Annotated in this window: 109 protein-coding genes, 3 tRNA genes and 1 pseudogene (2 of these 113 cut by a window edge); 61 read left to right on the forward strand and 52 right to left on the reverse strand. The window is 55.0% G+C overall.

What is annotated here, in order from left to right; all coding sequences use genetic code 11:
- The 4 genes in view from N9C89_RS06605 to N9C89_RS06620 are tightly spaced (at most 52 nt apart) and all read left to right on the forward strand, a layout consistent with a single transcriptional unit that may run on beyond the window.
- A protein-coding gene (locus tag N9C89_RS06605; RefSeq protein WP_263953041.1) for an SPOR domain-containing protein crosses the window boundary here: on the forward strand, nucleotides 1–46 show its 3' portion. 1,247 nt of this gene lie to the left of the window's left edge; 46 of the gene's 1,293 nt are visible here — the last part of the coding sequence; its start codon lies beyond the left edge, outside the window; the stop codon is at nucleotides 44–46.
- Between the two features lie 34 nt (nucleotides 47–80).
- Nucleotides 81–884, forward strand: coding sequence for a segregation and condensation protein A (locus tag N9C89_RS06610; RefSeq protein WP_263953042.1), 804 nt, complete (start codon nucleotides 81–83; stop codon nucleotides 882–884).
- Nucleotides 885–936: 52 nt separating this feature from the next.
- Entirely contained in the window at nucleotides 937–1,587 is a 651-nt protein-coding gene (scpB, locus tag N9C89_RS06615; RefSeq protein ID WP_263953297.1) for an SMC-Scp complex subunit ScpB, read from the forward strand.
- Between the two features lie 39 nt (nucleotides 1,588–1,626).
- Nucleotides 1,627–1,836, forward strand: a complete 210-nt coding sequence (locus N9C89_RS06620; RefSeq protein WP_263953043.1) for a hypothetical protein — start codon at nucleotides 1,627–1,629, stop codon at nucleotides 1,834–1,836.
- On the opposite strand, the gene N9C89_RS06625 is transcribed toward N9C89_RS06620, so the two are convergent.
- Nucleotides 1,833–2,999, reverse strand: a complete 1,167-nt coding sequence (locus tag N9C89_RS06625; protein ID WP_263953044.1) for an MFS transporter — start codon at nucleotides 2,997–2,999, stop codon at nucleotides 1,833–1,835. The genes N9C89_RS06620 and N9C89_RS06625 overlap by 4 nt on opposite strands.
- 72 nt (nucleotides 3,000–3,071) lie before the next feature.
- Between N9C89_RS06625 and N9C89_RS06630 the strand changes: the two genes are divergently transcribed.
- Nucleotides 3,072–3,605 carry an Lrp/AsnC family transcriptional regulator gene (locus N9C89_RS06630; protein ID WP_263953045.1) on the forward strand — a complete coding sequence of 178 codons (534 nt, stop codon included), beginning with the start codon at nucleotides 3,072–3,074 and terminating at the stop codon, nucleotides 3,603–3,605.
- 7 nt (nucleotides 3,606–3,612) lie between these two features.
- On the opposite strand, the gene N9C89_RS06635 is transcribed toward N9C89_RS06630, so the two are convergent.
- From N9C89_RS06635 to N9C89_RS06670, 8 genes and pseudogenes are all read right to left on the reverse strand, one after another.
- A complete protein-coding gene (locus N9C89_RS06635) occupies nucleotides 3,613–4,689 on the reverse strand; it encodes a 2'-deoxycytidine 5'-triphosphate deaminase (RefSeq protein WP_263953046.1) in 1,077 nt (358 codons plus the stop codon).
- Between the two features lie 100 nt (nucleotides 4,690–4,789).
- Nucleotides 4,790–4,866 (reverse strand) — tRNA-Pro (locus tag N9C89_RS06640).
- 1,172 nt (nucleotides 4,867–6,038) lie between these two features.
- Nucleotides 6,039–6,300: pseudogene (locus N9C89_RS16165) on the reverse strand (MerR family transcriptional regulator); the annotation flags it as partial.
- 13 nt (nucleotides 6,301–6,313) lie between these two features.
- On the reverse strand, nucleotides 6,314–6,619 hold the full coding sequence (ihfA, locus tag N9C89_RS06650; RefSeq protein WP_263953048.1) for an integration host factor subunit alpha: 306 nt from the start codon (nucleotides 6,617–6,619) through the stop codon (nucleotides 6,314–6,316).
- 216 nt (nucleotides 6,620–6,835) lie between these two features.
- Nucleotides 6,836–7,807, reverse strand: a complete 972-nt coding sequence (locus N9C89_RS06655) for a beta-ketoacyl-ACP synthase III (protein WP_263953049.1) — start codon at nucleotides 7,805–7,807, stop codon at nucleotides 6,836–6,838.
- Nucleotides 7,804–8,913, reverse strand: a complete 1,110-nt coding sequence (plsX, locus tag N9C89_RS06660; RefSeq protein ID WP_263953050.1) for a phosphate acyltransferase PlsX — start codon at nucleotides 8,911–8,913, stop codon at nucleotides 7,804–7,806. Before plsX ends, N9C89_RS06655 begins: the two co-directional genes overlap by 4 nt.
- Nucleotides 8,914–8,941: 28 nt before the next feature.
- Nucleotides 8,942–9,148 carry a 50S ribosomal protein L32 gene (gene rpmF, locus N9C89_RS06665; protein WP_263953051.1) on the reverse strand — a complete coding sequence of 69 codons (207 nt, stop codon included), beginning with the start codon at nucleotides 9,146–9,148 and terminating at the stop codon, nucleotides 8,942–8,944.
- 213 nt (nucleotides 9,149–9,361) lie between these two features.
- Nucleotides 9,362–9,985: a YceD family protein gene (locus N9C89_RS06670; RefSeq protein ID WP_263953052.1), complete on the reverse strand. Its 624-nt coding sequence runs from the start codon at nucleotides 9,983–9,985 to the stop codon at nucleotides 9,362–9,364.
- A gap of 84 nt (nucleotides 9,986–10,069) precedes the next feature.
- Here N9C89_RS06670 and N9C89_RS06675 point away from each other — a divergent pair, with 84 nt between their 5' ends.
- Nucleotides 10,070–10,567: an outer membrane protein assembly factor BamE gene (locus tag N9C89_RS06675; protein ID WP_263953053.1), complete on the forward strand. Its 498-nt coding sequence runs from the start codon at nucleotides 10,070–10,072 to the stop codon at nucleotides 10,565–10,567.
- A 43-nt stretch (nucleotides 10,568–10,610) separates the two neighbouring features.
- Here N9C89_RS06675 and msrB read toward each other — a convergent pair whose 3' ends face one another.
- On the reverse strand, nucleotides 10,611–11,027 hold the full coding sequence (gene msrB, locus N9C89_RS06680) for a peptide-methionine (R)-S-oxide reductase MsrB (RefSeq protein ID WP_263953054.1): 417 nt from the start codon (nucleotides 11,025–11,027) through the stop codon (nucleotides 10,611–10,613).
- 135 nt (nucleotides 11,028–11,162) lie between these two features.
- Here msrB and N9C89_RS06685 point away from each other — a divergent pair, with 135 nt between their 5' ends.
- Together N9C89_RS06685 and N9C89_RS06690 are read left to right on the forward strand one after the other, a co-directional pair.
- Nucleotides 11,163–11,903 carry a GNAT family N-acetyltransferase gene (locus tag N9C89_RS06685; protein ID WP_263953055.1) on the forward strand — a complete coding sequence of 247 codons (741 nt, stop codon included), beginning with the start codon at nucleotides 11,163–11,165 and terminating at the stop codon, nucleotides 11,901–11,903.
- Nucleotides 11,904–11,965: 62 nt separating this feature from the next.
- Nucleotides 11,966–13,795, forward strand: coding sequence for an ABC-F family ATP-binding cassette domain-containing protein (locus tag N9C89_RS06690; protein ID WP_263953056.1), 1,830 nt, complete (start codon nucleotides 11,966–11,968; stop codon nucleotides 13,793–13,795).
- 13 nt (nucleotides 13,796–13,808) lie between these two features.
- Here the strand turns inward: N9C89_RS06690 and N9C89_RS06695 are convergent, their stop codons facing one another.
- The 4 genes from N9C89_RS06695 to N9C89_RS06710 all read right to left on the reverse strand — a co-directional run bounded on the left by N9C89_RS06695 (nucleotide 13,809) and on the right by N9C89_RS06710 (nucleotide 17,885).
- Nucleotides 13,809–14,564, reverse strand: coding sequence for an SDR family NAD(P)-dependent oxidoreductase (locus N9C89_RS06695; RefSeq protein WP_263953057.1), 756 nt, complete (start codon nucleotides 14,562–14,564; stop codon nucleotides 13,809–13,811).
- Nucleotides 14,565–14,636: 72 nt separating this feature from the next.
- The gene (locus tag N9C89_RS06700; RefSeq protein WP_263953058.1) at nucleotides 14,637–15,551 is read right to left on the reverse strand and encodes a TPM domain-containing protein; all 915 of its coding nucleotides are present in this window, start codon (nucleotides 15,549–15,551) and stop codon (nucleotides 14,637–14,639) included.
- A 105-nt stretch (nucleotides 15,552–15,656) separates the two neighbouring features.
- A complete protein-coding gene (locus N9C89_RS06705) occupies nucleotides 15,657–17,051 on the reverse strand; it encodes a pyridoxal phosphate-dependent decarboxylase family protein (protein ID WP_263953059.1) in 1,395 nt (464 codons plus the stop codon).
- 21 nt (nucleotides 17,052–17,072) lie between these two features.
- Nucleotides 17,073–17,885 (reverse strand): isocitrate lyase/PEP mutase family protein, encoded by an 813-nt coding sequence (locus N9C89_RS06710; protein WP_263953060.1) that lies wholly within the window; start codon nucleotides 17,883–17,885, stop codon nucleotides 17,073–17,075.
- A gap of 239 nt (nucleotides 17,886–18,124) precedes the next feature.
- Here N9C89_RS06710 and cysS point away from each other — a divergent pair, with 239 nt between their 5' ends.
- The 3 genes from cysS to N9C89_RS06725 all read left to right on the forward strand — a co-directional run bounded on the left by cysS (nucleotide 18,125) and on the right by N9C89_RS06725 (nucleotide 22,148).
- Nucleotides 18,125–19,504 carry a cysteine--tRNA ligase gene (cysS, locus tag N9C89_RS06715; RefSeq protein WP_263953061.1) on the forward strand — a complete coding sequence of 460 codons (1,380 nt, stop codon included), beginning with the start codon at nucleotides 18,125–18,127 and terminating at the stop codon, nucleotides 19,502–19,504.
- A 229-nt stretch (nucleotides 19,505–19,733) separates the two neighbouring features.
- A complete protein-coding gene (gene cimA, locus N9C89_RS06720) occupies nucleotides 19,734–21,380 on the forward strand; it encodes a citramalate synthase (protein WP_263953062.1) in 1,647 nt (548 codons plus the stop codon).
- Nucleotides 21,381–21,383: 3 nt separating this feature from the next.
- Complete coding sequence (locus tag N9C89_RS06725; RefSeq protein WP_263953063.1) at nucleotides 21,384–22,148, forward strand: phytoene/squalene synthase family protein; 765 nt, start codon at nucleotides 21,384–21,386, stop codon at nucleotides 22,146–22,148.
- Here N9C89_RS06725 and N9C89_RS06730 read toward each other — a convergent pair.
- Genes N9C89_RS06730 through cobA form a run of 3 tightly spaced genes read right to left on the reverse strand, consistent with a single transcriptional unit; the run spans nucleotide 22,145 to nucleotide 25,563 of the window.
- On the reverse strand, nucleotides 22,145–23,362 hold the full coding sequence (locus tag N9C89_RS06730) for an MFS transporter (protein WP_263953064.1): 1,218 nt from the start codon (nucleotides 23,360–23,362) through the stop codon (nucleotides 22,145–22,147). The two genes, N9C89_RS06725 and N9C89_RS06730, sit on opposite strands and share 4 nt — an antisense overlap.
- Nucleotides 23,363–23,413: 51 nt before the next feature.
- Complete coding sequence (locus tag N9C89_RS06735; protein ID WP_263953065.1) at nucleotides 23,414–24,700, reverse strand: cobyrinate a,c-diamide synthase; 1,287 nt, start codon at nucleotides 24,698–24,700, stop codon at nucleotides 23,414–23,416.
- Nucleotides 24,697–25,563: a uroporphyrinogen-III C-methyltransferase gene (gene cobA, locus N9C89_RS06740; protein ID WP_263953066.1), complete on the reverse strand. Its 867-nt coding sequence runs from the start codon at nucleotides 25,561–25,563 to the stop codon at nucleotides 24,697–24,699. The genes N9C89_RS06735 and cobA overlap by 4 nt, the downstream gene beginning before the upstream one ends.
- 96 nt (nucleotides 25,564–25,659) lie before the next feature.
- Here cobA and N9C89_RS06745 point away from each other — a divergent pair, with 96 nt between their 5' ends.
- From N9C89_RS06745 to ubiM, 6 genes are all read left to right on the forward strand, one after another.
- Complete coding sequence (locus tag N9C89_RS06745; RefSeq protein WP_263953067.1) at nucleotides 25,660–26,706, forward strand: cobalt-precorrin-5B (C(1))-methyltransferase; 1,047 nt, start codon at nucleotides 25,660–25,662, stop codon at nucleotides 26,704–26,706.
- Nucleotides 26,703–27,434: a cobalt-precorrin-6A reductase gene (locus N9C89_RS06750; RefSeq protein ID WP_263953068.1), complete on the forward strand. Its 732-nt coding sequence runs from the start codon at nucleotides 26,703–26,705 to the stop codon at nucleotides 27,432–27,434. Before N9C89_RS06745 ends, N9C89_RS06750 begins: the two co-directional genes overlap by 4 nt.
- Nucleotides 27,435–27,445: 11 nt before the next feature.
- The gene (locus tag N9C89_RS06755; RefSeq protein ID WP_263953069.1) at nucleotides 27,446–28,066 is read left to right on the forward strand and encodes a DNA-3-methyladenine glycosylase family protein; all 621 of its coding nucleotides are present in this window, start codon (nucleotides 27,446–27,448) and stop codon (nucleotides 28,064–28,066) included.
- On the forward strand, nucleotides 28,063–28,728 hold the full coding sequence (locus N9C89_RS06760) for an alpha/beta hydrolase (protein ID WP_263953070.1): 666 nt from the start codon (nucleotides 28,063–28,065) through the stop codon (nucleotides 28,726–28,728). The genes N9C89_RS06755 and N9C89_RS06760 overlap by 4 nt, the downstream gene beginning before the upstream one ends.
- A 184-nt stretch (nucleotides 28,729–28,912) precedes the next feature.
- Nucleotides 28,913–29,497 carry an HNH endonuclease gene (locus N9C89_RS06765; protein ID WP_263953071.1) on the forward strand — a complete coding sequence of 195 codons (585 nt, stop codon included), beginning with the start codon at nucleotides 28,913–28,915 and terminating at the stop codon, nucleotides 29,495–29,497.
- Between the two features lie 70 nt (nucleotides 29,498–29,567).
- Nucleotides 29,568–30,800, forward strand: coding sequence for a 5-demethoxyubiquinol-8 5-hydroxylase UbiM (gene ubiM / locus N9C89_RS06770; RefSeq protein ID WP_263953072.1), 1,233 nt, complete (start codon nucleotides 29,568–29,570; stop codon nucleotides 30,798–30,800).
- A 105-nt stretch (nucleotides 30,801–30,905) separates the two neighbouring features.
- Here ubiM and N9C89_RS06775 read toward each other — a convergent pair whose 3' ends face one another.
- Entirely contained in the window at nucleotides 30,906–31,853 is a 948-nt protein-coding gene (locus N9C89_RS06775) for a radical SAM protein (protein WP_263953073.1), read from the reverse strand.
- A gap of 209 nt (nucleotides 31,854–32,062) precedes the next feature.
- On the opposite strand from N9C89_RS06775, the gene zwf reads away from it, so the two are divergent.
- The 4 genes from zwf to N9C89_RS06795 all read left to right on the forward strand — a co-directional run bounded on the left by zwf (nucleotide 32,063) and on the right by N9C89_RS06795 (nucleotide 37,131).
- Nucleotides 32,063–33,517, forward strand: coding sequence for a glucose-6-phosphate dehydrogenase (zwf, locus tag N9C89_RS06780; RefSeq protein ID WP_263953074.1), 1,455 nt, complete (start codon nucleotides 32,063–32,065; stop codon nucleotides 33,515–33,517).
- Nucleotides 33,514–34,188, forward strand: coding sequence for a 6-phosphogluconolactonase (gene pgl / locus N9C89_RS06785; protein WP_263953075.1), 675 nt, complete (start codon nucleotides 33,514–33,516; stop codon nucleotides 34,186–34,188). Before zwf ends, pgl begins: the two co-directional genes overlap by 4 nt.
- A 1-nt stretch (nucleotide 34,189) precedes the next feature.
- A complete protein-coding gene (gene pgi, locus N9C89_RS06790) occupies nucleotides 34,190–35,809 on the forward strand; it encodes a glucose-6-phosphate isomerase (RefSeq protein ID WP_263953076.1) in 1,620 nt (539 codons plus the stop codon).
- Nucleotides 35,810–36,162: 353 nt separating this feature from the next.
- The gene (locus N9C89_RS06795; protein ID WP_263953077.1) at nucleotides 36,163–37,131 is read left to right on the forward strand and encodes an OmpA family protein; all 969 of its coding nucleotides are present in this window, start codon (nucleotides 36,163–36,165) and stop codon (nucleotides 37,129–37,131) included.
- A gap of 110 nt (nucleotides 37,132–37,241) precedes the next feature.
- Here N9C89_RS06795 and N9C89_RS06800 read toward each other — a convergent pair.
- The 5 genes from N9C89_RS06800 to N9C89_RS06820 all read right to left on the reverse strand — a co-directional run bounded on the left by N9C89_RS06800 (nucleotide 37,242) and on the right by N9C89_RS06820 (nucleotide 41,850).
- Nucleotides 37,242–37,315, reverse strand: a tRNA-Gly gene (locus N9C89_RS06800).
- A 57-nt stretch (nucleotides 37,316–37,372) separates the two neighbouring features.
- The gene (locus N9C89_RS06805) at nucleotides 37,373–39,442 is read right to left on the reverse strand and encodes an ASKHA domain-containing protein (protein ID WP_263953078.1); all 2,070 of its coding nucleotides are present in this window, start codon (nucleotides 39,440–39,442) and stop codon (nucleotides 37,373–37,375) included.
- Nucleotides 39,443–39,545: 103 nt separating this feature from the next.
- A complete protein-coding gene (locus N9C89_RS06810; protein ID WP_263953079.1) occupies nucleotides 39,546–40,535 on the reverse strand; it encodes a methyltetrahydrofolate cobalamin methyltransferase in 990 nt (329 codons plus the stop codon).
- A complete protein-coding gene (locus N9C89_RS06815; protein WP_263953080.1) occupies nucleotides 40,532–41,527 on the reverse strand; it encodes a methylenetetrahydrofolate reductase in 996 nt (331 codons plus the stop codon). The genes N9C89_RS06810 and N9C89_RS06815 overlap by 4 nt, the downstream gene beginning before the upstream one ends.
- Nucleotides 41,528–41,553: 26 nt before the next feature.
- Nucleotides 41,554–41,850, reverse strand: coding sequence for a virulence factor (locus N9C89_RS06820; RefSeq protein ID WP_263953081.1), 297 nt, complete (start codon nucleotides 41,848–41,850; stop codon nucleotides 41,554–41,556).
- A gap of 306 nt (nucleotides 41,851–42,156) precedes the next feature.
- On the opposite strand from N9C89_RS06820, the gene N9C89_RS06825 reads away from it, so the two are divergent.
- The 4 genes from N9C89_RS06825 (at nucleotide 42,157) to N9C89_RS06840 (ending at nucleotide 47,015) form a co-directional block, all read left to right on the forward strand.
- Nucleotides 42,157–43,269, forward strand: a complete 1,113-nt coding sequence (locus N9C89_RS06825; protein WP_263953082.1) for a Ppx/GppA phosphatase family protein — start codon at nucleotides 42,157–42,159, stop codon at nucleotides 43,267–43,269.
- Nucleotides 43,269–44,048 (forward strand): RlmE family RNA methyltransferase, encoded by a 780-nt coding sequence (locus N9C89_RS06830; RefSeq protein ID WP_263953083.1) that lies wholly within the window; start codon nucleotides 43,269–43,271, stop codon nucleotides 44,046–44,048. Before N9C89_RS06825 ends, N9C89_RS06830 begins: the two co-directional genes overlap by 1 nt.
- Nucleotides 44,049–44,292: 244 nt before the next feature.
- Nucleotides 44,293–46,392 carry a M13 family metallopeptidase gene (locus N9C89_RS06835; protein ID WP_263953084.1) on the forward strand — a complete coding sequence of 700 codons (2,100 nt, stop codon included), beginning with the start codon at nucleotides 44,293–44,295 and terminating at the stop codon, nucleotides 46,390–46,392.
- 239 nt (nucleotides 46,393–46,631) lie between these two features.
- Nucleotides 46,632–47,015 (forward strand): potassium channel family protein, encoded by a 384-nt coding sequence (locus tag N9C89_RS06840; protein WP_263953085.1) that lies wholly within the window; start codon nucleotides 46,632–46,634, stop codon nucleotides 47,013–47,015.
- 20 nt (nucleotides 47,016–47,035) lie between these two features.
- Here the strand turns inward: N9C89_RS06840 and N9C89_RS06845 are convergent, their stop codons facing one another.
- From N9C89_RS06845 to N9C89_RS06865, 5 genes are all read right to left on the reverse strand, one after another.
- Nucleotides 47,036–47,851 (reverse strand): aminoglycoside phosphotransferase family protein, encoded by an 816-nt coding sequence (locus N9C89_RS06845; protein ID WP_263953086.1) that lies wholly within the window; start codon nucleotides 47,849–47,851, stop codon nucleotides 47,036–47,038.
- A 181-nt stretch (nucleotides 47,852–48,032) separates the two neighbouring features.
- Nucleotides 48,033–49,103 carry a DUF1513 domain-containing protein gene (locus tag N9C89_RS06850; protein ID WP_263953087.1) on the reverse strand — a complete coding sequence of 357 codons (1,071 nt, stop codon included), beginning with the start codon at nucleotides 49,101–49,103 and terminating at the stop codon, nucleotides 48,033–48,035.
- A gap of 1 nt (nucleotide 49,104) precedes the next feature.
- Complete coding sequence (locus tag N9C89_RS06855; RefSeq protein ID WP_263953088.1) at nucleotides 49,105–50,088, reverse strand: imelysin family protein; 984 nt, start codon at nucleotides 50,086–50,088, stop codon at nucleotides 49,105–49,107.
- Nucleotides 50,088–51,596, reverse strand: coding sequence for a di-heme oxidoredictase family protein (locus N9C89_RS06860; protein ID WP_263953298.1), 1,509 nt, complete (start codon nucleotides 51,594–51,596; stop codon nucleotides 50,088–50,090). The genes N9C89_RS06855 and N9C89_RS06860 overlap by 1 nt, the downstream gene beginning before the upstream one ends.
- Nucleotides 51,597–51,705: 109 nt before the next feature.
- Nucleotides 51,706–52,965: an imelysin family protein gene (locus N9C89_RS06865; protein ID WP_263953089.1), complete on the reverse strand. Its 1,260-nt coding sequence runs from the start codon at nucleotides 52,963–52,965 to the stop codon at nucleotides 51,706–51,708.
- Nucleotides 52,966–53,338: 373 nt separating this feature from the next.
- Here N9C89_RS06865 and N9C89_RS06870 point away from each other — a divergent pair, with 373 nt between their 5' ends.
- A complete protein-coding gene (locus N9C89_RS06870) occupies nucleotides 53,339–54,145 on the forward strand; it encodes an alpha/beta hydrolase (protein WP_263953090.1) in 807 nt (268 codons plus the stop codon).
- A gap of 95 nt (nucleotides 54,146–54,240) precedes the next feature.
- On the opposite strand, the gene N9C89_RS06875 is transcribed toward N9C89_RS06870, so the two are convergent.
- Both N9C89_RS06875 and N9C89_RS06880 read right to left on the reverse strand, forming a co-directional pair.
- Nucleotides 54,241–55,053, reverse strand: coding sequence for a hypothetical protein (locus N9C89_RS06875; RefSeq protein WP_263953091.1), 813 nt, complete (start codon nucleotides 55,051–55,053; stop codon nucleotides 54,241–54,243).
- A 116-nt stretch (nucleotides 55,054–55,169) separates the two neighbouring features.
- Nucleotides 55,170–55,259, reverse strand: a tRNA-Ser gene (locus N9C89_RS06880).
- A 197-nt stretch (nucleotides 55,260–55,456) separates the two neighbouring features.
- Here N9C89_RS06880 and N9C89_RS06885 point away from each other — a divergent pair.
- The 7 genes from N9C89_RS06885 (at nucleotide 55,457) to N9C89_RS06915 (ending at nucleotide 61,872) form a co-directional block, all read left to right on the forward strand.
- Nucleotides 55,457–56,293, forward strand: a complete 837-nt coding sequence (locus tag N9C89_RS06885; protein WP_263953092.1) for a DUF2059 domain-containing protein — start codon at nucleotides 55,457–55,459, stop codon at nucleotides 56,291–56,293.
- A 255-nt stretch (nucleotides 56,294–56,548) separates the two neighbouring features.
- Entirely contained in the window at nucleotides 56,549–57,250 is a 702-nt protein-coding gene (locus tag N9C89_RS06890; protein WP_263953093.1) for a 50S ribosomal protein L21, read from the forward strand.
- Nucleotides 57,251–57,261: 11 nt separating this feature from the next.
- Nucleotides 57,262–57,531: a 50S ribosomal protein L27 gene (gene rpmA / locus N9C89_RS06895; protein ID WP_263953094.1), complete on the forward strand. Its 270-nt coding sequence runs from the start codon at nucleotides 57,262–57,264 to the stop codon at nucleotides 57,529–57,531.
- A gap of 167 nt (nucleotides 57,532–57,698) precedes the next feature.
- Nucleotides 57,699–58,229 carry a GNAT family N-acetyltransferase gene (locus N9C89_RS06900; protein ID WP_263953095.1) on the forward strand — a complete coding sequence of 177 codons (531 nt, stop codon included), beginning with the start codon at nucleotides 57,699–57,701 and terminating at the stop codon, nucleotides 58,227–58,229.
- 119 nt (nucleotides 58,230–58,348) lie between these two features.
- Nucleotides 58,349–59,386, forward strand: a complete 1,038-nt coding sequence (gene obgE, locus N9C89_RS06905; RefSeq protein WP_263953096.1) for a GTPase ObgE — start codon at nucleotides 58,349–58,351, stop codon at nucleotides 59,384–59,386.
- A complete protein-coding gene (gene proB, locus N9C89_RS06910; protein WP_263953097.1) occupies nucleotides 59,374–60,507 on the forward strand; it encodes a glutamate 5-kinase in 1,134 nt (377 codons plus the stop codon). The genes obgE and proB overlap by 13 nt, the downstream gene beginning before the upstream one ends.
- A 111-nt stretch (nucleotides 60,508–60,618) precedes the next feature.
- Entirely contained in the window at nucleotides 60,619–61,872 is a 1,254-nt protein-coding gene (locus tag N9C89_RS06915; protein ID WP_263953098.1) for a glutamate-5-semialdehyde dehydrogenase, read from the forward strand.
- A 2-nt stretch (nucleotides 61,873–61,874) separates the two neighbouring features.
- Here the strand turns inward: N9C89_RS06915 and N9C89_RS06920 are convergent, their stop codons facing one another.
- The gene (locus tag N9C89_RS06920) at nucleotides 61,875–62,474 is read right to left on the reverse strand and encodes a histidine phosphotransferase family protein (RefSeq protein ID WP_263953099.1); all 600 of its coding nucleotides are present in this window, start codon (nucleotides 62,472–62,474) and stop codon (nucleotides 61,875–61,877) included.
- A 27-nt stretch (nucleotides 62,475–62,501) separates the two neighbouring features.
- Between N9C89_RS06920 and N9C89_RS06925 the strand changes: the two genes are divergently transcribed.
- The 3 genes from N9C89_RS06925 to N9C89_RS06935 all read left to right on the forward strand — a co-directional run bounded on the left by N9C89_RS06925 (nucleotide 62,502) and on the right by N9C89_RS06935 (nucleotide 64,382).
- On the forward strand, nucleotides 62,502–62,678 hold the full coding sequence (locus N9C89_RS06925) for a DUF3553 domain-containing protein (RefSeq protein WP_263953100.1): 177 nt from the start codon (nucleotides 62,502–62,504) through the stop codon (nucleotides 62,676–62,678).
- An 85-nt stretch (nucleotides 62,679–62,763) separates the two neighbouring features.
- Complete coding sequence (locus N9C89_RS06930; RefSeq protein ID WP_263953101.1) at nucleotides 62,764–63,543, forward strand: GNAT family N-acetyltransferase; 780 nt, start codon at nucleotides 62,764–62,766, stop codon at nucleotides 63,541–63,543.
- Entirely contained in the window at nucleotides 63,540–64,382 is an 843-nt protein-coding gene (locus N9C89_RS06935) for a lysophospholipid acyltransferase family protein (RefSeq protein WP_263953102.1), read from the forward strand. The genes N9C89_RS06930 and N9C89_RS06935 overlap by 4 nt, the downstream gene beginning before the upstream one ends.
- 13 nt (nucleotides 64,383–64,395) lie before the next feature.
- On the opposite strand, the gene N9C89_RS06940 is transcribed toward N9C89_RS06935, so the two are convergent.
- Together N9C89_RS06940 and N9C89_RS06945 are read right to left on the reverse strand one after the other, a co-directional pair.
- A complete protein-coding gene (locus tag N9C89_RS06940; RefSeq protein WP_263953103.1) occupies nucleotides 64,396–65,055 on the reverse strand; it encodes a thiamine phosphate synthase in 660 nt (219 codons plus the stop codon).
- Between the two features lie 74 nt (nucleotides 65,056–65,129).
- Nucleotides 65,130–65,459: a TfoX/Sxy family protein gene (locus N9C89_RS06945; protein ID WP_263953104.1), complete on the reverse strand. Its 330-nt coding sequence runs from the start codon at nucleotides 65,457–65,459 to the stop codon at nucleotides 65,130–65,132.
- A gap of 93 nt (nucleotides 65,460–65,552) precedes the next feature.
- On the opposite strand from N9C89_RS06945, the gene N9C89_RS06950 reads away from it, so the two are divergent.
- From N9C89_RS06950 to N9C89_RS06960, 3 genes are all read left to right on the forward strand, one after another.
- Nucleotides 65,553–66,311 carry an RNA methyltransferase gene (locus N9C89_RS06950; protein WP_263953105.1) on the forward strand — a complete coding sequence of 253 codons (759 nt, stop codon included), beginning with the start codon at nucleotides 65,553–65,555 and terminating at the stop codon, nucleotides 66,309–66,311.
- A gap of 116 nt (nucleotides 66,312–66,427) precedes the next feature.
- Nucleotides 66,428–67,567 (forward strand): heme A synthase, encoded by a 1,140-nt coding sequence (gene ctaA / locus N9C89_RS06955; RefSeq protein ID WP_263953106.1) that lies wholly within the window; start codon nucleotides 66,428–66,430, stop codon nucleotides 67,565–67,567.
- A 37-nt stretch (nucleotides 67,568–67,604) separates the two neighbouring features.
- Entirely contained in the window at nucleotides 67,605–69,062 is a 1,458-nt protein-coding gene (locus N9C89_RS06960; protein ID WP_263953299.1) for a carboxypeptidase M32, read from the forward strand.
- Between the two features lie 34 nt (nucleotides 69,063–69,096).
- Here the strand turns inward: N9C89_RS06960 and N9C89_RS06965 are convergent, their stop codons facing one another.
- The 4 genes from N9C89_RS06965 to N9C89_RS06980 form a co-directional block, all read right to left on the reverse strand.
- A complete protein-coding gene (locus N9C89_RS06965; RefSeq protein WP_394358484.1) occupies nucleotides 69,097–70,374 on the reverse strand; it encodes an HlyC/CorC family transporter in 1,278 nt (425 codons plus the stop codon).
- Between the two features lie 139 nt (nucleotides 70,375–70,513).
- Nucleotides 70,514–71,455, reverse strand: a complete 942-nt coding sequence (locus N9C89_RS06970; protein WP_263953107.1) for a site-specific tyrosine recombinase XerD — start codon at nucleotides 71,453–71,455, stop codon at nucleotides 70,514–70,516.
- A 2-nt stretch (nucleotides 71,456–71,457) separates the two neighbouring features.
- Nucleotides 71,458–72,993, reverse strand: coding sequence for a hypothetical protein (locus N9C89_RS06975; RefSeq protein ID WP_263953108.1), 1,536 nt, complete (start codon nucleotides 72,991–72,993; stop codon nucleotides 71,458–71,460).
- A 1-nt stretch (nucleotide 72,994) separates the two neighbouring features.
- Nucleotides 72,995–73,129, reverse strand: a complete 135-nt coding sequence (locus N9C89_RS06980) for a hypothetical protein (protein WP_263953109.1) — start codon at nucleotides 73,127–73,129, stop codon at nucleotides 72,995–72,997.
- 171 nt (nucleotides 73,130–73,300) lie between these two features.
- Between N9C89_RS06980 and N9C89_RS06985 the strand changes: the two genes are divergently transcribed.
- Both N9C89_RS06985 and aroB read left to right on the forward strand, forming a co-directional pair.
- Nucleotides 73,301–73,849 carry a shikimate kinase gene (locus N9C89_RS06985; protein WP_263953110.1) on the forward strand — a complete coding sequence of 183 codons (549 nt, stop codon included), beginning with the start codon at nucleotides 73,301–73,303 and terminating at the stop codon, nucleotides 73,847–73,849.
- Entirely contained in the window at nucleotides 73,846–74,979 is a 1,134-nt protein-coding gene (gene aroB / locus N9C89_RS06990) for a 3-dehydroquinate synthase (RefSeq protein ID WP_263953111.1), read from the forward strand. Before N9C89_RS06985 ends, aroB begins: the two co-directional genes overlap by 4 nt.
- A gap of 80 nt (nucleotides 74,980–75,059) precedes the next feature.
- On the opposite strand, the gene N9C89_RS06995 is transcribed toward aroB, so the two are convergent.
- Nucleotides 75,060–75,560: a single-stranded DNA-binding protein gene (locus N9C89_RS06995; RefSeq protein ID WP_263953112.1), complete on the reverse strand. Its 501-nt coding sequence runs from the start codon at nucleotides 75,558–75,560 to the stop codon at nucleotides 75,060–75,062.
- Nucleotides 75,561–75,761: 201 nt separating this feature from the next.
- On the opposite strand from N9C89_RS06995, the gene N9C89_RS07000 reads away from it, so the two are divergent.
- The gene (locus N9C89_RS07000; protein WP_263953113.1) at nucleotides 75,762–76,337 is read left to right on the forward strand and encodes a lytic transglycosylase domain-containing protein; all 576 of its coding nucleotides are present in this window, start codon (nucleotides 75,762–75,764) and stop codon (nucleotides 76,335–76,337) included.
- 3 nt (nucleotides 76,338–76,340) lie between these two features.
- Here N9C89_RS07000 and N9C89_RS07005 read toward each other — a convergent pair whose 3' ends face one another.
- From N9C89_RS07005 to miaA, 6 genes are all read right to left on the reverse strand, one after another.
- Nucleotides 76,341–78,428: an ABC transporter ATP-binding protein gene (locus N9C89_RS07005; RefSeq protein ID WP_263953114.1), complete on the reverse strand. Its 2,088-nt coding sequence runs from the start codon at nucleotides 78,426–78,428 to the stop codon at nucleotides 76,341–76,343.
- 3 nt (nucleotides 78,429–78,431) lie between these two features.
- On the reverse strand, nucleotides 78,432–79,622 hold the full coding sequence (locus tag N9C89_RS07010; RefSeq protein ID WP_263953115.1) for an ABC transporter permease: 1,191 nt from the start codon (nucleotides 79,620–79,622) through the stop codon (nucleotides 78,432–78,434).
- Between the two features lie 9 nt (nucleotides 79,623–79,631).
- A complete protein-coding gene (locus N9C89_RS07015) occupies nucleotides 79,632–80,714 on the reverse strand; it encodes an ABC transporter permease (RefSeq protein ID WP_263953116.1) in 1,083 nt (360 codons plus the stop codon).
- 124 nt (nucleotides 80,715–80,838) lie between these two features.
- On the reverse strand, nucleotides 80,839–82,497 hold the full coding sequence (locus tag N9C89_RS07020) for an ABC transporter substrate-binding protein (protein ID WP_263953117.1): 1,659 nt from the start codon (nucleotides 82,495–82,497) through the stop codon (nucleotides 80,839–80,841).
- 237 nt (nucleotides 82,498–82,734) lie between these two features.
- Nucleotides 82,735–83,586 (reverse strand): AraC family transcriptional regulator, encoded by an 852-nt coding sequence (locus N9C89_RS07025; protein WP_263953118.1) that lies wholly within the window; start codon nucleotides 83,584–83,586, stop codon nucleotides 82,735–82,737.
- A gap of 233 nt (nucleotides 83,587–83,819) precedes the next feature.
- On the reverse strand, nucleotides 83,820–84,701 hold the full coding sequence (miaA, locus tag N9C89_RS07030) for a tRNA (adenosine(37)-N6)-dimethylallyltransferase MiaA (protein ID WP_263953119.1): 882 nt from the start codon (nucleotides 84,699–84,701) through the stop codon (nucleotides 83,820–83,822).
- Nucleotides 84,702–84,838: 137 nt separating this feature from the next.
- On the opposite strand from miaA, the gene pyrH reads away from it, so the two are divergent.
- The 13 genes from pyrH to lpxB all read left to right on the forward strand — a co-directional run bounded on the left by pyrH (nucleotide 84,839) and on the right by lpxB (nucleotide 97,085).
- On the forward strand, nucleotides 84,839–85,588 hold the full coding sequence (gene pyrH / locus N9C89_RS07035; protein WP_263953120.1) for a UMP kinase: 750 nt from the start codon (nucleotides 84,839–84,841) through the stop codon (nucleotides 85,586–85,588).
- Nucleotides 85,589–85,633: 45 nt separating this feature from the next.
- Nucleotides 85,634–86,200 carry a ribosome recycling factor gene (gene frr, locus N9C89_RS07040; RefSeq protein WP_263953121.1) on the forward strand — a complete coding sequence of 189 codons (567 nt, stop codon included), beginning with the start codon at nucleotides 85,634–85,636 and terminating at the stop codon, nucleotides 86,198–86,200.
- Nucleotides 86,201–86,224: 24 nt separating this feature from the next.
- Nucleotides 86,225–86,944: an isoprenyl transferase gene (locus N9C89_RS07045; RefSeq protein WP_263953122.1), complete on the forward strand. Its 720-nt coding sequence runs from the start codon at nucleotides 86,225–86,227 to the stop codon at nucleotides 86,942–86,944.
- Nucleotides 86,941–87,654 (forward strand): phosphatidate cytidylyltransferase, encoded by a 714-nt coding sequence (locus tag N9C89_RS07050; RefSeq protein ID WP_263953123.1) that lies wholly within the window; start codon nucleotides 86,941–86,943, stop codon nucleotides 87,652–87,654. Before N9C89_RS07045 ends, N9C89_RS07050 begins: the two co-directional genes overlap by 4 nt.
- 1 nt (nucleotide 87,655) lies before the next feature.
- The gene (gene dxr, locus N9C89_RS07055; RefSeq protein ID WP_263953124.1) at nucleotides 87,656–88,846 is read left to right on the forward strand and encodes a 1-deoxy-D-xylulose-5-phosphate reductoisomerase; all 1,191 of its coding nucleotides are present in this window, start codon (nucleotides 87,656–87,658) and stop codon (nucleotides 88,844–88,846) included.
- 39 nt (nucleotides 88,847–88,885) lie between these two features.
- Nucleotides 88,886–90,223 carry an RIP metalloprotease RseP gene (gene rseP / locus N9C89_RS07060; protein WP_263953125.1) on the forward strand — a complete coding sequence of 446 codons (1,338 nt, stop codon included), beginning with the start codon at nucleotides 88,886–88,888 and terminating at the stop codon, nucleotides 90,221–90,223.
- 80 nt (nucleotides 90,224–90,303) lie between these two features.
- Nucleotides 90,304–90,426, forward strand: coding sequence for a hypothetical protein (locus N9C89_RS07065; RefSeq protein ID WP_263953126.1), 123 nt, complete (start codon nucleotides 90,304–90,306; stop codon nucleotides 90,424–90,426).
- 139 nt (nucleotides 90,427–90,565) lie between these two features.
- Nucleotides 90,566–92,950 (forward strand): outer membrane protein assembly factor BamA, encoded by a 2,385-nt coding sequence (gene bamA / locus N9C89_RS07070; protein WP_263953127.1) that lies wholly within the window; start codon nucleotides 90,566–90,568, stop codon nucleotides 92,948–92,950.
- A 1-nt stretch (nucleotide 92,951) separates the two neighbouring features.
- The gene (locus N9C89_RS07075; protein ID WP_263953128.1) at nucleotides 92,952–93,674 is read left to right on the forward strand and encodes an OmpH family outer membrane protein; all 723 of its coding nucleotides are present in this window, start codon (nucleotides 92,952–92,954) and stop codon (nucleotides 93,672–93,674) included.
- 127 nt (nucleotides 93,675–93,801) lie between these two features.
- Nucleotides 93,802–94,266, forward strand: a complete 465-nt coding sequence (fabZ, locus tag N9C89_RS07080) for a 3-hydroxyacyl-ACP dehydratase FabZ (protein ID WP_263953129.1) — start codon at nucleotides 93,802–93,804, stop codon at nucleotides 94,264–94,266.
- 3 nt (nucleotides 94,267–94,269) lie between these two features.
- A complete protein-coding gene (gene lpxA, locus N9C89_RS07085; protein ID WP_263953130.1) occupies nucleotides 94,270–95,067 on the forward strand; it encodes an acyl-ACP--UDP-N-acetylglucosamine O-acyltransferase in 798 nt (265 codons plus the stop codon).
- On the forward strand, nucleotides 95,068–95,922 hold the full coding sequence (locus N9C89_RS07090) for an LpxI family protein (protein WP_263953131.1): 855 nt from the start codon (nucleotides 95,068–95,070) through the stop codon (nucleotides 95,920–95,922).
- A complete protein-coding gene (lpxB, locus tag N9C89_RS07095; protein ID WP_263953132.1) occupies nucleotides 95,919–97,085 on the forward strand; it encodes a lipid-A-disaccharide synthase in 1,167 nt (388 codons plus the stop codon). Before N9C89_RS07090 ends, lpxB begins: the two co-directional genes overlap by 4 nt.
- Here lpxB and mnmA read toward each other — a convergent pair.
- The gene (gene mnmA, locus N9C89_RS07100) at nucleotides 97,082–98,227 is read right to left on the reverse strand and encodes a tRNA 2-thiouridine(34) synthase MnmA (RefSeq protein ID WP_263953133.1); all 1,146 of its coding nucleotides are present in this window, start codon (nucleotides 98,225–98,227) and stop codon (nucleotides 97,082–97,084) included. The two genes, lpxB and mnmA, sit on opposite strands and share 4 nt — an antisense overlap.
- 126 nt (nucleotides 98,228–98,353) lie before the next feature.
- On the opposite strand from mnmA, the gene N9C89_RS07105 reads away from it, so the two are divergent.
- The 5 genes from N9C89_RS07105 to N9C89_RS07125 all read left to right on the forward strand — a co-directional run bounded on the left by N9C89_RS07105 (nucleotide 98,354) and on the right by N9C89_RS07125 (nucleotide 103,955).
- Nucleotides 98,354–98,632, forward strand: a complete 279-nt coding sequence (locus N9C89_RS07105; protein WP_263953134.1) for a DUF1153 domain-containing protein — start codon at nucleotides 98,354–98,356, stop codon at nucleotides 98,630–98,632.
- Between the two features lie 94 nt (nucleotides 98,633–98,726).
- Nucleotides 98,727–99,440 (forward strand): response regulator transcription factor CtrA, encoded by a 714-nt coding sequence (gene ctrA / locus N9C89_RS07110; RefSeq protein WP_263953135.1) that lies wholly within the window; start codon nucleotides 98,727–98,729, stop codon nucleotides 99,438–99,440.
- An 81-nt stretch (nucleotides 99,441–99,521) separates the two neighbouring features.
- Complete coding sequence (gene ligA, locus N9C89_RS07115; protein ID WP_263953136.1) at nucleotides 99,522–101,636, forward strand: NAD-dependent DNA ligase LigA; 2,115 nt, start codon at nucleotides 99,522–99,524, stop codon at nucleotides 101,634–101,636.
- Nucleotides 101,633–103,723, forward strand: coding sequence for an ATP-dependent DNA helicase RecG (gene recG / locus N9C89_RS07120; RefSeq protein WP_263953137.1), 2,091 nt, complete (start codon nucleotides 101,633–101,635; stop codon nucleotides 103,721–103,723). Before ligA ends, recG begins: the two co-directional genes overlap by 4 nt.
- A 109-nt stretch (nucleotides 103,724–103,832) precedes the next feature.
- Nucleotides 103,833–103,955 carry a hypothetical protein gene (locus tag N9C89_RS07125; protein ID WP_263953138.1) on the forward strand — a complete coding sequence of 41 codons (123 nt, stop codon included), beginning with the start codon at nucleotides 103,833–103,835 and terminating at the stop codon, nucleotides 103,953–103,955.
- 159 nt (nucleotides 103,956–104,114) lie between these two features.
- On the opposite strand, the gene N9C89_RS07130 is transcribed toward N9C89_RS07125, so the two are convergent.
- Both N9C89_RS07130 and N9C89_RS07135 read right to left on the reverse strand, forming a co-directional pair.
- Nucleotides 104,115–105,521, reverse strand: coding sequence for a methyl-accepting chemotaxis protein (locus N9C89_RS07130; protein ID WP_263953139.1), 1,407 nt, complete (start codon nucleotides 105,519–105,521; stop codon nucleotides 104,115–104,117).
- A gap of 54 nt (nucleotides 105,522–105,575) precedes the next feature.
- Nucleotides 105,576–106,037, reverse strand: coding sequence for an iron-sulfur cluster assembly scaffold protein (locus N9C89_RS07135; protein ID WP_263953140.1), 462 nt, complete (start codon nucleotides 106,035–106,037; stop codon nucleotides 105,576–105,578).
- A 98-nt stretch (nucleotides 106,038–106,135) separates the two neighbouring features.
- On the opposite strand from N9C89_RS07135, the gene hisI reads away from it, so the two are divergent.
- Nucleotides 106,136–106,492 (forward strand): phosphoribosyl-AMP cyclohydrolase, encoded by a 357-nt coding sequence (gene hisI, locus N9C89_RS07140; RefSeq protein WP_263953141.1) that lies wholly within the window; start codon nucleotides 106,136–106,138, stop codon nucleotides 106,490–106,492.
- 8 nt (nucleotides 106,493–106,500) lie between these two features.
- On the opposite strand, the gene gluQRS is transcribed toward hisI, so the two are convergent.
- The 5 genes from gluQRS to N9C89_RS07165 form a co-directional block, all read right to left on the reverse strand.
- Nucleotides 106,501–107,346, reverse strand: coding sequence for a tRNA glutamyl-Q(34) synthetase GluQRS (gene gluQRS / locus N9C89_RS07145; protein WP_263953142.1), 846 nt, complete (start codon nucleotides 107,344–107,346; stop codon nucleotides 106,501–106,503).
- Nucleotides 107,343–107,531, reverse strand: a complete 189-nt coding sequence (locus N9C89_RS07150; protein WP_263953143.1) for a hypothetical protein — start codon at nucleotides 107,529–107,531, stop codon at nucleotides 107,343–107,345. The genes gluQRS and N9C89_RS07150 overlap by 4 nt, the downstream gene beginning before the upstream one ends.
- Nucleotides 107,528–108,901: a methylenetetrahydrofolate--tRNA-(uracil(54)-C(5))-methyltransferase (FADH(2)-oxidizing) TrmFO gene (trmFO, locus tag N9C89_RS07155; protein ID WP_263953144.1), complete on the reverse strand. Its 1,374-nt coding sequence runs from the start codon at nucleotides 108,899–108,901 to the stop codon at nucleotides 107,528–107,530. Before trmFO ends, N9C89_RS07150 begins: the two co-directional genes overlap by 4 nt.
- Before the next feature lie 135 nt (nucleotides 108,902–109,036).
- Nucleotides 109,037–111,829, reverse strand: coding sequence for a DNA gyrase subunit A (gene gyrA, locus N9C89_RS07160; protein ID WP_263953145.1), 2,793 nt, complete (start codon nucleotides 111,827–111,829; stop codon nucleotides 109,037–109,039).
- A 138-nt stretch (nucleotides 111,830–111,967) separates the two neighbouring features.
- Nucleotides 111,968–112,490 carry the 3' end of an ornithine cyclodeaminase gene (locus N9C89_RS07165; protein ID WP_263953301.1) on the reverse strand. 539 nt of this gene lie beyond the right edge of the window, so 523 of the gene's 1,062 nt are visible here — the last part of the coding sequence; the start codon falls outside the window, past its right edge; its stop codon occupies nucleotides 111,968–111,970.

Here is a 112,490-nt window from a genome sequence, read left to right on the forward strand (position 1 = left end):
GCTTAAGGCTGAAAATTCCGAATGTGTGCCACTGGTAACGCGATGATCGCAAGATAAGCAAAGAGGAGCCGCCCCCGCAGATGGACAATCTATTCGCCTCCGAAGAACAGGCCAGCACTCAATCCGTTGCCGAACGGATGGCGGCCGAGGCGCTGATTGTTGATGTTCGCGGATACGAAGGGCCGCTTGACCTTCTCCTGACCCTGAGCCGTACGCAGAAGGTTGATCTGCGGGTGATTTCCGTCACGGAGCTTGCGGAGCAATACCTGCGGTTCATCGATCATGCCAAGTCCCTGCGGATTGAGCTTGCGGCGGATTACCTTGTGATGGCGGCGTGGTTGGCCTTTTTGAAATCACGTCTGCTTTTGCCGCCAGAGCCAGGCGAAGAGGGGCCGACCGGCGAAGAATTGGCCGCGCACCTCGCGTTTCAACTTGAGCGCCTGCAGGCCATGCGAGATTGCGCTGCAAAGCTCATGGGACGAGATCAACTGGGCCGAGATTTCTTTGCCCGCGGGGTTCCGGAAACTGTGGAGCGCGTTCGTAAGGTTACATATTCCGCCACGCTGCTGGATTTGATGCAGGGGTACGCCCGTATCCGTACCAAAGATGAGTTCCGCCCCTTTGTAATGGACCGTGACGCCATCCTGACAATGGAGCAGGCGCTTGATCGGATGCGTGGGCTGATCGGCTATGCAGGGGATTGGACGGGGCTGGAAACCTACCTTCCTGAAGGCTGGGGCGAAGACCCGAAACGCCGCCGCAGTGCAACAGCCGCGACGTTTGCTGCCTCGCTTGAAATGGCTAAGGCGGGGCAAATCGAAATCCGACAGGGTGAAACATTCTCTCCAATTCAAATTCGCAAGAAAGCTGACAAAGATGGCTGATCCGCACGACATGGCCACCGAAACCTCCGCAGCAGAGAGCGTTGCCGCAGAAATGCCCGCGCCAGATGAAAACCAAAGTCTTTTCGAAGCGCCACCCATGGGGGAGCAAGAACGCATGGTGGAAGCCATCCTGTTTGCCTCGACAGAGCCCGTTTCAATCAAAGAGCTTGAAGACCGGATGCCGCACGGATGCGATGCCTCCGAAGCCCTCACATATTTGCGCAAGCGCTATGAGGGGCGCGGCGTTCGGGTCGTGCGCGTTGGCGATTGTTATGCGATGCGCACCGCGCCAGACCTTGGCTATTTGATGCAGAAGGAGACGGTTGAAACGCGCAAACTCTCGCGTGCTGCGATCGAAACATTGGCGATCATTGCCTATCATCAGCCTGCGACCCGCGCAGAAATCGAAGAAATTCGCGGCGTCTCAGTGTCGCGCGGCACGGTTGATCAACTGCTTGAGATGGAGTGGATACGCTTTGGTCGGCGGCGGATGTCACCCGGTCGGCCCGTAACATTCGTTGTGACGCAGCAGTTCCTTGATCATTTCGGTCTTGAGAACGCGCGCGATCTGCCGGGTCTCAAAGAACTGCGTGCCGCCGGATTGCTTGAAAACCGTCCGCCACCCGGAACCATCCCCGGACTTCCCGAGAATGACGAGGAAGAGGATGACTCCGTCAACCAAAGCGAAATGTTTGAAGATTAACCCTCGGGTTGTTACTCTGATTTACCGTTAGGAGAAGCCATGAACGCCAGTCAATTGCTGAATATGATTATCCGCATCATTGTGCGCCGCATGATCAATGGCGGGATCAACAAGGGTATCGATCTTGCTGCGCGTGGACGGCAAAACCCTGACCAGCCGCTGACGCCAGAGGAAAAGGCCAAGCAGAATGCACGCGCCAAGGATATGCGCCAGAAGTCGCGCCTGTTTCGGCGTATGGGTCGGTTTTAGGCTGCGGGGTCGCCGCCCCGCAGAATGCGAACCTGTTGCCAACGCGCGTTAAGTACGACCGAGATCCCCACCAGAGTTGCCAAAAGCGAAATCGCACCGCCAGCAGACAACCCGTAGCTTTCGAAAAACGGGCGATAGAGTAGGGTGCCGAGAAACACGCTCAAGTACATCGTCGCAGAGTTCAGCCCCATGATTGCGCCCCGTTGGTTCGGGTCGAGCCGCGTAAGCCAGCCGATGGTGAGGTTTAGGCAAAGATGTTGCAATGCGCCCCAAATCGGCATGATCGCCAGAAGGAAGGTGTAACTATGGGCGAACTCGTAAAACAGCACGTAAACACCGGCCAGAACACCGAACAAAACTGCCAAGCTGCGCAAAACAGGTAGGCGGTCGAGCATACCGTCAAACATCATCGCGCCAGCGAAACCTGCGCCATAAAACAGCGTAAGGATACCAACATCACGCACGTTTAGGCCAATATTTTCAACAACATGGCTGCCGACGAAGTTGTAGACACCATAAAAGCCCATGCCCAAGGCGCCCACAGACAGAAGCGCAGCGCCGATCCCCTCGACGCGCAGAGCCGTAAGTGGCGAGGTGACTTGGGTGGCGCGCGGAACTTGGGGCCAATCGGTGCGGAGGATAAACGCTAGCATGGTGAAAACTCCAAAGCTCAACCCGCCATAGACAAAACGCCACCCCGCAAGATCTGCGACATAAGCCGAGAGCGTGACGCCACCGACCATAGACAACGTCCAGCCCGTGAGAACCTTTCCGATCACGCGCGCTTCTTGCCCGACAGGCGCGATCTGTGCGGCGAGAATATAGAGCGCGGGAATGGCCACGCCAGCGCCAAGTCCGGCGATGCTTTGGGCGATGGAGAGTACCATCACATCCTTGGCCATCGCAGAACCAAGAAAGGCAACTGCAAGTAGTGCCAAGGCGAGTTTCAGCGCCCGATCTGCGCCAAAGCGATCCGCCAACGGCGCAAGGAACAGCGCGGAAAGTGCCACGCCAAGCCCGTAAAACGCCGCGCATGACATAACCTCTGACGGGGTCACGCCGCCGAGGTCTTGCGCCACGCGTGCTGCAATCGGTGAAAGCACCAGAGAATTTGACCCAACAACACCAACTGTTGCGGTCAACAATAGGACCGGTTTCTGCATCGGATTAGCCTTTGAAAAATATTCAGTAAAACCTTACATTGATCGAATAAAATAAATCTATGGGGATTCGTAATGGCTGCTGAAAATACAGATGGTATTCGGAAGAATGCCAAGACTGGGGCGCAGGTTGATGCGATGGACAGAAAAATATTAGGCGCATTGGCGCGTGATGCATCCCAAAGCTTTGCTTCGCTTGGTGCGTTGGTCGGTTTGTCGGCGCCCGCTGTGCATGAGCGCGTTAAGCGGTTGCGCGCGGCCGGTATCATCAAACGGACCATGGCGGTTGTTGATGGTAAGGCTCTGGGAAAACCGCTTTTGGCCTTTGTTCACGTGGATACGATCGGTTGGGGCAAGACGCCTGCAATGATGGAGTTTGCGGAATTGCCCGAAGTCGAGGAGGTTCATTCCTCAACCGGCGATACCTGCATCATCATGAAAGTGCGCGTTGCGAGCTCCGAGGCGCTAGAGGGGTTGCTCAAGCGGCTCTATGAAACACAAGGTGTTCGGGCGACGCGTACGTTTGTGGCGCTCTCGACCCATACTGAAAAGGGCGTGCGGCCTGAAATCACATCTTGGCTTGAGGACGAGGACTGGCCCACGGAGTGAAGCGTATCTATTTGAAATGTTTCGACAGTTTTAGACCTTGGCCTTGGTAGTTCGAGGCAATTCCAAGGCCATAAAGCTGGTCTGGAACCTCTGACATCTTCTCATAGACGAGGCGGCCAACAACTTGTCCATGCTCCAGCACGAATGGAGCCTCGTGGCACCGCACTTCAAGCACACCACGGCTTCCGGCGCCACCAGCCGGATCATGGCCAAAGCCAGGGTCAAAGAAACCTGCGTAATGCACGCGGAACTCGCCAACCATCGCAAGATAGGGGGCCATTTCAGCGGCGCAATCTGGCGGGATATGTACGGCTTCGCGGCTCACCAGAATATAGAACGCTCCCGGATCAAGGATGATGCGCTGTTCTGTGGTATAGATCGGTTCCCAATATTCAGCAGGATCGTAATGACCGATCAGATCAAGGTCGATCACGCCGGTGTGCGGTTTGGCGCGGTAGCCGACGAGACCATTTTCACCGGCAGAAAGATCTACGGAAAAGCCAAGACCATCAGAGATTACGGCCTTTCCAGAAACGAGCGGTGTTTTGGCATGAAGCGCGGCGAGGGCGTCATCCTCGATAACGGCCTGTCCTGCACGAAACCGAATTTGGTTCAGTCGCATTCCGGGGCGAACAAGGACCGAAAAACTACGTGGGCAAATCTCGGCAAACAGCGGCCCATTGTATCCAGCGGGGATGCGGTCAAACTCGGTGCCGCCATCGGTTATGGTGCGGGTAAGCAGATCAAGCCGTCCGGTTGAGGATTTCGCGTTGGCAACGGCCTGAATGCCTTCGGGCAGGGCAAGGGATTCCATCAGTGGAACCACATAAACGCAGCCCTTTTCCAAAACGGCGCCCTCTGTGAGGTCAACGCGGTGCATCTCGAATTCTTTGAGGCGGTCAGTGACGTTCGCGCCATGGCCCGCGAGGAAAGATGCCCGCACACGATAGGCTACCGTGCCAAGGCGTAGGTCAAGCGAAGCAGGCTGAATCTGTTCTGGAATAACGGCGGGCTCGGCGGTTATTTCACCGCGTTCGATCATGGTTGCGAGGGCTTGGCTTGGTAATACGCCGGTTGCAGTCATGGTCTTTCCTCTGGCCGTTGGCGGCGCGCTTTCTGTGTGAAACGCGCGGTCTTGATACGAAAACGTCCGCAGCCCCGAAAGCTACGGACGTTTTTCATTTTGGTCGGGCTAGCAGGACTTGAACCTGCGACCTTCCGTCCCCCAGACGGACGCGCTACCAGGCTGCGCCATAGCCCGACTTCTGTGTCTTCATACTGCTTTTCGTGGCAGGAGCAAGCAAGAAAACGCATCTCGGTGTCAATTACCCGCCGAAGGGTTTGATACGCCGCCGCTTGCATTTTGAAGCGCTCGCAGACGTGTCAGGATTTCCTGAAACTGGGCGGTTTCTTCTGGCGAACGCTCTGCCTTGTTTGCCGCAAGCGCGGCGCGAATACCGGTCCGGTCAAAGCCGCTGGCGTCGTCCTCTGGGTCGTCAGCGATCTCTGGCATGACGAAGGTTGCGGCTGGTTCCTCTGGTGTTTCCTCAGTTGCGCTCTCACCTTGCGGCTCGGCATGGCTGAAGGACGGGAAGGAAGCGGCGTGCTCTTGTTCCGTCTCCGAACTCTCCTCGACAGTTTCCTCTTCGCTTCGTACGGACATTGCAGAGAAATCGAGCGATGCTTGAACTATTTCTTCTGAATCAGCAGCTTGCGGAGTTGCGTCACCGCTCACGCGATCAACGGCACTCTTGATTTTCTCTTCAAGCGTTAGTGGCTCATCTTCGGCTGTTTCTGGCGCTTCTTCGGCTGGCTCCACTACATTCTCCGACGGATCGTTCACCTCGGAGCGGGTAAAGAATGCGGGCTCTTCAGGTACATCCTCGGGCGCAGGTAGATCGAGATCGGACAGCGAGAAGCCTTGGTGTGGGTCCGTCGGCGCGGGCACCTCAGTGGGGGCATCGGAAGCTTCTTCTGCTGTGTCGCTTTCGGCAAAGGCAGAGATTTCCTCGGCAACGATATCTTCGAGCGTGTCGTCAACGATGGATTGGATCGTGTCCTGTACACTTGGCGCTGTGTCGGCAACCTCCGGTTCTTCTGCAGCTTGCGCGGTGTCTTTCAGGAAGGGCAAAGCGTCTGGTTCTATCGCGGGATCGTCGGCCTGATCAGTATTGGCCGATGGCGCGGGGTGATGAGGCGACAGATCGGAAGGCGGAGGGAATGAAACGACTTCGCCAGCGTCGACTTCGGTCTCTTCTTCTTCTGGTTCGCTCGCCTGTGCTGCCTCTTGCTCGGCTTCGGTTGTGTCTAGCGCCTCAGAAGCGTCAGGGGCATTTTCTTCACGCTTTTCAACGGGCTGCGCATCTTCGTGCGCAGAGGCTTCACTCTTTTCAGAGGGTTTTTCTGCATCGCCGTCGTCATCAATCGGTTGTGACAATCCCGCGACGTGTTTGATGCCTTCCTCGCGGAGAAGCTTCTGCACGCCTTTGATGGTCATCCCGTCGTCATGGAGCAATCGTTTGATCCCGCCAAGCAATTCCATATCGGCGGGGCGATAATAGCGCCGTCCGCCAGCGCGCTTGACCGGTTTGACTTGTGTAAACCGACTTTCCCAAAACCGAAGGACATGCGCAGGCGTATCGAGCCAGTCTGCGACTTCAGAGATGGTGCGAAATGCGTCGCGGGATTTGGCCATGCCTTAGATGCGCCTATTTTTGTTTGTTGCCGTTGGCAACGCGGTCTTTCATGAGGTGCGAGGGGCGGAATGTCAGAACACGGCGGGGTTGGATTGGAACCTCTTCACCTGTTTTGGGGTTGCGGCCAATGCGGGCCGCTTTGTCGCGGATACCGAATGTGCCGAAAGATGAAATCTTGACGGATTCACCGCCAGCAAGGGAATCAGAGATGTGATCCAGAACGCTTTCAACAAGTTGCGCGCTTTCGTTTCGGCTGAGGCCAACTTCCCGAAACACTGCTTCGCTCAGATCCATGCGTGTTAAAGTCTTTTCGCTCATAATGACCCCCTTGATGAAATTATACCGTTAGCCGGCGAGAAAATTTTGCGCTCAGGCGCGCGGATTCTTCCTGAATTCGGTTGAAGGGTAGCATAGGGGGTGCGGAAATTCCGAGTCAATATCAATGGCTTGGAAAGCATCGTAAATGTACGAAATAGCAGGGAAATCGGCGAGAAATGGCCAGAAATCACTTTGGCGGACAAAAACCTTGCCCGATTACCAGCGCAGCAGAACCGATCCCCAAGCCAAACCGCCGCCGATTGCTTCGGTCACCACAACATCGCCTTCTTTGATCTGGCCGCGCGATTTTCCGACAGAAAGCGCCAGTGGGATCGAGGCCGCAGAGGTGTTGCCATGGTCCTGAACGGTCACGACAACGCGGTCCATCGACACGCCCATTTTCTTGGCGGTGCCTGAAATGATGCGGATATTGGCCTGATGCGGCACGATCCAGTCGACATCGTCGCCAGAGAGGCCGACTTTGTCGAGCGAGGTATGAGCGGTTTTCGCGAGCTTTTCGATGGCATGGCGGAAAACTTCTTTGCCTTGCATCCGAAGATAACCGGAATCGCCGGTCGATACGCCGCCATCGACGTGAAGAAGGTCTTTGAAGCGGCCATCGGAGTTGAGATCACAGGCCAGAATGCCGCGATCTGTGTTGTCTCCGGCGCCTTCCTCGGCTTCTAGAATAAGCGCGCCAGCACCATCGCCAAACAGGACGCAGGTTGCGCGGTCATTGAAATCAAGAATGCGGCTGAATGTCTCGGCCCCGATCACCAAAACCCGCTTGGCCTGTCCTGACAGAACGAGCGCATTGGCGTTGGCCAGCGCATAGACAAAGCCCGCGCATACAGCCTGAACGTCAAAGGCAAACCCCTGCGTCATGCCAAGACCGGCTTGCACCATTGTGGCCGCGGACGGGAAGGTGAAGTCAGCGGTGGATGTCGCGAGAACAATCGCGTCAATATCATCGGCTTCAAGGCCAGCGTCTTTGAGTGCGGCGTTCGCGGCTTTGATCGCGAGGTCGGAGGTGTTTTCACCCTCGGCGGCGAAGTGGCGGCGTTCAATGCCGGAGCGCGTACGAATCCATTCGTCTGTTGTATCGACCATGGTTTCGAGTTCGCTGTTGGGGACGACTCGTTCGGGCAAATAGTGCCCAACGCCCTTAACGACGGCGCGTATTGTCATTCTTCGTTCCCACTCGCTAATAGACCCAGTTCAGGGGCATCTTGCGGCGCAGTTGCGGCGGATGCAACCCGTGCCGCGAGTTTCTCGGAAAAACCTGATTGACCGAGCGTAAAGGCAAGTTTGATCGCAGCGGAAACGCCTGTTGCGTCTGCGGCGCCATGTGACTTGATCACAGTGCCGTTTAGGCCAAGAAAAACACCGCCGTTGACGCGGCGCGGGTCAATCCGTTTGCTGAGGCGACGCATAGACGAAAGCGACAGCAGAGCAGCAAGGCGCGAGAGCGGCGAATATTTGAACGCGGCGCGCAAAAGCTCGCTGATGAGACGCGCGGTGCCTTCGCCCGTTTTAAGCGCGATGTTGCCGGTAAAGCCGTCAGTTACAATCACATCAACGCGGGAGGAGGGGATATCGCCCCCTTCAACAAATCCGACATACTCGATGTCGGCAGCTTCGGCATTGTTGGCGATTAGCTCGTTGGCGGCCTTAAGCTCGGCGCGGCCTTTGTGCTCTTCGGTGCCTACGTTCAGCAAACCAATACGCGGGCGTTTGATGGCAAGCCCGTTGCGGGCATAGGAGGCGCCCATCATCGCGTATTGCAAAAGATCGGTTTCATCGGCGCGGATATCGGCGCCAACATCAAGCATGACGTTAAAGCCACCCTTGTTCCGGCTGGGCCAAAGGCACGCGATTGCAGGGCGGTTTACGCCGGGCAACTTGCGCAGGCGGATCATCGACACAGCCATGAGCGCGCCAGTGTTCCCACAGGACACAGCAACAGAGGCCTCGCCATTGCGGACGGCCTCGATCGTGGACCACATAGATGTGTTTTTGCCGTTGCGCAGCACGTTGCTGGGCTTGTCGTCCATCGTGACAACGTCGTCACAATGGCGAATCTCGCAGACATCCTGAAGCTTGCGCTTTCGGATAAGCTTCTCCAGCACCGGTTTGTCGCCATGGACGATAAAGCCGATTTCGGAGTTTTTGGCCGCAGAACGCGCAATACCGGCGACAACGGCCGCCGGTCCCTGATCGCCACCCATGGCGTCAATCGAAATGATGGTGCGCGCGGCCCCCGAGGTCTGCTGATCTGATGAGGTGATCGTCATGCTCAAGGGCGCCGACTAAACGAAAGGCTTAAGCTGCGTCTTCGTCGAAGTCGACTTCACCAGCAACCGCAACAATCTCGCGGTCGTCATAGTGGCCACATGCGCCACAAACGTGGTGTGGGCGCTTTAGCTCACCGCAGTTGCTGCATTCGTTCGGATTCTCTGCAGTCAGGGAATCATGTGATTGACGCATGCCGCGGCGGGATTTTGTAATCTTACTCTTAGGGACAGCCATGTCTCAAACCTTGGTTATTTCGGGGGGTTAAGCCAGCGTGACCGCACCCCAGTGTATCTTGGGTTCACTAGCTACATACGCGAGCAATAAGCCCATGTCCAACCATCTAGCAAACGAGGCCGGGAACATACTGCGATTTTGCCTATGTGCAAGTGTTTTCTTTACTCATTTTTCGCCCGCCACACGAACAGGGCGGAATAGCGCCGGATTGCGCTAGCTCTTGGGGGTGTTTTCCTTGTTTTTCAAAAGATTTGCAAGCCCCGCAAACGGTTTTGCTTCTTCGTCTGTCATTGCAGCTTCACCGGGCTCTGTAAACTGTGTTTCTTCCAGTGCCGCACCCTCTGCGCGCGGATAGGGCGGAAGTGCCAGTGCAAGTGACTCGATCAGGATCGCATCAAGGTCGATTGACTTGCCCAAAGGCTCGCGAGAGTCATCGCCATCAAGCTCGACTTCAATTTCCTCTTCACCGTCGGTTTCAAACTCGAATTCAGAGGTATCTTTGACGAAAACCCGCTCAACGGATTCCTCGACACGCGTCGTCACTGGTGCAAGGCTGATCACACAGGGCTGGGTCACGGTCGCGCCGAGGTGGCCTGTAAGTTGCCAATCGTCGCGGCCCTGCGCTTCGATCTTTCCTTCAAAGCGCAGTTTCTTAAGCCCTAACAACTCCAGTTCCGCGGCAATCGCAGTCAGAACGTCGCTTGGCGGTATGATTTCGAATGGGGTTGCCTTGCGCTGCGCGAGGTCGGCAACGCGCAGCACATTCCCGCTTTGGGCAGTGGTCGCCTTTTTGCCGGTGCCGCTGCTTCCGGTAGGTGACTTGGGTGTTTGAGCCATCTTTCGCGCTTCCATTCTTGAATACACTTCAATCCTTCTATAAGTCGGATAAAAGCCTGAGACAGGTTAAGCAAGAGGTCACGAATGCAAATCCTTCCGCGTGTATCCGAGGGTATCCGGCGCAAAAGCATCGGTTTCGCTGGCGTCGTGTGCCTCGCGGTGGCTGTATCCGCGTGCTCGCCGATCTATCGAAACCACGGCTATGTGCCACCTGCCGAAGACCTCCAGAACGTTGTTGTCGGCGTTGATACGATTGATTCCGTTGAAGAAACACTCGGGTCCCCCTCAGGACGAGGCGTTCTTCAGGATAGCGATATTTTCTATACCGAATCCCGTTGGAAGACCTTCGGAATGCGGCCGCCAAAAGAAATCCATCGCGATGTGGTCGTTGTGCGCTTTGATAGTCGCGGTACAGTTTCCAACGTCGTGCAGTTCGGATTGGAACAGGGGCAGGTTATCTCGTTTAACCGTCGTGTAACCGATTCCAACATTGCTGATGTGACCTTCTTCGGGCAGCTCCTCGGAGCGTTCGGCAACTTTGATGCTGGTCAAGCACTTACCGGTTCCCCATCCCCACAATAGAGAAATTTCAATCGCTTAGATGGCATAGCTGCCTCGGCTGGCACTAATCTTTTGGGTCAAATCGCAGGGCGACTCCGTTTAAGCAATACCGCAGGCCCGTGGGTTCTGGGCCGTCAGGGAATACATGCCCAAGGTGCGCCTTGCACACGTCGCAATGCACTTCGGTGCGGCGCATAAAGAACTTGCGATCCTCTTGGGTGCCAATCGGCGCGTCCGGCATTGGGGCATAGAAACTCGGCCATCCCGTGCCGGATTCGTATTTCTGCGCCTGATCAAAAAGCGGTGTATCACAGCAAATGCAGCGGAAAACCCCGTCAACCTTAGGAAAATTGTCACAACTATGCGCGCGCTCTGTGCCGTGTTTTCGCGTGACTTTATACGCCTCCGGTGAAAGTTGCGCGCGCCAATCGGCATCGCTTTTGATGATTTCCTGTGGGCGGGAGTCGGGCGCTTTGGCCATATGTCAAATTCCTGTCACGTCTTGAGAGTAGGCTTCACACATATCATATGAGAAGCTGACCCCGTTAAAAAAGCGGGCGCAGGAGCGGTTTACGCAATTGTGATATCGAACGGGTGAGGTTGAGGAGAGCGTCAAATGACCATGCTAAAACAGGGCCGCTATCAAGCGCGTTTGGCCAAGACATCGCATGACATTGCTGCCGCCCAAGAGCTGCGTCACCGCGCGTTCTTTCAGGACGAAGCGCAACGCGGCTTGGATCAGGACGAATTCGACGAGAAATGTAGCCATGTGCTCGTGTCGGATTTGAAGACAGGCCGTCTTGTCTGCTGTTTTCGCATGATGGAACTGGCCGATGGGCGTGGCATCACCAACAGCTATGCGGCGCAATATTACGAGCTATCCGCGCTCGCCGATTTTGATGGCCCGATTGTCGAGATGGGGCGCTTTTGCGTTGATCCTTCGGAGAATTCGCCCGATATCCTGCGCGTTGCATGGGGCGCGATGACCGAGTTTGTCGATAGTCGAGGCGTGCAACTTTTGTTTGGTTGTTCCTCGTTTAAAGGCACAGAGGCGGAGGCCTATTATGACGCCTTTGCCATGCTCAAGGAGCGCCATCTGGCGCCGAAACGATGGCTTCCCAAAGTGAAAGCGCCCGATGTGTTCCGTTTTGCCCAACGCCTGCGTCGCAAGCCTGATCCGAAGCGGGCGATGCGTTCCATGCCGCCATTGCTCAAAACATATCTCGCTATGGGCGGATGGGTGAGTGATCATGCGGTGATTGATCCGGTGATGAACACGCTGCATGTGTTCACAGGGCTTGAGATCGGTGCAATTCCACCGGCGCGACGACGTTTCCTTCAGGCGGCCACACGCTAGAATTTCGCTATTCGCGCATTCCCGCGCTTGACCTTCGCCGCGCAGCCCACTAGCCGATGGCCATGGCACGTGTACCTCTTTTACAGCTTTCCGATATCGCGCTCGGTTTTGGCGGCGATCCGCTTTTCTCTTCGCTTGATCTTGTTGTGCAACCAGGCGACCGCGTGGCGCTTGTCGGGCGCAATGGCTCTGGTAAATCCACTTTGATGAAGGTCATGGCAGGGTTGGTGGAGCCTGATGATGGCAGTCGCGTTGTCCCGCAGGGTACTTCTGTTGGCTATATGGAGCAGGATCCAGACCTTAGCGGTTTTGCCACGCTTGGCGATTTCGCCGCAAGCGAGCTTGATCCGGCCGATGCCTACCGCGTTGAAATGGTTGCCGAAGGGCTGAAATTCAAACCCGCAACAGAAGTTGCAGTTGCGTCGGGCGGGGAGCGGCGGCGAGCGGCCTTGGCCAAATTGCTGGCTGAAGCGCCGGATTTGATGCTGCTGGACGAGCCGACCAACCACCTTGATATCGAAGCCATCGGATGGCTTGAGGAGCAACTCAAAACAACGCGTGCGGGTTTTGTCCTTATTTCGCACGACCGCGCCTTCTTGAACGCGCTCACTCGCGCGACCCTCTGGGTTGATCGCGGGCAGGTACGTCGCCTTGAGAAGGGGTTCGCCCATTTCGAGGCATGGCGTGACAAAATCTGGGAAGACGAGGACATGCAGCGCCACAAGCTTGACCGCAAGATCAAGAGCGAGGCGCGATGGGCCGTTGAAGGCATTTCTGCGCGGCGCAAACGTAATCAGGGCCGCGTTCGCGCGCTTCAGGACTTACGGGCCGAACGTGCCAGCCAGATCAAACGCCAAGGCGCGGCCGCAATGGCGTTCGATGCCAGCCCTAAATCCGGTAAAAAGGTGATTGAAGCCGAGCACATCAGCAAAGCCTTTGACGGGAAGGTCATCCTACGCGACTTCTCGATCAAGATCGCGCGCGGAGATCGCGTGGCTTTTGTAGGGCCGAATGGCGTAGGTAAAACCACGTTGCTCAAGATCCTTACGGGGCAGGAACCACCAGATAGCGGCGAAGTAAAACTCGGCACCAAAATCGAAATGGTTGTGTTTGATCAAAATCGCGCGCAGCTTGATCCGGAGATGAGCCTGTGGGAAAGCCTCACCGGCGATCCCGATATGCGTGTGTCAGGTAAGGCCGATCAGGTCATGGTGCGCGGTAATCCGCGCCATGTGGTCGGGTATCTCAAGGATTTCCTATTTGACGAAAGCCGTGCGCGGGCGGCGGTGTCTTCTTTATCTGGTGGGGAAAAGGCGCGGCTTTTGCTGGCCAAGATCATGGCGCGGGAAAGCAATCTTCTGGTGCTTGACGAGCCGACCAACGACCTTGATGTGGAAACGCTCGACCTGCTCCAAGACTTGCTTGGCGAATACGACGGCACCGTGCTTCTGGTGAGCCACGACCGTGATTTCCTTGACCGTGTGGCGCAAACGACAATTGCGATGGAAGGCGACGGAAACGCTACTGCCTACGCAGGTGGCTGGAGTGATTACCGCGCGCAACGGGCCGAAACTGTGGACGTTGCGAAGCCGAGCGGTGCAAAGCCCAAAGCAAAATCGACGAAAGCGGATTCAGAGTCTGAGAAAACCGAAACGTCCAAGCAAACTGGACTTTCCTTTACAGAGCAGCACCGTCTTGAGGCGTTGCCCGATGAAATGGCGCGGCTAGAGGCCGAAATAGCCAAGCTTGAAGCATTCCTGTCGGACCCTGAAATGTTTACCAAAGAACCGGTGAAGTTCCAAAAAGGAACCGATGCACTCGTCGAACGCCAAGAGGCGCTCGCCAAGGCCGAGGAAGAATGGTTGATGCTTGAGGAAAAGGCTGAAGGCTAAGCGCGCGCAGGCGTTATTGCATCCGCAAACCACCATCAAGCCGGATCACTTCGGCATTGAGGTAGGGGTGCGAGATGATGAACTCTGCCAGCCGCGCGTATTCTTCGCCAGAGCCAAGGCGCTTGGGGTGCAGCACGTCTTTTGACAGTTCTGTGATCATGTCCTCACCGAGGCTTTCGAGCATCGGTGTCAGGAAAATTCCCGGAGCAATGGCCATGACGCGAATACCGGTTCGTGCCAAATCGCGCGCCATCGGGAGCGACATGCCCGCGATCCCTGCTTTAGACGCCGCATAGGCTGCTTGCCCACGTTGCCCGTCGAAGGCAGCGACAGACGCTGTATTCACGATCACGCCGCGCTCGCCATCTGCGTTCGGCTCGTTCTCTGCCATCACTTCTGCTGCGAGGCGGGCAACGTTGAAGCTGCCGACAAGGTTAATGTCGATTGTGCGCTGGAAGTCGGCAAGCGGGAAGGGGCCTTTTTTGCCCAATGTCGAAGCTCCGGTAACAATACCAGCGCAGTTAACCACCGCCGTGATGCCCCCCATGGCGGATTTCGCCGCTGCGACGGCCTTTGCAGTGGAAGCTTCGTCAGACACATCAACTTCGGCGAAATGCGCGCCTGTTTCTTTGGCCATTGCTTCGCCTTTGTCGGCGTCGCGGTCAAAGATCGTAACCTGCGCGCCTTTTGACAAAAGGTAACGTGCGGTTGCTCCGCCAAGCCCGGAAGCGCCGCCAGTCACGATTGCTTTTGCCGAAGTAATGTCCATTTGTTGTCTCCACCCATGAATTGAACAACTGTTCAATAACGTGGATATGCAGTCCAATCAAGCGTTACGCACCTACCAACGCCCTGATGCGCCGCCGCCCGAACTGCTGCCACCGCTAAACCCGCCGGAACTTGAGCTTGAACTGCTGGATTTGGTCGAAATGACATAGGGTGTTGAGGTGTGATAGCCGCAGTGCGGGCAATCAACCAATGTTTCGCCGCGCCCTGTGGTGCTTCGGGTTGCGGCTTGCACTGTTTTGCGTTGGCGCTTCATGCCTGCAACGCCACATTGCGGGCAGGGTTTGCGTGCAAAGCGCATGGCGGAGATTTTGGGGGCGAGCAGCCCGCCGCCCATGAAAGCTGCGAAGATGCCGAAAAAAAGAAATAGCGGCCAATTGCTTTCACCAGAAGGCGCTTGCCGTTCGGGCGGTTCCTGCCCTTGATTGAATGGATACGCAATCTGATCGATTGTGGCTTGGGTTCCGTCGAGAATCCCTTTGGCGAAATTGCCCTCCTTGAAATCGGGTGTCATGTAATAGTGGATCACGTCGCTGGCGAGATAGTCATAGCTTTCGGGATATCCTGCGCCCAACTCAATCCGCATCTGTCTGTCGTCTTTCGCGACAAGGATCAGGATGCCATCGTTGCGCTCTGGATCACCAATACCCCACTGATTGAACAGCCCGGTCGCGAAAGGTTCGATTTCAGGCCAGTTTCCATAGTCCATCATCGTGTCGAGTGTCAGCACAGTAATCTCAACTCCGCTTTCCTCGCGGTAGTCCTTGAGCAGTGTTTCAACTCCCGCTTCGTCCTCTGGCGGGAGTAGATCGGCGTAGTCATTCACATAGGGGCTTTGCCAATCCGGAAATTGCTGAGCAGTAGCAGGAACCGCAATTAAGATCAGGATTGCGATACCGGCAAGAGTAAGCACAGCATGTTTGATCCATGACTTTGATGCCGAGAAACCAAAGATGGGGAGAGACAGCACTTAAACCCTCCTGCTAATAATGGGACCGCGATTTCGGCCTCTAGAATATCGAAAATGAATGCGTGAGTTTAGCGCTGTTGCCATCTTCAAATCAACTGTGATGGGCTAGGATACTGCGCCCTCCGTCAACTCCTTGAGAACCTTGGGTATCATCATCACATCGTCGCGGGTGCAATCAAACTGACCAACCTGAACACGAATGACGAAGCGGTCTTCATGGGTTGTTTGGGTCAGATAGATTCGCCCGTCGCGGTTGATTTTGTCGAGCAATTCGGCGGTCTCGGCGTCGGATTTATAGGCGAAGGTAAAGAGCGAAAGGCGCTGCTCTGTGGGCAGTGTGAACCCTTCAAGCGCACCAATCTCTTCGCGCGCCTCTTGTGCCCATGCCACGTGATTTCGAATTCGTGTGCGTAGCCCGTCGAGCCCATAGGCCCGTAGGGTGAACCAGATTTTGAGTGCGCGGAACCGACGTCCAAGCGGCACGGTCCATTCGTTGTAGTTTACGATTTCATCCTGCCCTTGGGTTTTCAGGTATTCAGGGCGTAGGCCAAGTGTGCGGATTTGATTGGTTGGGTCTGGCATGAATTGCACAGCGCAATCAAATTGCACACCAAGCCATTTGTGCGGGTTAAATACAACGGAATCCGCGGCTTCTACACCTTCCCAAAGTGGGCGAAACTCTTCGCAAATCATCGCGCTACCGGCCCATGCGGCGTCCACGTGGGTCATGAGGTTGTGCGCTTTTGCAATCTTGATGCAGGCGGCCAATGGATCGCATGCGCCAATCGACGTGCCACCCGTGCAAAGCACCACGCCAGCGGGTGTATATCCGGCGGTAATATCTGCGAGAATAGCGGCGCTAAGCGCCTCTGGGCCCATGCCGTAATCATCGCGTGTCGGGACTTTGACGAGGTTCTCTTGTCCGATGCCCGCAATGCGGACGGCCTTATCAACCGAGCTATGAGTTTGCGCAGAAGCATAGATGCGCAGGCGCGGAGAGGCAGAGAGGCCCGCTGTGTTGCCGTTAAATTCAAGCGCCCGCTCGCGCATGGTCAGTATTGCGGAAAGCGTGGCGGTTGTGGCGCTGTCGTGGATGGTGCCGGTGAACGTGTCTGGCAAGCCAAGCGCTTTGGTTAGCCAGTGGATCATCACGGCTTCGATCTCGTTTGCTGCCGGAGCCGTCTGCCAAAGCATCGCTTGCCCCGCGATCGCGTTGGCCAACTGTTCCGCGAGCATCGATGCAGGCGAGGCATTGGCAGGGAAATAGGCGAAGAAACGCGGATGTTGCCAATGGGTCGTCGCGCCGGGAACAATGCGCTCGAAGTCAGCGAAAATTTCGGTGAGCGGATCAGCCGCTTCCGGTGGCGTGTCCGGGAGTTGCGCCGAAACATCACCGGGGGCCACATCAGGCCGCACAGGGCGATCTCGCAGGGAATTGTGATAGTCGCGCGCCCAATCGGCGGCGATTTTGGACCAATGGGCGAGGTCGTCGTGGTTCATATATGGCCTATGGTTTGGGGCTTATGGTTTAAGCAGCGCGTCGATTTTTGCTCCTGATATGCCATTGGCGAGCGGGGTGAAATCCCCTTCGGTCAGCATAGCGGTTGCTGCGTCAAAAAGCGTCCGGTGCGTGGCGCGGGCGAGGGCGGAGCCAAGCGAGATGCGGGCCACGCCAATTTCGGCATATTCAGCCAACCCGTGTTGCGCATAAGGGCCAGCACAGAGCGCGTTGAGCGGTGCCGAGGTTTGTGCGGCGAGGGCCTTGAGATCGTCCCAGCTCTTGGGCATTGGTACATAGAGGCCATCCGCGCCCGCCGCCTCGAAGGCCTGAATACGGGCAAGCGACTCTGCGTGGTCGTAGAGGTCGAGCATCACGCCATCTGCCCGCGCCACGAGAAAAAAATCTTGGGGGAGGGCGCGCGCCGCTGCCGCCGCCGCGCGGATGCGTTCAACCGCGATATCGCGCTCGTATGTGGTGTTTTCGGCAAGGCGTGTGTCTTCGATACATATGCCCGCAAGCCCGACTTCGGCGGCAAGGCGAACGGTTTCGGCAACCGTTTCGGGATCATCGCCAAAGCCGTTCTCAAAATCGCCGGAAACGGGTACGTTAACAGCCGCAACCAGTTCTTGCGCATGGGCCAAGGCCTGATCGCGTGTGACGGTGCCATCGGGCAAACCGAGCGTAAAGGCGTGTGCGGCAGAAGATGTTGCGATTGCCCGCGCGCCAAGGTTGGCCAATACCTTCGCGCTGCCAATGTCCCACGCATTGGCCAGCACAAAGGGCGCACCTTTACGGTGCAACGCGCGAAAAACGGCTCCCTGATCCTGTGGCATGGCGGCTCCTCCTATATCTGCGTGACCGTAATGTCAGCACTCCTGACCCGTCAAGGCGCTTGGCAGGGCAGGCTTTCGTTGATAGACAGCGTTCATGAGAAAACAAAACATTACAATCTGTATTTGTATTCCCTGCTAACATCATTTGCGGGCGCACTTCTCATTTTCATTTGAAATCAAAGTTGTTATGTCCGCAGCACGCTGGATTTATGCGCATGCCGCGCCGCTACGAGGACCAAATGTACGACATACATCTGCACAACACGAAAACCCGTAAGAAAGAGCTGTTTACGCCGCTCGATGACAAGAATGTGCGGATGTATGTGTGCGGGCCGACGGTTTATGACCGCGCCCATCTTGGCAACGCACGCCCAGTGATTGTGTTTGATGTACTGCAACGGCTGCTGCGGCATCGGTATGGCGCGGAGCATGTGAAGTATGTGCGCAACTTTACGGATGTTGACGACAAGATCAACGCCCGCGCCCGCGAAACAGGGCGCTCGATTGCCGAGATTTGCGACGAAACAATCGGCTGGTTCCTTGAGGATATGGGGGCCGTCGGCGCAGAAGAGCCGGACGAGATGCCGCGCGCGACAGCCTATATCGAAGAAATGAAAAAGATGATCGAAGGGTTGGTCTTAAGTGGCCATGCCTATCCCGCTGAAAAGCATGTGCTGTTTTCGGTCGAAAGCTACAAGGACTATGGCGCGCTTTCGGGCCGATCGGTTGACGATATGATCGCCGGAGCGCGGGTCGAGGTTGCGCCTTATAAGCGGAACCCCATGGATTTTGTGCTTTGGAAACCGTCGGATGCCGAAACGCCGGGCTGGGATTCGGATTGGGGCTACGGGCGTCCGGGGTGGCACATCGAGTGTTCAGCAATGGCTTATGAGCTTTTGGGTGAAAGTTTTGATATCCATGGCGGCGGTAATGACCTGATGTTCCCGCACCACGAAAACGAGGTTGCCCAAAGTTGCTGCGCGCACCCCGAAGGCGACTTTGCCAAGGTCTGGATGCACAATGAAATGCTACAGGTCGAAGGTAAGAAAATGTCGAAATCGCTCGGCAATTTCTTCACCGTGCGTGATCTGCTGGACCAAGGCGTTCCTGGCGAGGTCATCCGCTTTGTGATGCTCTCGACCCATTATCGAAAACCAATGGATTGGACAGAAAAGAAGCGCAAAGAGGCGGAAGCTACGCTTCGCAAGTGGCGAAAACAATTGGACGGCGTGGAGACAAATGCCCGTCCACCTAGCGTTGAAGTTATGGCCGCTTTGTCAGATGACCTTAATACTCCGCGCGCGATCACTGAACTTCATCGACTTTCACGCGATGACAAGAAGGAAGAGCTTTTTGCAAGTTTGCTAGTGCTAGGGTTCGGTGATGATTGGAAGAGTGGCTTGTACCGCGATATCGAGTATTTCGCGCTGTTAGAGCCATTAGAAGTTAAATTTACACAGCTTAGAGCGAAGGCTATGGAGACCAAGGATTTCACCGAAGTTGATGCATTGAAATCAGCGTTGTTGGCGGCTGGTGTCGAGGTGAAGATGTCGCGCGAGGGTGTTGAGCTTTCGGCTGGTCCGGATTTCGATCCCACAAAGTTGGAGGGGTTGGAATGATTGGAAATGGAATAGAGGTCAGCACGCGACCCTGGGTGGGTGCGAAGCGCCCTCCCGTGGGGAGGGTCGGGCGCCGGCCGGGCTTTCAGCCCGTCCGATTTCGTTTTAGGGCCGAGAACCAGAGTTTTCTCATGACGCGTGACCTCACAATCGCTTTGCCCTCGCTCGAGGGCGGGGGCTTTACCCCCACCCGCGGTCAGGTGCCGCCCTCAGCATTTGAGGTGAGCCAATGACCAAAACCCGCCTCTACCTCTATGACACAACCCTCCGCGACGGGCAGCAGACCCAAGGCGTGCAGTTTTCGACCCAAGAGAAACACCGTATCGCAGAAGCGCTTGATAAACTCGGTATCGACTACCTCGAGGGCGGTTGGCCCGGTGCGAACCCGACCGATAGCGAGTTTTTCGAGACCGCTCCGAAATTCAACGCCACGCTTGCCGCCTTTGGCATGACCAAGCGGGCGGGGCGCTCTGCGGCGAATGATGATGTTCTGGCGGCTGTTATGAACGCCAACACCCCTGCGGTGTGCCTTGTTGGGAAAACCCACGATTTCCACGTCACGCGCGCACTTGGCATAACGCTGGACGAAAACCTCGAAAATATCTCCGAAAGCATCAAACACATCATCGCGCTTGGCCGCGAGGCGCTGTTTGACGCGGAGCATTTCTTTGACGGCTATAAAGACAATCCGGATTATGCCCTTGCCGCAATCCGCGCGGCCTATGACGCGGGTGCACGCTGGATTGTTCTTTGTGACACCAACGGTGGCACGCTCCCCGCCGAAATTTACCGGATCGTGCGCGAGGTTATCGCAAGCGGGATTGAAGGGTCTCGGCTCGGTATTCATACTCACAATGACACCGAAAGCGCCGTTGCGGGAAGCCTTGCTGCGATTGATGCTGGTGTTTGCCAGATTCAGGGAACATTGAACGGCCTTGGTGAGCGGTGCGGTAATGCAAACCTGACAACGCTCATTCCGACGCTGCTTCTGAAGCCTGAATATGCGGATCGGTTTGAGGTCGGTATCGACGTAAAATCGCTTGAGGGGCTGACACGCCTGAGCCGGATGCTTGACGATATTCTCAACCGTGTTCCTGCGAAACAGGCCGCATATGTTGGGGCAAGTGCATTCGCGCATAAGGCCGGATTGCATGCCAGCGCGATCCTCAAAGACCCGAGCACGTATGAGCACATCGAGCCTTCAACCGTGGGCAACAACCGGATTATTCCGATGTCCAACCAAGCGGGGCAAAGCAATCTGCGGCGGCGTCTTGACGAGGCCGGGATCAAGGTCGAGAAGGGCAATCCGGCCCTGTCGCGCATTCTTGAAGTCATCAAGGCGCGCGAGGCGGATGGCTATTCTTTTGACACGGCGCAGGCGAGTTTCGAGCTATTGGCGCGACGGGAGCTTGGCCTTTTACCCAATTTCTTTGAAGTGAAACGCTATAAGGTCACGGTCGAGCGCCGCAAGAACAAGCGCAACGAGATGGTGAGCCTGTCTGAAGCGATCGTCGTTATCAAAATAAACGGCCAAAAGCGGATGTCGGTGAGCGACTCCATGGATGAGTATGGCGTTGATCGTGGTCCGGTAAACGCGCTGTCGACCGCGCTTGCCAAAGACCTTGGCCCCTATCAGGCGGTGATTGACGATATGCGTCTTGTGGATTTTCGGGTGCGTATAACCAACGGAGGCACAGAGGCTGTGACCCGCGTTGTAATTGACAGCGAAGACGGCAAGGGGCGGCGTTGGTCCACCGTGGGCGTGAGTTCCAACATAATCGACGCGAGTTTCGAGGCGCTGCTGGATGCGATCAACTGGAAACTCGTGCGCGATGATGTGCGCCCTGCGGGTGCTGCTGATCTCAGCGGAGCCTAGAAGATGGAACTCGACTTTGCCGCCTCTGCCGCGCTTGTTGAGAAGGGCGATCCGGACAGGTTCGCCGCTTTGATGACGGTTCCGATGCCAGAGCGCGCCGCACTTTTTGTATTGGCGGCCTATAATCTCGAGTTGGCAAAGATCCCTTGGGTAAGCCAAGAGCCGATGATCGCGGAAATGCGCCTTCAGTGGTGGCGCGACTTGATCGAGGGGATCGGCAAAGGCGAGGGCGCGCGCGCCCATGAGGTCGCCGGTCCGCTTCATGCGGTGGTGACGCAATATGATCTACCTCTCGATCTGCTTGATCAGATGGCCGACGCGCGGCGGTGGGATGTGAACAAAGATGCATTCGAAGATCGCGCTGATTTTGACAGCTATATAGACCAGACCGCGGGCAACCTGATGTGGCTTGGAGCGCTGACGTTTGGGGCGACCGCCGCTGACGAAGCGGCCGTGCGTGCGCGGGCGTATGGCGCGGGTGTGGCGCGGTTTCTGGCCGCGGTGTCCGAGCTTGAGGCGCGGGGGCGCATTCCGCTTTTGGATGGACGCGCAGAGGGAATTCGCGCTTTGGCAAGTGATGCACGAGCCAAGCTGCGTGCCGCGAAAGTTTCCAATAAAATTGCGCCCGCCACGCGGGATGCGTGGGCGGCGGACAAGGTAGTGTCGCTTGCTGAAAAAGAACCGCAACGCGTGGCGGATGGAACGCTTGTTTTGTCGGAATTCAGCCGCCGTTTCGGGCTGCTTCGGGTGGCTCTAACTGGGCGCTAGACACGTTCGCGGGCTGCAGGGCGCATCACCAACCAAATCAAAGCACCACCTGCCAATGTCAGCAGTGGGATCATTGCGATGTTAACAGCGGTCCACCCTTGCACAGGGTCGCCGCCAGAGCAGTTCATCAACCCGCCCGAGGATAGGCTGGCCAGTGTCACACAGCCGAATACCAGCATGTCGTTTAACCCTTGAACACGCCCGCGTTCTTCTTCGGTGTGGGCGCGGGCCAGCATGGTGGTCGCGCCGATAAAGCCGAAGTTCCAGCCCACACCAAGTAGGATCAGCGCAATGAAGAAGTTGCTGAGTTCTACACCAGAGAGCGCCACCACACCCGCCGCCGCAAGGGTTGCCAGCCCGAGGGCAACAATCTTTTCAACGCCAAACCGCGCGATCAAATGACCCGTAAAGAAGCTTGGCGCAAACATAGCAAAGACATGGCCGGAAACCACGTCGGCCGCATCATCATTTCCAAAGCCGCAACCGACAACCGCAAGCGGTGTTGAGGTCATGACGAGATTCATCAACGAATAGGACACCATCGCACAGATGATAGCGACGGCGATCTCGGGCGTCTTGAGCATTTCCCAGCGGGTCCGGCCAGCCGATTTCGCGTCTTTGGGCGCTTCAGGCGTTGGAATGTCGAGGAAGAAGAACAGCAGCGAGCCGATGAGGTTCAGCGCCATAACGGCAAAATACATGCCCATGAATGGCACAACAAAGCTATCGACGAACCCTTTGCCCAATTGCGGACCGATCACCGCAGAGGCAAGGCCGCCCGCCATCACCCAGCTAATGGCTTTTGCGCGGAAACCATCAGGAGCGGTATCAACGGCAGCAAAGCGGAAAAACCCCTGTGATGACATGTAGATGCCGGTCACGAGGCTGCCCAGAAGAAGCAACGCGAAACTGTCGACAAACAGCCCGTAAGCGCTGATTGCGGCTCCTAAAAACCCGCCTAATGCACCGATGAAAAAGCCGGTCTTGCGGCCATATTTTTGCATAATCGAGGAGATTGGCGAGGCTGCGAGCATCGAGCCGAGCACGATCATCGTGACAGGCATTGTGGCGAAACAGACGTTTGTTGCCATGTTCTGCCCTGCCAGTCCGGCATAGGTGAAGATCATCGGCAATTGTGCGCCAAGCACCGCTTGCGCAGCGACCAAAACGGCTACATTGCGGCGCGCGCGAGCGTATAGGTGCGTCTCTGTCATTCAGTCTTGGTATCGGGGAACGGCTAAAACGGGAAGTGTTAAATTGTATGCTTACGGTGCGGCAATAAGATGCGCAAAGGAACCGGAGACATTGCCATTGATAAGCCCCATCGCTGGTAACGCATTGCCCGCGGCGTCTTTCGCGTCGAACAGCGGCGTGCCTTCGGCCTTGAGCGTGGTGGCGTAGTGGAATTCGTGTGCTTTGAATGCGCCTGTGAACGGCCCGGAATTCGCCTCAACATCGCGATAGCCAAGATGCAATTTGCGTGTTTCGAAGCTGGTGACGAGCGGTAGCAAGCCGAGCATTTCATGAGCCACACCGTCGGCATCAATCAGTGTTTCGCCAAGCGCCATATACCCCCCGCATTCACCATAGATCAGCGTTCCTCGCTGTGCGGCGGCTTGCATGGAAAGTTTGAAGGCTGTGGCATTGAAGAGTGTTGCAGCATGGAGTTCGGGATAGCCGCCCGGCAGGTAGATCAAATCGGACTCTGGGACTGGATCATCGGCGAGCGGCGAGAAGAAGCGGATGTCTTTTCCAGCGGCGCGCCATTCTGACAGGAGGTGCGGATAGCAGAATGCGAATGCTGCGTCCTGCGCAACGGCGATGGATTGAACAGGTGGCGTCAGGCGGCTTTGTTGCAATGGACCAGAGGCGGGCAGCGGAGCAGCGAGATTCTTTAGAGCCTCAAGGTCAACGTGGCTGCGCATATGCGCGGCGGCGGTCGAAAGGAACTCTTCAAGGTCGATATGTTCGCCCGCCTGAACCAATCCAAGGTGGCGGGAAGGGCGCGCAAGGTCTGTGTGTCTTGGTAAAGCGCCAAGAACCGGAATGTTAAGCGGAGCAAGAGCGTTCCGAAGCATGTCTTCGTGGCGGGGGCTTCCGACCTTGTTGAGCAGGACGCCTTTAATCTTTACCTCTGCGTCATATGAGGCAAAGCCGGCCACAAGCGGCGCGACGGATTGCGCCATTTTCGAAGCGTCCACGATCAGGATTACAGGCAGCCCCAGAACCCGCGCGAGATCGGCGGATGCGCCTTTCCCTGCGGGCGGTGCGCCGTCAAATAGCCCCATAGCCCCTTCAACAACAAGCAATTCGTTGTCGTGCTGGGTGGCTTGCGCCTTGAGCATCTCGGGCGACATGGCCCAAGCATCAAGATTCCCACATGGGGCGCGGCTTGCAGCGGCATGAAAGGCGGGGTCAATGTAGTCCGGTCCGGACTTGGCCGCACGAATAGAAACTCCCGCGTCAACGAGCGCGCGCAAAATACCCAATGTCAGCGTGGTTTTCCCCGCGCCAGAGGTTGGCGCCGCAAGCAGAAGCCCGCGCGCTGTCATCTCTGTTCTGCGGGGCGACCACGCCCGAGGGGGTCAAGATTGCGCGGCGCTTCGCCCTTGGCCATGCCTTGCCAATCCAGCACCTGACGCATCAGAACCGACCGCCCAACGCAGATGATTGCAGGGGGCTCGAGAGAACTTGCTGCGATATCGGCCTCGGCATTTGCCAGCGTGGTTTCCAAAACAGCCTGCGCGGGTGTTGTAGCCTCGGCGACGACGGCAACAGGTTCTTCAGGTGGGCGGCCTGCATCAAGCAGGGCTTGGGTGATGCGGCCAATATGTTTCATGCCCATGTAGATCACCAAAACCTGTGAGCCGCGCGAAATTGCGTCCCAATCAAGGGTGTTGGGCGTATTGCCGGATTGATCGTGGCCCGTCACGAAAGTCACGGATTGGTTCACATCGCGGTGCGTTACAGGAACGCCAGCATAGGCCAATCCGCCGATCCCTGCCGAAATGCCAGGGATGATGCGGATGGGAATGCCATGCTGTACCAAAGTCTGCGCCTCTTCACCGCCGCGACCAAACACAAATGGATCGCCGCCCTTCAGCCGCAATACGCGTTTGCCAGCTTCGGCAAGATCGACAAGTCGTAAGGAAATGTCTTTCTGCTTGGCAGAGGGCTTACCGCCGCGTTTGCCCGCATAGATCAGCTCCGCATCATCGCGCGCCCAATCCAGAATCGCGCTTTGGACGAGTGCGTCATAGACAATGACGTCAGCCTGACGAATTGCATTCAATCCATGCAGCGTAAGCAAGCCCGGATCGCCCGGTCCCGCGCCGCAAAGCCATACCCATCCGGGTTCTAAGGTGGGCCATTGGCCATCAGGAAGGGCCAGCGATGATGTGTGTGAGTCGGTCATGGGCCTGTTATGCCCCTTTGAGCGCGGCTCGAAAAGTGTTGAAATACCGTCATTTCCCACATTGGCGGCAGGAATTCCGCGGCCTATAGTCGCCACATGGATGCCCAATCCCCTCCGTTGCGCCGTGGCTGGACCACGGGCGCCTGTGCGACGGCTGCTGTAAAGGCGGCGTTGCTGAAGTTGTGGGCAGGGCATTTTCCGGATGAGGTCTCGATTACGCTGCCACGTGGCGAAACGCCGGATTTCGCACTTGAGGAAACAGAGGCGGGAGATAATTGGGCCGCGGCGGGGATTATCAAGGACGCTGGAGATGACCCTGATGTGACCCATGGCGCGCTTATCACTGCAAAGGTGACATTGGGCGGGGATGGCATCGAATTTCGCGCAGGCAAGGGTGTTGGAACGGTCACAAAACCCGGTCTGCCGCTTGCTGTTGGCGAACCTGCGATCAACCCAGTTCCACGGGAAATGATGCGTGGTGTGGTTGAGGATTTGGCACAGGAATACGGCACAACGCCTTGTGTTGTAATCGAAATCTCAATTCGAGATGGAGAAGATCTGGCAAAGAAAACATGGAACCCGCGACTCGGTATTGTTGGCGGGCTTTCTGTATTGGGGACAACTGGCGTTGTTCGGCCATTTAGCTGCGCAGCGTGGATCGCGTCTATTCATCGTGGTGTCGATGTGGCGCGCGCAACTGGGTTAACGCATGTGGCCGGATGTACGGGCGCTACGAGCGAAAAGGTGGTGCAGGCCGAGTATGATTTATCCGAGCAAGCAATGCTCGACATGGGCGATTTTGCGGGCGGTTTGCTGAAGTACCTCCGTAAGCATCCGGTTGAGCGGCTTACGATTGGCGGCGGTATTGGCAAGATGACCAAACTTGCCCAGGGCGCGATGGATTTGCATTCAGGGCGGAGCCAGATTGATTTTGATGCGTTGGCGAAGGCGCTTGGCGAACCACACATTACTGATTGCAACAGTGCGCTTGAAGTGTTTGAAAAATATGGAGAAAAATTCACCGAGTTTGTTGCGATCGGAGCCTTGAAAACCGCGCGTGAGGTGCTGCGTGATAGTCCGGTTGCGCTCGACCTTATCTTGATAGATCGCGCGGGGAATATTATTGGGCGGGCAGCGGAATGAAGGTTCTTTTGCTTGCAGGATCAGGCGAAAGCCGCAGGTTGGCGCATAAACTGGCCGATTGTCCCCGTTTCGAGGTGCTGGCCAGTCTTGCAGGGGCAACGCGTTTTCCCAAACCGCTACCTGTTGATACACGGATTGGCGGTTTCGGGGGCTACGAAGGCGAGAAGGAATTTCTTGTTGAGGGGGAATTCGATGCGGTGATCGATGGCACGCATCCTTTTGCGGCCCGAATTTCCAAACGTACCTTTCAGCTTTGTGATGAATTATCAATTCCCTACGCGCAAATATTAAGGCCGGAGTGGACGCCTGCTGAAGGTGATGACTGGACGATGATCGCCGCTCCCCAAGATGCGCGTGAACATATTCCCGCTGGTGCAAACGTATTTCTGGCAACAGGGCGCAGTACGCTCTCTGGGTTTGCGAACCTTGCGGATTGTCGATTGATTTGCCGACAGATTGACCCACCTGAGGGGCCGTTTCCGTTCCCGAACGGCGAGTACCTTGTGGGGCGACCGCCGTTTTCAGTTGAGGACGAGATCGCCATATTCCGCAAGTTCCGGATTGATATTCTGGTGGTGAAGAATGCAGGTGGAGCCCCGAGCCGAACCAAATTGGATGCGGCTCGTTCGCTCGGGATCAAGGTCTTGATGATCGAGCGGCCAGCGCCAGCCGGTGGGCTTGTACTTGAGGATGTGGATGCGGCGCTGAACTGGTTGAATGAACTATAGGATCGGTGGCTATGTATATAAATTCAAAGGAAGATGTTGCATATCACACCGAGAGATTGATTGCGATTGAACCACGGTTTGAGCCGGCTTTTCGCGTGACTGGCGTGCCGCCACTGCGGCGCCGTCGAGATGGATTTGAAGCGTTGTTTGATGCGATTGTCAGTCAGCAAGTTAGCGTGGCGTCGGCAAATGCGATTTGGGGGCGGCTTAAGACGGCAAAACTTACTGGGCCAAGAAAGGTGCGGTGGGCAAGTGATGAAAATTTACGCGCTTGCGGTCTGTCCCGTCAGAAAATTCGTTATGCACGAGCACTTGCAGAGGCCGGAATTGATTTTAAAGCGCTTCGTAACGCATCAAGTGATGAGGTCGTGAAAACGCTGACCGAAGTACCGGGTATTGGCGCATGGACAGCCGAGATTTATGCAATGTTTTCATTGGGTCACGCGGATGTTTTTGCCCCTCGTGATTTAGCATTACAGGAGAGCGCTCGCATGCTTTTTGACCTACCAGAGCGCCCCAAAGAGCGCGCGTTTCGTGAAATGGCGCAAGAATGGGCACCTCATAGAGCCGTTGCTGCGCGGCTGCTTTGGGACTATTACCGCGTTGCAAAACAGAGAGAAGGCATCAAATGACCCGTAAACTCGAGTTTACCACCCGCGCTCCCCAATCCGGCACAACGAAATCCATGGTTGTATTCCTGCATGGATATGGCGCGAATGGCGCCGATCTCATGGGGCTGGCTGATCCGCTTGGGCCACAGCTTCCCGATACCGTGTTCGTCGCTCCGGATGCGCCGGACAAGATCCCTGGCGCACCATTCGGGTTCCAGTGGTTTCCCATCCCATGGATTGATGGAAGCACCGAGGAAGCCGCTGGCGAAGGGCTGTTGAAGGCAAGCGCCGATTTGAATGCTTTCCTAGATGAGCAACTTAAAGAACATAGCGTAAAGCCCGAAAATTGCATAATTTTAGGGTTTTCCCAAGGCACGATGCTGGCGCTTCATGTTGCGGTGCGCCGTGATGAGGCCGTGGCGGGTGTTGTTGCATTTTCTGGCCGTTTGCTGGTGCCTGAACGGCTTGAGGAAGAAGCTGTTTCCAAACCGCCCGTGATTTTGATCCATGGCGATCAGGACGATGTTGTGCCGCCGCAATCTTTGCCGGAAGCGGGTGATGCGCTGTCCGTCGCAGGGTTCGAGGTTTATGCCCATGTGATGGAAGGGACAGGCCACGGAATTGCGCCAGACGGGTTAACCGCCGCAAATCATTTCATGCGCCAGAAATTAGGGTATACTTAACCCAAGCGTCTCCGCTTGGCGTGCGTCACATGGGCGTTACAGTTCTTTCCTAGCCTTTGCGTCGAGCGCCCCCAAAATCATGGGGCTTGTCAGATGCGAAACGCCATATATAGTTATCCACAGGCTGGGGCGGTTTCCCCGCTCTGGCACTGGAGACAGATGGCAGGGTAAGGAAAATTGACCCATGGACGGCGATTTTAGGACAGAATTCACCCGTGAACCACGACGGCTCAAACAGCATCCGGCGTTGGTCTTGAATGCGGATTACAGGCCGCTTTCCTATTATCCGCTATCGCTTTGGCCCTGGCAGGAGGCCGTTAAAGCGGCTTATCTTGAACGTGTTGATATTGTTGCTGAATATGACGATTTCGTTCATAGCCCATCCACCAAAATTCGCATTCCGTCAGTTGTTGTTCTCAAAGAATACGTGAGGCCGCAGAACAAAGTTGCCTTCACGCGGTTCAATCTGTTTTTGCGAGATGAGTTTAAGTGCCAATACTGCGGTGCGCGGGGAGACTTGACGTTTGATCATGTGATTCCCCGAGCGGCGGGCGGTATCACCAGTTGGGAGAACGTTGTGGCGGCCTGTTCGCCGTGTAACCTCAAGAAGGGCAGCAAATCCCTGCGGCAAGCAAATATGGCGTTGCAAAAGCCCGCGCGTCAGCCCGAAGTCGAGCAATTGCGCAATACAGGCCGCAAGTTCCCGCCAAACTTCCTGCATGAAAGCTGGATGGATTTTCTCTATTGGGATACCGAACTTGACGCCTAGGGCTTGACTTAGATCAGGTAGCGGATCGCGAATCCGAGGTACTTCTGTTGCAGTTCAACAGGAGGCCCAGATGCAAGATTCCCCCGAAACACCACAATCCGCCACAGACCCACTGCCTGTGTTCAGCGATATAGTCGTGATTGGCGCAGGGCCGGCGGGGCTTGGGTTTGCGCGCGCACTTTGTGGAACGGGGCTGACTGTCACGATTTTGGAGCGGCACCCAGAAGCCGTCTTGGCCAATCCGCCGGAAGACGGGCGTGATATTGCGCTTACACAAACCAGCGAGAAGCTGATGTGGGAATACGGCATTTGGGACAGGCTGGATGAGGCCGAGATTGGCTATATCCGCGACGCGAAGGTCCTGAACGGTAAATCCTCTTTTGCGCTACATTTTGACTCCCTTGAAAACGGCGCGGATTACCTTGGGCGCATTCTGCCCAACCACCTTATCCGCAAAGCAAGCTATGAGGCGACTGTGGGGCAGGCGGGGTTTAACCTCGTCACCGAGGCCGATGTTGCCAAAGTTTCGGCGAATAACGCAGGGGGCAAGGTCGAACTCACCGACGGTCGTGTGTTCCACGCCAAGCTTGTTGTTGCGGCCGATAGCCGTTTCTCGGAAACACGCCGAAAGATGGGGATCGGAGCCGAAATGAACGATTTTGGCCGAACCGTAATTGTGTGCGAAGTTACGCATGAGGGGCCGCATCAAGATGTTGCCTATGAGTGTTTTCACTATGATCGCACACTTGCAATATTGCCGATGCCAGAAAACCGAAGTTCGGTTGTTGTGACACTGCCGTCGCATGAAACTGACGCCGTGATGCAGCAGAGCGAAGAGGCGTTCTGTCGGGATATTGCCGCGCGGTTTGACAATCAGCTTGGCGCGATGACGCTACATTCGCCGCGTCACGCGTACCCGTTGATGGGCGTTTACGCCAAGAACTTCGTTAAGCCCGGATTTGCCCTTGTGGGTGATGCGGCTGTCGGGATGCATCCCGTTACTGCGCATGGTTATAACCTTGGTCTTGTGGGGGCAAATACGCTTGCAGTCGAGATCCGCAAAGCGCTTGAGCAGGGGCGTGATTGGGCGGATATGACTGTTTTGTCCGCCTATGAGCGGACCCATCGACGCGCAACCGCACCGCTTTACTATGGGACCAACGCGATCGTGAAACTCTTTACCGATACGCGCTTGCCAGCCAAAGTGCTTCGCGGTGCCGTGTTGCGCCTTGGAGAGCGGCTGCCTCCGGTGAAACGGGTGATCATGAACCAGCTTACACAAGTGCCGAAAAGCGCGGGTTAACCGCGCACGGGCAGATAAGGCGCGCTTGTGTAAAGGGTCCGGCGCGGCGACAGGTTAACGAGGAGTAGACCTGTTGCCCCGGGCCCAAATTATTTGGGATGGCGATTAGCCCGAGCAGCTTGCGCCGCCCAGCACGCAGAATTTTGCGCAATGAGGGTGATTCAAGGCCACGTCGCCCTCTGCTTCGGCCAGCGTCGAGCCAAGCTCAAACTCGGCATCATAAGGCAGGAGTGTGCAGGCAAGAACAGCGGGTGTTTCAGCGCCCTTGCGTTTCACCACCATGCGCGAACTTGCGCACATCACAGAAGTCGGGCTTACATCAAGGATCGACCAGCATTCCGTTGTGATTTCAGGGACTTCGACGGTTTCGTCCATTTCTGGAAACAACACTGTCTGGGCTGGGTTTTGCGCGTCGATGTTAAATCCGTGCTCGGCGAAAAAGGCTGCATAGCCTGCGCGACAATCCTCTTCGCTTTCATCCCAGAGCATCCGTCCTGCAGTTGCAAGCTTTGCGCCCTGATCGCGAAGCCAGATCATACCGTCAAGGCTGCGGGCAAAAGCGTTTTTCCCGCGGATCGCATCATGTTGTTCAGGAGAATAATGATCGAGAGACACCCTAAAGGTGAGCGAGTCGGGGTAGTCTTTTATGATCTTTGCAAGGTCATTGCGCACAGATTTGCGCTGCATTGGCTGCATGGCGTTGGTCAGAACTAAAACTTCATACCCCCGCGCCAGACTTCGGCGCAGCATTTCGCAAAACTCGGGGTTCATAAACGGCTCTCCGCCTGTGAAGCCGATTTCGGTTACGCCCCATTTACGCTCTTGGAGTTGGTCGAGGTATGAACTGACCTCATCGGCAGTCATGTAGACCAGCGCATCATTCTTGGGCGAGCTTTCAATATAGCAATTGATGCACTCGATGTTGCAGAGCGTACCCGTATTGAACCAAAGGGTTTGCGGATCGCTCAGGGCAACGCGTGCGCGTTCTTCGCCCTTTGCGGTGCGCATGGGGTCAATAAATTTTCTGGCGTTTGCGCCTGTGTGGTCTTTCATGGGAGTCCTGTTGTTTTTTCAACGGTATCTTGCCGCTCGTTCATGTTAAAGCCGAAAGAAAATGCCTAACGCAGTTGTGAAAGGCTTCATGCGTGCTAGACTTATTGAGCGTCTGACGTTATGAGTTCCGAGAATTGGTTCGTTAGCGCTAACAGATATTTCTGAAGATGGAAATAATCTGATAAAATACAAACAGTTACGGGGTCCATATGGTTTCGCGTGTTATTCCGGTAGATGAATTTGACTTGGTGATTTTCGGTGGCACGGGCGATCTCGCGCGGCGCAAGATTTTGCCGGGGTTGTATCGGCGGTTCCGTTCAGGACAAATGCCAGAGGGCGCGCGCATCATTGGTGCGGCACGGGCCGATCAGGACAGCGCGGCTTATCGTAAGATGATCCAAGACGCGATAGAGGAGTTTGTCCCTGAGAAATCTCGCGACAGTGAGAGCATTGCCGAGTTCATCAAGCTACTCGAGTATATCCCGATTGACGCGACAGGCGAGGGCGGCTGGAAAGAGCTGGCGGCGATGGTGCGTAAAGAGGTGGTTAAAGCCTTTTACTTCTCTGTTGGGCCGAGCCTGTTTGGTGATCTGGCCGAGCGGCTTCATAAATACGGCATTGCCGATGACCAGAGTCGCCTCGTTGTAGAAAAGCCATTTGGCCGTGATCTCGACTCCGCAAAGGCGCTTAACGCGGTGCTGGCACAGCACTTTGACGAAAGTCAGATTTACCGGATCGACCATTACCTTGGTAAAGAAACCGTGCAGAACCTGATGGCTGTGCGTTTTGGCAACATCCTCTTTGAGCCGCTCTGGAACAGCCAATACGTCGATCACATCCAGATTACAGCCGCCGAAACTGTCGCTGTTGGAAGCCGAGGTGCTTATTACGACAAGTCCGGCGCCATGCGCGATATGGTGCAAAACCACCTGATGCAGCTTCTCTGTCTGATCGCAATGGAGCCGCCGAACGAGTTTGAGCCAGACGCGGTGCGCGACGAAAAGCTCAAGGTGATCCGCGCGCTCGATCCTGTGGCTCAAAGCGACATCGTGCGTGGTCAGTATTCGGGTAATGCCGATGGCCCAAGCTATGTTGAAGAAGCCGAAAATCCCGACAGCAAGACCGAGTGTTTTGTGGCGATGAAGGTGAATATCTCCAACTGGCGTTGGAAGGGTACCCCGATTTATTTGCGGACGGGGAAACGCCTTCGTGCGCGCGAGAGTGAGATTGCGGTGGTGTTCAAAGACCCGCCCCATTCGATCTTTGGCGAACAGGACGGGCGGCGCGGCAACGTGTTGGTCATCCGGTTGCAGCCGAATGAAGGTATGAACCTGCGCGTGACAATCAAGGAGCCGGGGCCGGGCGGTATGCGCCTCATGGAGGTTCCGCTTGATATGAGTTTTGCCGAGGCATTGGGGCCAGATGCAGAAGATGTTCCAGACGCCTATGAGCGCCTGATTATGGATGTGATCCGCGGCAACCAAACGCTCTTTATGCGCGGTGACGAGGTTGAGGCTGCATGGGCTTGGACGGATCCGATCATCAAGGGTTGGACCGAGCGCGGCGATAAGCCCAAGCTTTATGATCCCGGTAGTTCAGGGCCAGAAGATGCGCTCATGCTCCTACACAAAGATGGACGCCGCTGGCGGGAGATCAAAGTATGACCCTCATTGAGTACCATAACAAAGATGAGATGATGCAGGCCATTGCGAGCCAGATCAAAGCCGAGCTTGCGGAGGCATTGAGCAAAACAGGTTCAGCGACGCTCGCTGTTCCCGGTGGTACAACGCCGGGCCCGATTTTCGATGCGCTGAGCGTGGCGGATATCGATTGGGGCAATGTGGCTGTTATGTTGGGCGATGAACGCTGGGTCCCGGAAAGCTCGGAGCGCTCGAATACAGCGTTGCTTAAGGCGCGTTTGTTGCAGAACAAAGCGGCCGCCGCGACGCTTTTGCCGCTCTATGCCGAGGCTCCAACGCCAGAGGATAAGCTGGATGAACTCTCTGCGGGGATCGAAAAGCATCTTCCGCTGACAGTTTGCCTCATGGGTATGGGCGCGGACATGCACACTGCGAGTATTTTTCCCGAAGCAGACCTTTTGGCCGAGGCTTTCGCACCAGACGCGCCAGAATTGCTTCCGATGCGTGCACCAGGTGCGCCGGAACCGCGCATTACGCTTTCGGCCCGCGTTCTTAAGGGCGCTGCGAACCGCCATATCGTGATTGCCGGCGATGAAAAACGTGCTGCGCTTGAGCGTGCGCAAACTCTAGATGACCCGATGCAAGCCCCCGTAAGTGCGGTGCTGCCGGGCGCAACCGTACATTGGGCTCCTTAACATGACTGTTGATTTTTCTTCCCTGCAAGTCAAAGCTGAAGCCGTGAAATCTCGCGATATCAAAAGCTTGTTTGATGACGCGCGTGCAGCTGATTTCTCGCAGAAGCTTGAGTCTGATGGCGGTGACCTGCTGTTTGACTACTCCAAGACCAATATCGACACCGAAACCTTTGAACTGTTACTCTCTATGGCCGAGGACGCAAACCTCAAGGGCCGGATCAACGCCATGTTTACGGGCGAAAAGATCAACGAAACCGAGGGGCGAGCTGTACTTCATACGGCATTACGCAACCTTGATGCCGCGCCGGTGATGGTCGATGGCGCGGATGTGATGCCGGATGTATTGGATACGCTTGCCCGCATGGAAGCCTTCGCCAATGACGTGCGCAGCGGTGCGTATCAGGGGCAGGGCGGCAAGATTACGGACGTTGTTAATATCGGCATCGGTGGCAGCGATCTTGGCCCCGTCATGGGAACGATTGCGCTTTCGCCGTATCACGACGGACCGCGCGTTCATTACGTCTCCAACGTTGATGGCGCACATATCGCCGACACGCTTGCGCTGCTTGATCCGACGACAACGCTGGTGATTGTGGCCTCCAAAACCTTCACCACCATCGAAACCATGACCAACGCCGAAACCGCGCGTGAGTGGATGGGGGCGGTGGTAACAGACCCCGGCGCGCAATTTGCCGCGCTGAGTTCGGCCGAGGACAAGACCGCCGCCTTTGGCATTGATGCGTCTCGGGTGTTTGGTTTTGAAGATTGGGTCGGTGGCCGCTATTCCATGTGGGGGCCGATTGGCCTTCCTGTGATGCTGGCGATTGGGCCGGAGAATTTCCGCGCCTTTCTTGCTGGTGGTCAAGCCATGGACCAACATTTCCGCACCGCCGATTTTAGTGCAAACCTCCCTGTGTTGCTTGCGCTTGTCGGGATTTGGCACAATCAGGGATGCGGCTATGCCACCCGTGCAGTTTTGCCTTATGAGCAACGCCTCTTGCGGCTTCCGGCATATCTTCAGCAGCTTGAAATGGAAAGTAACGGCAAGTCCGTTGCCATGGATGGCACAGCGCTTGAAGTCAATTCCGGGCCCGTTGTTTGGGGTGAGCCTGGCACCAACGGCCAGCACGCATTTTATCAGCTAATCCACCAAGGAACGCGGGTGATCCCTTGCGAATTCATGGTTGGCGTCGAAGGGCAGGAAGCACATTTGGCGCACCACCATCGTCTTCTGGTTTCCAACTGCCTCGCACAATCCGAAGCACTCATGCTCGGCCGTAGCTTTGAGACAGCGATGGAGTTGATGGCAGCGAAAGGCCTAAGCGGCGATGAGCAAATTCGCCAAGCCAACCACCGTGTGTTCTCTGGCAACCGCCCGTCAACGACGCTGGTCTATCCGAAGCTTACACCGTTCGTGCTCGGCCAGATTATCGCACTGTATGAGCACCGCGTGTTTGTCGAGGGTGTGTTGCTTGGTCTGAACTCATTTGATCAATGGGGTGTTGAGCTTGGCAAAGAACTTGCTGTTGCCTTGGAGCCGATCGTAGCAGGGGAAGAGCCAGCAGACGGCAAAGACGGCTCAACACAGGCATTGGTGCGTTTCCTACAAACGGGCAGCTGATAATCTAATCGGCGTTTCCCTTAGGGTTGAGTTTGTAACCTTGAGCGTCGTGCGTATTGCACGGCGCTTGAGTTGTTTGGGATGCGCTGTTTTTACCCCAAACCTCCCGAAGTTTGGCTGTTGTCAGTATTTTTCTTGAAAGTGTTCAGTGCCGCTAACGTATTGAAGCAACGTCAAGTAATGGTATCCCAGCACCTCGCTCGCAACAATAGTTCGTTAATGTCTTATTTTCGGCAATTTTTGCCTAAATAGTTGTCTTGCTAATGTGAAAACTGTTTAGTCGGATCGTTCGATAAGACGTTCAGTAAGAAAAGGAGGATTGACCCGACTGAACTCAATTAAAGGGTTCTAAAATGTTGACTATATTCCAGAAACGCATTCTGAGTGCCGCACTTGCGACATCTGTGCTTGCAGTCGCTGGTTGTACGACGCCATCTACTAATTACAGTTCGGATGGCATGTCTTTGCTTGCACCAGCGGGCACATACGACGCCTCGACAATGAGAATGCACACTGCGATACGTGACGAAATCTATTTTGATTTCAACAAAGTCGCGCTAACAGGCGCAGCTCAAAAAACGCTCGATAAATATGCTGCTTGGATGATTGATCACCCTGACACGAAATTTAGTGTGACGGGCCATGCAGATGCAATTGGGAGCAATGATTATAACAAGAAGCTCGGCATGCAGCGCGCGCAGGTTTCTGTTGCTTATCTCATTAGCCGCGGCGTGAGCTTTAAACAGCTTCATGCGATGGTGTCGCTCGGTGAAGAAAGCTTGAAGGTCTCAACTGCCGCTGCCGAACCGCTGAACCGTCGTGTGATCATTGAAGTTATGGAGCGATTGCAGACACCAATCGTTTATGCGGATGCGAGTAGCAGAAGCAGTTTTGGTGGCTTGCAAAGAAGCACGGGTTTTAAGGGGACAGCCGTACCTGTTGCGCCGACCTCTGCGATCAATACACCCGAAAACGTGTGCGGAGGATCCTTTGTGAGCCTTTGTGCTAGCGCGCAATTGTTGTCGGTGATGGGTTTGGATGCTCAAGTCGGCGTTAGCAAATCACTGAAAACCAACGTAAATATTGCAGGGAGTGTTGATACGAGTTCCCCAAGCGGCTCTGTTTCCAGCTCGGCAACAGGTAACGTGGGCAAAACAGTGAATGCCTCAGCAGATGCAGTCGCCAGTGTTGGCGGTGCAGTCGGCGGAACTGTTGAAAAGGTCGGCGGGAGCGTCAGTAAAGTTGGCGGCACAGTTGAGAAAACTGTGAACAAAACCGTCAACAAGGTCGGCGGAACTGTCGGTGGCCTGCTTGGCGGCTAAAAAACATAGCCTAGATTAGTCTTGGCGGAGGTTTGCTTTGATCTCCGCCATGATTGACTCAGCTAAAGCCATCCGAACTGATTTTTGAGAGAATGTAGCGCGCAATGTCTTGGAGCGGGTGAAGGGAATCGAACCCTCGTCGTCAGCTTGGGAAGCTGCTGCTCTACCATTGAGCTACACCCGCGTTGATCTCTGATTAGCGATTGGACGTATTGGCCGCAAGCTATTCGTCGGCAAGCGTTCACCCGCGTCGTCTTCTGCGCCGACCGCCACCGCGCGTGTCGTCGCCACCTGTGTTGAACGTGACATTCGGCAGCGTCAGCACTTCGTTCAGGTGTGGGAAGGCCTCAACCGCGTTAGGGATATTGCTGGCGTTAACGAAGTGTTCTTGAAACCGCGGCTCGATGGCTGTTTCGACCTTGTGAATCGCTTTCACCGTTGCTTCGATCTCGCGGCGCGCTTCTGTGTTAAGAAGTGCAATCCGCGCGCCCGTTCCGGCGGCGTTTCCGGCGGAGGTAACACGATCAAGCGGGCAATCAGGGATCATGCCCAGAACCATCGCGTGTTTCGGGCTAATATGCGCGCCAAAAGCGCCAGCAAGCACAATGCGGTCAACGCTATCCACCTCGAATTTATCCATCAGCAGTCGTGCGCCCGAATAGAGCGCGGCCTTGGCCATCTGGATTTCGCGGATATCGCGGTTGGTGACAGTGATTTTCTGCCCGCCCAATGGGGTCGCGTCATAGAGCAAATAGGAATAGGTCCGCCCGTCAAGGAAGCAACGCTCGGTGCCGGTTTGCTCCGGTGCGCCGATAAGGCCCGGGGCGTCAACGATGCCCGCCATGCGCATTTCGGCGACAATCTCGATGATACCAGAGCCGCAGATGCCAGTAACACCGGTTGCAAGCGCGGCCTCTTCGAAGCCGTCGTCGGTGGACCAGAGATCGCATCCGATGATTTTGAAACGTGGCTCTTTGGTGGTGGGATCAATCTCGACCCGCTCAATGGCGCCCGGTGCCGCGCGCTGGCCTGCGCTGATCTGTGCGCCTTCGAATGCAGGGCCGGTGGGGGAGGAACAGGCAAGAACCCGTTGCGTATTGCCCAATAGGATTTCGGCATTTGTTCCCACGTCGACAACAAGCACCAACTCCTCTGATTTCTCCGGCGCTTCGGATAGGGCAACAGCCGCAGCGTCGGCGCCTACATGGCCCGCGATACAAGGGAGCATATAGAGCGCGGCATTCGGGTGCAGCGGCAGATCAAGGTCTGTGGCGCGCAGGTTGAGCGCATCGGATGTTGTCAGCGCAAAGGGCGCTTGGCCAAGCTCGTAGGGATCAATTCCAAGGAACAGGTGGTGCATCACAGGGTTGCACACAACGACCGCATCCATGATCTGGGTAAGGTCAACTTCGGTTTCTTCGGCAATATCGGTGCAAAGCTGCGCCATTCCTTCGCGCACGGCTTTGGTCATCTCGCCCGCGCCACCCTCATTCATCATGGAGTAGCTAACACGGCTCATCAGGTCTTCGCCAAACCTGATTTGCGGGTTCATAAGCCCAGCAGAAGCCACAACCTCGCCCGTTTCGAGATTACAGAGATGGCCCGCAATGGTGGTTGAGCCGAGGTCAATCGCGAGGCCGTAGAGCGGGCGCTCGTCAAAGGCAGGGTAGATTTCAGCAAGGCGTGGGCCGCTGCCCGTGGCGGGGTCGTGGATGATGCAAGTTACGGTCCAGTCGCCCTTGCGGAGAACTGATTGAAGCCGAGCGAGTACAGGAAGCGGGGCAGTGATACCCTCGATGTTCCACTGCGTTGCCAACGCCGCACTCAGGCGCTCGAAATCGCCGGTTGGGTCGTGCATGTCGGGTTGCTCGACCTGAACCAGAACGCGCTTGATCGATGGGGCGAGGATGATGTCGCGCGCCTCGGCACGTTTGCGCACCACCTGTTTGTGAACTTGGCTTTCGGGCGGCACATCGACAACCACATCGCCCTGAACCGTCGCCTGACAGCCCAACCGCCGTCCGGCTTTCAGGCCGCGGATACTGTCATAGCGTTCTTCGACCTTGTTGAATGGCGATAGCGCATCTGGCGAGACTGTAACGCCGTGTTTCGGGAATTCGCCTTGGCCCGGTGTGATCTGACACTTGCTACAGATGCCACGCCCACCACAAACCGAGTCCAGATCAACGCCCAATTGCCGCGCGGCAGTCAAGATCGGCGTGCCCAGCGCAAAGCGGCCGCGTTTGCCCGAAGGCGTGAACACAACAAGCGCGTCATTGGGAAGGATCGGATCGTGCAGAGGGTCGCTCACGGGATAGATGCCTTTGGTTGCTATAAGTTTCGGAGTTATGTGACGTATTTAAACAGAAAAAGGCCGCAAGCAAATGCACTTACGGCCTTTTCTTTAAGAGTGATCAGGATGCGCGGCGACGGCTTCCGCCACGACGACCACCACGGCCAGTTGGCACAGCAGAGGCAGCCGATGCCTCGGCGAAGGGTGTTCCTGCCTCGACTGCATCGAGTACGCGGCTGAACTTGATCCATTCACCGCCATTCGGGTCTTTGTTGTTGAGGAAGTTCGCTGCGCGGATGGCTTCCATTTCAACGGGGCGTACTGGGTTCATGATTGCGCTTGTCATACCCGCGCCAATTGCCATTGGTAGGAACGCTGCGTTTACGCCGTGACGATGGGGTAGGCCGAAGGAAACGTTCGACGCGCCGCAAGTTGTGTTCACGCCCAGTTCCTCACGCAGACGACGCACCAAAGTAAATACCTGCTGCCCAGCGCTCGCCATGGCGCCGATTGGCATCACGAGCGGATCAACCACGATATCATGCGCCGGAATGCCGAAATCGGCGGCGCGCTCGACGATCTTCTTGGCAACGGCGAAACGCACTTCCGGGTCTTCGGAAATACCTGTGTCATCGTTGGAGATTGCCACAACCGGCACATTGTATTTCTTGACCAGCGGCAGCACCAATTCAAGGCGCTCTTCTTCACCCGTCACAGAGTTGAGGAGCGGACGGCCCGCGGCGGCTTCAAGGCCCGCTTCAAGTGCGGCGGGAACCGAACTGTCGATGCAGAGCGGAATGTCAGTGACGGCCTGAACGCGCGCGATCAGCTCGCTCATCAATGGTGGCTCTACAAAGTTGTTGTCGGCATAGCGTGGGTCTTCGGCCATTTTGTTCGAGAACACAGCACCCGAGTTGATGTCGAGGATATTCGCACCACAGGCGACCTGCTCAAGCGCGTCTTTCTCGACAGTGGAGAAGTCTCCGGCCTCAAGCTCGGCGGCAAGCTTCTTGCGGCCAGTCGGGTTGATACGCTCGCCAATCACACAGAAGGGTTCGTCAAACCCGATGATGGCTGTTTTGCTTTTGCTCTCGATAACGGTGCGGGTCATGTGGTGTCCTTGTTGGAGGGAGGCGTTTGTGTTGTTTGGCCCTCAGCGGATACAGCCGCGAGGGAAGGTGTTTTCGGTGTTGCGTCGGAGTGGCTTATAGCCCACTCCGCCGAGGTTTTGATACCGCCAAGCGGGAAAATATGCAGCGACTTGAGCAGGCTGTCTGGGTTGGCGGCGCAATAATCTGCAATTTCCGTTACAAGCTCTGTCGGCTCATAGGGGCGGACGAGCTTCGTCACGTCGCGCGCGCGTTTCTGAAGCACGTCAAGGCTCGGTCCAACGCCGCAAGCAATGGCAAAGCGGATCAGCGTTTGCAGCTTGGCGGGGCCAGCGATGCCGAGGTGAACAGGTAGGGTGATGCCTTCATCGGCAAGACGCTCGGCCCATGCGATCACTGGTGCGGCCTCAAAGGCGAATTGTGTTGTGATCGCGACTTCGGCGTCGGTTGTTTCTGAAAATCCTTGTTTCCAGTGGAGTGCCTCCGTCACGTTGCGGGTGCCGCCGTCTGGGTCAATATCGCGATTGCCCTCTGGGTGACCGGCGACGAACAGTTGGCGGAAGTCACCAAAAAGGCCGGTTTCAAGCAATTGGATCGAACTGTCGAAGTCACCCACAGGTGTTGACGGTCCACCAGCAAGCACGAGAGCCTGTGATACATCCGCTTCACCCTTGTAACGACGGAGAGTTTCCGAAAGCTCGTCATGGCTTTTGAACAGGCGGGCAGGGAAGTGCGGGACAGGCTCAAAACCTTCGCGGCGCAGACGCGCGGCGGTTGCAACCATATCGTCGACTTCGGTGCCCTCGATATGCGCAATATAGGTGCGCGTTCCTTGGGGAAGGATATCGGCAAAGCTCTCGATCTTTGCGGCGGTGCGGGGCATCACCTCGATTGAATACCCCTCCATCAACGCCTTGACCGAGGCGGGAACCTGCGGTGCAAATCGTGCTGCGTTCTGCGCATCGCTCCTGCGCTGGAATTTCAATAGCGACATGCATTTCCTCCAAAGTGATTTCAGGGTCAGGCCCATCCGTTGTTAGAAATCAGCTCTATTAGGCGTGTTTTGTCGAACTCTGTCTCAAGGCGTTCGGCCGTCGCGGTCGCTGCTTCTTGATCCGAACCTTCAACCTCCACCGGATCCGCCTTGCGCCATTCCGCAAGATAGGCATCGGTTTCCGCCGCGCCAGAGGCCATCGCCGCACGGTCTATTGCCTGCTCAAACCGCTCGGAAAGCTGGATTTTCACGCCCCGCCGCCCTTTACCTGCGATCACCTGAGCCGGAATGTCCCGCCAGTACACGATGGTCACTTTTGCCATTGCTGATTCCCTTCTCACTTTGTTGTAGGGCCGCGTCTCTGTGTTCCGAGGTCGATTTTCGACCAAGAACAGAACACATGCGACGCCATCCTGCGGGCCAAGTCTTACTCCAGTGGGGCGCGGGTGAACATGGGGCGTAATTGGAAAAATCTTCATGTTCATTATGAGGTGATGGTGTTTGCGCGCTCTGTGACGCGCGGTAAATGCGAAGTGCGGCACAAGCCGACAGGGTTTTTCGCGGACGCATCTTGCGCCTCCTGTCGGAAGGGCATAGCTTGGAGTTAACTCGAAATGGAGGGCGTAAAGATGACGCCCAAGCGTCCCTATGGTGCGGGCGCGGTCCCCGAAAACGTGGTTGAAAGCCCCGCGCCGACTCCCCCTTCCGGAGGCCTCTATGCGGCTCTGGATCTGGGAACAAATAGTTGTCGGATGTTGATTGCCCGCCCCAAAGGCGCGCAATTCGAAGTCGTAGACAGCTTTTCCAAACCTGTTCAGCTCGGCGCAGGGCTTGAAGCCTCTGGGCGGCTCTCGCGCAGCTCAATCACGCGCACGGTACAGGCTATGCGGATTTGCCAGAAGAAACTGCGCCGCCACAAGGTCAAGAACATGCGCCTCGTGGCGACAGAAGCGTGCCGCAGAGCCACCAACGGGCGCGATCTTATTGCGCGGGTAAAGCGCGAAACTGGCCTCAAGCTTGAAATTATCCCCGCACAAGAAGAAGCCCGCCTTGCGGTCATTTCCTGCGCACCTTTGGTAAGCAAACAGACCGAGCAACTTTTGATCGTTGATATCGGAGGCGGCAGCACAGAGCTTGTGTGGCTTGATGTATCACACCTTGATAAGCACGAGCGCATGGCTGCGATTATGCAGGTTAAACAGGGGTTTCGGCTTGGCGAAGCGCCGGAAACGCAAGCGCGGATTGTGGATTGGATCTCTGTGCCGCTCGGTGTGGCGACCCTGCGTGACCAGTTCATGGACGTGACCGACGATGGCGCACGCTTTGCCCTGATGAGTTGGTTTTTCGAAGAGAAACTTGCGAATTTCTCGCCTTATGATGGCGATCACGTCCGAGACGGATTCCAGATCATCGGAACCTCGGGAACGGTTACAACTGTTGCTGCAAGCCATCTTGGGTTGCGCCGCTATGATCGAAACAAGGTCGATGGTTTGCGGATGAGCAGTGATGAAATAGACGCCGTTATTCAGGACTATCTGCATCTTGGTCCAGAGGGGCGACGGGTTGATCCGCGGATCGGGCGGGATCGTCAGGCGCTTATCATGTCGGGCGCGGCAATCCTCCAAGCATTGTTGCGCGTTTGGCCAACAGATAAACTTTCAGTAGCGGATCGCGGTTTGCGCGAAGGTTTGCTATATGCGCTTATGAGTGCGGATGGGGTATTAACAGAAGAGGCCGGATAATGGCGCAAGGTTCAGGAAAATCGGGTAAAGGGCGGCGCGGTGGCAAAGGAGCCGAAGGGCCGGCATCGCGTGCGAAATCAGGCCGTGGTCTACGCGATCTGCGGACCAAAGTGAAATCCGCACGCGGGCGAAAACTCTCGTCCACACGCTGGCTTGAGCGACAGTTAAATGACCCCTATGTGAAGCGCGCGCAAGTCGATGGTTATCGGGGCCGCGCGGCCTATAAGATACTGGAGTTGGACGATAAATATCGCTTCCTTGTGCCGGGCGCGCGCGTTGTCGATCTTGGCTGTGCGCCAGGTGGCTGGTGTCAGGTTGCGGTGCGGCGTGTGAATGCGCTTGGGGAACGGAGCGGCAAGGCGATCGGCACGGTTCTGGGCGTGGACCTGCAAGAGGTCGATCCCGTGGCGGGCGCGGAAATTCATGTGTTGGATTTTCTTGAGAATGACGCCGATGAAAAAGTTAAAGAATGGCTCAATGGCTCGGCCGATGTCGTGATGAGCGATATGGCGGCTGCGTCCTCTGGCCACAAACAGACCGATCACAACCGCATCATTGCGCTTTGTGAGGCGGCTGCATATTTTGCTTTCGACGTTCTCGAAGAGGGCGGCACATTTGTAGCTAAGGTACTCGCAGGGGGTGCCGAAGGGGATCTGCAAAAACTGCTGAAACGTCGATTTACCAAGGTTGTAAACGTCAAACCTCCGGCAAGCCGCGCGGACAGTTCGGAAAAATTCGTCGTTGCGACCGGTTACAAAGGTCCGCTTTTGGACGAATAGCGCGTCGGGCGCGTCTCCTGTCCAGATTGCGCGAAAAACATCGAAACCGTTGGCAATTTTCGGCCTTCGTCGCGATGAATTGATTACAATTAACTTGCGAACAGAGCGCGTTCAGCGTTCTGTTTAACTGTATTGTTTTGATACCCCGCATTTGGATGAATTTGTGGTGGGTATATTTTTTAATAGTTTGCAATGGGTTACGCGGAAATGCTGAACTCTGTGCATATATTTATCGGAGGTCACTATGTTGCCTTTCTCCCATTTGGTCCAAATCACGTCGTTAAAGCCCAAGGGTGTTTTTGCGGCTCTCGGCTGTAGCGTGGCATTGTCAGGCGTGGCGCTCGCAGAGGAATTGCCACCCGTGGGGCCGGATGATCTTGCCTTTTCTATCGAGAATATGGACCTCAGCGTTGATCCGGGCGAAAACTTCTATCGCTATGTGTCCGGCAAATGGCAGGATCGTGTTGAGCGACCCGAACAGTTGAGCTCCTATGGTTCGTTAACCATCGCGGGTGAACGCGTGAAGGCGCAGATGAAGATTGCGCTTAAAGAGGCCGGAGAGGCCGCTGCAACAGCCGAAAAGGGCAGCCCAACGCAGCAGGTTGGCGACTTCTATAACGCTTATATGGATACAGAGGCGCTCGATGCTGCTGGCATTGAGCCGATCAGAGGGTTGCTTGAGGAGGTGTCAGCGATTACCGACATGGCCGGCCTTACAGAATTCATGTCCAAGATGATGCGTGAAGGTGGGCCGAGCCTGTTTTTGGTGCTCGCACCTATGGCTGATTTGGCCGACAGCAAAACTTATGCCTACTACGCGGCTGCGGGGCTTTTCGGTATAGACTCCCATAATGAAGACTTGCTTCGTGAAGGGCCGGGTGGCGAGCGCTATGAGGGCTACAAAACCTATATCATGGAGATTTTTGAGATTTCCGGTTTTGACGCCGGAGATGCCGAGCGCATTGCCAAAACGTCACTTGAGATAGAGGCTGCGCTTCTGGACGGGAAACTGACTCCAGAAGAAATGGTCGACCCGCGCAATTTCTATAATCCGGTCACCCGAGATGAGTTACAGGCAGCAATTCCAGAAATCGACTTGGTGCAACTTACCACAGATGTCGGAATGGAACTTCCGGAGCGTGTTATCCTGTCAGCGCCGCGCTATTTGCCGGTCCTCTCGAAGGTTCTTCAGGAGCGCACGATTGAAGACATTCGGGATTATGTCACCTTCCGTGTCATTCACAATTATTCGGATTTGATGACAACGGAGTTCGATGAGCCGACGCGGAAATTCACAGAGGTTCTTACCGGTGTTGGCGTTCTTTTGCCGCGTGAAGAGCGTGCACTTTCGTTACTAAAGGAGGCGCTTGGTCATCCGTTGAGTCAAATCTACGTCGAGAAATACTACCCCGAAGAGACGCGCCAAAAAGCGCTCGATATGGTCGAGCGTATTCAGGACGTATTCCGCTCGCGTATACCAAGCCGAGATTGGTTGTCAGAAGAAACAAAAGAAGCGGCGCTCCAAAAGCTTGACAGTTTTGACTACAAAATCGGCTACCCCGACGAATGGATCGATTACACTGGCGTTGATATCGGATCAGATATGGTGGCCAATTATCGAAACCTTTCAGATTTCGAGAACACGCGTCTGATTGAACGGTCTAAAGGGCCGGTGGTTTCTGATCAATTCAACGAGGAGTCGACCTTACCAATCGTGATCAACGCCGCCTATAGCCCGCTTGAAAATGGATTTCAGGTGCCAGCGGCTATTCAACAGCCCCCGATTTTCCAAGCCGACATGGACGCGCCGGTCTATTTCTGTCGTTTAGGCGGAATTATCGGACATGAGATGACACACGGGTTTGACACGGGCGGCCGTCAGTTTGATGCCGAGGGGAACCTGCGTGATTGGTGGACAGCCGAAGATGCCGAAGCATTCGAAAAAGAAGCGCAAAAGCTGATTGATCAGGCCAATGCCGTTGAGATTCTGCCGGGCCTATATGTGAATGGTGAGCTCAATGTGAAAGAAAACATGGCGGATACGGGCGGCATCGCTTTCGCCCACGAAGCCTTGATGAACTATCTCGAAGAGCATCCGGAGGAGAACGTCGAGATTGATGGGTTAACGCCATCGCAACGGTGTTTCATTTCGTGGGGCCAGATGTGGACTTGGAAAGCCACCGACCAGTTCATCCGCAGCCTTGTTGCCTCCGACGGTCACCCGCCAGGTGAGTACCGCGCCTATGCACCGTTGCAGCATATGGAGGCCTTTTATCAAGCGTTTGACATTCAGGAGGGTGACCCAATGTGGCTTGCGCCTGAAAAACGGGTCGAGGCGTGGTAAGACTTCAATCGGTCGCTTATCGGTAGATGGCTGATAGAGCGGAACAGCTCTTTGAGTGATACCAACGCTGCGCAAACCGAATCTTCACCAAGCTGAGTGTCGCTTTTGGATGGTATGAAAAACCTGTCCGCTTGCGGCTTCTGTTGTCGGCAATGTATTGGCGTTCTATACTATTTTTCCAACACATCCTGGGCGGCAGAACGATATGATTGGCCGCCTACATATAGCGAGCGTATTTCATGTTGCCATTTGCTCTGACTGTCTGGCGTTTTCTAAAGGCAATCTATCGGTCTTGGGAGAGTGAAAATTTCAGAGCCGGCCTCGTCGTCGCGATCCTGATCTTGATTTCCGGCACAACGTTTTATCGGATGGTCGAGGGGTGGTCTTGGACGGATAGCCTCTATTTCTCGGTAACGACCATGTCTACGGTCGGGTTTGGCGATCTTGCTCCGTCGACGACATATGGGAAAATGTTCACGGTCTTCTATATTTTCGTAGGGGTCGGGGTCTTTGTGGCCTTGTTTTCACAGTTCGCAAAGGCGCTTATTATTCAGAAACCCTCCCGAGAAGGGAAACGTATTGCCTCAAAAAGCGCTTCCAAAAAGGATAAACCGTCTGAATAGACCGGTAAGCTAAGGCTTGTTTACAAAGAAACGAGTTGTTCAAGTGTCCTGATGGTTTCTTCGGCATAGCTAGTGTCTTGTTTGTTTTCCTCGGCCCAACACACCGAGCAACAGGCATGGACAAATGCGAACTCGAGTATGCGATTGGCATCAAGGTTGAGCGTTTCTGCGAAGTGCTTTGCAAGCTGTGTTGCGCGTTCGGAAGAGTGGACGATTGTTGGAGTATCAACAGGGTTACAGAGCGTGTTGGCAACTTCGTAAGTGCGTTCACCGAATATACCCTTGGGGTCAATCGCAAGCCAGCCGCGCTCGGAGTTTAAAATGTTCTCGTGGTGAATATCACCGTGCAGCACGCAAAGTTCTTGTTCGCTCGACAAGAGACGCCGCGCTATCCCCGCAGCGTTGTGAAAAGAAGGGGCGCAGGGTGTTCTGGCCTTGTCAAATAACTCCGTAAATTGAACTTCCAGCGTTCTTATACCGTCGGGTCTTTTCGTTTCCCGTTTGGTATGTAGTGCGCTGATTGTGTTTGAAATAATCGCAGCGGCTTCGAGATCTTGCTCCTGCTGTACCATTGCTTTCAGATGCGGTTCGGGGTCAAGCTTTTCGAGCAACATCGCCTCTCGTAAGTCTCGGATTACGCGCACTGCGCCGAGACCGTCAAAGTAATGCAGGATACGGGCGGATTGCTGCTCGTCGCTCGCAGGTTTCATGATTTTCAGAACCACGGGAATGCCCTGATATTCTGCGGTAAACACTTTACTGGAATGGGTGTCTGCAAGCGGAAGAACCTCGCTTAGCGCCCAATGCGAAACCAGCCTCTGCAAACTGTCGGTCATACTTTACGCGTCTCCCGAAAATTCGGATCCTCACACAACAGGCGGCGCGCGATCGATCCGTATGCCGAGCCACTTTTGCAGGTCTGAACCGACATGCCCAGTCTTTCTCAAACCCTTCGGCGCATTGTTAGACCACTTGTGCGGTGAGGTGGTCGTTTTTGCGGCCATGCTTCTGCGAGGTCTAGATTGCAACCAGATGATTGTCCCATGCGCGATTGGCCAAGGCGAGTTTTCGGGGCTTGCCATCAACCACCGAAAAGATACCGCCAAGTCCGTCTGTGCTAACAAAACCTTCGCCACTTGGTGCGACGCCGCAGATGTCGCTGCGGTTCCAGATTTTGGTACCGTGCGTCAGACCGTGCGTCAGTAACACACCGCCGCGCGGCGAGGTGATGGCAACCGAGCTTCCGTTGCCCGCAAAGCTTACGCTGCCCACATATCCACTCAATCTGTTTTGATCCGCTATGGGAAACTCTGGAAAAACTGCGGGGTTGCCCAGCGCATGCAAGCCAAGAAGCGGAACGGCTTCACCTTCTATACCTTGCCACTGCATGGCGAAGGCAACGAGCCCATCTTCACGCACATCAAGATGACGGATCGAGCATTGGTGAAGCGCGGGCTCGAGCTCTTTGCGGTCTATTTGGCTACCATCTGTTTTTAGGTAGCTCAGGTTTGGGCGCATGGTGTCGAGGTTCAATTTGTCCCGCCCATGGTCGGGATGTGTGCGGATACCGCCATTCGCCACGACGAGTGTTTCGCCATCTGGCAGAAGCTTCAGGTCGTGTGGGCCGATGCCGCCTGATGGAAAATCTCCGATGCGGCGATAGTTCTCGCGCCGCGACCAAAGACTGATGCGGCCTTCGCCGCTCTCGATATCGTTTTCGGTGCAGCAGAGTGTATCGTCGTTCAGGAAAACGCCATGTCCATAAAAATGCCGCCCGTTTGGCGCATCAAGTTTCTGGATCAATCTGCCGTTTGTACAGTCGATGACCAAAGCATAGGTGCCTGGTCGGCGGGCAAAGGCAACAGCCTCTGGAAATCTGGGGTGTGCCGCGGCTGCATGACCACGGGCGGGAAGGGCAATGCGGAAAATGTCTTGGCCGCATTCGGACAGTCCGAAAAGCGCATAAGTGCCGTCCGGTTCGCGTGCTGCGGCCAGAAATGAAGGGTTTCCCGCGTCGGCCCAACTTAGACTTGGGGTTAGGGATGCCGCCATGAGCCCAGCGAGGAAACCGCGTCTGTCCTTGCGCATGTTAATCTCCGTCGAGCGCGTTAAACCCTGCGCTCACACCAAGCATCGGTCCAACTTCTATGCGAACGGCTTCGCCAGTTGCCGTTACTGCTTGTTGCAGAATTTCGACTTTGAGCCGCGAGGACGGGTCTGCCACACCCGCAAAGACTGGATCATCAAGCGTTTCAGCATGCGTAATGGCGCGGTCAAATGCTGCCTGCGTTTGCGTGGCCGCGCCATCGGTCAACGCATCGTTTAGATCACGCAGCGCGATGAGTGAAAGCGTCACATTACGTAAGCTGCGGCCAGATCGCCGCGCTTCGGCGCGCGTGGGGCGCGGGCGTTCGAACGTGCCAAGCGGCCTTCCAAGGCGTTTGTCCTTGTTAAATTCAAGACCGGTTACAACAGACGTAAAGACCGCCTGTAGAGCCTCGCGTTCGGTGAAATAGGTTTCATTCCCACTTGCACCACCGGTGCGGAGTGTTTGAGCGAAATTGTCTTGCCACTCAGCGTCCAAAGTTGCAGCGAGTGTTGCGAGGTCTTGGCTAATGGCCTGAACAAGATGACAAACATAGCTGCCTTTTTCATAACCCGTATATTTTTCCTCATACAATAGCCGCTCAAGCGCAAAGAACCCGCGCGCGGCGACGGATACATTGGCGAACGTCTCGACATCCTCAACAATCGGGTCTTCAACTGAAATCAAACGATCCAGATGCCGACCTGTTGAGTTCTTCGTGTCAGGCCAATAGGCAATTGCCGGAGCAAGGCCAAGGGTCTCGATTGGCCCGAACGAGATGTGCGAAACACCCATCCACGCATCAAACGCCTCGTGATACGCAGGCGCGACAGCTTCTGCGCGGCAATCTGCTTGGGCCGCTATGGCTAGTTCTTCAGTCGCGACTGTGAACGCCTCATGCGCAGGGAGGATATGCTCGTCGATGACGGCATCAATTCCCGCAGTTGCAATTGAAGGTATGAACGCGGCCAATACCAGATATTTCATCAGAGGCTCTCCAGAAAACGAATGAGTGCGGCGCGATCAACCGCTAGCATGTCGACAACGCTATCACGGGCAGCTTGGGCTTCGCCACCATGCCAGAGGACCGCCTCAAGAAGGTTGCGGGCGCGGCCGTCGTGCAGAAAATAGCTGTGGCCATTGACCTGTTCGGTCAGGCCAATCCCCCAAAGCGGCGGGGTGCGCCATTCATACCCGTCCGCGCGCGCCTCGGGGCGGTGGTCGGCAAGGCCGGGGCCCATGTCGTGAAGCAAGAGATCGGAATAGGGCCAAATGAGTTGGAAGCTCTGTTCCTGACGATCCTCAAGGCGATGGGTGACGAATTTCGGGGTGTGGCAAGAAGTGCAGCCCGCCTCATAGAACATTTCCTTGCCGCGTAAGACTTCTGGATCATCCACATCGCGGCGCGCTGGCACGGCGAGGTTGCGCGAATAGAAGCTAACCAGTTCAAGGCTCTCGTCAGACACCTCAAGATTCCCGTGGTCAGCGGTGTTGCCATCAGGCGCGCTGCGACAAGTAGATTGCGCGTCGGTACAATCGCCAAAGCCAGCGGGAAACAGGCTGGTGGAGAGGCCGATATCTCCTGCAAAGGCACCAGCAGATTGTTCGCGAACGGTGGGCATACCGGCTTTAAGCCCAAAGCGGCCAAGCATCGGAACGCCGAACTCCCGTGACATGACGATTTGCGCTCTGCCTGAAATGCCGTCTCCGTCAGCATCGTCGGGATCGGCTCCGGCCAGAATGTCTGCAGCAGGTATGGCTTCGAGTAATCCCAGCCCGATCATGGGAGGCGCAACGCGCGGGCTGAGCATGGCATCGGCATGAAGCGGGCCATAGCCCAAATCCTCGGCTGTATAAGTCGGCTCTCTCAGATAGGCAGTTTCACCGTCAGAAAGCTCAACCTCGACCTCGGTGTATTCAATGCCGAGCCGATACTCCGCGGCGTGGCCCTGTACCGCGATGTCTTGAAGCTGACCGCCATAGACAGGGTCGGGCAGGGTGGCGAGATACTCTGCGATTTCTGCTGGTGCGTCTTTGTCGGTGCCAGGAATGGAGATGCGCAGGAACATCGAAACAGAGCTATCGTTCGGCCCTTCGGGCGGGTGGCCGCGTCCGTCTTTAAGGTGGCACCGCTGACAGCTCCGCGCGTTATAGAGAGGGCCAAGGCCGTCAGACGCCAAAGTAGAGGAGGGCGATGACACCCAGAGTTTGCGGAACAGCGCGTTACCCAATTTGAAATCAAGCTCTGCGGCAAAGTCCATATTTTCCGACGACTGCGAAAAGGCATTTGCATCCTTGCGCGCGCGCGTCGTGGTGGCGCCGCCTTGGTTGCTTTCGAATTTCTCTGCCGCGCTGAAATCGGTGGTTGGCTTTGTGACGGATATGATCCGCTTTGCTTCGCTTTCCGTGCGTGGAATGACATTGAGATGAACATCGTCCATGTCCTGCGCCCCTGCAGAGATGGGTACCGTAAGCGCGAATAATCCTGCGGCCATTTTCGAAACGAAGCGAGGGGGGCGGTTGTTCATTTTTCTTGTCTTTCAAACACATGCGAGTGCCGCCAATACGGCGACACTCTTCTTGAGATCTTCAAAGGGGGGGCGCTTATTCAAACACTGCATCCGGATTGTCTAGGCTGTCGGACCCTTCGAAATCAATCGCATCAATGCCAAGTGCGGTCACAGCACGTTCGATGGATTTGGTTTGTTTCACCAAAGCATCAACCGCAGACATGATGAGTTCTTCGCCCTTTTCGTTGCCGCGCTCGAGCATCTGATCATAGGCAAACCCGCCTTCAGCGGCTTCTTTGAGTTCACCGAGTTCCGCCATGGTTGCTTCAAGATCGGCTTTAAGCGCGCTATCCACTTCTGCATCGGCTGCGGCGACGAGTTCGGAGAGGGACGGACCAGACACAACAGAGCCGTCAACGCGGGTATAGCTGCCGAGATAGACATTCTGAACGCCCAAACCATCGTAGTAATGGCTGTTGTGTGTGTTGTCAGAGAAGCAATCGTGCTCTTCTTCTGGGTCGTTGAGCATAACACCGAGCTTCATCCGCTCACCGGCTTGCTCACCGTAGGAAAGAGACCCCATTCCGGTAAGGATTGCATCGAGGCCAGCGTTTTCATCGGACAGAACGGTTTCACGCGCCGCGCCGTTATCTTGCCACTGCGCAGCCATCCATTCGAGATCGGAGACGAGCAATTCTGTTGCCGCTTTCAGGTATTCTCCGCGGCGGTCGCAATTTCCGCCAGTACAGGCATCACCCGTTGCGAAATCGGTTGCCGGACGCGCGCCAGCACCTGCGCCATGTCCATTAAGATCTTGGCCCCAAAGAAGGAATTCAATGGCGTGGTAGCCTGTTGCCACATTGGATTCGACCTCATCCGCTTCGTGAAGCGTTTCGGCAAGAAGCTCCGGTGTGATGTTGGTTGCGTCGATTTCGGTGCCGGAGAGCGAGAATGTCTCGTTCGCGATCACGTTCAGCGCCGCATATTCATTCTCGTCGGTTGCGCCGCCATATGATGAGTCCACATAGTCGATCAGACCTTCGTCTAGCGGCCATGCGTTTACCTTACCTTCCCAGTCGTCAACGATCGCGTTGCCAAAGCGGAAAACCTCGGTTTGTTGATAGGGCGCGCGCGCGGTGATCCACGATTCTTTGGCTGCAGCAAGAGTCTCGTCGCTTGGGTCAGCAACAAGCGCGTCAACGGCAGCTTGCAATGCCTTTGCCGTCACGAGGCTGTCTTCGTATCCCGCAGCGGCGATGTCGGCATAGGTGTTCAGTACGGCGGCTTTGTCAGCGAAGGCTGGGAGTGGGGCCAGTAGAGTGGTGGCCAATGCGGTTGCGGAAAGGAGTTTCATAAATGTGTCCTGTGTTACGTCGCGAGTTTCCGACAAAAATTGTCAGGAGTTAACTGAAGCACAGGATGGTTTTTGTCAATTCCGATTTTTTTAATCGGATAAATTTGGTAGGAGTTAAAATGACCCTAGAAATTGTTGAGTACTGTATCGATCGATCAGTGTGTATTGGGGCAGTGAAGCTGGCGAAGCCACTGATGCACGACTTTACTGCATTCCAAACATTTGAATAAAAAGAGGGTATTATTCGGATGTTTCCTGTGAACTCCGGCTAGACAAAACCTGGCTAAGACAAGCTTCTTGTGGTTCTGATTTAACTGTTGTCATTCCGCATGTGTGCAAGTTAAGTTGTTGACAAATATAGAGGAATTTTCTTGTGCTTGGCACCTTAAATAAAACAGAGCTAGAGTATTGCACAATTTACAACGATGTTCCTTATGTTTGCGCCAGCCTTGGCGATAAGGAGATCACGCTCCATAGTACAATTTATTTGCCAAAGGAATGTAAGCTGAAGCCACCGCTTTTTGTCTGGTTTCATGGTGGAGCATTTAAATTCGGCAGTCACAATCAAAAGATGGCAAAACGATTGGGTCGCAGGCTTTCACAAAAAGGTATTGCGGTCGCGTCTGTGCAGTACCGCTTGCATGGTAAAGCCGAAGATGTGTCAGATAAGATTGCTAGTCAAATTGATGAGTACCAAAACAATAGAGAAAACTTGATACGGCCTGGATTGTGCGAATTTAGGTCCATTGTCGCCATGGAGGATGGTGTAAGCTTCTTGGGTTGGGCGTCAGATGTTGCGGATCGTTTCGGCTGGTCAGAAAAACGTGTTATTGGAGGATCATCGGCCGGGGGAATAACAGCGTGTAACATTGCTTTTGGGGCCAGGCAGCTCGGTTTGAATGCTCCTTTTATCCATGGAGTTTTCTCTTGTTCTGGGGGCTATAGTTACCCAAGATATGTTGATCCATCCGATAATTTTTCTGTTCTGGCACTTCATAACCCTAACGAAACCCGTGTTTCGGTAGACGGCGTGAGGATGCTCAAAAAGAAACTCGGTGGAAAAATGGAACTACTTGAATCAGAAGCGCATATTCATGGGCATTGCGAGCTATCACCTGGGGAACCCAAATGGCAAACGTATGAACGAATTGAGCGTTTCGTGAATAAATGTGTGAATTGACTCGCATAGTTCTTGAATGGTCTCAATCGAAGCTGCGAACGAATTTTGTTTTGGTTTGCGTGTGCATCAATTGAGTTAATGATTGGTTCAGCCCTTCATAAGCCATCATGCTGAACGCCATTTTTTTCGGCAAGTTCAAATAAAATGGAATCCTTCGGAGGTATACTCAAAAATCTATTTTTAAGGCGTTCACGCACGCGGCGGCCATAAAAATGAATGGAGACGGTATCGTCTTGCACCAATTTCCATGTTTTCCAAGCGGCTCGAAAATAAATGCGCCTATCTTCAAATGGAACAGGGTAAAGGACGTGGGGGGCAAGTGCATGATGGAATTCATCATTCTTTTTGAGATAGTATGTAAGCGCTTTGGGCCCCCAAGCGCCCCAAGGCATTTCAGAAACATGCATTGGATCACCGGCAGAACTTCGGATTTTCATCTCGGCAATATGTTTGGGCATCATCCAAGAAGGAATCGCGTATTCGTCCTCACAGAAATCGATAAGATTTCTTAGAGTTTGAGATTCTGCAGGAAGGGCCATTACGCCATTCGCGACGATTTTTTCATTCTCACGACCAAAGAAATATCCGTCCTTCGGTACAAATGGTCTTAAGCAGTATGCATCGGTATCAGACCAGACAATACCGTCGTTCTTAGCAAGTAAATGATACCTAAACTTATCAGCATAAATAGCAGGACTGCCAGTTCGGCCATGACGTACGATTTGCTTTGGTTCTTGTAAAATATCACTTGCAGACGCGAGTTCGACACCTTGCGGTACGCCACCGATGTCATTGTATGAAAATATTACGACTGGATGACCAATTTTTACAAACGATGTGACGCACAACCTCTCTATGAAACCGAGGGGTGGCCCATCCCAAAACATGCCAATTGTAGGAAGACTCATGCTTAAACTTGTTAATCGAAGAAAAGAAAATTGTCATTCTGAATTTCTGATTTTTCTTTCACTCGCGCTTCGTAACACAGTGAAATTAGAAACTTTTTGTACAGATATTTTGAAAATGGCGGAGAGACAGGGATTCGAACCCTGGGTAGGCTTGCACCCACAACGGTTTTCGAGACCGCCCCGTTCGACCACTCCGGCACCTCTCCGTGGTGCGCTGATTAGTTAGTATCGCGCAGGGTCGCAAGGGTAAATTCGCTTGAGTTTCAAGAAAATCCCAAAATTTCAGCTCGCGCCGTGTCACGAGGCTGCGATTTGGGGCGTTTGGGGGTGAAATCCTTTTGGAAAGCTGCAACAACTTACTACATATATCCTACGATAAATACCGATGACTTCAGGAGACCCGATGGCCCGTTTGATCCAAAGCACTGTTTCTGCCTTTGTCTTTCTCGTTGCGACCTCGGTTGCGGCGTTTGCGGACCGCGAAGCTGAATTGCAGCGCTTGAATGAGATACTGCGGTTGGATGAGTTGTTTGAGATTATGGCGGAGGAGGGTGACCTCTATGCCGTTGACCTTGAGGAGCAACTGTTCGCAGGGAAGGGCGGAGACACTTGGCGCAAGGACGTACAAGAAATCTATACCTCGGCGCGTTTGAAGGACTCTTTTTGGCAAATGTTCTCTGAGGCTCTTTCGGACCAAACAGTTTCAGAAACGCTCGCCTTTTATGACACCGACCTTGGCGCGAAAATTACCGATGCAGAGCTGCTGACACGCCGCTCGTTTCTTGACCCTGCGGTAGAAGAGGCAGCAAGTGAAATTGTTGAGTCTATGGTTCGGGAACAGGATCCGTTTCTTGTTTCATTGCGTGAATATGCAAAGGTGAACGACCTGATCGATTCAAATGTCGTCTCCTCGATGAATGCGCAATACGCCTTTATGCAGGGGCTGATTCGTGGTGGCGCGGTTGATAATTCTATGACCGACAGCGACATTCTTGCAGATATCTATAACCAAGAGCCGGTATTTCGCGCAGATACCATGGCTTGGGTCATGAGCTTTTTGGCTTTGGCGTATCAGCCGCTAACGGAAAGCGAATTGCGCGATCATATTGCCTTCGGCCGGACGGCTTCTGGGCGGCAGTTCAACAATGCGTTGTTCAGCAGTTTTGACGAAGTGTTCAAAGACGTATCAGAGGCGCTTGGTTATGCGGCCGCGACCTATATAACAAGTCAGGATATCTAGGCGTGCAGATACCGCTCGGCTTGTGTGTGTTGCCAATTCGAAGTTTCGGCACTGTGGCCAAATAAACTTACGGCTTTGGCTTGACTTCTTTTGGGATTGGACCGATAAGCCGCCTCTCAATGCGGGATTCCTTTCGGACTCTCGTGTTGGTTTATGTTTTATTCATCGCCCGAGCGGGCGCGCTGTCCGAGGCGCCATACTGGCAAAAACTCCCATGCGGGGGCCACAAGACGCGGAAATGCAAAGGAAGACCTGATGTTTGCGGTTCTAAAGACCGGCGGCAAGCAATACAAAGTTCAAAGCGGCGACGTGCTGCGAGTAGAGCGTATTGCTGCAGATGCTGGCGAAACTGTTCAATTCAACGAAGTTCTCATGGTTGGCGCCACTGTTGGTACGCCAAACGTTGAGGATGCTGCGGTTCAGGCCGAAGTGATCGACCAGATCAAAGGCGAAAAAGTTATTCATTTCGTCAAGCGCCGCCGTAAGCACGGCTCCCAGCGCACAAAAGGTCACCGTCAAAAGCTGACCCTCGTTCGGATCACAGATATCCTTGAAAAAGGTGCATCGAAGTCCGGCGTTAAAGCGGCACAGGGTACAGGTTCCGTGCCTGCATCCGTTGTTGCTGCAATGGCTGACGTGACACCGAAGGCGAAAAACGCGCCTGCAAAGAAAGCAGAAGCGAAGCCCGCCGCCAAAGCCGAGGCTAAGAAGCCTGCCGCCAAGAAAGCCGCACCTAAGAAGGCTGCTGCTGCAACTGGCGCGGACGATCTTAAGAAATTGTCCGGTGTTGGCCCCGCACTCGAAAAGAAACTGCTCGATGCAGGCATCACTACATTTGCCCAAATCGCAGCCTGGACTGATGCTGATGTAGCCGAGTTCGACGAAAAATTGTCGTTCAAAGGCCGTATCGAGCGCGAAGGCTGGATCGAGCAAGCTAAAGAATTCGCTAAAGGCTAAGGAGAGACAGCATGGCACATAAAAAAGCAGGCGGTTCATCCCGTAACGGTCGCGACTCTGCTGGTCGCCGCCTTGGTGTAAAAAAATTCGGTGGCGAAGCCGTGATCCCAGGCAACATTATCGTGCGTCAGCGCGGTACGAAGTTCTTCATGGGTCAAGGCGTTGGCATGGGGAAAGATCACACAATCTTCGCAACTGCTGAAGGTAACGTGAAATTCCACAAGGGCCTCAAGGGCCGCACCTTTATTTCGGTTCTCCCAGTGGCGGAGGCCGCTGAGTAAGCCGAAACCTTATGGTTCAAGATTAGGGGTCGGTGGAAACACCGGCCCCTTTTCATTTTTGTAACATTTCTTTGGTAACCACGCCGCGTACAGGCGCCAGTAGAGAAATTGACATGCGTTAAGGGGCAAATGTTCCTTATGCGATATGCTTTTCGAGGAGGAGAGGCATGAGACTTGAGACGATAACAGGCCAACAGGTAATTGAGACCGAACGGTTCACGCTGCGTCCGGTTCAGAAATCGGATGCCGGACAGTTGCGAATGTATGCGGGTGACAAGCGCGTCGCGGAGCAAACCTCTTCGATTCCGCATCCGCTGCCCCGTGGTGTCATCCAAGCCTTTATCGAACGTGTCCAGCAACCCGACCGCGATGAGGACGCTTGGGTCATGGATCGTGGTGGTGACGAAATTCTGGGTGTGATCAGCCTTAAACGGATGGACCGTAGCCAATCAGAGATCGGGTATTGGGTCGCACCTGCGTTTTGGGGAACTGGCCTTGCGTCTGAGGCCGTTAACGCGCTGTTGGAGGCAAATCCGCAGAACTGCAAAACTATCTTCGCTGTTGTCTTTCAGGATAATCCGGCCTCTGCGCGCGTGTTGACCAATGCTGGCTTTACGTATCTCGGCGATGCGGAACACTTTTCCGTGGCGCGGGATGCCAATGTCGCAACGTGGACTTACCTGCGCAAATACGACTGATCCTATTGGACGAAATACGCGGTGAATGCCGCAACTGAAACAAAAGCGGACGCGGTGAAGGCTTGAGCCTCGCCGCGTCCTGCTGTATCGCCTTGATAAATTGACGGAAGGCCGGCCAAATGAAATTTCTAGATCTCTGCAAAGTCTATGTGCGTTCCGGTGGCGGCGGTGGCGGCTGTGTGTCTTTCCGACGCGAGAAATATATCGAGTATGGTGGCCCAGATGGTGGTGACGGCGGACGCGGCGGCGATATCATTGCAGAAGCCGTTGAAGGGCTAAACACGCTCATTGATTTCCGTTACCAGCAGCATTTTTTTGCCAAAAACGGCCAGCCCGGTATGGGTGCGCAACGCACGGGTGCGGATGGCGAAACCATCGTCATGAAGCTCCCCGTAGGCACGGAAATTCTTGATGAGGATCAGGAAACGGTTATCGCCGATCTTACTGAGGTGGGCCAACGCGTTGTGCTTGCTAAGGGCGGCAATGGCGGCTTCGGCAACCTGCACTTTAAATCTTCGACCAACCAAGCGCCGCGTCGTGCCAATCCGGGGCAAGAGGGGATTGAACGAACACTCTGGCTTCGGCTCAAGCTGATTGCGGATGCTGGTTTGCTCGGTCTGCCGAACGCGGGGAAGTCGACGTTCCTGTCGGCCACGTCAAATGCCCGCCCTAAGATTGCGGATTATCCGTTTACCACGCTGTATCCCAACCTCGGGGTTGTAGGTGTTGATGGTGCGGAATTCGTAATTGCCGATATTCCGGGCCTAATCGAAGGCGCGAGTGAAGGACGTGGGCTTGGCGATTTGTTCCTTGGTCATGTGGAGCGGTGCTCGGTCCTGTTGCATCTTGTGGATGGAACCGCCGAGGACGTTGCTGCGGATTACAAAACTATCATTGGCGAGCTTGAAGCCTATGGCGGCGCGTTGGCAGATAAGCCACGCGTGACGGTGCTGAACAAGATTGATGCGCTGGACGAGGAAGAACGCGCCGCGAAACGTGCTGAGCTTGAAGCTGCATGCGGCGGACCGGTCATGCTGATGTCCGGTGTTGCGCATGATGGTGTAACCGATGTGCTGCGCGCGGTTCGTGCCGAAATTTCCGAAGATAAACTGCGCAAGAAAAAGGCCGACGAGGAGCCCGAACCATGGCAACCCTAGCCGCCACCAACCGTAGTGCAGAGGCTTTGGCCCGCGCGCGGCGCGTTGTGGTCAAGATTGGCTCGGCAATGCTTGTCGATAAAGACAGTGGAGCGTTGCGAGAGGAATGGTTGCAGGGACTCGCCCGCGATGTGGCCAAACTCAAAGCGCAGGGCGCGGATGTTGTTTTGGTCTCGTCCGGTTCTATTGCGCTTGGGCGAGGTGTTTTGGGTCTGCCTGCGGGCGGGTTGGCACTTGAGCAATCTCAAGCCGCGGCCGCCGTTGGGCAAATCCGTTTGGCGCGTGCCTATGAGGGCGTCTTGGCACCCGAAGGCATTACAACTGCGCAGGTATTGGTCACGCTCGAAGATAGCGAAGATCGCCGTCGTTACCTCAATTCGCGCGCCACGTTAGAGCAACTCTTGAGCTTCGGCACGGTGCCGATCGTAAACGAGAATGACACCATCGCCACTGACGAAATCCGCTTTGGCGACAATGATCGCCTTGCCGCGCAAGTTGCCGTGACGGTCGGTGCGGATGTTCTGGTGCTTCTGTCGGATGTTGACGGGTTTTACTCCGCCAATCCGGGGATTGACCCGACTGCACAGCGGTTTGATACCATCGATGTCATTACGCCTAGTATCGAAGCTATGGCGGGTGATCCGACCTCTGGTCTGTCAAAGGGTGGCATGAAAACAAAAGTCTTGGCTGCAAAAACCGCGACCCAAGCGGGCTGTGCTATGGTCATTTCCGAAGGGTCGGTTGTGCAACCAATTACAAGCCTGATCGAAGGCGCGGCCTGTACGTGGTTCACCGCAAAAGATACCCCACAGGCGGCGCGCAAGCATTGGATATCGGCCATGAAGCCGCGCGGGATTGTAACCGTGGATGCCGGCGCAGCGCAGGCGCTCAAGCGCGGGAAGTCCCTACTTCCAGCGGGAGTGACGGCGGTGAGCGGGACCTTTGGGCGCGGGGATCCGGTTGCGGTTCATGGGCCAGACGGACAAATCGCGACGGGCCTGACACGCTATACCTCTGAAGAGGCGCAGCAGATCAAGGGCGTTCCTTCGGACCAGTTTCAGGCTATTCTTGGCTATGCCGGCCGCGCAGCCCTGATCCATCGCGACGATATGGTGCTCTGAACCATCTGTGATGGGGCTTATTGCAATTCTTCATGCGTTACCCCCTTGGTTCGTTGGCAGAAACCGCATTATATTGCGCCGAACTCCCGTGAACGTTGAAAAGGCGAGACCATGAAAGACAGCGACAATATCCCCCTTCTGATGCAAGACATCGGCACACGTGCCCGCGCCGCATCGCGTGAGTTGGGATTTGCGCCGGGTCCGCAGAAGGAAGCGGCGTTGATGGCCGCCGCTGATGCGGTGTGGGAGCGTCGCGCAGAGATCATCGCTGCCAACGAAAAAGATATGGCATATGGCCGCGACAAAGGGCTGAGCGCTGCGATGCTCGACCGTCTGATGCTGGACGAGGATCGGATTAAGGGCATTGTTGATGGCCTGCGCGCGGTCGCGATGCAGAAGGATCCCGTGGGCGCAACGCTCACCGAATGGGACATGGAAAGCGGGTTGCATATCAAGCGTGTACGCACGCCGCTTGGCGTTATCGGCGTGATCTATGAAAGCCGGCCGAATGTCACGGCTGACGCAGGCGCGCTGTGCCTCAAGGCAGGGAATGCGGTTATCCTGCGCGGTGGATCAGAAAGCTTCCATAGCTCTGGTTTGATCCATGCGTGCCTGCAAGACGGTTTGCGCGAAGCGGGTCTTCCCGAAGACTCCATCCAACGCGTGCCAACCCGTGATCGCGCTGCCGTCGCAGAGATGCTGCGCATGACCGAGGCGATTGATGTGATTGTACCGCGTGGCGGCAAAGGGCTGGTAGGTCTTGTTCAGCGTGAAGCGCGGGTGCCTGTTTTTGCTCACCTTGAGGGGATTTGCCACATTTATGTGGACAAAGACGCAGATGCGGAGAAGGCCTTGCGTGTTGTGCTGAATGCGAAAACGCGCCGTACCGGGATTTGTGGATCGGCGGAATGCCTGTTGGTGCATAAGGATATCAAAGACACATTAGGCCAGAAAATCGTTGATGCGCTTAAAGAGGCCGGTGTCGAAGTTCGGGCCGAGGGGCTTGATGGAAGTGTTCCTGCGAATGAGGAGGACTTCGGCAAGGAGTTCCTCGACATGATTATCGCGGCGAAGGTTGTTGATGATGTTGACGGCGCAATCGATCATATCCGCACCTATGGCTCCAATCATACTGACTGTGTGATTACCGAGAACGAAGATGTTGCGGATCGGTTCTTTACGCGTTTGGATTCTGCGATCCTAATGCACAATGCCTCGACCCAGTTTGCCGACGGCGGCGAGTTTGGTATGGGGGCGGAAATCGGCATTGCCACAGGTAAGATGCACGCGCGAGGACCAGTCGGAGCCGAGCAATTGACGAGCTTCAAATACATCGTCAAAGGCGACGGCACCACGCGGCCATAACGTCAGAAGGTGATCGTTATTTCGGTGTCGTGAAACTCTGCGGAAAGCGTTTTTCCGCAGTCTTTCAACGCGCTAGCAACAAGAACGAATTGGATTTGCGCGGCAGAGACCTCAATGTCTGGGTTGTCTTCAGAGACGAGTTGCCAGAGGTTTGTGTCGATCTTCAGGCGTTCCGCTTGGGCGTGCAATGTCCAGTTTCCGCTTTCACAGCCACAGGTGATCGTGCCGCCAAATGGCATTGTTGTTTCAAGGCATTGGATCAAAAGAAACGCGAGTTTTGCCTCACGGCGCATTGGGTCTTCTGTGCTGGTCCAGGTGATGTCAACGCGGGCTTGCTCGCTATACTCTTTCAAGATTGCCCCGATCTCTCGACCGCGCATTTGTTGGGCATGGGCGCTATCGCCAAAGGCGACGCGGAAAAAACGTACCTTGGCATTGGCGTTCGTCACCGAGTCCCGAATAAGCGCCACCTCGGCGCTATTTGCCGCGTTGCTCATCTCCAACAGTTCAACCCCATTGCCGATTGCGCCTAAAGGGCTGATAAGGTCATGACAGATGCGGGATCCGAGAAGGGCGGTTAGGTCTCTTGGTTTCTGCGACATGGTTTTCCTGACGTGCGAGGCAGTTAGATGAACGAAATACTAGAGCCGGGAATGCTGGTGCGAAACCCTGCGCAGCCCGAGTGGGGCCTTGGTCAGGTACAATCTGTTATTGATGGTAAAATAACCGTTAATTTTGAAGAATGCGGCAAAATAACTTTGCAAAGTGCGCATGTGCCACTCGAAATCGTCTTTGACGCGGGTTAGTCGGGCTTGCCGTTGCGCTTTGGTTGCATTTAAAGGCGCAAGTCCCTAGAAGCTGCTCAGACAAACTGGAGCTATCCCGCACTCTATGAGCAGAACTGACCCCAAATTCGAAACTCGATTGGCGCAATCGTCCGAGGACCTGCGTGCCGCGCAGCGACTGCGGTATCGGGTATTCATCGAGGAGCTGGGTGGCGATGGCGACATGGTCGACCATGAAAATCGCCTCGAGATGGATGCCTTTGATGCGCATTACGACCATCTCCTGCTGATCGATCATAGCCGCGAGGGTGGCGTTGAAGAACAGGTTGTCGGGGTGTATCGGCTGCTGTTGGGCGAGAAGGCCGCGGAGATCGGCCAATTCTACTCCGAAAATGAATACGATCTCACTTGTCTAAAACAAAGTGGTCGCAAGCTTCTGGAGCTGGGGCGCTCTTGTGTGCATCCGAATTATCGTGGCGGTACGGCGATGTTCCACCTTTGGAATGGTTTGGCCGAATACGTCCTGTCGAACGGGGTCGAAATCCTGTTTGGTGTTGCAAGTTTTCACGGTACAAATGTCGAAGATATCAAGCAATCTTTGGCCTATCTGCACCATAATCACCTCGCGCCTGAAGAGTTGCGAGTGCGTGTTGTACCAGAGCATTTCCAGACCATGGATCTCGTGCCAACCGATCAACTTGACCGCCGTGCGGCGATGGTCAACACGCCTGCGCTGATCAAAGCGTATCTGCGGCTCGGTGGTTTTGTGGGCGAGGGGGCGTATCTGGATTATAGCTTCAACACCACAGACGTCTGTTTGCTGATGGATACCGAACGGATGAACGCCAAGCACAAGAATTTTTACACAAAGGCGCGAGACGCGTGACGCCCACATGGACGTCGGATAAGGCCCCCACACCGGTTAAGATCGGGGTCGGTGGCGTTGTGCGCGCCGTTTTGCGGGGTGTTCCGCTGCTTCTTTTGACGAGCATTTGCTTGATATTGATGCTTTTGCTGCGTCTTATCGAGCAGCCTATTTACGGCGTTCGGCGGCCGTTTACGCCTTATCTTACGTTGTTTGTATGTCGGAATGCCTTTCGCATTTTGGGCATGGGATATAGCGCCGAGGGCGAGATCATGCGCCACAAAGGGGCGGTTGTTGCCAATCATGGCTCTTGGTTGGATATCTTTGCGCTGAATGCGCAGAACCGTATTTACTTTGTTGCCAAGGCCGAGGTGGCCTCGTGGCCAGGGATCGGCTGGCTCGCGCGGGCGACAGGAACAGTGTTCATCGCGCGAAAAGTAACAGACGCCCACAAACACCGCGACACCTTTACCGAACGGCTGCTTGCGGGGCATAAGCTGTTGTTTTTCCCCGAGGGAACTTCAACCGACGCTTTGAGGGTTTTGCGTTTTAAATCAACGCTTTTCGCTGCGTTCCTCACAGACAAAATTAAGCCCGAAGCATGGGTGCAGCCCGTGAGCGTTGTGTATACCGCGCCTGAAGGTGCACCTGTGGATTTCTATGGCTGGTGGGGCGATATGAGTTTTGGGCCGCATATGCTCAAGGTTTTGGCGGCGCGTAAGGCTGGATCCGTGAAGGTGATTTATCATCCACCTTACCGTGCCGCAGATTACGACTGCCGTAAGAAACTAGCCGCGGATTGCGAGGCCGCGGTCCGCTCTGGGGTCGAGAAAACACTTGGAGACGCCTACGCCGGTTAACGGCCTTCGCAGATTACCCGCGAAGCGGTGCGAGGAGCGCGTTGAGGCTTTCTGCTGGTGCGTCGTGGCTCCAGATTTCTGGGCCAACACCGAAGAAATCCGTAAACGGCGCCAATGCCGCAATGAGGTCCTCATCAAGTGCGCCCTCGGCAACCACAGGGACCTCGATCATTTCTGACCACCACTGAAACAAGTCAAGTTCGGCGCGGCTTCCATCACCCAGCGGTGTCAACCCGACGGGGCCAAATGCAATGTAATCTGCGCCCGCTTCGCCAGCGGTCATGCCGTCATGCTGCGAGTGGCCACAATAGGCGCCGATAATTGCGTCAGGCCCAAGTTCTTTGCGGGTGTTGCGTACAGAGTTGCCCGTATTGCCGAGATGCACGCCATCAAGTCCAAGACGTTCGACCAAAGGAATATGCTTGTCCATCACAATGGCAATGTCGCGCTCGTGACAGATTGCGCGCAGGGCGTCGGCGGCGCGGCAAATGCGGTCTTCGTCTTGCGTTGCCATAGAAAGCCGCACACAGGCGATCTCGTTGCTGTCGAGAACCCGCGCAAAGACATCAGGAAAGGTTGAAAGCTCGAATTCTGGCGGCGTGATCAGATAAGTTTGCGGCACAAGCGGTGTGTCTTGGGTATCTGTTGCGGGCATGTCTTTTACCTCGGCCATCTCGGACTCCTTGAAGCTCTTCCCGTTCGTTTAACGGTGTTCGGCGGTGTTGTAACGGGCTTTTTTCGTCCCGATTACTTCGGGGGCAGGTCTTTGACGTTTTCGAGCGAAAGATCAATTAAAATTCTGCGGCGCGTATCATCGGATATGGCGTCTTCGTTTGCGTCAATCATACCGCCCATGGGACGACCGGTAAAAGACAAGGGCGCTGTGCCTTCAACCTTGAGCGCTTCGGCTTCGCGCGGCTTTCCGGGGCGGAACATACCACCGCCTTTGTGAACACCACAGACCATGTGTCCGTTCAATTGGAAGCACAGGCCGCCGAACATCTTGCGCTCGGTGATACCGTCCAGATCGGCCAGATCATCGCGCAATAACTGCGCCAGCCCTTCGTCATATGCCATATCGCGCCTCTCTTTCCTGTGGTCTGTCTCTTGCGTCCGTCGTTTTGCGAGCGTAACACATCCGAAATCCGTGGCAAAAGAAAGCGTTTGACCGTGAGCGATAAGAATTGGAGCGGGCCGCAGCCGGCCTTTGTTTTGGTACGCCCACAAATGGGCGAGAATATCGGCGGCGCGGCGCGGGCTATGTGGAATTTCGGGCTGGACCGGATGCGGATCGTTGATCCGCGCGACGGCTGGCCAAATCAGAAGGCCGTTGCAATGGCGAGCGGCGCGGGGCGATTGCTGGATGAGGCGGGGCTGTATGATGATGTGCCTGATGCGCTTGCCGATTGTAACTATGTCTTTGCCACGACGGCGCGCCATCGGGGATTGACCAAGCCCGTGATGTCACCTGAACGCGCGATGGAACATGCACGCGCATTGATCGCCGAGGGAAAAAAGGTCGGCGTGATGTTTGGTCCTGAGCGTTCGGGCCTTGAAAACGAGGATGTTGCGCGGGCCAATGCGATCATTTCCGTTCCGGTCAATCCGGAGTTCCCTTCGCTCAACCTTGCACAATGTGTGTTGCTGACGGCCTATGAGTGGCGGCGTCAATCTGAAACGGTCGTGCCGGAAACGGTTGAGATGGCAAAAACCGAGTTCGCAGAAGGGCTTGAGGTCGAGAAGCTGGGCGATCATTTCGAACAGAGGTTAGAAGACGCAGGGTTCTTCTTCCCTGAGGCCAAGGCTGCCAACATGAAACTCAATCTGCGCAATATGTGGGCGCGGATGCCGCTTACACGCTCGGATGTTCAGATGCTTCACGGGATGCTACGCCAGATGGTGCGTTGGAAAGAACGTGGCGATGAATAAGCGCCTTGCGACGTTAAATTCACACCAAGCGAAAATGGGCCGTTGAAGCCTATGGGATCAAAGCCTAAATTCGCGGCAACATATCGCCGCAGGATCGGGTGAGGGAAAGGGCAGCCATGTCAAAGCCACGCAGTATTTTCGAAGAGGTTTCCGAACAGGAGAAGCCATCAACTCCAACGCCGGGTGGCATTGATCGTGCACCCAAAGGAGCGCGGCGCGGGATTCGGCTCTGGCTGATGGTGTTATTTCTGATGGTTGCGGCGATGGTCGTAATTGGCGGGCTTACGCGCTTAACGGATTCCGGCCTTTCGATTACGGAATGGAAACCTGTTACGGGGGCTGTGCCACCAATGTCTGCGGAGGCATGGGACGGCGAATTCCAGAAATACAGGGAAACACCTCAATATGAGGCGCTGAACCGCGGGATGGAGCTTGCGGAGTTCAAGTTCATCTATTGGTGGGAATGGGGCCACAGACAGCTTGGCCGCACGGTTGGTCTGGTCTGGGCGCTTGGGTTCCTCGGGTTTCTGGCGACGAAAAACATTCCAACGGGTTGGACAGGACGGCTCTTGCTGCTCGGTGCGCTTGGCGGATTGCAGGGGGCGATTGGCTGGTGGATGGTGGCGTCCGGCCTTAAGGACGGGATGATCGCTGTGGCCTCTTATCGGCTTGCGGTTCACCTTGGGTTGGCCTTCCTGATCCTTGGGTTCCTTGGATGGTACATCCTTCTTCTGGGTCGAAGCGAGGCAGAGTTACTCAAGGCGCGGCGTGACCGCGAGGGCAAGCTCTTCTCCATGTCAACGGGCCTCATGCATTTCAGCATGGTGCAAATCTTGATTGGTGCGCTTGTGGCCGGAATTGACGCGGGGCGTACGTTTACCGATTGGCCGTTGATGGCAGGTGGGTTCTTCCCCATTGGCATGTTCGAGCTGACACCGTTTTGGACCAATTTCTTTGAAAACCCCGGACTGGTTCAGTTTATGCACCGGATCGTTGGGTATCTGTTGCTGATCTTTACATTCATTGTGTGGCGCAAGAGCCGTGCGAGCGGGAAATTGGCCGTGCGGCGTGGGTTTGACCTCGTGTTGGGCATGATGGTGCTTCAGGCCGTTCTTGGGGTTCTGACCGTTTGGAACGCGGCACCACTCTCAATCGCGATCCAACACCAAATTGGCGCGATTATCCTGTGGGTGCTGATTCTGCGGGCGCGTTTCATGACGCAATATCCACCCGAACAAACAATCCGGAGGGCCTAACGTGGCTGACAAGACCGCTGCAACATACAACGAGCTTATGGGCTTTGTGCGCGAAACCTGTGCGCTAGGCGAGATTGCGGGCCGTTTGGGCTGGGATCAGGAAACGATGATGGCTCCGGGGTCGGCGCCTCAACGGGCCGAAGAAATGGCTGCAATGGAGTCGGTTCTGCACGCCCGCAAAATGGATGCACGGGTCGGCGAATGGCTTGATGCGCTTGAGGGGGCGGACATTGGAGAGGTCGAGGCAGCACAGCTTCGCCTGATCCGTCGTGAGTTTGACCGCGCGACCAAGGTTCCTGCTAAGCTGGCGTCCGAAATTGCTCGGGTGACTTCTGCTGCGCAGGGGATTTGGGCCGAGGCCCGTGCCGCCGAAAACTTCGCCGATTTTGCGCCGACTTTGGAAAAGGTCGTTGCCTTGCGCCGCGAAGAAGCGGATGCGCTCGCCCAAGGCGGGGACCGGTATGATGCATTGTTGCAGGATTATGAGCCAGGCACCTCAGCCGCCGAAATCAGTACAATGTTTGACAACATGCGCCCGCGTCTTGTGGCGTTGCGCGAGCGTATCCTTGGCTCGGAGTTCACACCCGTTGCCCTGACGCGTGATTTTGACATTGACGCGCAGATGAGTCTCTCAAACGAGCTTGCGATCGGTTTCGGGTATGATTTCACCCGTGGGCGGCTTGATAAAGCGGTGCACCCGTTCTCGAGCGGGTCTGGTAATGATGTGCGGATAACCACGCGCACGGCGGCACAAGATCCGTTCAACTGCATCTATTCCACAATCCACGAGGTTGGCCACGCCTGTTACGAGCAAAATATCTCACAGGATTATCTGCTCACACCACTTGGGCGCGGCGTTTCTATGGGGGTTCACGAAAGTCAGAGCCGCATCTATGAAAACCAGATCGGGCGTAGTGCTGCTTATACGTCCTATCTGTTTGCCAAGATGAAAGACGCCTTTGGTGATATCGGTGTGGCCGATGCGGAGGCGTTCTTTGCGACTGTGAACCGCGTGCGTTCTGGATATATTCGCACTGAAGCCGATGAAATCCACTACAACTTGCATGTCATGCTGCGGTTTGATCTGGAACAGCAGCTTATCTCTGGCGCGCTCGACGTTGCGGACCTTCCCGATGCGTGGAACACGCGGTTTGAATCCGACTTTGGCGTTGCTGTTGATAAACCAAGCAACGGGTGTTTGCAGGATGTGCATTGGTCTGTGGGCTTATTTGGCTATTTCCCGACATACTCGCTGGGTAACCTTTACGCTGGCTGCCTGAACGAGGCGATGCACGCAGCGGAACCAGGTCTGGACGCAGAATTTGCCAAAGGTGATACAAGCCGCGCAACAGCATGGTTGGCACAGAACGTGCAGCAACACGGCGGGCGCTATACGTCAGCGGACGTCATCACGCGCGCATGTGGCAAAGAGCCAAGCGAAGCGCCACTGTTGGCGTATCTCGAAGAGAAATTTGGCCGGATTTATAACCTGTAATTGGTCAAAGGGGGGCGGTGGTAAACCTGCCGCCCTATGTCACTAACGGCCGGATTTTCAGCTTGGAAATCCGGTTGCCATCCATTTCCATAATCTCGAAACGGAAGCCATGGAACGAGTAAACTTGTCCCTTTGACGGGATACGCTGCGCTTCGTGGATCACAAGCCCAGCAATGGTATTGGCTTCTTCATCCGGCAAAGACCAATCCGTCGCACGGTTCAGGTCGCGGATGGTTGCGGCTCCATCCACAAGGAATTGACCATCCTCGGTTTTCTCGTGAACTGGCGCGTCGGTGATGTCGAATTCATCGGTGATCTCGCCCACGATTTCTTCAAGGATATCTTCGAGCGTGATCAGCCCCTGAAGCGCTCCGTACTCATCCACGACCAACGCAAAATGCGTGCGACGGCGCAGGAACTGGTGCATTTGGTCGTCGAGCGTTGCGGTTTCGGGAATGAAGTAGGGTTCCGACGCGATATCCATCAGGTCAATCTCGGCCAGTGCATCCCGCGCAGACCCGCTCTCGCGCGAAAGATCATGGATGGCGCGCAACAGGCTTTTGGCGTGAATGACACCGACGATATTTTCCGGCTCGTTCCGATACAGTGGTAAGCGCGTATGACGGCTCTTGAGGCATTGCTCCAGAACCACATCGGTGGTGAGGTCCGCATCGATCATCTCGATCTGGCTGCGGTGAAGCATGATCTCTTCAACTGTGCGCTCGGAAAGGTCCAGCGCGCCAAGGATACGGTCGCGGTCTTCTTTTTCGACAACCCCTTCGGAGTGGCCAAGAGAGATCGCGCCAGCAATCTCGTCGCGCACAGCAAGGATTGCGCCGTCAGGGTCTGTTTGGATGCCAAACACGCGCAATACGCCGCGCACCAACATTCTGACAAAGGCAACGACAGGCGCGAATATTTTGATAACCAGTGCAATCGGCCCGCTGACGGCGCTGGCTGCGGTTTCAGCGTTGGTGATCGCATAGGTTTTCGGCAGCACTTCGGCAAAGATCAGGACCAGCAAGGTCATGACCAGCGTTGCCAATGCCACACCGCTTTCGCCGTAAAGTCGGGTAAACAGAGCGGTGGCAAGCGAAGTTGCGAGGATGTTGACGAGGTTGTTGCCCAAGAGCACCGAGCCGATCAGCTTTTCACTGTCCTCGGTTATGTCGAGCGCGCGTTCGGCCCCGCGAGAGCCCTTGTCGGCCATATTGCGCAATTTTCCGCGCGAGGCGGCGGTTAGCGCAGTTTCGGAGCCGGAAAAGAAAGCCGAGAAAATCAGAAGTGCAAAAATTGCACCGGCGGAAATCATGAGGGCGGTGTCAAACACGAGGCCAGAAACATCCAATTGGTTGCGGTATGCCAGCACTATGCCAGCCATTCCGTTATGGGGCGCAAACCCCGCCGGTTCAAGACGAGGGGGTGAATTTTGGTGCGGTTATCGGGATTTGCTAGTCAGGTTTGGCCAAAGGGTGGTGTTCAAGCACCAGAGATTGCAAGCGTTCCTCTAGCACATGTGTATAGATTTCGGTGCTCGACAAATCCGCATGGCCCATGAGTGTCTGGATCACACGAAGGTCCGCGCCATTTGCCAGAAGGTGTGTGGCAAAGGCATGGCGAAGGCGGTGAGGAGTGACAGAAGACGGATCAACACCCGCCGCAACGGCGATTTCCTTGATCAGCGCATAGAACCGATGCCGCGTGAGGTGTCCGAGTTTGCTACGAGAGGGGAACAGGAAAGGCGAGGGCGGTGTGCCGTGTTCAATGCGCTCCACCTCTTCCTGTGCGTCACGCGTTTCAAGCCACGCCTCCAAAGCGTCACGCGCCGGCGGAGATAGAGGTACAAGCCGTTCTTTGCTGCCTTTGCCTTTGATCAGCAGCATTTGCGGATTCCCTCGCGCAGAGGCGACAGGCAGGCTCACAAGCTCCGTCACACGCATGCCACTCGCATAGAGAAGTTCCATCAGGCATGTGTTGCGCAAACGGTCGGTCTTGTTCCGTCCTTGCGATTTTGCGGCCTCAAGAAGGCGGTCTACATCGTTCTCTGACAGGGTTTTTGGCAGTCGCTTGCTCCGTCCTGGTCCGCGGATTTGCAGGGCAGGGTGATCTTCGCGGAGCCCTTCTTCATAGGCGAAACGGTAGTAGCTCTTGATAGCTGAAAGCCTGCGTCCGCGCGTGGATTGCGAGAACCCCTGTGCGTCACAATGGATCAAATAGTCCTCAACCGTGTCGCGAACGGCGCTGTTGAGAGTTTCCTTCTTGCTGGCAAGAAACTCTGCATAGTCTTGCAAATCCCGCCGATAGGCCTCTTGGGTGTTGGGCGAGGAATTGCGCTCTGCCACCTGCGCCAGAATGAAATCTTCGATTTCGCGGTGCATTTGGGCGAGTGACATGATCAGCTCCGTTCAAGCAGCATAAGTTGCAAGGCCGCCCGGCGCGCCACATCCTCAAGACCAAGAGCACGAAGCGTCGTAAGCCCCGCGGCAATATCGTCCGGATCGCCGGTGCTGCCCCGTTCAAAAAGCGTCATCGCCGACAAGATCGCACGTCCAATCTCGCCATTCTTGAGCATCGCTGCTTCGGCAGGCGGCGGAGTCAGGGTGTTAAACCCGTCCACAATCGCACGTGCCTTTGAAGAGGACAGACCATGGAGTTTGGGCATACCTTTGGCCAAATCAACGAGGAAACGATCTTCTGCTGTATCTGGTGCGTATTGAAGGGCTACGGTTTCGTAGTCGTCCGTTAACAGCCCGAGGTGAAACCGCGTCCGCGCCGTTTCCGGGTCAAGCAGCAAAGGCGCAAGCAAAGGGGTATAGTAGCGCGCGAAGGGGGTAAGCAGGCTGGCCTCTGCCATGGCGCTTTGTGCTTTTGGCAATGTTAAAGCCACGCCAGCGGTGTCCTTAGCGCGCAGCGCGTCATCAAAATTTTGAACTGCCGCAACACGGTCCCACAAGCCGCCAGAAGCTGGTGGTTTGCGATCTGTATAGAGCGGGAACAAAACGTTGTCGGCCACAGCGCCAGAGGCCGCGAGTTTCTCTGCAGCCTGAAGGCGCGCGCGCCATCCGTTGTTCTTGTTGAGATCGGTTTGTGCAAATGCGCGGGGCAAATGGGTTGTTGGAATCGGTTCGCCAATCGCTTCATAGAGTCGGAAAGTCAGCGGTGAAGGCCGTGCGATCAACGGCAATTCATCCGCGCCCTCGAAAAGCTCAGGATCAAGGAACCGCGCCAGAAGCTCGTCTTCCTCTTCCGAAATATAGCCAAGTGCACGCCCGGTTTCCAAGGTCAGCGCCGCAGCATTCCAATCTCCTGTCCGCGCAAGGCAAAACACGCGGGCAGGCAAGGTTGGTGCCATGGTAGCGGTGTTTTGCAGGTTTTCGCAGGCCGCGGTTTCGACGCCGATCAACAACGCGATGTCGAAATAGCGGCGGAACATCTCTGCGGATTCTGTGCCAGTAATTTCCATCAATGACGCCGCTTGGTCGAGTGCGCCAATATCGAGCAGCTTGTCGATGCGGGCTTGAAACAAAACCGCGCGCGGATCGGTGTCAGATGGCGGAGAAACTTCGGCAAGAAGCAGCTTCATCAGAAGCGCTTGCAACGCAGGGTATGTCTCTACGGGTTGGGACAAAAGGGCGCGCGCAAGATCTTCGCTCGGGGTTGGACCCCACAATTCACGCGGGAACCCTGTCACGCTAACAGGGAGCAAGCCCACTCCATCCCGCGATGGTTGCCCAAGCGGAGATGTCTCGATCTCCTCGATCGCAGCGGAGTCGGTCACGTCGGAATTTGGTGCGGTCTGCGGTGTCACAACCGTTTCCGACAACCAGTCAATCGCCGATAGCGGCTCTTCTTGCTGCGCGACAACAGGAGCGGAAAAACCGGAAAAGAGCGCGGCAACCGCCACGGTTTTCAAAAGAAATGCCCTGCGCACGTTAACCGTCGCTCAATGTGACGGGTTGGCGAATTTCGGTTATGTTCGGATCGAGATTGCCAAAATAGGCAAACGCCACAAATCCGATAAAGATTCCGATCAACAGCCCGATGATCAATTTTAGAAGTCGCCCCATGACTCTGTCCTGTCTCTATTCTGTGTTTCTCGCCATTGTTTGGCGATGATGATTTCCTGCTGCCATGATTATGCAGTTTTTTGTCGGATATGTCTCTTTATATATGGCCTTTTTTGCAAGATCACGCCATTCAGGTAAAGAAGTGAAAAATTAAGCGGATGGCAGCCTGTTTTGGGGTTCAAGTTACATAAGACGGTTGTGTTGGTCGGAATGATGGGGGCCGGAAAAACGGCCGTCGGCAAAGCGCTCGCGGCGCGCATTGGTGTTCCGTTTCTTGATAGCGACGAAGAGATTGTTAAGGCAGCAAATATGTCGATTGCCGAGATTTTCGAGCGCGATGGAGAGCCCTTCTTTCGTGACAAGGAAACGCAAGTTATTACGCGACTTTTGACCGAGGAGCGCTGTGTGCTTTCGACCGGAGGCGGCGCTTATCTATCCGAACGTAACCGTAAGATCATTTCAGAGAAGGGCAAAGCTGTTTGGCTCAACGCCGATCTGGCGCTTTTATGGTCGCGGGTTCGGCACAAGAATACGCGCCCTTTGCTGCGGACAGACAATCCCTACGAGACGCTCAAGACCCTCTATGAAGCGCGGGTGCCGTCTTATGAGCTGGCCGATCTGTCGGTCAAAGGTAAGGCAGAATATTCCATCGAGGATATGGTGGATGCCGTAGTGAGCGAATTGAAGAAACAAGATAATCTACTGGAGGAAATCGCGTGAATACCGCGTCGCAAACCAACATCGAAACCGTAGAAGTTGCGCTTGGGGAGCGGAGTTACGAGATCAAGATTGGCGAAGGGCTGCTCGCAGATGCAGGGACCTATATCGCACCGTTGTTGCGCCGCAAGAAGGTTGCGATTCTGACGGATGAGACGGTGGCGAAGCTTCATCTTGCAACACTTCAAGACGGCTTGGCGGCGGCAGGGATAGAGTCCGATGCGCTCGCATTGCCTGCTGGAGAGGCGACAAAAGCGTGGCCCCAATTTTCACGCGCCGTTGAGTGGTTGCTTGAGAGCAAAGTCGAGCGCAACGATGTTGTGATTGCGCTTGGTGGCGGTGTGATTGGCGATCTGGCAGGGTTTGCCGCAGCGGTCGTGCGCCGTGGCGTTCGGTTTGTGCAGATACCCACCTCGCTATTGGCGCAGGTCGATAGTTCCGTTGGCGGGAAGACTGGGATCAACGCACCACAGGGCAAGAACCTGATTGGTGCATTCCATCAACCCTCGCTGGTTTTGGCGGATATCGGTATTCTCGCAACCTTGCCAGAGCGTGATTTCCTGTCTGGATATGGCGAGGTCGTTAAATATGGCCTTTTGGGAGATGCCGCGTTCTTTGAATGGCTCGAAGAACATGCGCCTTCGATGGCAAAAGGTGATGTTGTGGCGCGTGCTTATGCGGTGAAGCGGTCCTGCGAGATGAAGGCCGATATCGTCGCGCGCGACGAAACAGAGCAGGGGGATCGCGCCCTTCTAAACCTTGGGCATACGTTCTGTCATGCGCTGGAAGCGGCGACGGGCTATAGCGACCGGTTGCTGCATGGCGAGGGCGTTGCGATTGGGTGTGCGTTGGCATTGGAAACTTCTGCGCGTTTGGGGCTGTGTTCCCAAGAAGACCCAAGCCGTCTGCGCGCGCATCTGAAAGACATGGGGATGAAGGCGGATATCTCCGACATTCCTGGTGATCTTCCCAATGCAAAAGCGCTTCTTGATTTGATGGGGCAAGACAAGAAAGTCGTGGACGGTAAGATCAAGTTCATCCTGACGCGTGGAATTGGGGATGCGTTCGTTTCGCCAGACACAGATACCGATGTTGTTTTGGCGGTCCTGAAGGATGCCTTGGGCGAACGTTAAGCTTGCCGCGTTCTATATTGTTATTAAAAGAAAAAGCCGCTCCAAATGGGGCGGCTTTTGTCTTTGTGGTGTTGTCTTTTCTAGAACGGGATTTCGTCGTCGATGTTGCCGCCGCCACCGCTTGGCGCGCCGCCTTGGGAGCCTCCACCGTAATCGTTGCCGCCACCACCGGAGTAGCCACCGCTGCTGCCGCCGGAATATCCGCCGCCGCCGCCAGAGCCACCGTCATTGCGTCCGTCGAGCATGGTCAATGTGCTGCCAAAGCCTTGCAGAACAACTTCGGTTGAATACCGGTCGTTGCCACTTTGATCTTGCCATTTGCGAGTCTGCAGCTGGCCCTCGATGTAAACTTTAGAGCCTTTTCGCAGGTATTGTTCAGCAACACGAACCAATCCCTCGCTGAAAATTGCCACAGTGTGCCATTCGGTCTTTTCGCGGCGTTCACCTGTATTGCGGTCTTTCCACGTCTCAGAAGTCGCGATACGCAGGTTGGCAACCTTACCACCGTTCTGGAAGGAGCGGATCTCTGGATCGGCTCCAAGATTACCAATTAGAATAACTTTATTGACCGAACCCGCCATGCAGGATGCTCCCTTCGAATCTATTGTGTTGAACGCAAAGTTACACCACCCGCCAAGGTTCGGGGCAAGGTAAAATATGTGCAAATTTCCCCCGTTCCCATAGGCCGAGGTCCTAAGAGGGGTGGATTTAGCTTTCGTTTCGGGTATATTTTCCGAGTTGCGACAGTGTCGCTCGTTTGTTGCCAAGGAATTGTATTCAGGATGTTTGTAAGAGTAATCACAACTTGCGCTGCTCTTCTTGTCGGAACGGCGGTCTTCGCTGACCCGCTTGCAACCGGTACAAAATCCAAGCGCAATCTGTTTTCCTCACAGCTTAAAGTTCTGGATACACGCGCGGCCACGCAATATCGCGGCTCCGAGCGCTTGCGCCCACGCGGTGCGGGCGATGCTGTTCCGGCTTATAACGGCAAATACAAGGGGCAGTACCTTCCGATTGCCCGCGAGATGGCGCGTAAATACAATATTCCAGAAAACCTGTTCCTGCGGTTGGTACAGCAGGAAAGCGGCTGGAACATCTATGCGAAATCACACAAAGGTGCTACTGGACTCGCCCAACTTATGCCTGACACGGCGCGCTATCTTGGTGTGAATATCAACGATCCGGTGCATAACCTTGAAGGCGGCGCGCGCTATCTTCGGGAACAGTATATTCGCTTCGGCTCTTGGCGCCTTGCGCTTGCGGCTTATAACGCAGGCCCCGAGGCTGTCAGCAAACACTCCGGTGTTCCGCCCTACAAAGAAACCCAGAACTACGTTGTGGCCATTCTTGGCCGCTAGGGTCTAATCAGATTTTTCCGTATCTTTGGTTGCAATGACCGGCTTCATGCGTGCCAGCATGTCTTCGGAGAGGTGGCATTTGATCTTATGCCCGTTGGCAAGAGTGCGATCCGACGGAACCTCGGTCTCGCAGAGGTTGCCTTCAACCTTATCTTTCCAATGGCAGCGCGTCTGGAACGGGCAACCGCTTGGCGGGTTCATGGCCGAGGGGATATCCCCCTCAAGCACGATATGCTGTTTCTCAATCGCGCGGTCCGCAATCGGAACAGCCGAAAGAAGCGCTTCGGTATAAGGGTGATACGGCGGGGCAAACACCTGATCGGTGGTTCCGATCTCAACCACATGACCAAGATACATGACCATCACACGGTCACTGAGATAGCGCACGATCGAAAGGTCATGACTGATGAATAGAAGCGTGGTTTTGTTCTTGCGCTGAAGCTCCATCAGCAAGTCCGTCACCGCCGCCTGAACCGACACATCAAGCGCAGAGACAGGCTCATCCGCAATCACGAGCTTTGCGTCGCCAGCAAAGGCGCGCGCGATACCGACGCGCTGTTTCTGACCGCCTGAAAGCTGGCGTGGCATCCGCTCGGCAAACTCACGCGGCAGTTTCACAAGATCAAGCAGTTCCAACATGCGCTCGTGCCGTTCTGCATCATTATCGCCAATCCCGAACACCTCAAGCGCACGGATGATTTGGCGGCCAATACCGATAGACGGGTTGAGCGTGTCAAACGGATTTTGGAACACCATCTGGAGCCGCGACACAAGTTCGGCCCCGCGGTCATCAATTGCAATGTCCTCAACCGGCTCGTCAAACAGGATCGCTGTCCCTTCGGAGGCAGGCTCCAAGCCCATCAAAACCTTGGCGAGTGTCGATTTCCCACAGCCGCTTTCCCCCACAATGGCCAGCGTTTCGCTTTCGCGTGCTTCAAAACTCAAGCTCTCGTTGGCCTTCACGACGCGGTTTGGTCCACCAAAGTGGCCCGAGGGTACATCGTAGTATTTCCTGAGATTGTCGACTTTAAGAACCGTGCGACCCGCATCTGTAGCTTCGGTTTCGGTTTCAACCTTGAGGGGCGCGTCCCAGTCGATATCGGCAAATCGGGCGCAGCGGGTGGTGTGACGGGCGTTATCTGGCACGGGGAACATGGCGATATCGCCCTGATCACAGATGCCGGCCTGAAAATAATCACAGCGCGGCCCAAAATTGCATCCTTGCGGACGTTCGTTCGGCAGCGGGAAATTCCCCGGAATAGCCACAAGAGGGCGTTCGTTTTTATCGGCGCCGGGTAGGGGGATCGACCGGAACAGGGCCTGCGTATAAGGATGACGCATATCGTCAAACACATCGGCAATGCTGCCGCGCTCGACGGCTTCGCCCGAATACATCACACATAGTTGGTCGCATGTTTCCAGAACAAGCCCAAGGTTGTGCGAGATGAAGAGCATTGATGTGCCGTATTTCTCGCCCAGACCTTTCACAAGATCAACAATCCCCGCCTCAACCGTCACATCAAGCGCGGTCGTGGGCTCATCAAGGATAAGCAGGCTGGGCTTACTCATCAGCGCCATGGCAATGACGATGCGTTGCTGTTGGCCTCCGGAGAGTTGGTGGGGGTAGCTTTTCAGGATGCGCTCGGGGTCTGGAAGCTTCACATCATTCACGACCTCAAGGGCGAGTGCGCGGGCCTCTTGCTTGCTCGCGCCTTGATGGATCATCGGAACTTCCATCAATTGCGCACCAACCCGCATAGCAGGGTTCAGGCTGGCCATCGGTTCCTGATAAATCATCGCGATTTCAGACCCGCGCAGGTCGCGCAGCTCTTCGGCAGAGTAGGTGGCAAGGTCACGGCCCTTGAACCGGATCGTGCCGCCCACGACGCGCCCGTTTTCGCCAAGATCTTGCATCACCCCAAGTGCGACAGTGGATTTCCCGCACCCGCTTTCCCCCACAAGACCAAGCGCCTCGCCAGGTTGCACGGCACATGAAAAATCCATCACCGCAGGGATTTCGCCCTTTCGGGTGAAAAAGCTGATCGAGAGGTTGTCGATCTCAAGGATGGGGCCGGTATACTCATTTGTCATGGCTTAATCCTTCAGGCTTTCTTCACGCAGCCCGTCGGCCAAGAGGTTGAGCCCAAGAACAAGGCTCATGAGCGCGATCGCAGGGGCAAGGGCCGCATGAGGATAGATGGAGAGGAGGCGACGACCATCGTTGATCGTACTGCCCCAATCAGGGCTTTCCGGCTCAAGACCGAGGCCAAAGAAGCCAAGTGTTCCGAGCAGGATGGTTGTGTAACCGATACGCAGACAGAAATCGACGATCAATGGTCCGCGCGCATTAGGCAGGATTTCCCAAAGCATCACATACCACGCGCCTTCGCCACGGGTCTGTGCGGCGGCAACGTAGTCGCGGGTTTTGATATCAAACACAAGCCCACGCACGATACGGAACACCAAAGGTGCGTTTACAAACACCACGGCCACAAAAACAATCAGCGTATTGCCAGGAATGCTAATGAAATCAATGGCGTTTGGTACGAAGTTCAGCGCCGTACCGCCTTCGCTGATTACGGCGAGATAAGCGGCACCACCGATGAGCAAGGTGACGCCAAGGATGCGGTTCCGTGTTTGCGGCTGGGTGTGGTAGCGCGAGTTGATAACAAGCGTAACAAAGATCAGCGGAAACAGGAAAAGCACAGCCGCCATATAGCTCGGCAGGCCCGTTTCAACGATTTCGGGCGTTACCAATAGGTAGAACAGCAGGATCACCGGAAACGCCAGTACAAGGTTCGCCGCAAACGATAGGCTCGTGTCGAGCTTCCCGCCATAGTAACCCGCCGGAAGGCCCAGTGTGATGCCGACCATGAAGGCGAAGATTGTCGCCAGAGGCACGAGTTTCAGAACTTCCCATGCACCGACGACCATGCGGCTAAACACATCGCGAGCAAGGTTATCGCCGCCAAGGAGGTAATAGGGATAGCCTTCAACCCCGTCGGGCAGCGGTGTGCCTGGTACCTTGTTTTTCAGGCCAGAGATCTGTTCAAGCGGCGGATGGGTCAGGATAAAGCCTGCCGCGCCGAAGATGGCCGTAAAGACCCAGAACATCACAATCGCAAATCCGATCATGCCAATGGGGCTATCAAAGAGTTTGCCATATAGGCCCAGCCGTTTTTTATAGCGAACCGATAGGGCGAATATTGCCGCAAGCGCAATCCACACGGGCCAGAATTGAAAGAGGATGCGTAGGATGATGGCGCCCCAACCGATGGTTTCCATGAGTGCCTCCTATGCCAACCGAATGCGCGGGTTGAGATAGACATACCCGATGTCGGATATGAGCTGCGTCACCAAAACAACAACAACCGCAACAACAGAACAGCCCAGCAAGAGATCAATGTCGTTATTGCTTGCTGCTTGAACCAATGTCCAACCGAAGCCCTTGTAGTTAAACAAAGTTTCAACAATCACGACCCCGTTCAAGAGCCAAGGGAACTGCAGCATGATAACAGTGAAGGGCGCAATCAAAGCGTTGCGGAGCGCATGTTTCATTACGATATTCGGAAAGCTTACACCCTTAAGCCGCGCGGTTCGGATGTATTGCGAGGTCATCACTTCGGTCATACTCGCACGGGTCATGCGGGCGATATAGCCCATGCCGTAGGCGGCGATTGTTATGACGGGCAGCGTAAAGTTTTGCCAGTTGGCATCTTTGGCCGCGGTGGTTGCCGTTCCTTTGAACAGGGTTTTGCTTTCAATCCAGCCCCATTCCGCAAGGATTGGCGAAATTCCGACCTGAGAAGAGGCGAAAAAGGCGATCAGGATTACACCAGAGACATATTCAGGCGTGGCGGTCGAAAGGATTGATATGGTCGAGAAAGTCCTATCCGTACGGCTCCCTTCGCGCATGCCAGCCATAATGCCGACAAAGAGCGCGGCGGGCACCATGACCATCATCACCGCAAACATCAGCTTCCCAGTGAGAGCCAGTCTTTGCAACAAAAGCGGGCCAACCGCGGTTTTGAACACACTGCTTTCGCCCCAATACCCTTGCAGGATGCCGCAGTAGGTTCCCCATTGCTCACTGGTTGCAGCGTCAACACAGCGGCCGGAGATCTGTCCGTCGTCATTCTTATAGGTCCAACCGGGCACAACCCCGATCCATTCGCCGTAGCGGGTGACGAGAGGGCGATCAAAGCCGTTTTTCGTCAGCCAGCTTTCAACCTGTGCGTCCTCCATACGGACGGAACCTTGGCTCTTGGCGAGTTTCTCAAGATTGGGACCAAGGTTGGTCAGGAAGAAAACAATGAACGTCAGGCACAGCGCGGTTAGCACCATCAAACCGACGCGGCGAAGAATGAAGTACCCCATGTAAAGCCCTGTTCTGAGGTGGTTTTTGCAGTCCACCCGTGCTTTTGTTTGGCTTGGTCCGCGATTTTAAACGCGGATCAGGCGAATGGCGCAGGGCCGGATAGCCCGACCCTGCAGTCCGTTTTTAGGCTGCCCAGCCGATGAATTGCGGAGCAATCTCGAATTGCGGGTGCATCTCGTTGCCCACGAGGCCCGGCACCGAATGACGGTAAATCTTGCGCCAGAAGGATTGGATTGTAACTCCTTCATCTTGCATGATTTTTTCGAGTTTCGCCATAACCTCTCGCCGCGCGTCGGCGTCGGCTATTGCGAGCGCCTCATCAAGCAGCGCGTCAAACTCGGCATTGGCAAAGCCGGTTTCGTTCCATGGCACACCGCTCTTATAAGCAAGCACTAGAACCTGTACGCCAAGGGGACGCTGGTTCCATTCAGTGGAGCTGAACGAGAATTTTGCCCAGTCATTCCAATAGGTTGCGCCCGGAAGAACAATCCGCTTTACCTTCATGCCTGCATCACGCAGCTGCGCGGCGACGGCATCGGTTGCGTCGGTGTTGAACCCGGAGTCGATCGACACAAGCTGGTGCTCGTAATCGGCCATGCCTTCGTCCTGCATGATTTTGAACGCGCCTTCAGGATCGTGAACGGGGGGCGGAAGCTCTGCATACTCAGGATGAATTGGGCAAACATGGTGGTTTTCTGCCACGGTGCCGCGGTTGTTATACCCAAGCTCAAGAACAACGGCGTTATCCACGGCCATCGCCAGAGCGCGGCGCACGGAGGCTTTCTCGTATGGTTTGATCCCGTCAACTTCGGTTTGCGAGTTGGGGCGAGTCACAAGAGTTGCGGCCGTAACGGCGCTGGATTGCTCAAGGCCGAGGCTATCGAGAATGTCGATGAAATCGCCTGTGGATTGATACATGGTGTCGACTTCTTCGGCCTCAAATGCGGCGACCCAAGCAGCAGGATCTTCGCCGTAGTCGATAAATTCGATCCGGTCGAGCCACGCGCCATTACCTTCGTTCCACCACGTATGGTTTTCGTTGCGCACGAGCACGCATCTTTCACCCACAGCGTAGCTTTCAGGGATGTAGGGGCCAGTTCCAACTGGATTGTCGAACGGATCGCCATGATTGAGGGATTTATGCGCAATCGCAGCAGGATAATCGGCCATACCCGCGATGAGCGTAATGTCAGGGCGCGGCAATGTGAGTTTGAGGGTCGTTTCGTCGATAACCTCAACAGCGCCATCGCGCAGTTTTTTGGTGTCTGGGTCAACCAGAACATCAAAACGCGTGGCCATGGAGTTGCCTTCGACTGTGCCGTCACACCACCATTCGATGTTCATCGCAACATCTTCGGCGGTGAACGGATCACCGTTGTTCCAAGTGACGCCTTTGCGCAGGTTGAGGGTATATTCGGTCGCGTCTTCGTTAATGTCCCAGCTCTCCATCAGGTAAGGCTCAAATGTACCTTCCTTGGTGTAAAGCACGAGATACTCGAGGAAACCGCGGGTCACATTGCCAAGCTCGGACCAATCATAAAGACGCGGTTCTTTCATAGCGCGTACGGATTGTTGAATGCGCAATGTGCCGCCCATCTGTGCTTCGGCAGCAGCAGCTGGTTTCGGTGTGCCCGCAATTGTCAGAGCCGCGGCACTTGTCAGACCAAAGGCCGTAGAGCGGGCCAAAAATTCGCGCCGGTCAAGTTTTCCGGCCTTGAATTCGTCAATAAAGGCGGCGGCGGCGGAATGCACCGGCTTTCCGGTAATGGTCTTTTTCGTCATATTTTTGGCTCCCTAGTCGTCAATTATTGTTTAAACACAGTCGCTAAGCCGCGCCGCACTATTGATGCAGCGTGACAGTGTGTTTTTTCTTATGAGGTTAAGGGTGCACGTATAATTGGGCGCGTCAACAGCGGGGACAGGCATTCCAAGTCACAAAAGCGACATGAAACCTGTCAAAAAACGACAATCACCAAGCAGACAAGGGGTTGTAGCAGAATTTGAAAAGTCCGGAAAAAATCAGTTGTCGCGACGGAAACTTGAGGGCGTGCAGCCGATGTGGTGCTGGAAGGCGCGGGTGAAATACGCCGCAGAGCGGAACCCGAGCGCTTCGGCGACGTCTTGGATTGGCTCTTCTGTTTCCACAAGGCGACGGCGCGCTTCAAAGAGAACGCGATCATTCAAAAGCGCAGAAGCAGGACGGCCGCAGGCTTTGTTACAGACACGTGTGAGATGCGTCGGTGTAACGCCAAGTGCGTCGGCGTAGTCATTGATCGTCATCCCCTCGGCGTAATGTTCTTCGACCATCTCCGAGAAGCGCGCGGCGAGGCGTTGGCCGGAATCTGCGCTGTTGTCATTGAGGTCGGCCAAGAGGCTTTGCCGTTGAAGCCAAACAGTTAGTAGCCCTGTGTGATAGGCCATGGCGCGGCGACGTTCCGGGCGATTTCCCTCAATTTCGCGCTGCAATGCTTCGAGCAACCCTGTCAATTCGCTCTGGGGCGCGGTTTCGCGAATGCGTAGGTGCATGTTTTTCTGGGGTAGGGAGATGCCATCAAGCGGCGGAATAAACAGTGCGGACCCAAAGACTTGTGTCGAAACTTCAAAGCCGTGCATGACGCCGGCAGGAATGAAAATTGCATTATGCGCACCATAGCCGCGCGTGACTCCGCCTACGGTGATGCGGCCTTGGCCGCGTGTAAACCACAGGAACACCGAGCTTGAGTAACTCCGCATCGCCTCAACCCGCCAGCGGCCACCTTTTGCAAGCTGTGGGATGGGTGTCATCCGCACTTCAGGCTCGGGCTGCGCGATCCGCTCCGCAAGTTCGGAGGGAGTCATGATGTGAGGTGAATTGGTCGCAATTTGAGTCATGTCACAAGTCCGTTGTTTTTAATCGCAGGCAGCATTTCCGTAAGCAGACACAGAAATTGCGACATTCAAGTATTTGATCTGATTGTGAATACCGGGCGAGGGAGACACGTGAGATCGGTCGTATGTTCGTTGCTGACAAGTTTGACGCAGCATTCCGGCAATCCCAAAAGGAAAATGTCGGAAAAGGACAATTCAGCGCGAGTTATCCACAACCGTGACACGAAGGACGCGAACTAAACGGGAACATAGGGGTGCCAGTGTTTCATCTTGCTTCGGAACCATGTGCGTTGGCGCTTGGCATATTGGCGACTGGCAATGATCGCGGCTTCGATGGCCTCATCCAACGTGTGTTCGCCGCGCAGGTAACCAATCAACTCCGGCGCGCCAATGGCCTTGCTAGAAAGGTAGTTCGGATCGAAGGTTGGCTCCATTGCGCGGGCCTCATCCAAAGCGCCTTGTTCAATCATTAGGTGAAAGCGCCGCTCGATTCGGTCGTTGAGCCAGTCTTTCTCTGCCTGCATTACAATTGGAGCCGCCGCTTCAAGCGGCAGGAGCGGCGGCGGCGTATCGTCCTGCCACGCGGCCAACCCACGACCCGTTGCGGTTAACACTTCCCAAGCGCGCTGAACACGCATGGGGTTTAGCGTATCGATGCGGCTTGCGGTTTCGGCGTCGATCTCTGCCAAAAGCGCCTCAAACCCTTCGGCGTTTTTGCGGGTATCCGCCAATTGCCTCACTTCGGCTGGAGTTTCCGGTATTTCCACAAGCCCTTGAGTGAGGGCCTGAAAATACAGGCCTGTGCCACCAACAATGATCGGCCGATCATTCCCCGTTCCTTGCAAAAAGGGCGTCACATCGCGCAACCAATGGCCAACGGAATAGTTCGCGTCAAATGGCACATGCCCATAGAGGTAGTGCTGCGCTTTGGCGAGGTCTTCGGCGGGAGGGCGAGCGGTCAGGATGTTCCAACCATCAAAAACCTGAAGCGCATCGGCGTTCACAATGACGCCGCCGTGACGCTCTGCAATCTCAAGGGCCAGCGCCGATTTACCCGAGGCCGTCGGACCGGCAATCAACACCGGTTTGTCAGCGGGAATTTCGGGAAGGGCCTGCATATTGATTGCCTTGCTTTGCGAGATACTCGGGTTTTCGCTCAAATTGCACGGGAGACGGTGGTTTAGCCGTTGAACCCGCGTCCGTTTTGAGACATTTTGCCCCCTAAAGCAAACACACAAATTATAGGGGATGCGGGATGAGCGAAGCACAAACAGAAAGCAGCGCCCAAAGCGCGGAGCCTGCGTTTAAGCGGGTGATGCTGAAGATTTCCGGCGAAGCGCTAATGGGCGACCAGGGTTTTGGACTTCATCCCCCAACCGTTGAGCGGATCGCGCGCGAGGTCAAAACGTGCCACGACCTCGGCGTGGAGATTTGCATGGTCATTGGCGGCGGCAACATTTTCCGCGGGCTTCAAGGCTCCGCACAAGGGATGGAGCGCACAACCGCTGACTACATGGGAATGCTCGCCACGGTGATGAACGCACTGGCGATGCAGAGCGCGCTTGAGGGGCAGGGCATCCATACGCGGGTGATTTCGGCCATTCCGATGGATCAGGTCTGTGAGCCATATATCCGCCGCCGCGCCGTTCGGCACTTAGAGAAAAAACGTGTTTGTATCTTTGCGGCCGGAACGGGCAACCCCTATTTCACCACCGATACCGCTGCGACCCTGCGCGCAAACGAGATGTCTTGTGAGGCGATCTTTAAAGGCACCAAGGTTGACGGTGTCTATGACAAAGACCCAGCCAAGAACGACGATGCCGTGCGCTATGACAACGTGTCTTATGATGATGTTTTGCAGAAGCGCCTTGGGGTTATGGACGCCAGCGCAATCGCACTCGCGCGGGACAACAACCTGCCGATTATCGTATTCTCGCTGGACGAGCCTGGTGGCTTCAAAGGAATCCTTGCCGGTGAGGGCACCTATACAAAGGTTGCCGGATAGACGTATAACGGAACGAACCGCCAGAATAAGAGAAAAGAGTGGACTATGGCCGACGAAGATTTTGAAATTGACATGGATGACCTTGAACGCCGGATGGACGGCGCCATGGGGGCGTTGCGTTCGGAGTTTGCATCGCTTCGCACAGGCCGCGCCAGCGCCAGCATGCTCGATCCGGTGATGGTTGACGCCTATGGCTCGAAAACACCGATCAATCAGGTCGGAACCGTCAACGTTCCGGAGCCGCGCATGGTCACTGTGAACATTTGGGACAAGGCGCTGATCGGCCCTGCGGAGAAAGCCATTCGTGAAAGCGGTCTGGGGATTAACCCACAACTCAACGGCACGATCATTATGTTGCCAATCCCCGAGTTGAACGAAGAGCGCCGCCGCGACCTAACGCGCGTTGCTGCGCAATATGCCGAAAACGCCCGTGTTTCCGTGCGCAACGTGCGTCGTGACGGGATGGACCAGCTCAAGAAGGCCAAGAATGACGGCATGAGCGAGGACGACCACAAAATCTGGAGTGATGAGGTTCAGGATCTCACCGATAAATACATCTCCAGCATCGACAGCGCGCTTGAAGCAAAACAAGCCGAGATTATGCAGGTTTGACCTTTATTTCGAAAGGTGGCCCGCGTGCCCCAATCAATTGAAAACGGCCCTGAACATGTTGCCATTATTATGGATGGCAATGGGCGGTGGGCGCAAAAACGCGGGCGGCCGCGGCTTTTCGGACATCACGCGGGTGCGAAACGTGTTCGCGAGATCGTTGAAGCCTGTCCCGAACATGGGGTCAAATACCTGACGATTTTCGCGTTCTCGACAGAAAATTGGAAGCGTACACAGAGCGAGGTCGCAGGCTTGATGAGTCTGTTCCGCCGTTACATCCAGCGAGAGACACAAGAGCTCGTGGAAAAAGGCGTCTGCGTGCGGTTTATCGGGGATCGGCGACAGCTTGATCCGAAGCTGCAGAAGCTAATGGACAACCTCGAGGACCTGACCAAAGACAACACTTTGGTAAACCTCACCATCGCGCTGAACTATGGCGGTCGCGATGAGGTGGCTCGCGCGATCAAGAAACTGGCGCAAGATGTTGCGGGAGGCGAACTTGATCCGGAAACGGTCGATGAATCGACGCTGACGCGTTATCTCGATACGCATGTTTTACCAGACCCGGACCTCGTGATCCGCACGTCTGGCGAGGCGCGGATCAGTAACTTCCTTCTTTGGCAGTCGGCCTATTCCGAGTACGAATTTATCGAAACACTTTGGCCTGATTTCACGCGCGATGTTTTCGCCAAGACTTTGGCCAAATACGGAACTCGCGAGCGCCGTTTCGGAGCGGTTTTGACATGAACGAATTACCGAAATCCAAGACAAACTGGTCTGATCTCGCGCCGCGCACGTTGTCTGCGATTGCAATGGCGATAATCGCTGGCGGGGCGACGTGGGCTGGCGGCATTTGGTTTGTTGCGCTTCTTCTCGGGATTGCCGGCGCGATGCTCTGGGAACTCTGGCGTATGATGCGTGGGGCGCTTGCCGAAGGGCGGGATCGTGCGCGCTTCGTGATCTATGCTGTGGCGATTGTGATCGCGGCGGCATTCTTCATCTATGTGCGGCTTTTTGGTGGCGGCCTGCAAGCCACGGTGCAGCTTTTTGCGATTGTCGTAATCACAGATGTGCTTGGCTATTTTGCGGGGCGTACGCTCGGAGGCCCCAAGTTTTGGCCCCGCATTAGCCCCAAGAAAACATGGGCTGGAACCGTGGCCGGCTGGCTTGGAGCTGCAACGCTCGGCATCTCGGTAACGCAGTTTGAGACGCGCGATATTGTTCATAGCTTTCACCTTGAAACCATCGGTACGATCATCCTGTTCATCGCACTGTCTTTTGCCGCGCAAATGGGCGACATCGTCGAAAGCTCTTACAAGCGTCGCTATGGCATTAAAGACAGCTCTAACCTCATTCCGGGACATGGCGGGTTTATGGACCGGTTCGACGGTATGGTTGGTCTTGGGTTTGTCGGCGGCATCGCCATGACAGTTGGCTCGTTGGTGGCCGGAGGCTGACATGCGGCGCGTTTCTGTATTTGGGGCGACGGGGTCTATTGGCCAGTCCACGCTTGATTTGATCGGCCGCGCGCCGGAGGCGTATCACGTTGTGGCGCTCACCGGTGGGCGCAATGTGAAAAATCTTGCAGAAGATGCGCGACGCTTGAATGCCGAGATTGCCGTGACAGGGTACGACGCCTGTTTGCCTGCGCTCAAAGAGGCGCTTGCGGGATCGGGGATCGAAGCCGCCGCTGGTGAACAAGCATTGCTCGAGGCTGCGGACCGACCAACAGATTGGACCATGAGCGCGATTTTCGGCGCAGCAGGGCTCGCGCCAGGTTTGCGCAGCTTGCGCCACGGGGGCACGCTCGCACTCGCCAACAAAGAAAGCCTTGTGACCGCAGGACCGCTTCTATTGTCCGAAGCCGCCAAACATGGCGCGAAGGTTTTACCCGTTGATAGTGAACATTCAGCGGTGTTTCAGGCGCTGGTGGGCGAGGATATTGCCCATGTCGAGCGCGTGATTATTACGGCAAGTGGCGGCGCACTCCGAAGCTGGCCCAAGGAAAAGCTGGCCACGGCCACGGTCGCAGACGCCAGCGCACATCCCAATTGGGACATGGGCCAACGCATCACAATTGACTCCGCTTCTATGTTCAACAAGGCGATGGAGCTTATTGAGGCTAAAGAGTTTTTCGGTTTCAGGCCTGACCAAATCGAGGTGCTCGTACATCCCCAGAGTCTCGTGCATGCGCTTGTTGGGTTTAATGACGGCGCGCTGATGGCTCATGTGGGGCCGAGCGATATGCGGCACGCAATTGGTTATGCGCTCAACTGGCCAGAGCGCGCGCATCTTCCTGTTGAGCGGCTTGACCTCGCGAAGATCGGCCAGCTTGATTTTTCCGCTCCCGATTTCGAACGGTGGCCCGCGCTGACACTTGCGCATCATGTGATGGAGCGGGGTGGGCTATCTGGAACGATATTTAATGCGGCAAAGGAAACTGCGCTCGATCTCTTTATCGCGGGGGAAATCGGCTTCCAGGATATGGCGCGTTTGGTTGAGCGCGTTTTGCAGAAATTCTGGGCAGAGGAGCCTTCCGCAACGAATGGTCATAATAATGCCGTGATCCCTCTGGAAAACACGCTGGAATATGACCAGATTGCACGCATTCGCGCGCGAGAAATTGCGCCGGAGTTAACGGCAGGATAATCGGCAGAGCGCCGACCGAATTTAAAACGAGGACGACTCTTGGATTTATCAACGTTTTTACCATCGCTTGGCGGCGGGCTGGCGACATTTGTTGCCTTTGTTGTGGTGCTTTCGATTATCGTGGCGATCCATGAATACGGGCATTACATCGTTGGCAAATGGTCGGGTATCCATGCGGATGTGTTTTCGCTTGGCTTTGGCAAAGTGCTCTTTTCGCGTGTTGATAAGCACGGAACCAAGTGGCAGGTCGCGGCTCTGCCGTTTGGTGGCTACGTCAAATTTGCTGGTGACGCCAATGCAGCGAGCGCGGCTGATCCAGAAGCGCTCACGGGGCTTTCGGAGCGAGAAAAGCGCCGCACGATGCAAGGCGCACCGTTGTGGGCGCGAACAGCAACCGTTGCGGCGGGGCCATTGTTTAACTTTGCCCTTTCTATTGTAATTTTTGCAGCCATGGCGCTCGCAACCGGCGTTAGCAAAGAGCCTCTGACTGTTGGAGAGATATTGCCGCTACCGCAAGGAAGTGCGGAATTGCGAAGTGGAGATGTTTTGCTCGGGGTTGAGGAAATCGGCCTTGAGGGCGAAGAAACCCTAATTGCGGCCTTGCGAGATTTGCCACGAGACGAGCCGTTCCTGACGTATGCGATCGAGCGTGACGGAACGCCGATGAGCATCCTCGGTCCACACCTTCAACCACCTCGCGTTCAGAATGTATCGCCGCAAAGCGCTGCTTTGGCCGCTGGTATTAAAGAGGGTGATGTAATCCTGCGTCTTAATGATACGCCAATTGCCACCTTTGAGCAGATGATTCCGATCGTCGAAGCCTCTGGTGGGAAGGAAATCGCTGTTGATCTGTGGCGCGATGGCGAAGAGATCAGCCTGACCCTCACACCAAAGCGCACGGACATTCCCGATGCGGACGGCGGATTTGAGACCCGCTACCTTATGGGCGTAAGCAGTGGCCTTGCCTTTACACCCGCAACAGAAAGCGTGGGGCTTTTTGAGGCCGCTGAGATCGGCGTGATGAGTACCTATGGCGTGATCAAACTGTCTCTGTCTGGAATGTACCACCTTGTGACGGGCGCAATCTCGACCTGTAACATCGCCGGGCCGCTTGGCATTGCGCAGGCAAGCGGGCAGGCGGCAAGTGGTGGATTTATGGATTTTGTTGGCTTTATTGCCCTGATATCGGCGGCAATCGGGTTGATGAACCTGTTCCCCATTCCTGTTCTCGATGGCGGTCATCTGGTGTTTTACGCTTATGAAGCCGTATTCCGCAAACCTCCAAGTGATGGCGCGATGCGGATATTGATGTCGTTCGGGCTTGTCCTGATCCTGTCGCTCATGACGCTGGGGCTGACGACGGATATCTTCTGTTAGGGCAATTTTGCCGAGTTTGCCCAATTTGTGCCATATTCGATTGCTACATCTTCGGGTGATAGAAATGGATGAGGTACGTCATGCAGACTTTGACAGCCGGATATCGTGGTCTTTCGCTCCTTGTTGGGCTGAATCTTGATCGGATCATCGCACTTGGTGTGATTGCAGGATCTCTAGCGGTCGGAGCGTATTTCGCTTCGTAGGACACGCCTGCGCGACCCAATTATTTTTATCAAAACGAGAACAAGCGTCCTTCTGGGGCGCTTTTTCATTTTTGACTCAAAGGGCATTTCACGCTAAGTCAGGTTCATAGTAAAAAACATAAAAAATGGACGGGGGCCAATGAGCGGATTTGTTGCGGCTGTGGGGACACACGCCAAGAGCGGCGCAGGACAGGCGATTTCAGCTTGGATGCGACGTTTTGCAGCTTTAGTTTTTCTTTGCGTGTCAGTTGTTTACACCGTTGCACCAACGGCAGCACAGGCGCAAAACTACACTTTCAGCAACGTGCAGATCGACGGAGCCATCCGCGTAGATCAGGCCACCGTGATCAGTTATCTGGGAATCGAGCGCGGAAAGCCGGTCTCAACAAGCGAGTTGAACGACGGCTACCAGCGGCTTGTGCGCTCAGGTCTGTTCGAAACTGTGGAGATTACGCCACAGGGGAACACGCTTCGTGTTCAGGTTCGGGAATGGCCGACAATCAATCAGATCAACATCGAAGGCAACAAACGCCTGAAAGATGACGTGCTGCTTGAAGTGGTCCGTTCGCAACCGCGCCTCGTGTACAACCCCACATTGGCGGAGCAAGATGCGTTCTCGATCACCGAAGCCTATGAGGTTTCTGGGCGACTTGCCGCAACTGTGACGCCAAAGATCATCCGCCGTTCTGACAACCGCGTTGACCTTGTCTTTGAGGTGACAGAGGGCAAAACCGTTGAGATTGAGCGCCTGAGCTTCCTTGGCAACCGTGTCTATTCAGACCGTCGCCTGCGTCGTGTTCTGGAGACAAAGCAAGCTGGCCTGCTTCGGACCTTCGTTCAAGCAGACACTTTCGTTGCCGACCGCATCGAGTTTGACAAGCAGATCTTGAAGGAATTCTACAACGACAACGGGTATATTGATTTCCAGACGCTATCTGTAACGAGCGAACTTGCCCAAGAACGTGATGGCGTCTTCCTGACGTTCCGCATTCGTGAAGGTCAGCAATTCCGAGTAGGCAGAGTCTCTGTTGTGTCGGAAATTCCGGAAGCAGATCCAGCCGATTTTGAGAGACAGAACCGTTTGCGTACCGGCAAGGTTTACTCGCCATTGACGGTTGAAGCATCTGTGACACGGATGGAAAACCTCGCGCTTAAGAAGGGGTATTCCTTCGTGCGGGTCGAGCCACGTATTACACGCAACAGCCGCAATCGCACGCTTGATATCCAGCTTGCGCTTGTTCGTGGCCCACGTGTGTTTGTGGAGCGGATCGACATCGAAGGCAACACAACAACGCTTGACCGCGTGATCCGTCGCGAATTCCGCACAGTAGAGGGCGACCCTTACAACCCGCGTGAAATTCAGCAGGCTCAAGAACGCATCGAAGCGCTTGGTTACTTCGCAACAACAGACGTCAGCACCCGTGAGGGCAGTAGCCCGGATCGCGTTATTGTCGATGTTGATGTTGAGGAAACAACGACTGGTACATTGGGGCTTGGCCTTGCCTATAGCACCAACGACGGCTTCGGTATCAACGCGACCTATGACCAACGGAACTTCCTTGGTCGCGGGCAGCGTCTTGGACTTGGCATCAGTACCGCAGCTCAACAGAATAGCTATCGGTTCAGCTTCTATGAGCCGAGCATCTTTAGCCGTGAACTCGGTTTCGGGCTGGATTTGAGCTATGTGAACAACCAGAACGACAACCTGTTCTATAAAACGACAACAGGTAAATTCCGGCCGTATCTCGACTTCCCTGTAAGCGACCGTGGCCGTGTTCGGTTGAACTATGAGTATGAGAATACAGATGTGTATGACGTGGATCGCGATAACAGTTCGCGGATCATCGTAAAAGACGAAGGCCGCCGTCGCGATAACAGCATCGGCTACTATTACACCTTCGATACACGCCGCAGCAAAATTGACGAAGACTTCAGCTTTGTTGCGCGCTTCGGTCAGGATTTCGGTCTGAACGACGTAAACCCATTTGTACGCTCCACGGCTCTTGTTGGGATGCAAACAACCATCTTGAACGATCTGATCACTATTCGGGCCGTTGCTGAAGGTGGCGCTATCGGAGTCTTCGACGGCGGCAGCACCAAGGTTGTGGATCGCTTCTACATGGGCACCAACGTGATGCGTGGCTTTGAAAGCTACGGTATCGGTCCTCGTGATCTTAATGTGCCGAACGAAGATGCTTTGGGCGGTAACATGTATGCCGTGATGCGTCTTGAAGCGGACTTCCCGCTTGGCATTCCTGAAGAGTACGGTATTTCGGGCGGTGTGTTCCTTGATGTGGGCTCTGTTTGGTCATTGGATGATACAAACGGCGGTCCTGCGAACGGCGCCTGTCCGGTTGCAGACTGTACCGTGGATGATTCCCTGCGGCTGCGTTCTGTGGTTGGTTTCGCGCTCTATTGGGACACGCCAATTGGTCCATTGCGCTTTAACTTTACCAAGGCGCTGCAGAAAGAAAGCTATGACAAGGAACAACAGTTCGAATTCACGATCTCGACAGAGTTCTAAGATGTTTCAGCTTAATACGGCATGTCGCGGTTTCCTAACGGGGGCCGCGCTTTGCGTTTTCTTCTCGACAATGCCCTCGTTCGGCTTTGCTCAGGCGCAAGGGACGGACCAGACTTCTTCGCAAACCACCGAACAGGTTGACGCGCTTGCGAACAGCCCCGAGGAGGAAGCAGACGCTCCCGAAACCGCGCCAGCTCAAGGCTTTCGCCCGATCGAGTTTTCGACGGGGACGCCTTTAAATGCGGCTGTTGCAGGCGGCGGTGTTAACGGGGCAGGGTTTGTTATTCTCAATCAGGATCGACTGTTCTTTGAATCGGCCTATGGGAAACGCGCGCTTGAGGAATTGCAGGAGCAAGCCCGTGCGTTACAATCGGAAAACAGCACCCTAACGCAGGACCTAGAGGCCGAAGAAAACGAGCTTGCGCAGAACCGCAGCAATATGGAGCCAGACGAGTTTCGCCGTCGTGCAGATGCGTTTGACGAGAAGGTTCAAGCCATCCGCGCGGCCCAAGATCGTAAGCTTCAGGAACTGGGAGAGCAGGAAGAAGTGGCTCGCAACAACTTTGCCCGAGCTATTGTTCCAGTGCTTCAAGCGATCCTGAAAGAGCGGGGCGCGGCCGGCATTCTTGATTCTCGGGTTGTCTTGTTGCCCTCGCCAGATATCAATATCACAGACGATGCAATCCGCCTTGTAGATCAAATACTTGGCGACGGCGCTGAATAACGAAAATTCATCAAATATACGTTTTGAAACACGCCTGATTTAAGAGGAATCATGCAACGCCTATTGATGCGCTGCACCTCGCTTGATACTCAGGGAAAACATTTTTCGCGGTGCGAGAGGAGACCCCATGCAGTCCAAACACATGACCGAAGCCGATCTGGATATTATTCAGCGGATCATTCCGCACCGTTATCCCTTCCTGTTGATCGACAAAGTGGTTGATGTGGATCCGGGCAAAAGCGCCGTCGGAATCAAGAACGTCACCTATAACGAGCCGCATTTTCAGGGTCACTTCCCGGGTGCACCGATTATGCCGGGTGTCACGATCATTGAATCAATGGCGCAATCGGCTGCGGTTCTTGTCGGTTTGTGGCTGGAGATGGTGGATAAGCCTTTGTTGGTTTATTTCATGTCCGTTGATAACGCCAAATTCCGCCAAAAGGTTGTTCCTGGTGATGTGCTGGAATTGCACGTTACGGTGAAAAAGGCGCGCGGCATGATCTGGCTGTTCCACGGCGAAGCCAAGGTCGACGGCAAAGTTGTTGCCGAAGCCGAGTTCAAAGCGATGATCGATCTGCAAGGTGAGGACTAATCCTTGAGCATTGACCCATCCGCAGAGATTCACCCGAGCGCGGTTATCGAAGAGGGCGCGGTCATCGGCCCCAAGTGCCGGATCGGGCCATTCTCTGTTATCGGGCCAAAGGTTACGCTTGGCACAGGGGTTATCGTCAAAAGCCACGTGGTTATTACCGGCTTGACCGAGATCGGTGACGAGACCGAGGTGTTTTCCTTTGCTTCAATCGGTGAGATTCCGCAGGACCTTAAGTTCGAGGGCGAGGAAACACGCCTGATCGTCGGTAAACGCAATTCGATCCGCGAGGGCGCAACCATGAACACCGGTACCAAAGGTGGTGGTGGTGTCACGCGCGTGGGCGATGATTGTCTGTTTATGACAGGGGCGCATGTTGGCCATGACACGACGGTCGGCAATCATGTCATCCTCGCCAACCAAGCCGCACTCGCTGGGCATTGCGAAATCGAAGATAACGTGATCATCGGTGGTCTTTCTGGAATCCATCAATGGGTGCGGATCGGCACCGGCGCGATCATCGGTGCGGTCACCATGGTGACGAATGATGTTATTCCTCATGGTCTTGTACAGGGGCCGCGTGGCGAGCTTGACGGGCTAAATCTTGTGGGGCTCAAGCGCAGAGGCGTGTCGCGCGCTGATATTTCCGCGCTGCGCGCAGCACTTCAAATGTTGCGACAGGGCGAAGGCGCCTTTCAGGACCGAGCTGAGCGTTTGGCCGAGGAAAGCGACAGCCCCTATGTTCAGGAAATCACGCGCTTTGTCTTGGGCGAAAGCGACCGTGGATTTTTGACGCCAAGCTAAATGAGCGAGGCGGGCAAAATCACAGGAGCCAAAACTGTCTCCGACACTGAACATGCCGCCACTGAGGGCCGTTTGGCCATTCTCGCTGGCGGAGGTCAATTGCCTGCTACGCTTGCGAAGTCTGATCCGGATGCCTTTACGGTTTCGTTCAAAGGCGCCCCGATTGATTTTGAAACGGCCTATACCGCCAGCTTTGAAAAGCTCGGCCGCCTGTTCAAACGCCTTCATAAAGAGGGCGTGACACGCGTTGTTTTTGCTGGCGGTCTTGCGCGTCCTGCGCTCAATCCATTGCGGTTTGACGCGACGATGATCCGTCTCGCACCGCGCATTCTGGCGGCGATGAAAGGGGGCGATGATGCGCTCCTTCGGCTGGTGATTGAGGTGTTTGAGGCTGAAGGGTTCGCAATCGTTGGGGCTCATGATGTTGAGCCGACTCTGCTCGCAACATTGGGTGTGATCTCGGGGTCTGAACCAGATGAGCAATCTTTGCAGGACCTCGCGCGCGCAGGCGCAATCCTTGAAGCGCTCGCAGATGTTGATGTGGGTCAAGGCTGCGTGGTTGCCAACGGGTTGTGCCATGGGATCGAAACCATTCAAGGCACCGACGAGATGCTGCGCTTTGTGGCGCGTTCCGATCTTGAAAGGTCCGGCATTCTGCTCAAACGCGCCAAGCGGGGGCAAGAGTTGCGGGTGGATATGCCTGTGATTGGGCCACAGACGCTCAAGATGGCGCATCTGGCGGGTCTGGCGGGGATTTGTGTTCAGGCGGGCAAGGTGATGATCGTCGAGCGCGACGAAGTTCTACGTCTTTCTGAGGACTACGGCATTTTCCTTTTTGGGGAGGCGGGCCCGTGAAGGTATTTCTGATCGCCGGAGAACAGTCAGGCGATAAGCTTGGCGCAGCTTTGATGGTGGGGCTGAAAACTTTGGTGCCAGAAGTGGAGTTTCGCGGCGTTGCCGGACCACAGATGCAGGCCGAGGGTATGGTTTCACTCTTTGATATGAGCGAACTTTCGGTGATGGGCATAGCCGAAGTGCTGCCAAAATATCGGCACCTCAAGCGCCGTATCCGTGAAGTGGCCGAGGACGCTTTGGCATGGGAACCGGATGTAATCGTATCAATCGACAGTCCCGATTTCTGCCTGCGCGTTGCGGCAATCGTTAAAGCCGCGCGCGATATTCCGACAGTTCATTATGTTGCGCCGAGTGTCTGGGCATGGCGCGAGGGGCGCGCGGCCAAAATGGCTAAGGTGATCGACCATGTGCTCGCGCTTTTGCCGTTTGAGCCGCCGTTGATGCAAGCTGCAGGGATGAGCTGTGATTTCGTCGGCCATCCAATTGTTGCCGAACCACAGGCCGGTTCCGAAGAGGCCGAGGTATTCCGAACCGCGCAGGGTATTGCATCAGATGCTCCGCTGATCCTTGCTTTGCCTGGATCACGGCGCGGCGAAATCGAGCGGCTTGGCCCAGTTTTGGGTGATGCGCTTGCACGGTCAGTCGCGGATATTCCCAACGCGCGCGTTGTTCTTCCTGTGGCAAACGGCAAGTTGCCAATCGTTGAGCAGGTGGTTTCCCATTGGCCAGATACAATTGCGCCAATTCTGCTGGAAACATCCGCAGAGACAATTGCAGACAAGAGAGCGGCCTTTGTCGCGGCAGATGTGGCAATTGCGGCATCCGGCACCGTATCGCTTGAGCTTGCAGCAGCGAGAACGCCAATGGTCATCGCTTATGACATGAATTGGTTCAGCCGAATGCTCATTGCACGCATGCTTAAGGTTGATACGGTCACCTTGGTCAATTTGGTGAGTGAGCGGCGTGATGTGCCGGAGTTTTTGGGCAAAGACTGCCAACCAGAACCGATTGCTAATGCGGTCGTTGAAACTTGGCTTGCACCAGACAAACAGCGCGCTGCGATGGAGCTTGCGATGAAGCGATTGGGCGAGGGGACTGATCCAGGTTTGCGGGCTGCGCAATCCGTCGTTGATGCTGTCTCCCGCCTTAAATCAAACGCCTAGTACCCGCGCCAAATCCAACCGCCACCGAAAATTCGTGTGCTTTCTGTATCGTAGAACACGCAGGCCTGTCCCGGAGACACGCCTTCTTCTGGAGATAGTAATTCGACAGTCGCTTCTGTTTCCGAGATCGGACGCAAGATCGCTTCGCGCGGCGGGCGTGTTGAGCGCACCCGCACCGAAAGATGCCATTCCTCACGGCTGGTCATGGGCGCGTCGTGGAGCCAGTTGATTTCGCGAACCGGAATAGTCCGTGTAGCCAGTGCCGTTTTTGGCCCGACGACCACTTGCTTCTTATCCGCGTCCAGCTTCACCACATAAAGCGGATCAGCCAAACCACCAATGCCAAGCCCGCGGCGTTGGCCGATTGTATAGTGGATCACACCTTTATGTTCGCCCAGCACGTTGCCTTCCAGATCAACAATCTGTCCTGGATCAGCGGCCTCAGGGCGCAGCTTCTCGATAACGCTGGCATAGTTCCCATTGGGCACGAAACAAATATCCTGGCTGTCCGGCTTATCCGCCACAACTAGCCCGTATTTCGAGGCAAGCTTGCGGGTTTCATCCTTGCTCGGCAAATGCCCAAGTGGAAAGCGCAGGTATTCAAGCTGTTCTTCGGTTGTCGAGAACAGGAAATAACTCTGGTCACGGTTGGAATCGGCAGCACTATGAAGCTCAGGCCCATTCGCGCCCATTTTACGCTGGATATAATGCCCCGTGGCCATGCAGTCGGCATCAAGGTCTTTGGCCGTTTCAAGCAAATCCTTAAACTTCACACGCTCGTTGCAGCGGATACACGGCACGGGAGTTGCGCCAGCAAGATATGAATCGGCAAACTCGTCGATCACCGCATCTTGGAAAATGTTCTCATAATCCAGCACGTAATGCGGAAAGCCCATTTCCTCTGCCACGCGGCGCGCATCGTGGATGTCCACGCCAGCGCAACATGCCCCTTTTTTGGCCAAAGCCGCGCCGTGATCGTAAAGCTGAAGCGTAACGCCAACCACGTCATAGCCTTCATCTGCGAGCATTGCTGCAACAACAGAGCTGTCGACGCCACCAGACATCGCAACCACGACCCGTGTTTCTGCGGGCGGTTTCGCAAAGCCTAACGAGTTAAGCGGCGGTGTGTTGTCAAGAGCCATGTGTCGTTCCACTTCAAGAAGTCCAGCAGAATATAGGAAAATGCTAATTACTAACAAGGGGGCGTTTTCACCCTCCCTTAAGGGTGTTTGCTCAGATTGAACACCGGAAAATACGAGGGGAATCGCATGTTTTTGAAAAAAGTAGAGGGTCCAAGAGCCGTAACCCTGCCGGATGGAAGTGTTTTATCGCGTGCAGACTTGCCGCCCGCCAACACCCGACGATGGGTCGCAAGTCGAAAAGCCGCCGTCGTACGTGGCGTTCTACACGGTTTAATTCCGTTAAAAGAAGCACTTTCAAAGTACGGATTAAGCGAAGAAGAGTTCGATTCTTGGTGCGCGGCGATCGAACAGCATGGAGAATCTGCCTTAAAATCCACGACTTTGCAAAAGTACAGACAACTTTAGGTTGTATTTAACTAAGTTTCTGCAATGGTAACTTGTGGTTAACCAATTTTGGTCATGGTCCACTTGTGAGAAGGAAAAATAGCGGAGATTTAAAATGCGAGTCCTCTTGGTAGAAGACGATCCAACAACATCAAAAAGCATCGAAATGATGCTGACCCACGCAAACCTGAATGTGTATTGCACCGACCTCGGAGAAGAAGGGGTCGATCTTGCGAAGCTTTATGACTACGACCTGATCCTATTGGATCTGAACTTGCCTGATATGAACGGTCACGAAGTGTTGCGACAGCTGCGCCTCGCACGGATTGATACCCCAATCCTCATCTTGTCTGGCGCGGACGATACCGAAAACAAAATCAAAGGTTTCGGATTTGGCGCGGATGACTACATGACGAAGCCATTCCATCGTGAAGAACTCGTTGCGCGTATCCACGCAATCATCCGCCGTTCCAAGGGACACAGCCAATCCATTATTAAAACTGGGAAAATCTCGGTTAACCTTGACGCCAAAACAGTCGATGTTGACGGGAAAACGGTTCACCTAACTGGTAAAGAATACCAGATGCTTGAATTGTTGTCCTTGCGTAAGGGAACAACCCTAACCAAGGAAATGTTCCTAAATCACCTTTATGGCGGCATGGATGAACCCGAACTCAAAATTATTGACGTGTTTATCTGTAAACTTCGCAAAAAACTCTCCGAGGCGACTGACGGGACCAATTATATCGAGACGGTGTGGGGCCGTGGATATGTACTTCGTGACCCGGAAGAAGCCAGCATGAAGGAGCCACTCGCCGTCGGCGCCTAAAAAACGCATTGCTTTCTCGCTCTCTCCTCTGGACTCTCTGGGGTAGGCCCTTAATTTGAGCTTACTTTCAGAGAGGACCGGATGACGGAAAAAGCTCCACACGACCTGTCGCGCGAAGAAGCGAAAATCGAGCTTCAACGGCTCGCCAAGATACTGGCGAAAGCTAATGTCGACTATCATGGTGAAGACGCTCCTCAGATGAGTGACGCGGACTATGATAGGCTAAAGAAACGTAATCTTGAGATCGAAGAGCGTTTTCCCGACCTCAAACTTGAAAGCAGTCCTACCGAACAAGTCGGCGCCGCACCAAGAGACGGATTCGGAAAAATCAAGCACCGCCAGCGCATGCTTTCTCTTGCCAATGCGTTCTCGGATGAAGATGTTTTTGCCTTTGAAGAGCGTATCCGCAAATTCCTTGGCCTTAATGAGCAGCCTCTAGAGTTTACCGCAGAGCCCAAAATTGACGGCCTGTCTCTTTCGCTTCGCTACGAAAACGGAGAGTTGGTTTATGCCGCCACGCGCGGCGATGGCGAGATCGGGGAAAACGTCACGGAAAACGCCAAGACAATATCGAATATTCCCAAAAACTTAAACGACGCCCCTAAAGTGCTCGAAGTCCGTGGCGAGGTTTACATGAGCCATCGGGATTTCGAAGCGCTCAACAAACAACAAGATAAATTAGGCGAGAAACTGTTCGCCAACCCGCGAAATGCTGCGGCTGGTTCCTTACGACAATTGGATTCCTCGATCACTGCGTCCCGCCCTTTGATGTTCTTCGCTTATGCATGGGGTGAAACATCCGAACCGCTGGCGGTTACTCAGATGGAAGCAATCGAGCGACTAAAGAGTCTGAAATTTGATGTTAATCCATTTACCAAAGTGCTTCGCAATTCTCAGGACCTCATTGATCATTACCGTGTGATCGAGCAGGCGCGCGCCGATCTGGATTATGATATCGATGGCGTGGTTTATAAGGTTAATGATCTCGCGTATCAAAACCGACTGGGGTTTCGTTCAACCACACCGCGTTGGGCCATCGCTCATAAATTCCCTGCTGAACTCGCCTGGACACATCTCGAGAAGATTGAAATCCAAGTTGGAAGAACCGGAGCGTTGTCACCTGTTGCCCGATTAACGCCCGTAACCGTAGGTGGAGTCGTCGTCAGCAATGCGACGCTTCACAACGAAGACTACATCGTCGGACGCGGGAACTCCGGTGAAGAGATCCGCGGCGGCAAAGACCTGCGCGAAGGGGATTGGGTTCAGGTCTATCGTGCCGGCGATGTCATTCCAAAAGTGAGCGATGTTGATCTCGGAAAACGCCCCGAAACTGCTGTCCCATATCAATTCCCAACCGAATGCCCCGATTGCAAATCACCGGCGGTTCGTGAAGAAGGCGATTCTGTAAGGCGCTGCACGGGGGGATTGATTTGCCCCGCCCAAGCCGTTGAAAAACTGAAACATTTCGTCTCGCGTTCTGCGTTCGATATCGAAGGGCTTGGCGCGAAGCAGGTGGAGCAATTCTATAATGACGGTTGGATTTCTTCACCGGCTGACATTTTTACGTTGAAAGAACGCTTCTCAGAAGGACTTCAGCAGCTTCGAAATCGCGAAGGGTGGGGAGAGAAATCTGCCACCAAACTATTCACAGCGATTGACGAGAAACGTGAAATTCCGTTGGGCAAATTGATCTTTGGTTTGGGCATTCGACATATCGGTGAGAACTCCGCAAACCTGATCGCGCGCCACTACAAGAATTGGGACACCTTTTTCGACGCCGTTACCAACGCAAATGTCGGCGACGGAGCAGAATGGGAAGACCTCTTGTCGGTTGACGGGATTGGGCATGTTCTTGCGGAATCACTTATTGAAACATTCAAAAATGAAAAAGAACGGGCTGAGATCGAAAGACTTGTTTCGCTTCTCGATCCGATACCTGTCGAAATTGCAGATACGGGGAATAGCGCCGTGCAAGGCAAGACGATTGTCTTTACGGGATCGCTAGAAAAGATGACCCGATCCGAGGCTAAGGCCAGAGCAGAGTCGCTTGGAGCAAAGGTTTCAGGCAGTGTTTCTGGGAAGACCGACCTTCTTGTTGCTGGCCCTGGAGCGGGCTCAAAGGCAAAAAAAGCGGCAGACCTCGGGATCGAGACAATCAGCGAAGATGACTGGCTAGCTTTGATAGGCGACGCATGAGCTCGCGGCCGGAAGTTCTTTTTCCCTTATTCGCAGACTTGCAGAAGCTCCCCGGCGTGGGACCAAAATCTGCGTCAAACTTCAAGCAATTACAGGTCGAAAAGCCGAAAGACCTCCTGTTCCTGTTGCCGCATTCAGGGATTGATCGATCTTTGCAGGAAACAGTCAAAGATGCGTTGCCCAATCACACCGTCACCGTTGTCGTTGAAACGCTTTCACATCAAGCGCCGCAAAGACGTGGCGGCCCGTATCGCGTTTTCGTGCGTGACAAACATTGCCAATTTCAGTTGGTGTTTTTCCATGCGCACCCAGATTACCTGGAGAAACTGCTTCCGGTCGGTAAGGAGCGGGTGGTTTCAGGAAAGCTGGAAATATTCGACGGATCACCACAGATTTCTCACCCTGACTTGGTGGTTCCCACAGATAAGATCGAAGACATTCCGAAATTTGAACCTGTCTATCCGCTAACGGCAGGGATAACCCAAAAACTTGTTCGCAAAGCGGTTGGCGGAGCAGTCGAGTCCGCTGTGCACCTCGACGAATGGATAGACCCAGGACTTTTGTCTGAACGGGGGTGGCCAAATTGGCTGTCTGCGATTCAAAAGGTTCATGCTCCAGAGTCGCAAGACGACCTTAGTTCAGAGACATTGGATCGCCTTCGACTAGCCTATGATGAATTATTTGCGCATCAGTTAACACTCGCACTCGCCCGTCAGGTTTCAAAAAAGAAAACCGGAATTTCTTCGCGTGGGACCGGAGCATTGTATGAGCAGGTTCTAAGAAATTTCGGTTTTCCGCCAACACAAGCTCAGACACGCGCGATAAAGGAAATCAACGAAGATCTTGCCGCACCTTTGCGGATGAACCGATTATTGCAGGGCGATGTTGGAGCAGGGAAAACCCTTGTGGCATTGGCCGCCATGTTAACGATTGTTGAGGCGGGCGGGCAGGCCGTCATGATGGCCCCGACAGAAATTCTTGCTCGCCAACACGCCGAAGCACTTGGAGAATTGTTAACAGGTATCGACGTTCAAGCGGAATTATTGACCGGACGAGATCGCTCGACTGATCGCAAAAACAAGCTTGATCGTTTGAAATCAGGCGAGATCGACATCTTGGTTGGAACACACGCGGTGTTTCAGGATGATGTGGAATTTTCAGATTTGCGCCTAGCGGTTGTCGACGAACAGCATCGTTTTGGCGTTGCGCAACGCGCGAAACTTGGTGCCAAAGGTGCGAAATCTGATGTGCTTGTCATGACGGCGACGCCGATTCCACGCAGCCTTGCTTTGTCTCAGTACGGAGATTTGGACGTTTCAATTCTTGATGAGAAACCAGCGGGACGGAAGCCAGTTTCGACGGTAATGGTGTCTTCGGGTCGGCTTGATGAGGTAGTCTCGAAGTTGAAAGCCGCCGTCGCGGAGGGGAAACAGTGCTATTGGGTTTGCCCACTCGTTGAGGAAAGCGAAGTGGTTGATATGACTGCGGCGGAAGAGAGGTTTAAACGGTTGCGCGCCGATTTGGGTGAGGATGTTGTCACCTTGGTGCATGGACAAATGCCGCCCGCACAAAAAGATGCTGCGATGGCGGAGTTTGTATCCGGTCAAAAGAAAGTTCTTGTTGCGACAACAGTGATTGAGGTCGGAGTGAATGTTCCTTCGGCAAGTATCATGGTCATTGAGCGGGCGGAAAGCTTTGGATTAGCGCAATTGCACCAGTTGCGTGGCCGTGTTGGACGAGGTGCTGAAAAATCAACTTGTTTGTTAATGTATCAACCGCCGCTTTCGGAAACGGGACGGCGGCGATTGGAAATTTTGCGTGAAACCGAAGATGGGTTCAAGATTGCCGAGGAAGATTTGGCGATCCGCGGAGCAGGGGACATGATCGGTACAGCGCAATCAGGTCTACCGCGTTTTCGTATTGCGAACTTGGAGCGGCAAGCCGGTTTGATGGAAACGGCGCAAAAAGATGCCCGTAACCTGCTTGCAAAAGACCCTACGCTTGAAAGCCCGCGCGGGCGGGCGGCACGCGTTCTTCTTTGGTTAATGGAACAAGATCGCGCAATTGGTTTATTATCAATAGGTTAGCGCAAATCTCTCTTTGGCAGTGCCGTTTTGTTCACAAATGTTCTCAAAAAGTTCTTTACGAAGCGTAAATAATATGAGAACAAAGTGTAAACAAAGATGGGAGAGAAAGATGATTAAGGAAGTTCGCAGCGTTATCTCACGATCATCCGGAACATTGGTTCAGGATTTCATCGGACTTACAGCACTGGTTGTAATTTTGATGGCATCATTGTTCCTGCCCGTTTTTGCCTAGTTGCCCGCCCGAGTGTTTTGGCTTTTGAGTATCTTGTCCCCAAAGTGATACCCCATATGCCACTGCCTGTTGCTGAAATCTGAGAATACCTCTTCCGGATTTATCACAAAACACATCGGGTTTTACTGCCGCCACCTGTCCCGAGGTGGCGGCATTTTTTTATCCGCGATAGGCAAGGCGTAGCCCGCCCCAATGTTCACCATTGATGATGATCGGCGCGGATAGGTCTTTCATAAGAACAAACTCACCACCGCCCATTTCTCTACGATAGACTTGGAGCAGGAATGGTTCAGTGTTTCTTCCGGATTTCAAACCGACGCGGTCGTCAAAGACTCTACGATTTCGGCAGTTCGCCATATTCCAGACAGGGTCAGCAGATTGAGGATGTGAAAACTTCTTATTGTGGGTCGGAAGATATCCGTTCTGATCTACGCAGGCACAGAAGACGACTTTATCTGAGAAGCTGAGTGCTTCTTCCTGAATTGCAGGAAGAATGTTGTCCATGAAATGTGTGAATGGTGCGAGGAGTTGTTGCGGATCGGTGTTCGGGATTGCGCTGTAATTGCGAGAGAACAGTTCTGAATGGCTTATCTCTCCATTGTGCAGCCCTTTCTCAATACGCGCGTTTATTTTCGCTGCTGTCGCCTTAACAAAGTCAATGAACTCCCGGTCGTCGGTTGCGCCACCAAGTTCAGTCGAAAGTTGAACCATGGTTTCGGACCGGTCGATCAGGCCATGTACTCGGCCACGGGTGTCGTGGATCCCATGGGCTGTTTCTTCGATGGTTTGGCCGATGTTTTGAAATCCAGGAATGAAAGCCGCACCTGCGTCGCGCACAGCGCTTGCGTGGGTAGCGATTTTTTCAGCCTGTTGATGCGTTGCTTTGACGGATTCAAATATCCCAGAGAGCGTCGAGTCCGTATTGGCGGCCTCGGCAATGACATCACTTGCTGTGCCCGAAACCTCAGCGGCTTCTGACTTCAGCGCCCCGACGGAACCGGAGAGCGCCGTGATGTTCTCTGATATTTCTTCGGCAGCGCGCGCAGTTTTGCGCGACAACTCGTTTATGGCCTCCGCAACAACAGCGAAGCCACGCCCGGATTCGCCCGCGCGGGCGGCTTCGATCTTGGCGTTGATGGCGAGGATGTTCACCTGACTGGCGATCTGGGCGATTTCGTCGTTGTTTTCCTGCACGGCAGTCAGGGTATTCTCAACCGAGGTCATGCGACGATCAATGTCCTGTACCCAGTGTGCAACCGATTGGGTTTGTTCGTTCGCGATGCGAAGATCTTTCATCGAAGTTTCAACATCGGCGATCATCTGGGAGGTGGAGTTGGAAACGGTTTCCACAGCCGAGCTGACGGCGGTGTTGGCTTCCTGAACGCGCGCGGCGCCGGATCGAACTTGGTTAAGTGCCGCGAGTTGTTCTTTCGACTTTTCGTCAATCTGGTCAAGAAATCCCGCAATATCGACGATTTCAAACCCAAGGCCCGAAGCGCATTCGGCAATCTGGCTGAGCCGCGCGTCTGCGGGCATGGAATCGGTGAAATCTGGCGCAGGTATCATTGGCGGCTCCCTCTCAAGTTGGGCCAGTGTTACCGCCAATTGCTTGCGTAAGTGTTAAGCTGTGTCTTGTGCTTTGGCTGTCTCCGCAGCTTCGAGCGTCGCTTCGAAGGCGAGCAGAATGGAGGCGTGACGGTTTTTGTAGTCCCGTGCGGGCAAAAGCACCTTGAGCTCTTCGAACCTGCCTGTGGGGGCAGGGCCTTCATTCTTCAGCATATCCTTCAGCGCATCGCGGGCCTCGCGCACTTCTGAAACTTTGCTGCCGATCACCGATTGCGCCAACACAGCGGCCGATGCTTGCCCAAGCGCACAGGCTTTAACGTCTTGACCAAAGGCCGTAATCGTATCGCTATTAAGCTTAAGATCGACAGTCACCGTGGAGCCGCAAAGGGGCGCGCGCTTCTTTGCGGTGGCATCAGGGGCATCGAGCCGATCCGTTAGCCCGATATCTGCGGCCAATGCAAGAATACGGGCCGAATAGAGCTTGACCAGATCGGTTTCGGGGCTTGGTGTTGTCATATCCGGTCCTTGCGGTGGCTAGGGCATTTCAGTGGTGTTTATTCGGCGTGTTATGTCTTAGATAAGCGGTGCAGCGAAGCAAGTACAAGGTATGAACCATGAAATTTGATCCCGCGAGCCTGACTTATAACGATCAAGGGCTGATTCCGGCGATTGCACAGGACACATCCGGCGAAGTCTTGATGATGGCGTGGATGAACGCAGAGGCCGTGGCACAGACGCTGGAAACAAAGCGCGTGACCTATTGGTCGCGGTCACGACAGGCCTTTTGGATCAAAGGGGAAACGTCCGGTCATACACAGAAGCTGCTGGATATGCGGGTGGACTGCGACCGTGACTGTTTGTTGCTGGTGATAGAGCAGGAGGGCGCGGCCTGTCATACCATGCGTCGGTCTTGTTTCTATACATCGGTTATTGACGGAACCGAGCGCGAATTGATGAAACCAATCGCCTAGCTCGTATCTTAAAGCCCGACCATGGTGCGAATGTCGGCGGGTGTAGCGCCTTCGGCTCGGTATTTGGCAATGGCGCGGGCGTCGTCGCGTTTGGCGAGGCGTTTACCAGCGTCATCACGAATTAAACGGTGGTGGTGATACTCGGGTGTCGGCAAACCGAGCAAATGTTGCAACAAAACATGGATTTGCGTGGCTTCGGCAAGGTCGGCGCCACGCACGACATGGGTGATTTCTTGTGCCGCGTCATCAAGCACCACAGAAAGGTGATAAGACGTTCCCATATCCCGCCGTGCCAAAACGATGTCGCCAACGGTTTCCGGCAACCTTGCTGTGTCTAGGCGGATTTCCTGCCGAGTTCCGCCACCTGTTTCGTAATAAACGAGTTCACCTTGCTCAAGAAACGTAACGGTTTTCGTCATATCAAGGCGCAGCGCGTCGTTCTCTTTGCGCTCTGAAAATTCACGGCCGCGGCAGGTTCCAGGATAGATCAGTCCATCGGGTCCAAACATCGGAGCGCCTTCCTGTGGAGCGGAGGCGGCCTGCTTAATGTCTTGGCGAGTACAGGAACAGGGGTAGAGCAACCCTAGATCGGCCAGACGGTTCAAACCGTCCTTATACGTGGCGAGATTGTCCGATTGCCGCAAAACGGGCAGGGGCCAGCTTAGACCAAGCCACGCCAGATCGTCGTAAATCTGCTGCTCCCATTCGGGTTTGGCGCGGGACTGGTCAATGTCTTCAATGCGAAGCAGAAAGGTTCCGCCCGCCGCCTGTACCATGTCAAATGCACAAAGTGCCGAGAACGCATGGCCAAGGTGCAGTGGGCCAGTTGGCGAGGGGGCGAAACGGGTTATCATCGCTCTCGCGAGACTGCGCCTTGATGGATCAGGAGCCATGCCAGAATGATAAACATCGGATGGGTCAAGCCGCCAGAAAAGATAAGCGCCGGAATCCAGATTAGGAAGGTCACGATGCCAAGGATCGGACGTCCGGCGATCATGATCGACAGAGGCGGGAGAAGTATGGCGAGGACGTAATTCATGCGTCTTCCGCTTCTTGCTTCGGAGCCGGCGCTTCATTCCCAAGCCAGTCACACCACGCGGTTTTTGCGCGATCTGTATAGGCTTTGTAGCGGTCCTTGCGCCCACGACGGCCAGATTTCAATCCATCAACTGGGCGGAACAGTCCGAAGTTAACGTTCATCGGCTGGAAGGTCTTGGCATCTGCACCGCCGGTGATGTGGTGAACAAGTGCGCCCATGGCCGTATCCTGCGGCAAATCAGGAACTGGTTTTCCAAGGATTTCCGCCGCTGCGAAACGCCCCGCGAGCAGGCCCATGGCCGCGCTCTCTACATATCCTTCGACACCGGTGATTTGTCCCGCGAACCGAATATTCGGCTTTGATTTCAAACGCATTTCGGCATCAAGTAATGTAGGCGAGTTGATAAACGTATTGCGGTGGATACCGCCAAGGCGGGCAAAACTCGCCTCTTCAAGTCCGGGGATCATCCGAAGAACTTCGGTCTGCGCTCCGTATTTCATCTTGGTCTGGAAGCCGACAATATTAAGCAGCGTGCCAAGCGCATTGTCACGGCGCAGTTGCACCACAGCATAGGGCTTGTTCTCTGGATCATGAGCATTGGTCAGGCCCACGGGTTTCATGGGGCCAAATCGCAATGTATCGCGGCCACGCTCGGCCATCACTTCAATCGGCAAGCAGCCATCAAAATAGCCAGCTGTTTCGCCCTCGTGAAACTCTTTTTTATCCGCAGCCAAAAGCGCGTCGATGAAGGCGTCATACTGCTCCTTGGACATCGGACAGTTGAGATAGGCCGTGCGCTCTTCTTCGGTTTCACCTTTGTCATACCGGCTCTGGAACCAAGCGACATCCATGTTGATGCTCTCGGTATAGACAATCGGGGCGATGGCGTCGAAAAATGCTAGCGCATCTGCACCGGTTTCGGCTTGAATAGCTTTACCCAATCCTTGCGACGTCAGCGGACCAGTGGCGATAATCCAATGACCATCGCTCGGCAGTTCAGTGATTTCGCCAGCTTCAACGCTCACGCGCGGATGGGCGTGGAGCGCATCGGTTACAGATTGCGCAAACGGATCACGATCAACAGCCAGAGCGCCGCCCGCAGGGAGCTTGTGCTTGTCTGCCATTCCCATAATGAGCCCGTTTGCCTTGCGCATTTCCCAATGCAACAGGCCAACCGCGTTCTGCTCATCGTCATCCGAACGGAAGGAATTAGAGCACACCATTTCCGCAAGATTGCCTGTACGGTGCGCGAAGGTTTCGACCTTGGGGCGCATTTCGTGAATGACCACGTCAACGCCAGCCTCTGCGGCTTGCCATGCGGCCTCTGATCCGGCCATTCCGCCGCCGATGATATGAAGTTTTTCTGTCATGAGTGGCATGTAGCCCCGATGCGGTAAAATGAAAAGGGGGAAGGATTGGCGAAAGACGTCAAAACACCCACGAAAAAGCCCCCGTCAACTTGTGGTCAACGGGGGCTTTTGATTTATTTTCCTGCGTTTAGCGGATCATTCTTCGGCGCTGTCGCCTTCTGGCGCGGCGTCCGAAATCACCTCGGCGTCAATAACATCGTCTTCTTGGCTTTCAGCAATCCATGCAACCGAAACAACAGTTTCGCCTTTGCCAGTATCAAAGACCTTCACGCCACCAGCCGAACGCGACCGGAAGGAAATGCCTTCGATTGGGCAACGGATGGATTGGCCTGTGGAGGTGGCGAGCATGATCTGATCGCCCATATCCACGGGGAAGCTCGCAACTAGTGCGCCGCCGCGTGAACCCGCAGAAATCGCCTTCACACCCTGACCACCACGGCCACGGACCGGATAATCATGCGAGGAAGAGAGCTTACCCAGACCAGATTGCGTGATCGTCAGGATGAGATCCTGCGCGTCGCGCATCTCCAGATACCGCTCATCAGTGAGGATGCCTTCGCCTTCTTCTTCATCACCGTCGTTGACGTCATCAAGTGCTTCATCTTCGGCACCCAATTCAGCACGGTAACGTTTGATAAAGGCAGTGCGCTCCCACGGCTCGGCCTCGAAGTGGCGGATAACAGACATCGAGACGACCTTTTCGCCATCCTTCAGCTTCACACCGCGTACACCTGTGGAGGCGCGGCTTTGGAAGACACGAACTTCTGTCGTCGGGAAGCGGATTGCGCGGCCAGAGTTGGTCACGAGCATCACATCCTCATCCTCGGAACAAATCCGTGCGTTGACGAGCGACGCCTCGGCAAAATCATCCTCGAACTTCATGGCGATCTTGCCGTTGCTCTTTACATTGGTGAAATCCGAAAGCGCGTTGCGCCGCACGGTACCTTTGGACGTGGCAAACATGATCTGAAGGTTGCCCCAGTCCTCTTCGGGTGCATCCACCGGCATTATCGCCGCGATGGAAACGCCTGTCGGGATTGGCAGGATATTGACGATCGCCTTGCCTTTGCTGGTGCGGCCACCTTGGGGTAGGCGCCACGTTTTGAGCTTGTAGGCCATACCATCTGTCGTAAAGAACAGAAGTTGCGTATGCGTGTTGGCCACAAAGAGGTTGGTGACAACATCCTCTTCCTTGGTCTGCATGCCCGACAACCCCTTGCCGCCACGGCGCTGCGCGCGGAAATCGGCGAGCGGTGTACGTTTGATATAGCCGCCGGAGGTGATTGTCACGACCATGTCTTCCTGTTCGATCAGGTCCTCGTCGTCCATATCACCGGACCAATCCACGATCTCTGTGCGGCGCGGAACGGCGAATTGCTCTTTGACCTCACGAAGCTCATCGGAAATGATCGCCATGATCCGTTCACGGCTTCCAAGAATATCCAAATATTCCCGTATCTTACCTGCCAACTCTTGAAGTTCGTCGGTGACTTCTTTCACACCCATCGCTGTCAGGCGCTGAAGGCGCAATTCAAGGATAGCGCGGGCCTGTGTTTCCGACAGGTTATACGTGCCGTCATCATTGGCACGGTGGGTTGGGTCATCAATAAGCGCGATATACTCAAGGATGTCCTTCGCAGGCCAACGACGCGTCATCAGCTTCTCACGCGCTTCAGCAGGATCAGCAGAGCCACGGATGGTCGCCACGATCTCGTCCACGTTCGAAACTGCAACGGCAAGGCCACACAACACATGGCTGCGCTCGCGTGCTTTGCGCAATTCAAACGCGGTACGACGTGCAACAACTTCCTCGCGGAAATCGAGGAAGCACGTCAGGAACCGGCGCAGCGTGAGTGTTTCTGGGCGTCCACCGTTTAGCGCAAGCATGTTACAGCCAAAATAGGTCTGTGTCGGTGTGAAGCGGAACAGCTGGTTCAGAACCACTTCCGGCGTTGCATCACGTTTGAGTTCCACAACAACGCGGACACCATTACGGTCGCTTTCATCCTGAACGTGGGTGACACCCTCGATCTTCTTCTCGCGGACCTGCTCGGCGATTTTCATAATCATCGCCGCCTTGTTTACCTGATAAGGAATCTCATCAATAACAATGGCGTAGCGGTCTTTCCTAATCTCTTCAACGCGGGTTTTTGCCCGCACGATGACCGAACCGCGCCCTTCAAGATAGGCTTTGCGCGCACCGGAACGGCCAAGCATAATACCGCCCGTTGGGAAGTCAGGACCGGGGACGTATTCGATCAACTGCTCGCTGGTTAGATCAGGATCTTCGATCAGCGCAAGAGTTGCGTCTATGACCTCGCCAAGGTTGTGCGGCGGGATATTGGTTGCCATACCAACAGCAATACCGCCTGCGCCATTGACGAGCATATTGGGGAACCGGCTCGGAAGAACGCTCGGTTCCTTATCCTTGCCATCATAGTTGTCTTGGAAATCGACAGTATCCTTGTCGATATCGGCCAGCACAAACCCAGCAGGCTTGTCCATCCGAACTTCGGTATATCGCATGGCAGCAGGGTTATCGCCATCCATCGAACCAAAGTTGCCCTGACCGTCCAGAAGCGGCAGCGACATCGAGAAATCCTGCGCCATCCGTACGAGCGCATCATAAATCGCGCTATCGCCGTGGGGGTGGTATTTACCCATCACATCGCCAACAGGGCGGGCCGATTTACGGTAGGCTTTGTCGTGGGTGTTTCCGGTCTCGTACATCGCATAAAGGATGCGTCGATGCACCGGTTTCAACCCGTCTCGAAGGTCCGGAATCGCGCGGCTCACGATCACGCTCATGGCGTAATCGAGATAGGAGGTTTTCATCTCCTCTGCGATTGAAATTGACGGCCCGTCGTACTGAGGTCGTTCGGGCAGGTTTTCTTCTTCGTTTTCGGGGGTTTCTGGCGTGTCGTTCACGTAATGATACCGCTCGTTTTAGTGTACCCAAGATCTTGTTAGCGCGAGTATACACGCCCCATGATCTTGGGTGCAATGGCTGTGCGGTTTTTTATCCGGTTTTAGTCCGGTTTTTCACGCCAAATCCAAACGCCGTGGTCACTCGCCAGAAGAACGTTGCAGCATACCAAAGAGATCACGTGGATCATCCGGGTCTGCGAGCATGTCAAGCTGCTCCATGAATGGCGTACCTTTGATGCGGTCGCGAACAAAACGCAGCGCCGAGAAATCCTCAATGGCAAAGCCCACACCATCAAACAACGTGATCTGGCTTTCCGATGTACGGCCTTGCTTGCGGCCGGCGATCACTTCCCAGACTTCCTCGACGGGGTAATCATCGGGCAGGGCCTGAATTTCACCTTCGATACGGGTTTGCGGCGGGTATTCCACAAAGATATCCGATCGTTTCAGGATATCGACATGCAACTCGGTCTTTCCGGGGCAGTCGCCACCAATCGCGTTGATGTGCACACCCGCGCCAACCATATTGTCGCTCAAGATCGTGGCGCATTGCTTGTCGGCCGTGCAGGTGGTGAGGATTTGTGCGCCCTCGATAGCATCTTGCGCTGTGGTGCAAGATACGACCTCAAGCCCCTGACCCTCAAGGTTTTTTGCGGCTTTG

This window comes from Halocynthiibacter sp. SDUM655004, from assembly GCF_026015885.1.
Lineage (GTDB): Bacteria > Pseudomonadota > Alphaproteobacteria > Rhodobacterales > Rhodobacteraceae > Falsihalocynthiibacter > Falsihalocynthiibacter halioticoli.

Excerpts from the sequence above, each read along its gene's own strand:
- N9C89_RS06610 (WP_263953042.1), top strand. The coding sequence starts at position 81 with ATGGACAATCTATTCGCCTCCGAAGAACAGGCCAGCACTCAATCCGTT.
- scpB (WP_263953297.1), top strand. The coding sequence starts at position 937 with ATGCCCGCGCCAGATGAAAACCAAAGTCTTTTCGAAGCGCCACCCATG.
- N9C89_RS06620 (WP_263953043.1), top strand. The coding sequence starts at position 1,627 with ATGAACGCCAGTCAATTGCTGAATATGATTATCCGCATCATTGTGCGC.
- N9C89_RS06625 (WP_263953044.1), bottom strand. The coding sequence starts at position 2,999 with ATGCAGAAACCGGTCCTATTGTTGACCGCAACAGTTGGTGTTGTTGGG.
- N9C89_RS06630 (WP_263953045.1), top strand. The coding sequence starts at position 3,072 with ATGGCTGCTGAAAATACAGATGGTATTCGGAAGAATGCCAAGACTGGG.
- N9C89_RS06635 (WP_263953046.1), bottom strand. The coding sequence starts at position 4,689 with ATGACTGCAACCGGCGTATTACCAAGCCAAGCCCTCGCAACCATGATC.
- ihfA (WP_263953048.1), bottom strand. The coding sequence starts at position 6,619 with ATGAGCGAAAAGACTTTAACACGCATGGATCTGAGCGAAGCAGTGTTT.
- N9C89_RS06655 (WP_263953049.1), bottom strand. The coding sequence starts at position 7,807 with ATGACAATACGCGCCGTCGTTAAGGGCGTTGGGCACTATTTGCCCGAA.
- plsX (WP_263953050.1), bottom strand. The coding sequence starts at position 8,913 with ATGACGATCACCTCATCAGATCAGCAGACCTCGGGGGCCGCGCGCACC.
- rpmF (WP_263953051.1), bottom strand. The coding sequence starts at position 9,148 with ATGGCTGTCCCTAAGAGTAAGATTACAAAATCCCGCCGCGGCATGCGT.
- N9C89_RS06670 (WP_263953052.1), bottom strand. The coding sequence starts at position 9,985 with ATGGCTCAAACACCCAAGTCACCTACCGGAAGCAGCGGCACCGGCAAA.
- N9C89_RS06675 (WP_263953053.1), top strand. The coding sequence starts at position 10,070 with ATGCAAATCCTTCCGCGTGTATCCGAGGGTATCCGGCGCAAAAGCATC.
- msrB (WP_263953054.1), bottom strand. The coding sequence starts at position 11,027 with ATGGCCAAAGCGCCCGACTCCCGCCCACAGGAAATCATCAAAAGCGAT.
- N9C89_RS06685 (WP_263953055.1), top strand. The coding sequence starts at position 11,163 with ATGACCATGCTAAAACAGGGCCGCTATCAAGCGCGTTTGGCCAAGACA.
- N9C89_RS06690 (WP_263953056.1), top strand. The coding sequence starts at position 11,966 with ATGGCACGTGTACCTCTTTTACAGCTTTCCGATATCGCGCTCGGTTTT.
- N9C89_RS06695 (WP_263953057.1), bottom strand. The coding sequence starts at position 14,564 with ATGGACATTACTTCGGCAAAAGCAATCGTGACTGGCGGCGCTTCCGGG.
- N9C89_RS06705 (WP_263953059.1), bottom strand. The coding sequence starts at position 17,051 with ATGAACCACGACGACCTCGCCCATTGGTCCAAAATCGCCGCCGATTGG.
- N9C89_RS06710 (WP_263953060.1), bottom strand. The coding sequence starts at position 17,885 with ATGCCACAGGATCAGGGAGCCGTTTTTCGCGCGTTGCACCGTAAAGGT.
- cysS (WP_263953061.1), top strand. The coding sequence starts at position 18,125 with ATGTACGACATACATCTGCACAACACGAAAACCCGTAAGAAAGAGCTG.
- cimA (WP_263953062.1), top strand. The coding sequence starts at position 19,734 with ATGACCAAAACCCGCCTCTACCTCTATGACACAACCCTCCGCGACGGG.
- N9C89_RS06725 (WP_263953063.1), top strand. The coding sequence starts at position 21,384 with ATGGAACTCGACTTTGCCGCCTCTGCCGCGCTTGTTGAGAAGGGCGAT.
- N9C89_RS06730 (WP_263953064.1), bottom strand. The coding sequence starts at position 23,362 with ATGACAGAGACGCACCTATACGCTCGCGCGCGCCGCAATGTAGCCGTT.
- N9C89_RS06735 (WP_263953065.1), bottom strand. The coding sequence starts at position 24,700 with ATGACAGCGCGCGGGCTTCTGCTTGCGGCGCCAACCTCTGGCGCGGGG.
- cobA (WP_263953066.1), bottom strand. The coding sequence starts at position 25,563 with ATGACCGACTCACACACATCATCGCTGGCCCTTCCTGATGGCCAATGG.
- N9C89_RS06745 (WP_263953067.1), top strand. The coding sequence starts at position 25,660 with ATGGATGCCCAATCCCCTCCGTTGCGCCGTGGCTGGACCACGGGCGCC.
- N9C89_RS06750 (WP_263953068.1), top strand. The coding sequence starts at position 26,703 with ATGAAGGTTCTTTTGCTTGCAGGATCAGGCGAAAGCCGCAGGTTGGCG.
- N9C89_RS06755 (WP_263953069.1), top strand. The coding sequence starts at position 27,446 with ATGTATATAAATTCAAAGGAAGATGTTGCATATCACACCGAGAGATTG.
- N9C89_RS06760 (WP_263953070.1), top strand. The coding sequence starts at position 28,063 with ATGACCCGTAAACTCGAGTTTACCACCCGCGCTCCCCAATCCGGCACA.
- N9C89_RS06765 (WP_263953071.1), top strand. The coding sequence starts at position 28,913 with ATGGACGGCGATTTTAGGACAGAATTCACCCGTGAACCACGACGGCTC.
- ubiM (WP_263953072.1), top strand. The coding sequence starts at position 29,568 with ATGCAAGATTCCCCCGAAACACCACAATCCGCCACAGACCCACTGCCT.
- N9C89_RS06775 (WP_263953073.1), bottom strand. The coding sequence starts at position 31,853 with ATGAAAGACCACACAGGCGCAAACGCCAGAAAATTTATTGACCCCATG.
- zwf (WP_263953074.1), top strand. The coding sequence starts at position 32,063 with ATGGTTTCGCGTGTTATTCCGGTAGATGAATTTGACTTGGTGATTTTC.
- pgl (WP_263953075.1), top strand. The coding sequence starts at position 33,514 with ATGACCCTCATTGAGTACCATAACAAAGATGAGATGATGCAGGCCATT.
- pgi (WP_263953076.1), top strand. The coding sequence starts at position 34,190 with ATGACTGTTGATTTTTCTTCCCTGCAAGTCAAAGCTGAAGCCGTGAAA.
- N9C89_RS06795 (WP_263953077.1), top strand. The coding sequence starts at position 36,163 with ATGTTGACTATATTCCAGAAACGCATTCTGAGTGCCGCACTTGCGACA.
- N9C89_RS06810 (WP_263953079.1), bottom strand. The coding sequence starts at position 40,535 with ATGACCCGCACCGTTATCGAGAGCAAAAGCAAAACAGCCATCATCGGG.
- N9C89_RS06815 (WP_263953080.1), bottom strand. The coding sequence starts at position 41,527 with ATGTCGCTATTGAAATTCCAGCGCAGGAGCGATGCGCAGAACGCAGCA.
- N9C89_RS06820 (WP_263953081.1), bottom strand. The coding sequence starts at position 41,850 with ATGGCAAAAGTGACCATCGTGTACTGGCGGGACATTCCGGCTCAGGTG.
- N9C89_RS06825 (WP_263953082.1), top strand. The coding sequence starts at position 42,157 with ATGACGCCCAAGCGTCCCTATGGTGCGGGCGCGGTCCCCGAAAACGTG.
- N9C89_RS06830 (WP_263953083.1), top strand. The coding sequence starts at position 43,269 with ATGGCGCAAGGTTCAGGAAAATCGGGTAAAGGGCGGCGCGGTGGCAAA.
- N9C89_RS06835 (WP_263953084.1), top strand. The coding sequence starts at position 44,293 with ATGTTGCCTTTCTCCCATTTGGTCCAAATCACGTCGTTAAAGCCCAAG.
- N9C89_RS06840 (WP_263953085.1), top strand. The coding sequence starts at position 46,632 with ATGTTGCCATTTGCTCTGACTGTCTGGCGTTTTCTAAAGGCAATCTAT.
- N9C89_RS06845 (WP_263953086.1), bottom strand. The coding sequence starts at position 47,851 with ATGACCGACAGTTTGCAGAGGCTGGTTTCGCATTGGGCGCTAAGCGAG.
- N9C89_RS06850 (WP_263953087.1), bottom strand. The coding sequence starts at position 49,103 with ATGCGCAAGGACAGACGCGGTTTCCTCGCTGGGCTCATGGCGGCATCC.
- N9C89_RS06855 (WP_263953088.1), bottom strand. The coding sequence starts at position 50,088 with ATGAAATATCTGGTATTGGCCGCGTTCATACCTTCAATTGCAACTGCG.
- N9C89_RS06860 (WP_263953298.1), bottom strand. The coding sequence starts at position 51,596 with ATGGCCGCAGGATTATTCGCGCTTACGGTACCCATCTCTGCAGGGGCG.
- N9C89_RS06865 (WP_263953089.1), bottom strand. The coding sequence starts at position 52,965 with ATGAAACTCCTTTCCGCAACCGCATTGGCCACCACTCTACTGGCCCCA.
- N9C89_RS06875 (WP_263953091.1), bottom strand. The coding sequence starts at position 55,053 with ATGAGTCTTCCTACAATTGGCATGTTTTGGGATGGGCCACCCCTCGGT.
- N9C89_RS06885 (WP_263953092.1), top strand. The coding sequence starts at position 55,457 with ATGGCCCGTTTGATCCAAAGCACTGTTTCTGCCTTTGTCTTTCTCGTT.
- N9C89_RS06890 (WP_263953093.1), top strand. The coding sequence starts at position 56,549 with ATGTTTGCGGTTCTAAAGACCGGCGGCAAGCAATACAAAGTTCAAAGC.
- rpmA (WP_263953094.1), top strand. The coding sequence starts at position 57,262 with ATGGCACATAAAAAAGCAGGCGGTTCATCCCGTAACGGTCGCGACTCT.
- N9C89_RS06900 (WP_263953095.1), top strand. The coding sequence starts at position 57,699 with ATGAGACTTGAGACGATAACAGGCCAACAGGTAATTGAGACCGAACGG.
- obgE (WP_263953096.1), top strand. The coding sequence starts at position 58,349 with ATGAAATTTCTAGATCTCTGCAAAGTCTATGTGCGTTCCGGTGGCGGC.
- proB (WP_263953097.1), top strand. The coding sequence starts at position 59,374 with ATGGCAACCCTAGCCGCCACCAACCGTAGTGCAGAGGCTTTGGCCCGC.
- N9C89_RS06915 (WP_263953098.1), top strand. The coding sequence starts at position 60,619 with ATGAAAGACAGCGACAATATCCCCCTTCTGATGCAAGACATCGGCACA.
- N9C89_RS06920 (WP_263953099.1), bottom strand. The coding sequence starts at position 62,474 with ATGTCGCAGAAACCAAGAGACCTAACCGCCCTTCTCGGATCCCGCATC.
- N9C89_RS06925 (WP_263953100.1), top strand. The coding sequence starts at position 62,502 with ATGAACGAAATACTAGAGCCGGGAATGCTGGTGCGAAACCCTGCGCAG.
- N9C89_RS06930 (WP_263953101.1), top strand. The coding sequence starts at position 62,764 with ATGAGCAGAACTGACCCCAAATTCGAAACTCGATTGGCGCAATCGTCC.
- N9C89_RS06940 (WP_263953103.1), bottom strand. The coding sequence starts at position 65,055 with ATGGCCGAGGTAAAAGACATGCCCGCAACAGATACCCAAGACACACCG.
- N9C89_RS06945 (WP_263953104.1), bottom strand. The coding sequence starts at position 65,459 with ATGGCATATGACGAAGGGCTGGCGCAGTTATTGCGCGATGATCTGGCC.
- ctaA (WP_263953106.1), top strand. The coding sequence starts at position 66,428 with ATGTCAAAGCCACGCAGTATTTTCGAAGAGGTTTCCGAACAGGAGAAG.
- N9C89_RS06960 (WP_263953299.1), top strand. The coding sequence starts at position 67,605 with ATGGGCTTTGTGCGCGAAACCTGTGCGCTAGGCGAGATTGCGGGCCGT.
- N9C89_RS06965 (WP_394358484.1), bottom strand. The coding sequence starts at position 70,374 with ATGATTTCCGCCGGTGCAATTTTTGCACTTCTGATTTTCTCGGCTTTC.
- N9C89_RS06970 (WP_263953107.1), bottom strand. The coding sequence starts at position 71,455 with ATGTCACTCGCCCAAATGCACCGCGAAATCGAAGATTTCATTCTGGCG.
- N9C89_RS06980 (WP_263953109.1), bottom strand. The coding sequence starts at position 73,129 with ATGGGGCGACTTCTAAAATTGATCATCGGGCTGTTGATCGGAATCTTT.
- N9C89_RS06995 (WP_263953112.1), bottom strand. The coding sequence starts at position 75,560 with ATGGCGGGTTCGGTCAATAAAGTTATTCTAATTGGTAATCTTGGAGCC.
- N9C89_RS07000 (WP_263953113.1), top strand. The coding sequence starts at position 75,762 with ATGTTTGTAAGAGTAATCACAACTTGCGCTGCTCTTCTTGTCGGAACG.
- N9C89_RS07005 (WP_263953114.1), bottom strand. The coding sequence starts at position 78,428 with ATGACAAATGAGTATACCGGCCCCATCCTTGAGATCGACAACCTCTCG.
- N9C89_RS07010 (WP_263953115.1), bottom strand. The coding sequence starts at position 79,622 with ATGGAAACCATCGGTTGGGGCGCCATCATCCTACGCATCCTCTTTCAA.
- N9C89_RS07015 (WP_263953116.1), bottom strand. The coding sequence starts at position 80,714 with ATGGGGTACTTCATTCTTCGCCGCGTCGGTTTGATGGTGCTAACCGCG.
- N9C89_RS07020 (WP_263953117.1), bottom strand. The coding sequence starts at position 82,497 with ATGACGAAAAAGACCATTACCGGAAAGCCGGTGCATTCCGCCGCCGCC.
- N9C89_RS07025 (WP_263953118.1), bottom strand. The coding sequence starts at position 83,586 with ATGACTCAAATTGCGACCAATTCACCTCACATCATGACTCCCTCCGAA.
- miaA (WP_263953119.1), bottom strand. The coding sequence starts at position 84,701 with ATGCAGGCCCTTCCCGAAATTCCCGCTGACAAACCGGTGTTGATTGCC.
- pyrH (WP_263953120.1), top strand. The coding sequence starts at position 84,839 with ATGAGCGAAGCACAAACAGAAAGCAGCGCCCAAAGCGCGGAGCCTGCG.
- frr (WP_263953121.1), top strand. The coding sequence starts at position 85,634 with ATGGCCGACGAAGATTTTGAAATTGACATGGATGACCTTGAACGCCGG.
- N9C89_RS07050 (WP_263953123.1), top strand. The coding sequence starts at position 86,941 with ATGAACGAATTACCGAAATCCAAGACAAACTGGTCTGATCTCGCGCCG.
- dxr (WP_263953124.1), top strand. The coding sequence starts at position 87,656 with ATGCGGCGCGTTTCTGTATTTGGGGCGACGGGGTCTATTGGCCAGTCC.
- N9C89_RS07065 (WP_263953126.1), top strand. The coding sequence starts at position 90,304 with ATGCAGACTTTGACAGCCGGATATCGTGGTCTTTCGCTCCTTGTTGGG.
- bamA (WP_263953127.1), top strand. The coding sequence starts at position 90,566 with ATGAGCGGATTTGTTGCGGCTGTGGGGACACACGCCAAGAGCGGCGCA.
- N9C89_RS07075 (WP_263953128.1), top strand. The coding sequence starts at position 92,952 with ATGTTTCAGCTTAATACGGCATGTCGCGGTTTCCTAACGGGGGCCGCG.
- fabZ (WP_263953129.1), top strand. The coding sequence starts at position 93,802 with ATGCAGTCCAAACACATGACCGAAGCCGATCTGGATATTATTCAGCGG.
- N9C89_RS07090 (WP_263953131.1), top strand. The coding sequence starts at position 95,068 with ATGAGCGAGGCGGGCAAAATCACAGGAGCCAAAACTGTCTCCGACACT.
- mnmA (WP_263953133.1), bottom strand. The coding sequence starts at position 98,227 with ATGGCTCTTGACAACACACCGCCGCTTAACTCGTTAGGCTTTGCGAAA.
- N9C89_RS07105 (WP_263953134.1), top strand. The coding sequence starts at position 98,354 with ATGTTTTTGAAAAAAGTAGAGGGTCCAAGAGCCGTAACCCTGCCGGAT.
- ctrA (WP_263953135.1), top strand. The coding sequence starts at position 98,727 with ATGCGAGTCCTCTTGGTAGAAGACGATCCAACAACATCAAAAAGCATC.
- ligA (WP_263953136.1), top strand. The coding sequence starts at position 99,522 with ATGACGGAAAAAGCTCCACACGACCTGTCGCGCGAAGAAGCGAAAATC.
- recG (WP_263953137.1), top strand. The coding sequence starts at position 101,633 with ATGAGCTCGCGGCCGGAAGTTCTTTTTCCCTTATTCGCAGACTTGCAG.
- N9C89_RS07125 (WP_263953138.1), top strand. The coding sequence starts at position 103,833 with ATGATTAAGGAAGTTCGCAGCGTTATCTCACGATCATCCGGAACATTG.
- N9C89_RS07130 (WP_263953139.1), bottom strand. The coding sequence starts at position 105,521 with ATGATACCTGCGCCAGATTTCACCGATTCCATGCCCGCAGACGCGCGG.
- N9C89_RS07135 (WP_263953140.1), bottom strand. The coding sequence starts at position 106,037 with ATGACAACACCAAGCCCCGAAACCGATCTGGTCAAGCTCTATTCGGCC.
- hisI (WP_263953141.1), top strand. The coding sequence starts at position 106,136 with ATGAAATTTGATCCCGCGAGCCTGACTTATAACGATCAAGGGCTGATT.
- gluQRS (WP_263953142.1), bottom strand. The coding sequence starts at position 107,346 with ATGATAACCCGTTTCGCCCCCTCGCCAACTGGCCCACTGCACCTTGGC.
- N9C89_RS07150 (WP_263953143.1), bottom strand. The coding sequence starts at position 107,531 with ATGAATTACGTCCTCGCCATACTTCTCCCGCCTCTGTCGATCATGATC.
- trmFO (WP_263953144.1), bottom strand. The coding sequence starts at position 108,901 with ATGACAGAAAAACTTCATATCATCGGCGGCGGAATGGCCGGATCAGAG.